78 protein-coding genes and 10 pseudogenes are annotated in these 94,530 nt (G+C 60.2%); 46 read left to right on the top strand and 42 right to left on the bottom strand.

Features of this window, described 5'->3' with window-relative positions:
* Window positions 1-147 precede the first annotated feature (147 nt).
* Window positions 148-369, top strand: a pseudogene (locus FQ185_RS26730) (RtcB family protein); the annotation flags it as partial.
* Window positions 370-387: 18 nt separating this feature from the next.
* Here FQ185_RS26730 and FQ185_RS30765 read toward each other — a convergent pair.
* From FQ185_RS30765 to FQ185_RS26710, 4 genes and pseudogenes are all read right to left on the bottom strand, one after another.
* Window positions 388-812, bottom strand: a pseudogene (locus FQ185_RS30765) (hypothetical protein); the annotation flags it as partial.
* A 124-nt stretch (window positions 813-936) separates the two neighbouring features.
* Complete coding sequence (locus FQ185_RS26720) at window positions 937-1,350, bottom strand: VOC family protein (RefSeq protein ID WP_149420078.1); 414 nt, start codon at window positions 1,348-1,350, stop codon at window positions 937-939.
* An 89-nt stretch (window positions 1,351-1,439) separates the two neighbouring features.
* Window positions 1,440-2,099, bottom strand: a complete 660-nt coding sequence (locus tag FQ185_RS26715; RefSeq protein ID WP_149420077.1) for a TetR/AcrR family transcriptional regulator — start codon at window positions 2,097-2,099, stop codon at window positions 1,440-1,442.
* Window positions 2,086-2,937 carry a 3-hydroxybutyryl-CoA dehydrogenase gene (locus FQ185_RS26710; protein ID WP_149420076.1) on the bottom strand — a complete coding sequence of 284 codons (852 nt, stop codon included), beginning with the start codon at window positions 2,935-2,937 and terminating at the stop codon, window positions 2,086-2,088. Before FQ185_RS26710 ends, FQ185_RS26715 begins: the two co-directional genes overlap by 14 nt.
* A 181-nt stretch (window positions 2,938-3,118) precedes the next feature.
* On the opposite strand from FQ185_RS26710, the gene FQ185_RS26705 reads away from it, so the two are divergent.
* On the top strand, window positions 3,119-4,138 hold the full coding sequence (locus FQ185_RS26705) for an AraC family transcriptional regulator (protein ID WP_149420075.1): 1,020 nt from the start codon (window positions 3,119-3,121) through the stop codon (window positions 4,136-4,138).
* Complete coding sequence (locus tag FQ185_RS26700; protein ID WP_149420074.1) at window positions 4,135-5,949, top strand: ABC transporter ATP-binding protein; 1,815 nt, start codon at window positions 4,135-4,137, stop codon at window positions 5,947-5,949. Before FQ185_RS26705 ends, FQ185_RS26700 begins: the two co-directional genes overlap by 4 nt.
* Here the strand turns inward: FQ185_RS26700 and FQ185_RS26695 are convergent.
* Window positions 5,921-6,464, bottom strand: a pseudogene (locus tag FQ185_RS26695) (alpha/beta hydrolase); the annotation flags it as partial. The gene FQ185_RS26700 and the pseudogene FQ185_RS26695 sit on opposite strands and share 29 nt — an antisense overlap.
* 303 nt (window positions 6,465-6,767) lie before the next feature.
* Here FQ185_RS26695 and FQ185_RS26690 point away from each other — a divergent pair.
* The 3 genes from FQ185_RS26690 to FQ185_RS26680 all read left to right on the top strand — a co-directional run bounded on the left by FQ185_RS26690 (window position 6,768) and on the right by FQ185_RS26680 (window position 10,941).
* Window positions 6,768-8,210 carry a catalase gene (locus FQ185_RS26690; protein WP_149420073.1) on the top strand — a complete coding sequence of 481 codons (1,443 nt, stop codon included), beginning with the start codon at window positions 6,768-6,770 and terminating at the stop codon, window positions 8,208-8,210.
* A 227-nt stretch (window positions 8,211-8,437) separates the two neighbouring features.
* On the top strand, window positions 8,438-10,201 hold the full coding sequence (locus FQ185_RS26685; protein ID WP_149420072.1) for a hypothetical protein: 1,764 nt from the start codon (window positions 8,438-8,440) through the stop codon (window positions 10,199-10,201).
* A gap of 368 nt (window positions 10,202-10,569) precedes the next feature.
* Window positions 10,570-10,941 (top strand): DUF6124 family protein, encoded by a 372-nt coding sequence (locus FQ185_RS26680; protein ID WP_149420071.1) that lies wholly within the window; start codon window positions 10,570-10,572, stop codon window positions 10,939-10,941.
* A 205-nt stretch (window positions 10,942-11,146) separates the two neighbouring features.
* Here the strand turns inward: FQ185_RS26680 and FQ185_RS26675 are convergent, their stop codons facing one another.
* The 3 genes from FQ185_RS26675 to gspG form a co-directional block, all read right to left on the bottom strand.
* Window positions 11,147-11,650 (bottom strand): hypothetical protein, encoded by a 504-nt coding sequence (locus FQ185_RS26675; RefSeq protein WP_149420070.1) that lies wholly within the window; start codon window positions 11,648-11,650, stop codon window positions 11,147-11,149.
* 150 nt (window positions 11,651-11,800) lie between these two features.
* Window positions 11,801-12,988: a type II secretion system F family protein gene (locus FQ185_RS26670; RefSeq protein WP_149420069.1), complete on the bottom strand. Its 1,188-nt coding sequence runs from the start codon at window positions 12,986-12,988 to the stop codon at window positions 11,801-11,803.
* A 14-nt stretch (window positions 12,989-13,002) separates the two neighbouring features.
* Window positions 13,003-13,437, bottom strand: a complete 435-nt coding sequence (gene gspG, locus FQ185_RS26665) for a type II secretion system major pseudopilin GspG (protein ID WP_149420068.1) — start codon at window positions 13,435-13,437, stop codon at window positions 13,003-13,005.
* A gap of 196 nt (window positions 13,438-13,633) precedes the next feature.
* On the opposite strand from gspG, the gene FQ185_RS26660 reads away from it, so the two are divergent.
* The 20 genes from FQ185_RS26660 to FQ185_RS26565 all read left to right on the top strand — a co-directional run bounded on the left by FQ185_RS26660 (window position 13,634) and on the right by FQ185_RS26565 (window position 36,053).
* Window positions 13,634-14,242, top strand: a complete 609-nt coding sequence (locus FQ185_RS26660) for a lytic transglycosylase domain-containing protein (protein WP_149420067.1) — start codon at window positions 13,634-13,636, stop codon at window positions 14,240-14,242.
* A gap of 205 nt (window positions 14,243-14,447) precedes the next feature.
* A complete protein-coding gene (mnxG, locus tag FQ185_RS26655; RefSeq protein ID WP_149420066.1) occupies window positions 14,448-20,285 on the top strand; it encodes a manganese-oxidizing multicopper oxidase MnxG in 5,838 nt (1,945 codons plus the stop codon).
* Window positions 20,286-20,450: 165 nt separating this feature from the next.
* Window positions 20,451-22,403: a YncE family protein gene (locus FQ185_RS26650; RefSeq protein ID WP_149420065.1), complete on the top strand. Its 1,953-nt coding sequence runs from the start codon at window positions 20,451-20,453 to the stop codon at window positions 22,401-22,403.
* A gap of 13 nt (window positions 22,404-22,416) precedes the next feature.
* A complete protein-coding gene (locus FQ185_RS26645; protein WP_149420064.1) occupies window positions 22,417-23,073 on the top strand; it encodes an SCO family protein in 657 nt (218 codons plus the stop codon).
* Window positions 23,070-23,690: an SCO family protein gene (locus FQ185_RS26640; protein ID WP_149420063.1), complete on the top strand. Its 621-nt coding sequence runs from the start codon at window positions 23,070-23,072 to the stop codon at window positions 23,688-23,690. Before FQ185_RS26645 ends, FQ185_RS26640 begins: the two co-directional genes overlap by 4 nt.
* A 9-nt stretch (window positions 23,691-23,699) precedes the next feature.
* Window positions 23,700-25,250 (top strand): ABC transporter substrate-binding protein, encoded by a 1,551-nt coding sequence (locus FQ185_RS26635; RefSeq protein WP_149420062.1) that lies wholly within the window; start codon window positions 23,700-23,702, stop codon window positions 25,248-25,250.
* Between the two features lie 12 nt (window positions 25,251-25,262).
* Window positions 25,263-26,216, top strand: a complete 954-nt coding sequence (locus FQ185_RS26630; RefSeq protein ID WP_149420061.1) for a peptidylprolyl isomerase — start codon at window positions 25,263-25,265, stop codon at window positions 26,214-26,216.
* Window positions 26,217-26,437: 221 nt separating this feature from the next.
* Window positions 26,438-26,971, top strand: coding sequence for a response regulator (locus FQ185_RS26625; RefSeq protein ID WP_149420060.1), 534 nt, complete (start codon window positions 26,438-26,440; stop codon window positions 26,969-26,971).
* Window positions 26,972-27,055: 84 nt separating this feature from the next.
* The gene (locus tag FQ185_RS26620) at window positions 27,056-28,762 is read left to right on the top strand and encodes a GspE/PulE family protein (protein WP_149420059.1); all 1,707 of its coding nucleotides are present in this window, start codon (window positions 27,056-27,058) and stop codon (window positions 28,760-28,762) included.
* A complete protein-coding gene (locus FQ185_RS26615; RefSeq protein ID WP_149420058.1) occupies window positions 28,743-29,546 on the top strand; it encodes a hypothetical protein in 804 nt (267 codons plus the stop codon). Before FQ185_RS26620 ends, FQ185_RS26615 begins: the two co-directional genes overlap by 20 nt.
* 1 nt (window position 29,547) lies before the next feature.
* Entirely contained in the window at window positions 29,548-30,093 is a 546-nt protein-coding gene (locus FQ185_RS26610; protein WP_149420057.1) for a PilN domain-containing protein, read from the top strand.
* Window positions 30,080-30,628 (top strand): GspMb/PilO family protein, encoded by a 549-nt coding sequence (locus FQ185_RS26605; RefSeq protein WP_149420056.1) that lies wholly within the window; start codon window positions 30,080-30,082, stop codon window positions 30,626-30,628. Before FQ185_RS26610 ends, FQ185_RS26605 begins: the two co-directional genes overlap by 14 nt.
* On the top strand, window positions 30,628-31,146 hold the full coding sequence (locus FQ185_RS26600) for a hypothetical protein (RefSeq protein WP_149420055.1): 519 nt from the start codon (window positions 30,628-30,630) through the stop codon (window positions 31,144-31,146). Before FQ185_RS26605 ends, FQ185_RS26600 begins: the two co-directional genes overlap by 1 nt.
* A complete protein-coding gene (locus tag FQ185_RS26595; protein WP_149420054.1) occupies window positions 31,143-32,978 on the top strand; it encodes a secretin N-terminal domain-containing protein in 1,836 nt (611 codons plus the stop codon). Before FQ185_RS26600 ends, FQ185_RS26595 begins: the two co-directional genes overlap by 4 nt.
* A gap of 2 nt (window positions 32,979-32,980) precedes the next feature.
* Window positions 32,981-33,454, top strand: coding sequence for a type II secretion system protein (locus FQ185_RS26590; RefSeq protein ID WP_149420053.1), 474 nt, complete (start codon window positions 32,981-32,983; stop codon window positions 33,452-33,454).
* Between the two features lie 4 nt (window positions 33,455-33,458).
* Window positions 33,459-33,833: a type II secretion system protein gene (locus tag FQ185_RS26585; protein WP_149420052.1), complete on the top strand. Its 375-nt coding sequence runs from the start codon at window positions 33,459-33,461 to the stop codon at window positions 33,831-33,833.
* Entirely contained in the window at window positions 33,808-34,350 is a 543-nt protein-coding gene (locus FQ185_RS26580; RefSeq protein WP_149420051.1) for a type II secretion system protein, read from the top strand. The genes FQ185_RS26585 and FQ185_RS26580 overlap by 26 nt, the downstream gene beginning before the upstream one ends.
* Complete coding sequence (gene csgE, locus FQ185_RS26575) at window positions 34,347-34,739, top strand: curli production assembly/transport protein CsgE (protein ID WP_149420050.1); 393 nt, start codon at window positions 34,347-34,349, stop codon at window positions 34,737-34,739. The genes FQ185_RS26580 and csgE overlap by 4 nt, the downstream gene beginning before the upstream one ends.
* The gene (locus FQ185_RS26570) at window positions 34,736-35,155 is read left to right on the top strand and encodes a curli assembly protein CsgF (protein ID WP_149420049.1); all 420 of its coding nucleotides are present in this window, start codon (window positions 34,736-34,738) and stop codon (window positions 35,153-35,155) included. Before csgE ends, FQ185_RS26570 begins: the two co-directional genes overlap by 4 nt.
* A gap of 31 nt (window positions 35,156-35,186) precedes the next feature.
* Entirely contained in the window at window positions 35,187-36,053 is an 867-nt protein-coding gene (locus FQ185_RS26565) for a CsgG/HfaB family protein (RefSeq protein ID WP_149420048.1), read from the top strand.
* Window positions 36,054-36,848: 795 nt separating this feature from the next.
* On the opposite strand, the gene FQ185_RS26560 is transcribed toward FQ185_RS26565, so the two are convergent.
* The 4 genes from FQ185_RS26560 to FQ185_RS26545 form a co-directional block, all read right to left on the bottom strand.
* On the bottom strand, window positions 36,849-38,300 hold the full coding sequence (locus tag FQ185_RS26560) for a curlin (protein ID WP_149420047.1): 1,452 nt from the start codon (window positions 38,298-38,300) through the stop codon (window positions 36,849-36,851).
* 27 nt (window positions 38,301-38,327) lie between these two features.
* The gene (locus FQ185_RS26555) at window positions 38,328-38,789 is read right to left on the bottom strand and encodes a curlin (RefSeq protein WP_149420046.1); all 462 of its coding nucleotides are present in this window, start codon (window positions 38,787-38,789) and stop codon (window positions 38,328-38,330) included.
* A gap of 61 nt (window positions 38,790-38,850) precedes the next feature.
* Entirely contained in the window at window positions 38,851-41,097 is a 2,247-nt protein-coding gene (locus FQ185_RS26550; RefSeq protein WP_149420045.1) for an Ig-like domain-containing protein, read from the bottom strand.
* A 35-nt stretch (window positions 41,098-41,132) separates the two neighbouring features.
* The gene (locus FQ185_RS26545; RefSeq protein ID WP_149420044.1) at window positions 41,133-42,479 is read right to left on the bottom strand and encodes a hypothetical protein; all 1,347 of its coding nucleotides are present in this window, start codon (window positions 42,477-42,479) and stop codon (window positions 41,133-41,135) included.
* Window positions 42,480-42,764: 285 nt separating this feature from the next.
* Here FQ185_RS26545 and FQ185_RS26540 point away from each other — a divergent pair, with 285 nt between their 5' ends.
* The 4 genes and pseudogenes from FQ185_RS26540 (at window position 42,765) to FQ185_RS26525 (ending at window position 48,025) form a co-directional block, all read left to right on the top strand.
* Window positions 42,765-44,213 (top strand): HAMP domain-containing sensor histidine kinase, encoded by a 1,449-nt coding sequence (locus FQ185_RS26540; protein WP_149420043.1) that lies wholly within the window; start codon window positions 42,765-42,767, stop codon window positions 44,211-44,213.
* 299 nt (window positions 44,214-44,512) lie between these two features.
* A pseudogene (locus FQ185_RS26535) lies at window positions 44,513-45,010 on the top strand (SCO family protein); the annotation flags it as partial.
* Window positions 45,011-45,135: 125 nt separating this feature from the next.
* Entirely contained in the window at window positions 45,136-46,632 is a 1,497-nt protein-coding gene (locus FQ185_RS26530) for a sensor histidine kinase (protein ID WP_149420042.1), read from the top strand.
* Window positions 46,598-48,025, top strand: a complete 1,428-nt coding sequence (locus tag FQ185_RS26525) for a sigma-54 dependent transcriptional regulator (RefSeq protein WP_149420041.1) — start codon at window positions 46,598-46,600, stop codon at window positions 48,023-48,025. Before FQ185_RS26530 ends, FQ185_RS26525 begins: the two co-directional genes overlap by 35 nt.
* 3 nt (window positions 48,026-48,028) lie before the next feature.
* On the opposite strand, the gene FQ185_RS26520 is transcribed toward FQ185_RS26525, so the two are convergent.
* Entirely contained in the window at window positions 48,029-48,415 is a 387-nt protein-coding gene (locus FQ185_RS26520) for a hypothetical protein (RefSeq protein ID WP_149420040.1), read from the bottom strand.
* 174 nt (window positions 48,416-48,589) lie between these two features.
* On the opposite strand from FQ185_RS26520, the gene FQ185_RS26515 reads away from it, so the two are divergent.
* Entirely contained in the window at window positions 48,590-49,438 is an 849-nt protein-coding gene (locus FQ185_RS26515) for a class I SAM-dependent methyltransferase (RefSeq protein WP_149420039.1), read from the top strand.
* Here FQ185_RS26515 and FQ185_RS26510 read toward each other — a convergent pair.
* From FQ185_RS26510 to FQ185_RS26430, 17 genes and pseudogenes are all read right to left on the bottom strand, one after another.
* The gene (locus tag FQ185_RS26510; RefSeq protein ID WP_149420038.1) at window positions 49,435-50,121 is read right to left on the bottom strand and encodes a GNAT family N-acetyltransferase; all 687 of its coding nucleotides are present in this window, start codon (window positions 50,119-50,121) and stop codon (window positions 49,435-49,437) included. The genes FQ185_RS26515 and FQ185_RS26510 overlap by 4 nt on opposite strands.
* 115 nt (window positions 50,122-50,236) lie before the next feature.
* Window positions 50,237-51,028: a ChbG/HpnK family deacetylase gene (locus FQ185_RS26505; protein ID WP_149420037.1), complete on the bottom strand. Its 792-nt coding sequence runs from the start codon at window positions 51,026-51,028 to the stop codon at window positions 50,237-50,239.
* Window positions 51,000-52,226, bottom strand: a complete 1,227-nt coding sequence (locus FQ185_RS26500) for a GNAT family N-acetyltransferase (protein WP_149420036.1) — start codon at window positions 52,224-52,226, stop codon at window positions 51,000-51,002. The genes FQ185_RS26505 and FQ185_RS26500 overlap by 29 nt, the downstream gene beginning before the upstream one ends.
* Window positions 52,227-52,230: 4 nt before the next feature.
* Window positions 52,231-52,920: an N-acetyltransferase gene (locus tag FQ185_RS26495; protein ID WP_149420035.1), complete on the bottom strand. Its 690-nt coding sequence runs from the start codon at window positions 52,918-52,920 to the stop codon at window positions 52,231-52,233.
* 365 nt (window positions 52,921-53,285) lie between these two features.
* A pseudogene (locus FQ185_RS31230) lies at window positions 53,286-53,735 on the bottom strand (hypothetical protein); the annotation flags it as partial.
* Window positions 53,732-55,036, bottom strand: coding sequence for an oligosaccharide flippase family protein (locus tag FQ185_RS26485; protein ID WP_149420033.1), 1,305 nt, complete (start codon window positions 55,034-55,036; stop codon window positions 53,732-53,734). The pseudogene FQ185_RS31230 and the gene FQ185_RS26485, both read right to left, overlap by 4 nt.
* Window positions 55,033-56,034: a polysaccharide deacetylase family protein gene (locus tag FQ185_RS26480; protein ID WP_149420032.1), complete on the bottom strand. Its 1,002-nt coding sequence runs from the start codon at window positions 56,032-56,034 to the stop codon at window positions 55,033-55,035. The genes FQ185_RS26485 and FQ185_RS26480 overlap by 4 nt, the downstream gene beginning before the upstream one ends.
* A gap of 12 nt (window positions 56,035-56,046) precedes the next feature.
* Window positions 56,047-57,183, bottom strand: coding sequence for a glycosyltransferase (locus FQ185_RS26475; RefSeq protein ID WP_149420031.1), 1,137 nt, complete (start codon window positions 57,181-57,183; stop codon window positions 56,047-56,049).
* Window positions 57,176-58,144, bottom strand: coding sequence for a glycosyltransferase family 2 protein (locus FQ185_RS26470; protein WP_149420030.1), 969 nt, complete (start codon window positions 58,142-58,144; stop codon window positions 57,176-57,178). Before FQ185_RS26470 ends, FQ185_RS26475 begins: the two co-directional genes overlap by 8 nt.
* Window positions 58,141-59,508 (bottom strand): O-antigen ligase, encoded by a 1,368-nt coding sequence (locus tag FQ185_RS26465; RefSeq protein ID WP_149420029.1) that lies wholly within the window; start codon window positions 59,506-59,508, stop codon window positions 58,141-58,143. Before FQ185_RS26465 ends, FQ185_RS26470 begins: the two co-directional genes overlap by 4 nt.
* Window positions 59,505-60,593, bottom strand: coding sequence for a glycosyltransferase family 4 protein (locus FQ185_RS26460; RefSeq protein ID WP_149420028.1), 1,089 nt, complete (start codon window positions 60,591-60,593; stop codon window positions 59,505-59,507). Before FQ185_RS26460 ends, FQ185_RS26465 begins: the two co-directional genes overlap by 4 nt.
* Entirely contained in the window at window positions 60,590-62,182 is a 1,593-nt protein-coding gene (locus FQ185_RS26455; protein WP_149420027.1) for a Wzz/FepE/Etk N-terminal domain-containing protein, read from the bottom strand. Before FQ185_RS26455 ends, FQ185_RS26460 begins: the two co-directional genes overlap by 4 nt.
* 17 nt (window positions 62,183-62,199) lie before the next feature.
* Window positions 62,200-63,225, bottom strand: coding sequence for a polysaccharide biosynthesis/export family protein (locus FQ185_RS26450; RefSeq protein ID WP_149420026.1), 1,026 nt, complete (start codon window positions 63,223-63,225; stop codon window positions 62,200-62,202).
* Between the two features lie 22 nt (window positions 63,226-63,247).
* Window positions 63,248-63,895 carry a CpsD/CapB family tyrosine-protein kinase gene (locus tag FQ185_RS26445; RefSeq protein ID WP_149420025.1) on the bottom strand — a complete coding sequence of 216 codons (648 nt, stop codon included), beginning with the start codon at window positions 63,893-63,895 and terminating at the stop codon, window positions 63,248-63,250.
* The gene (locus FQ185_RS26440) at window positions 63,896-64,642 is read right to left on the bottom strand and encodes a sugar transferase (RefSeq protein ID WP_149420024.1); all 747 of its coding nucleotides are present in this window, start codon (window positions 64,640-64,642) and stop codon (window positions 63,896-63,898) included.
* A complete protein-coding gene (locus FQ185_RS26435) occupies window positions 64,639-65,697 on the bottom strand; it encodes an NAD-dependent epimerase (protein WP_149420023.1) in 1,059 nt (352 codons plus the stop codon). Before FQ185_RS26435 ends, FQ185_RS26440 begins: the two co-directional genes overlap by 4 nt.
* The gene (locus FQ185_RS26430) at window positions 65,694-67,046 is read right to left on the bottom strand and encodes a UDP-glucose/GDP-mannose dehydrogenase family protein (RefSeq protein WP_149420022.1); all 1,353 of its coding nucleotides are present in this window, start codon (window positions 67,044-67,046) and stop codon (window positions 65,694-65,696) included. Before FQ185_RS26430 ends, FQ185_RS26435 begins: the two co-directional genes overlap by 4 nt.
* Window positions 67,047-67,435: 389 nt before the next feature.
* On the opposite strand from FQ185_RS26430, the gene FQ185_RS26425 reads away from it, so the two are divergent.
* Window positions 67,436-69,133: a sulfatase-like hydrolase/transferase gene (locus FQ185_RS26425; protein WP_149420021.1), complete on the top strand. Its 1,698-nt coding sequence runs from the start codon at window positions 67,436-67,438 to the stop codon at window positions 69,131-69,133.
* A 522-nt stretch (window positions 69,134-69,655) separates the two neighbouring features.
* Here the strand turns inward: FQ185_RS26425 and FQ185_RS30755 are convergent.
* Both FQ185_RS30755 and FQ185_RS31225 read right to left on the bottom strand, forming a co-directional pair.
* Window positions 69,656-69,778, bottom strand: a pseudogene (locus tag FQ185_RS30755) (LysR family transcriptional regulator); the annotation flags it as partial.
* Window positions 69,768-69,954 (bottom strand): annotated as a pseudogene (locus FQ185_RS31225) (hypothetical protein); the annotation flags it as partial. The pseudogenes FQ185_RS31225 and FQ185_RS30755, both read right to left, overlap by 11 nt.
* A 239-nt stretch (window positions 69,955-70,193) precedes the next feature.
* On the opposite strand from FQ185_RS31225, the gene FQ185_RS26405 reads away from it, so the two are divergent.
* The 7 genes and pseudogenes from FQ185_RS26405 to FQ185_RS30745 all read left to right on the top strand — a co-directional run bounded on the left by FQ185_RS26405 (window position 70,194) and on the right by FQ185_RS30745 (window position 76,827).
* Window positions 70,194-70,862, top strand: coding sequence for an ABC transporter ATP-binding protein (locus FQ185_RS26405; RefSeq protein ID WP_149420020.1), 669 nt, complete (start codon window positions 70,194-70,196; stop codon window positions 70,860-70,862).
* 1 nt (window position 70,863) lies between these two features.
* A complete protein-coding gene (locus FQ185_RS26400) occupies window positions 70,864-73,335 on the top strand; it encodes an ABC transporter permease (protein ID WP_149420079.1) in 2,472 nt (823 codons plus the stop codon).
* A complete protein-coding gene (locus tag FQ185_RS26395) occupies window positions 73,325-74,401 on the top strand; it encodes a lipocalin-like domain-containing protein (protein ID WP_149420019.1) in 1,077 nt (358 codons plus the stop codon). The genes FQ185_RS26400 and FQ185_RS26395 overlap by 11 nt, the downstream gene beginning before the upstream one ends.
* Before the next feature lie 62 nt (window positions 74,402-74,463).
* A complete protein-coding gene (locus FQ185_RS26390; RefSeq protein ID WP_149420018.1) occupies window positions 74,464-74,706 on the top strand; it encodes a hypothetical protein in 243 nt (80 codons plus the stop codon).
* A gap of 11 nt (window positions 74,707-74,717) precedes the next feature.
* Window positions 74,718-74,891 carry a hypothetical protein gene (locus FQ185_RS30275; protein WP_178113607.1) on the top strand — a complete coding sequence of 58 codons (174 nt, stop codon included), beginning with the start codon at window positions 74,718-74,720 and terminating at the stop codon, window positions 74,889-74,891.
* A gap of 126 nt (window positions 74,892-75,017) precedes the next feature.
* Window positions 75,018-75,464 (top strand): annotated as a pseudogene (locus tag FQ185_RS26385) (hypothetical protein); the annotation flags it as partial.
* A gap of 964 nt (window positions 75,465-76,428) precedes the next feature.
* A complete protein-coding gene (locus FQ185_RS30745) occupies window positions 76,429-76,827 on the top strand; it encodes a formylglycine-generating enzyme family protein (RefSeq protein ID WP_371926687.1) in 399 nt (132 codons plus the stop codon).
* Here FQ185_RS30745 and FQ185_RS26375 read toward each other — a convergent pair.
* Together FQ185_RS26375 and FQ185_RS26370 are read right to left on the bottom strand one after the other, a co-directional pair.
* Window positions 76,814-77,486 (bottom strand): annotated as a pseudogene (locus FQ185_RS26375) (contractile injection system protein, VgrG/Pvc8 family); the annotation flags it as partial. The gene FQ185_RS30745 and the pseudogene FQ185_RS26375 overlap by 14 nt on opposite strands.
* Before the next feature lie 82 nt (window positions 77,487-77,568).
* Entirely contained in the window at window positions 77,569-78,087 is a 519-nt protein-coding gene (locus tag FQ185_RS26370; protein ID WP_149420017.1) for an Hcp family type VI secretion system effector, read from the bottom strand.
* A gap of 421 nt (window positions 78,088-78,508) precedes the next feature.
* On the opposite strand from FQ185_RS26370, the gene FQ185_RS26365 reads away from it, so the two are divergent.
* Complete coding sequence (locus FQ185_RS26365) at window positions 78,509-79,186, top strand: type 1 glutamine amidotransferase domain-containing protein (protein WP_149420016.1); 678 nt, start codon at window positions 78,509-78,511, stop codon at window positions 79,184-79,186.
* Between the two features lie 52 nt (window positions 79,187-79,238).
* Here FQ185_RS26365 and FQ185_RS26360 read toward each other — a convergent pair whose 3' ends face one another.
* From FQ185_RS26360 to FQ185_RS26350, 3 genes are all read right to left on the bottom strand, one after another.
* Window positions 79,239-80,618, bottom strand: coding sequence for a VOC family protein (locus FQ185_RS26360; RefSeq protein ID WP_149420015.1), 1,380 nt, complete (start codon window positions 80,616-80,618; stop codon window positions 79,239-79,241).
* 111 nt (window positions 80,619-80,729) lie between these two features.
* A complete protein-coding gene (locus tag FQ185_RS26355; protein ID WP_149420014.1) occupies window positions 80,730-81,686 on the bottom strand; it encodes an alpha/beta fold hydrolase in 957 nt (318 codons plus the stop codon).
* A gap of 22 nt (window positions 81,687-81,708) precedes the next feature.
* Window positions 81,709-83,163, bottom strand: coding sequence for an NAD(P)/FAD-dependent oxidoreductase (locus FQ185_RS26350; protein WP_149420013.1), 1,455 nt, complete (start codon window positions 83,161-83,163; stop codon window positions 81,709-81,711).
* A gap of 202 nt (window positions 83,164-83,365) precedes the next feature.
* Between FQ185_RS26350 and FQ185_RS26345 the strand changes: the two are divergent.
* Window positions 83,366-84,436: pseudogene (locus tag FQ185_RS26345) on the top strand (diguanylate cyclase); the annotation flags it as partial.
* Window positions 84,437-84,685: 249 nt separating this feature from the next.
* Window positions 84,686-85,927 carry a M20/M25/M40 family metallo-hydrolase gene (locus FQ185_RS26340; protein ID WP_149420011.1) on the top strand — a complete coding sequence of 414 codons (1,242 nt, stop codon included), beginning with the start codon at window positions 84,686-84,688 and terminating at the stop codon, window positions 85,925-85,927.
* Between the two features lie 102 nt (window positions 85,928-86,029).
* Here FQ185_RS26340 and FQ185_RS26335 read toward each other — a convergent pair whose 3' ends face one another.
* The 3 genes from FQ185_RS26335 to FQ185_RS26325 all read right to left on the bottom strand — a co-directional run bounded on the left by FQ185_RS26335 (window position 86,030) and on the right by FQ185_RS26325 (window position 89,224).
* Entirely contained in the window at window positions 86,030-86,899 is an 870-nt protein-coding gene (locus FQ185_RS26335; protein ID WP_149420010.1) for an oxaloacetate decarboxylase, read from the bottom strand.
* 212 nt (window positions 86,900-87,111) lie between these two features.
* Window positions 87,112-88,146, bottom strand: coding sequence for an arginine N-succinyltransferase (gene astA / locus FQ185_RS26330; RefSeq protein WP_149420009.1), 1,035 nt, complete (start codon window positions 88,144-88,146; stop codon window positions 87,112-87,114).
* 61 nt (window positions 88,147-88,207) lie between these two features.
* Complete coding sequence (locus FQ185_RS26325) at window positions 88,208-89,224, bottom strand: arginine N-succinyltransferase (RefSeq protein ID WP_149420008.1); 1,017 nt, start codon at window positions 89,222-89,224, stop codon at window positions 88,208-88,210.
* Window positions 89,225-89,799: 575 nt separating this feature from the next.
* Between FQ185_RS26325 and FQ185_RS26320 the strand changes: the two genes are divergently transcribed.
* Entirely contained in the window at window positions 89,800-90,372 is a 573-nt protein-coding gene (locus FQ185_RS26320) for a histidine phosphatase family protein (protein ID WP_149420007.1), read from the top strand.
* Window positions 90,372-91,127, top strand: coding sequence for a precorrin-6A synthase (deacetylating) (cobF, locus tag FQ185_RS26315; RefSeq protein ID WP_149420006.1), 756 nt, complete (start codon window positions 90,372-90,374; stop codon window positions 91,125-91,127). The genes FQ185_RS26320 and cobF overlap by 1 nt, the downstream gene beginning before the upstream one ends.
* 103 nt (window positions 91,128-91,230) lie before the next feature.
* Here the strand turns inward: cobF and ftrA are convergent, their stop codons facing one another.
* Window positions 91,231-92,205 (bottom strand): transcriptional regulator FtrA, encoded by a 975-nt coding sequence (ftrA, locus tag FQ185_RS26310; RefSeq protein WP_149420005.1) that lies wholly within the window; start codon window positions 92,203-92,205, stop codon window positions 91,231-91,233.
* Between the two features lie 101 nt (window positions 92,206-92,306).
* Here ftrA and FQ185_RS26305 point away from each other — a divergent pair, with 101 nt between their 5' ends.
* Window positions 92,307-92,741 (top strand): rhodanese-like domain-containing protein, encoded by a 435-nt coding sequence (locus FQ185_RS26305; RefSeq protein ID WP_149420004.1) that lies wholly within the window; start codon window positions 92,307-92,309, stop codon window positions 92,739-92,741.
* On the opposite strand, the gene FQ185_RS26300 is transcribed toward FQ185_RS26305, so the two are convergent.
* A complete protein-coding gene (locus FQ185_RS26300; protein ID WP_149420003.1) occupies window positions 92,742-93,383 on the bottom strand; it encodes a type 1 glutamine amidotransferase in 642 nt (213 codons plus the stop codon).
* Window positions 93,384-93,541: 158 nt separating this feature from the next.
* On the opposite strand from FQ185_RS26300, the gene FQ185_RS26295 reads away from it, so the two are divergent.
* A complete protein-coding gene (locus FQ185_RS26295; RefSeq protein ID WP_149420002.1) occupies window positions 93,542-94,321 on the top strand; it encodes an ABC transporter substrate-binding protein in 780 nt (259 codons plus the stop codon).
* Window positions 94,322-94,530: the final 209 nt, after the last annotated feature.

Below are 94,530 nucleotides of genomic sequence, written 5' to 3'. Positions count from 1 at the left end.
GTGAAACGATGCATCGCCGATGGTAGTGTGGGGTTTCCCCATGTGAGAGTAGGTCATCGTCAAGATTAAATTCCGAAACCCCTATCTGCGTATGCAGGTAGGGGTTTTGTTTTGTCCGCAGGAAAGTGGCGTGACGAAAAGGGACGGAGTCACGGTGCCCGGCGCACCATGAGCCGTATGAAGGCGAAGAGCATCTACACCGTCGAAGATCAGATTCGAGCCACCGCCCACGTCGAGTGCCGCAAGGACGCCGCGGTGATCGATGAAATCCCGATGGCCTACAAGGACATCGACAAAGTCATGCACGCCCAACGCGAACTAGTGGAAGTGCTGCACACCTTGCGTCAGGTGGTATGTGTAAAAGGATAGAGAAAATGTCCTGCACTGTCGGTACTTGATCACGATACCTTTAAGTTTTCGCCCCCCGATGGTTTCTACGTCGCGACTCCACACCCCGCCTCTGACATAAGCTCCCACCGCCTGGATATGGTCACAGACCACTACCACGGCATCGCCGCCGAGTTTAGCGGACTCTTCGCGCAGCTTTTCTTCTACTTGGGCGATAGGCGGGGCAGTCTCGACTCTGGCATCGATGAGCACTTCACCCAAGCGGATATGAGGGCGAAGGGGCTCGGTGCGCAGTACGACGACTTCACTGGCCAGCGTCGGCGCAGGATGCACGACGCCCACATAGGCGGTTGTCTGGGCATCAACGGTGGCACAACCACTGAGTGCGAGCAGGACGGCGGCAGCCCTCCAGTCAGCAGTGACCATTCGAAGCGGGTGGACCAAAGTACGTCATTGGCAGGCATAGCCGGTTTCCTCCGAACAGTCCGCTGCTATACGGGTAGCTTCTTGACGGTAGCAGACGGTCCCGGTGTTGCCAGAAAGCCCAACCTGTTCAGGTTGGGCTTTTTAATGCCCTGGAAAAGTGTGTCACTGATCCTTTTCGCAATTCACCATCCACGAGACACCAAACCGATCGACCAGCATCCCGAATCGCGCAGCCCAGAACGTTGCTTCCAGGGGCATTTGAACACTGCCATCTTCTGACAATGCGGCGAAGACCTGCTCAGCCTCGGCAATGCTGTCGACATTCAGCGAGACCGAACAACCGCTCATTTCATCGGTGGGGCGATCCGGCGTGGTGTCCGAGCCCATGATCGCCTGATCACCCACCGACAGGCGGGTGTGGATAATCAGGTTGTGAAAATCTGCCGGAAAATGCCCGCGCGCAGGGCTTTCACCGAATGTCATCATCATTTCGATCTGACCTTCCAGCGCTTGGGCATAGAAAGTGAAGGCAGCTTTGCAGTCGCCATTGAAGATGAGGTAGGGATTGATTTTCATGTTTCAGCTCCCGGTCATTGAGGGTACACATCGGTTGACGTCTGGTTCGCCAGTGAATTCCGATGCACGTTGACTCGGGTAGCAAAGCCCTAAAATGCGGCGGGCGGTTGGGTTTTTTTAGATGTTTTTTCTATGGGCGGGGCGAAGCTTATCGCCTCATGTGTGCGGCGCGGCGCCAACACACGCTCGATGGCCCCACTCACCAGACTCTCCAACAGTTCATCGCGTGTTTGTTCATCCAGCGAATGCTGCGCCAGCCAACCGGGCGCGCTGTTCAGCAAGTTGGCAATCGCATGTCCGGCGGCCAATCGGCCCTGCTCGCTGAACCGTGATCGGGCCCCGAGCATCACCAACAATTTTCGTTCGTATTGCTCGCGCAACTGTCGAACCCGCTGCTGTTGCTCTTGATTCAGACAGCCGCTGTCACGCTCCGCCAGACGAAAATGCCAGGGCATCTCCTGATGCAGAGTCAGATGGGCACGGATAAGGGTGTGCAGTCTGTCGCGTTTTGCCGGGGCCTTTTGTTCGATGCGCCCCAACGTCGCCAGCAGCTCTTCGTAGAACTCCTCGATCAGGTCGAGCAGCAAGTGCTGTTTGCTGGGGTAATGGTGATACAACGAGCCCGGGGCCAGCCCCAGGCACGTCGCGAGCTCACGCATGCCGACCTGCCCGAACCCTTTGCTGGCGAACAACTCCAGCACCTTGTCCCGGTACTCGGCGAAACGTGAGCAACGCTCAGGCATAGGCATGAAAGCCGCGCCCCGTTTTGCGTCCCAGGTAACCGGCGGCCACCATTTCCTTGAGCAGCGGGGCAGGGCGGTATTTGCTGTCGTTGAAGCCGTCGTAGAAGGCTTCGAGGATTGCCAGCACAGTGTCCAGGCCGATCAGGTCCGCCAGTGCCAACGGGCCGATCGGCTGGTTGCAGCCCAGGCGCATGCCGGCGTCGATGTCTTCGGCACTGGCCAGGCCTTCCTGAAACACCAGGATCGCTTCGTTGATCATCGGCACCAGAATCCGGTTGACCACGAACCCCGGGCGGTTGCCGGCGGTGATCGCGGTTTTGCCGAGGGTGGTCGCCATGTCCAGCGCCAGGGCGTGAGTGGTGTCGCTGGTTTGCAAGCCGCGAATCACTTCGATCAGGCCCATCACCGGCACGGGGTTGAAAAAGTGCAGGCCGATGAAGCGTTCAGGCTGGCTCACGCTCGCGGCGAGCTGGGTGATCGACAGTGACGAAGTGTTGGAGGCAATCACACATTCGGCGCTGACCTGCGCGGCGATCTGTTGCAGAACCCGCAGTTTCAGGTCGAGGTTTTCGGTGGCGGCTTCGATCACCAGTTGCACGTTTTGCAGACTGCTGTAATCGGTGCTGGTGCGGATCTTGTCGAGCGCGGCGAGCTTTTGCTCTGGCGTCAGCGTGTCCTTGGCGATCTGCCGATCGAGGTTTTTGCCGACGGTCGCGAGGGCTTTTTGCAGGGCGCTCTCGCTGATATCGAGCAAGGTCACGTTGAAGCCGGCCAGGGCACAGACTTGCGCGATGCCATTGCCCATGGTGCCGGCGCCGATCACGCCGATGTTTTGCAGATTCATGTTCGAAGCCCTTCTGATCAACCCCGTGCGAACAGCACGGCAATACCTTGGCCGCCGCAACGGCCGAAGGCGTACTATTGGCCGCGAGTCTAGAGCCGGCAGGGCGGTTGTCCTATGCCGAAACTGTTCAACGGCACTGGTGTTTTTTGCCATTTCAGGCGATGGGGAGAGAAGCGTTCACATGCGGGAAAAGGACTCAGTGGCCGCCTACTTCGTGCAGGCAATGATCCATAGGCTGGAGGGGGATCCGCAGCGTCTGAGGGCTGCGCTTGAGCAGGCAAGCATCGCCCCGGCATTAGTAGACCAACCCACCGCACGCGTGCCGGCAAGTGCGTTTGCCGCCCTGTGGCTGATTCAAATCCGCGAGCTGAACGACGAGTTCTTCGGGCTCGATTCCCATGGCATGCCGCCGGGAAGCTTCGCGCTGATCTGTCGGGCATTGATTCAGGAACCGGACTTGCACAAAGCCATGCGCCAGTGCCTGAGCAACTTCTCACTGTTTTTGCGCGATTATCGCGGCACGTTGACCGTACGCGGTAAACGGGCGGTCATCAGCCTGGACACCTGCACGCAGAACAGCGTCGTCAGTCGTTACGGCGAAGAGACGTTTCTGGTGTTGATGATCAGTCTGCTGTGCTGGCTCGGTGGGCGGCGCATACCCATCGATCGCGCGGATTTTCGTCATGAACGCATCTCCCTCAGCGATGATCGCTTACTCTGGGGGCCGAACCTGACCTTTGGCGCCGAGCGCACCGAAATCGAATTCGCCAGTCACTACCTGCGCCTTCCGGTGGTTCAGGACCTGGTATCGCTGAAAGTATTCTTGCGCACCGCGCCGCAATGGCTGGTGATCCGCTTCCGCAACCAGCACGGCCTGGCGTCGCAGGTCCATCAGCGCCTGCGCAACAGTCATTACAGTGAATGGCCGACCTTGCAGGCCTTCGCCCTGGAACAGCACCTGAGCCCCAGCACCTTTCGCCGAAAACTGGAGCGTGAAGGGTGTTCCTATCAGGAGATCAAGGACGAAGTGCGCCGCGGCGTCGCGTTTGAGCAGTTGCGTCAGAGTCGGGCGAGCATCGGCGATATTGCCGAACAGCTGGGTTTTCAAGAACCGAGCGCGTTCCATCGGGCGTTCAAGAAGTGGACGGGGGAGAGTCCGGGACGGTATCGGGCCAGGTATCAGGGGGAGCTCACGGAGTGAACCCTGTTCTTGATCGTTTCACTTCGTTGCTCGACCAGGCGAGACGTGCCCTGTTGCTGGTCTGGGGAACGTCCCGAGGATTGTTTCTGGGGTTAGTGCTGGCGACGCTGATCGCCGGGGTGCTTCCGGCGCTGGCGGCCTGGTTGGGGCAGCGAATCGTTGATGCGGTGGTGTTCGCCATGCAATTGCACGCGCAGCAAGGCAATGCGCCATTGTGGCCGGTTGTGCGTTATGTGCTGTTTGAAGCGGGCGTGCTCGCGTTGCTGTCCGGGACCCAGCGTGCGTTGTCGGTCCAGCAATCGCTGTTGCGGGTGCAGTTGGGGCAAAAGGTCAACACGATGATTCTGGAGAAGGCCCAGACGTTATCGCTGGTGCAGTTCGAGAATTCCGAGTTTTACGACAAGTTGGTTCGAGTGCGGCGCGAAGCCTCGACCCGACCGCTGGCGCTGGTGATGAAGTCGTTGGGGCTGATCCAGAACCTGATCGTGTTGATCAGCTTCGGCGTGTTACTGGTGCATTTTTCTCCCTGGGCGCTGGTGTTGCTGGTGGTCGGGGCGTTGCCGGTTTTTTTTGCCGAAGCGCATTTTTCCGGGGATGCCTTTCGACTCTTCACCCGCCGCGCACCGGAGAGCCGGCAGCAGAACTACATCGAGACGCTGCTCTCTCACGAGGGCTACATCAAAGAGGTGAAGCTGTTCGGCTTCGCGCCGCTGTTGTTGACGCGATATCGCGAGACATTCGCCCGTCTCTACGCCGAAGACCGACGCCTGACCTTGCGCCGTGATGGCTGGGGATTTGTTCTCGGTCTACTGGGCACCGGAGCGTTTTACCTGGCCTATGCCTGGGTTGTGGTCGATACCGTTCACGGCAACATCACCCTCGGTCAGATGACCATGTACCTGGTGCTGTTCAAGCAGGGCCAGACGGCGGTGAGCAGCAGCCTGAGCGCTATCAGCGGTCTGTACGAAGATGGCCTCTACCTGTCCAGCCTCTATGAATACCTGGCCGAACCTGTTGTCGCCGATAGCGGAAATCTGACCGTGGGCGCAACGCCGGGTGATGGCCTGCGTTTCGAAAACGTCGGCTTCACCTATCCGGGCGCGAGTCGGGCGGCGCTGGAGCAGATCGATCTGCACCTGGTGCCGGGGCACAGTGTGGCGTTGGTGGGGGAGAACGGTTCGGGCAAGACCACGCTGATCAAACTGCTGACCCGTTTGTACTGTCCGGATGAGGGCCGTATTCTGCTCGATGGCAGCGATTTGCAGGCGTGGGAAGAAGATGCGCTGCGTCGGCGTATCGGTGTGATTTTTCAGGACTACATTCGTTATCAGTTCTCTGTCGGCGAGAACATCGGTGTCGGTGACACCCTGGCGTTCAACGATGAACAGCGCTGGCAGCAAGCCGCTGCCGAAGGCATGGCCGCGCCTTTCATCGAACGTCTGGATCGAGGTTACGCCACGCAACTGGGGCGCTGGTTCGCCGGTGGCCAGGAGCTGTCCGGCGGGCAGTGGCAGAAGATCGCCTTGTCCCGCGCGTACATGCGCCGTAACGCCGATATCCTGATTCTCGATGAGCCGACTTCGGCATTGGACCCGGCAGCGGAAGCGGCGGTGTTCGAGCATTTCAGCGAGCACACCGAAGGCCGAATGACGTTGTTGATTTCTCATCGGTTTTCCAGCGTGCGCAATGCCGATCACATCATTGTGCTGGATCAGGGAGCGATCCTTGAGCGCGGCGATCACGACAGTCTGGTGGCTGCCGGCGGGCGTTATGCGCAGTTGTTCAACCTGCAAGCCCGCGGCTACCGCTAGGCCCGGCCACCTGCGGCAGTTTTGCCTTCATCAGGCTTTCGAGTGCCTGGCGATACTGGGGGCCTCCCAGGCTCATGCTGTTGTTGTGCGTACCGCCGGGCACCAATAACAGACGTTTGGGCTCGCTGGCGGCATTGAACAACTGTTGGCTGAACCGTGATGGCATGAACGGATCGGACAGGCCATGGACCACCAGCAACGGCATGTCGATGTCGACGATTTTGTCGATGGAATCGAATTTCTGCGATAGCAACCAGCGCACCGGCAACCATTTCACGGGCAAATTGCTGTCGGCCACTTGTGCCACGGCATCGCCCAGCGAGGTGAAGGTGGACTCGATCACCAGCCCGCGCGTCCGGTTGCATCTTGGTGAAGCGCTCCCAGGCCGCTCGGGCGTCTTCGTAAACACTGACCTCCGATGGCAAATCCCCCTTGCTCTGGCCAAACCCTCGGTAGTCGATAGCCAACACCGAGTAGCCCATGGCGCGTAATTGCTCGATGCGAAACGCCTGGCCTGCACCGGTTCCTGGCGCGGCTTTAGAACTTCGGGGCCGCCGGGTTCGGTGATTTCAATCAGGGTCATCGTTTGGGGCAGCGTCATGTTCGTTGCGCGCAGCAACCCTCACGACGGTTCGGCCAGCGCATGGCCTGTTCCAGCAACAAGGCAACCACAATGGCACTGGTCGCACGTCGAACAATAACGCTTGCGTCAGCAAAATCGGTGAAAGGTTCTACGCTGAATGTCTCCCCCGGTGCGGGCGTAGATCCTCGCCGGTTTTTGCTCCTGATGAGCGCAGCAAACCATCGAGAACCTGTTCATGAAAAAGCTCACCAATGCCACCGGAGCCCCGGTAGTCAATAACCTCAATATCCAGACCGCCGGCCCTCGTGGGCCGGCGCTTTTGCAAGATATCTGGCTGCTGGAAAAGCTCGCCCACTTTGACCGCGAACTGATCCCCGAGCGCCGCATGCACGCCAAGGGCGCGGGTGCCTATGGCACGTTCACCGTCACCCATGACATCAGCCGCTACACCAAGGCCAGTATTTTCAGCGCCGTGGGCAAGCAAACGCCCCTGTTCGTGCGCTTTTCCTCAGTGGCCGGCGAGCGCGGCGCGGCAGATGCCGAGCGTGATATCCGCGGCTTCGCGGTGAAGTTCTACACCGACGAAGGCAACTGGGACATTGTCGGTAATAACACGCCGGTGTTTTTCTTTCGCGACCCGTTGCGTTTCTCCGACCTCAACCATGTGGTCAAACGCGACCCACGCACCGGCCTGCGCAACGCCACCAGCAACTGGGATTTCTGGACGCTGCTGCCCGAGGCGCTGCATCAAGTGACCATCGTGATGAGCGATCGCGGGATTCCCACCAGTTTCCGCCACATGCACGGCTTCGGCAGCCACACCTTCAGCCTGATCGACCGCGACAATAAACGGGTGTGGGTGAAGTTTCATTTTGTCTGCCAGCAAGGCATCGAAAACCTCTCGGATGCCGAGGCCGCGGAAGTGGTCGGCAAGGACCGCGAAAGCAATCTGCGGGATCTGTACGAAGTCATCGAACAGGGCAATTTCCCGCGCTGGAAACTGTGCATCCAGGTCATGGAGGAAGAGCAGGCCAATACGTACCGGCATAACCCGTTCGACTTGACCAAGGTCTGGCCGCACGGCGATTTTCCGCTGATTGAAGTGGGCATCATGGAGCTCAACCGCAACGCCGAAAACCACTTCGCCGAAATCGAACAAGCGGCGTTTTCGCCGGCCAACGTGGTGCCGGGCGTCAGCTTCTCGCCGGACCGCATGCTTCAGGCGCGGTTGTTTTCCTACGGTGATGCCCAGCGCTATCGCCTCGGCGTGAACTTCAATCACATCCCGGTCAACGCACCGCGCTGCCCGGCTCACAGCTATCACCGCGACGGCGCCATGCGCACCGACGGCAACCTGGGTGGCACCGCCAGTTATTTCCCCAACAGCGTGGGCGAATGGCAGGATTCGCCTGAATTGGCCGATCCACCGCTGCCGCTGGAAGGCTTTGCCCAGCACTATGACCATCGGTTGGAAAATGATCATTACGAGCAGCCGGGGAATCTGTTCCGGTTGCTGGATCCGGTGCGCAAACAGTTGCTGTTCGACAACACGGCGCGGGCCATGAATGGTGTGCCGCAGGCGATTCGCCAGCGCCATATCGAGAACTGCACCAAGGCTGATCCGGCGTATGGGTTCGGAGTGGCGCAGGCGCTGGAGCGGTTGGTGCCGTTGGGTTAACGCAATCTTTAGCTGGCGTTCGGCTCTACGGAGCCGAACGCAGCCTCGCAGGCTCGACAGCCGCTACGGAGCGGCGTCGGGCACTTTCACTCGATAAGAAAAAATCGTAAATACCGACCACTCGTCCGTAACAGCCACTGACCTGTAAATTCTGACAGTAGCGGGTGTTCACGATCCGGTGTGTGATGCCACAAGGGATCAGATCAATCACGCACAGGGAACGAACGATGAATGGTCAGTCTGCTGAACTGGTCACCGAGGACCTGCCGCCTCCGTACATTCGGGAAAGCCCGGCTTCAGACCTCTTGAATCCAATGGCGGTCAGGTATAGCTGCAGGATCGTCATGGAATACCCGATTGAACCCACCGACAGGGTTAGCGTGACTTGGGCAGGCACCCCGGGGGCTGGTTCATATACCTCGGTTTTCTTCCCGGTCGGTGAGCTGCGCCCATTGGAGGTCGGGATAGGCGGCACGCCGCTGGTGATCTTTAATCAGGGAACAACGGTGACGCTGACCTACACCGTTATTCGAGGCACCTCGGCGCCTGTGACTTCGCAACCGCTGATTTTGTACGTGCTGCCTGTCACGCAGAGCGATCTGCCCAGACCGTTTATCACCCAGGCGCCCGACTTTGGTGAAGGTTTAGTCCTTGATGTCAATGCCCTGACTGAATTCACCCTGCGGACAAACGCATGGCCGCTGCTAACCCGGGGCCAGTACTTCTGGTTGCGGCTCAGAGGCATCAACGCCAACGATAGCGTTTTCAACGAGTCGTACTGGAGTGCGCCGAATAACGTTGTCGACGAGGAATTTAGCAAAGGCTTTTATGCGCGCAACTACTCCGCCGACCCGCTGAAGGGGCTCAAGGATCGCAGCACGCTGACCCTGGAGTTCATGGCGGGCCTGGAAGGGAGCCAGGATGAGGCCCTTGCCCAGAGGTTTGCGCATCGCAACTACCTTGTCAGAACAAACGGACCGATCACGCCGGTGAGACCGGTGATCCTGTCGGTGAAAGATCCACTTGGTCAGGACATTGCCGACGGGCGGGATACCGTGCACACCAGCGTGACGGTAGAAGGTAGCGCCATGGCGGGTAAAGACGTGGAAGTCTTTGATGGAGAAACCTCCAAAGGCACAGTCCCGGCAAGTTCCGGTCGTTGGGAATTGCCGTTGGAAGGACTGGTTGGCGGGACCCACGTGTTTACGGCCCAATCCTCGGATGGCAGTGGCGAGGTATCCAACACATGGACGATCAACGTTTTGTTGCACGATCTGCCCCTGTCTATCAAAGAAGCGCCCGATAACGGCAATCTGGATCCGCTTGCGGCCACGGGGAGCCTGACCGCCGTCGTGAATTACGACATGCAGCCGGAGGACATGATCAGTGTGAGCTGGATCGGCCCCGAAGGTACTCCGGCGGCTGGCTCGCATACAACCAATGCTGTCGTGGCCGGTACCACAAGACCCAGAGAAATACCGCTGCCCGTTTCGGTGGTAGCGGTCAACCTGGGTAAAACGGTGGCGGTCACCTTCACCTACAAACGCGGGTTATTGCCTCCGGTGACTTCACCACCGTTCCCTCTGAACGTGCGGACTATTCCAGCAGCCGAGTTTGTCGCCCCGGTGATCACCCAGGCGAACGGTACGACGGTGCTGGATCTTAAAACAGTGTTGGATGGCGGGACTTTGCGGTTTGGCGGCTGGCCGCATATTGCTGCGGGACAGCGCATATGGCTGGACCTGCAAGGCGCCAATGCAAAGGGTGACCCTCACAACCTTGCGATCTGGTCGGGAGTCCGCAACGCGGTGACTCGCCAGTGGGCCTCGACCGGCACCTTCAACCAAAATGTTCTTTTCAATTACCTGAAGGACCTCGGGGATGGCAGCACACTGTTCATCCACTTCAAGGTGAACCTGGATGGGGTGGCGAATCTGGAGACCGCGGTAGTCTTTGCGCCGCGTGAATATACGATCCTGGCGGGTTTCTGATTCTGGCGTAAAAGCGATCCGTATTTAACGATGTTTATCGTTACTTCATGAAAGCTACGTCGCCTTGCGCCGTTGCCTACAACTACGCCAGAATCCGCCGGCTTGTGCGCTTTGCCCCGGGCCTCTATCGTTTTCGCATCGCTGCCAAATCAGCGATCGGGTTTAGCGACTCGACTATGTAGGCGCACAAACGCTCCAGTCTGTATTGCATGCTTTTTATGTCTGCAATTTGCGTTATGGCGGCTGTGCGCGGGAGACCTTCGGGTCTGCCGGGTGCCTACAACCGGTTCGCTAACCTGCGTTCAGCCGCCACCCTTGCTTGTTTAGCGACAGGTCATGGTGGCTCCACTTTATGTAGGAGATTCACGATGTTCAAAGCCACACCCAATCCCCCGGAAACCGACAACGTTTCGCCCTACGATTCCCTCGATTCAAAAAAACTCCACGAAGCCGCCGAACGCGCCCTCGATTTCCACGTCAACACGGCCGCCGACATCAAAGCCACCCCACGTACACCCGGCACCCTGTTCATCGTCAACCCGCAGCTCGATACCGAAACCCTGCTGGCCCACGCGTGCGAGTCGCTGGCCTCGGCCAATGTCATGACCATGGATCTGGCGGATCGTATGGAGGGACCGAGCCGTAATTCGCTGTTGGGCATTGCGCAAATCATCATGCTGGGGGAGCTGGCGGTAAATCGGGCGCTGGATAATCTTGAACCGCAGGAAGTAGCGGTTTAACGGCTTCGTCAGAAAAAAACGGCCTCAACAGAGGCCTTTTTTATGCCAGGCAAAAATCTATGGTCAACGAAGATCAGTGTGGGAGCGGCGGTCCGACTTGCTCGCGAATGCGATGTGCCATTCAGCCTGTATGTTGGCTGACACGCCGCCATCGCGAGCAAGCTCGCTCCCACAGGGATCTGTGTTGTTTGGGCATCAGTGGTTGTCAGGTCCTTTTGTCATCACCGGGTTCGCCACCGACATGCACACCGCGGTCATCACCGACTTCACCGGAACGATGCACGCCGTGGTCATCGCCGACTTCGCCGGAGCGATGAACGCCATGATCGTCACCCGGTTCGGCGTGAGTGCCACTGCGCCCGGAGGAGGATGAGGCTGAGTTGCCGGAATGGCCCGAGCCATGGTCACTGCCACTGTGCCCGCTGCCGCTATTGCCGCTATTGCCGCCACTGCCGTTTCCGCTGTGACCACCGCCATTGCCACCGCTGCCACCGCTGCCGCCAGAGCCGCCACCACCATGACCGCCGCCGCCACCAGATCCGCCACCGCCATGACCACCGCCCCCACCGCCAGAACCGCCACCTCCGCCACTACCTCCATCCCTGGCCTGAGCGCTCGATATCCCGGACAGGCTGTCCGGAATCAATACGGTGGACGCTGACAGAACTGCGCCAATAGCCACCGCGAGCAAAAGCTTTTTCATGTGCATGTCGTTCTCCGTCTTCTTATTCAGATTGGAACGTTGATGAACAATGCAACGTGCTGCCTGATTCAGTGGGTAAACACCTCACCGTACGGATTTATTCGGTTGTACCGTCAATGAATATCGCGACGTACAGTTCGACCCTGTTCCACAGGGTCAGTGAATACTTGAAGCCAGCTCGAAAATCGGTATGTACATCAGGATCACGATCACCCCGATCAACAGGCCGATGAAGGTCATTAGCAAGGGTTCAAACAGCCGCACAAACCATTCGATCCAGCGGCTGATTTCTTCGTCGTAGAAGTCGGCGCTACGCTCCATCATTTGCCCCAGGTTGCCGGACTGCTCGCCGGCGCGCAGCAAGCGCAGGGACACCGGGGTGACCAGATGATTGAGTTCCAGCGCGGCGGACAACGATTGCCCCTCGCGCACCCGCTCGCAGGCCTGGTCCAGGCGCACGCGAGAGGCGACGGTGAGCAAGCCGCGAACCATGCCCATGGCGGTGACGAGGGGGATGCCGCCTTGCAGCAGAATCCCCAGCGAGCGGTAGAAGCGCGCCAGTTCGTACATGAAGATGCGTTGATGGACCGCCGGGAGTTTTTCAATCACCCGATCCACGCCTCGGCGAAAGGCTGGCTGGCGCTGCAGGAATCCGAGGGCGACGACGATCGCCGCCAATGCGCCGAAGAATTCGCCCTGGTGGGCGTGAAGGAACATCCCGCTGCTCATCAGGATCTGCGACAACCACGGCAAGTTATTCCCCAGGCCTTCGAACACCAGGCTGAAGCGGGGCACCACATAGCCCATCAAAAACAACACCACGCCACCGCCGACCACCAGCAACAGCATGGGGTAGATCGATGCGCTGACGATCTTCTGTCGAACCTCGTCCATGCGCTGGCGATAGCTGACATATCGGCCCAGGGCATCGCCCACGGCGCCGGTCTTCTCGCTGGACTGCACCAGCGCCACGTAGAGAGGCGGGAACACCGCCGACAACTGGCCCAATGCCTGGGAGAACGATTTGCCTTCATAGAGCAGGCGCACCAGTTCGCTCAAGGTCTTGCGGGCCTGTGGCGCGTTCTCCTTTTCCGCCAGGCTTTCCAGCGCATCGATCAACGGCAGGCCGGCATTGAGCAGGGTGGTCAGTTCCTGGCTGAACAGCACCAGGTTGAAGGTCTCTCGCTGCCTGAGGCGCAACGCGCGCCAGTGCCGCTCGACGTGCAAGCTGACCACCCGCAAGCCCTGGTCTTCGACGATGCGCCGGGCTTCGCTGTGGCCAGGGGCCTCGACGGTCATCGAGACCACGCCAGCCTTGCCCACTGCCTTGAGATGAAAGCGCATGGTCGTTACTCCCGTCATTGCCAGCTGGTGACTTCGGCGTTTTCGCCTTCGCCGCCGGGTTGACCGTCCTTGCCCATGGACAGCAAGTCGTATTCGCCGTTTTCGCCGGGGTAGCGGTAGGTGTAGTTACGGCCCCAAGGATCCTGCGGCAGCTTTTTCGCAAGGTAGGGCCCGGTCCAGCGGGTTTCATCGCTCGGCGCGGTGATCAGCGCCTGCAAACCCTGTTCGGACGACGGGTAATGGCCGACCTCCAGACGGTACAAATCCAGTGCCTTGCCCAGGCCTTCTATTTGCGCCTTGGCCACCTTCACTTCGGAGCGGCCCAATTGGGCGAAATACTTCGGCGCGACGATGCCGGCCAACAGCCCCAGCACCACCAACACCACCAACAGTTCGAGCAGGGTGAACCCGCTTTGAGTACGCGGGGCGGAACGCAAACGCTGATTCATGATGACCTCACACAATTGGCAGAAGGGGTCGCCATGAAGGCCTATGCAATTGCCATGCTCATGCCCGGACATCCTTCTGTACCCCCCGTATTACGGGCCTTTGCGTATCCGGCACAGTGCTTGCGTATGGCTTGTTTACTACCGGCCATTGGGGCATTAGCCCCATTTTTCGGGGCCGGGCAGGGGAGGCAAAATAATGAAAACACTCACCACAGGACTGCTCGGTCTGCTAGTGCTGACCGGCGTCGTACAGGCCGATGTGTTCGTTTCCGTGGACGCCAAGGGCAGCTACGTTCTGTCCAATGTCCACCGTCCCGGCCGCACCTATGAACGGGTGATTCAAGAACCCGAATCCGCGCGGGTCAGCATGGATCAGCAACCGCAGATGATCGCCCGGCAGCCCTATGCCGAGCTGGTCTCGGCCGCGGCCAAGGCCAATCAGTTACCGGCGGCGCTGCTGCACGCAGTGATCCAGGCCGAGTCCAGCTACAACTCCAGCGCGACATCCCCCAAGGGTGCCGGTGGGTTGATGCAATTGATGCCTGACACCGCTCGGGAAATGGGGGTGACCGATGTCTACGACCCCAAGGCCAACATCCAGGGCGGCGCCCGTTATCTGAAGCGCCTGATGACCTTGTTCGACAACGACATCAGCCTCGCCGTGGCGGCCTACAACGCCGGGCCGCAAGCGGTACTCAGCCGTGGCGGGGTGATCCCGCCATTCGCCGAAACCCAGCGTTATGTGCCCAGTGTCTTGCGCCAATACCGACGCTTGCAGGGCCTGACCGCGGATGCGCCGTTGTGATCGGCGGCCGTGGGGCATGTTCCCCAATAGTGGGGCATGGTTGCCCCGGCCGGAAAGTGGGGAATAACTGGGGAATATCCCCCGGGTTATGAAGTCGTTTATGTAAGCAATTGAAAAATAACCAAATTATTTATGGCATGCGGATTGCTCTAGTGGATTTGTCGAGAACTATTCCTGTGAGCACCCCACAGCGAGGCCCGTGATCATGACCGGCACACCGTACGCGTCGTCCCTTTTCAAAATGCTGCTTCTGGTCGCGTCGATGTTTGGCATCGAGCTGGCCGAGGCGGCCTTGCGCTGCGAGCGCAATCTGGTGGCCAACGTCGTGGCTCTTGACCAGCCGCTGATGTTCAATCGCCTCGGCGCGCAGAACGTCAACGGCATGATGTTCGCCCTGCGTCGGGATGTGGTCGATGACCACAACATGTCCCTGGCCCAGGGCGGGGCGGCGGTGCCGGGCAAAGTTTCGCTACGGCCCGACAAGCGTCCGCGGCCGCTGGTGCTGCGCGTCGCTGCCGGTGATTGCCTGACCATCAACCTGCAGAACCTGCTCGCCTACCAGGCCAACCCCGGCAGCCACGAAAGCGGCGAGGAGGAAGAAGGTGAGATTGAGGGCGAGGTCGCCGTCGGCAACGTAGACCAATTCAAGGTCGATGAGCAGGTCGCCGACCGCCACGTCGGTTTCCAGGTCAACGGCATGCAAGCGGTCAATAGCATCGACGACATTGCGTCCTATACCGGGCGCAACGCCAACACCTTGATCGCCCCCGGTGCCTCTCGTTCCTACACCTTGTTCGCCGAGCGTGAAGGGGCGTTTGCCGCCAGCAGCCGTGGCGCGACCTTCGGTGGTGAAGGGGATGCGGGCAACGTGGCCAACGGACTGTTCGGTCAAGTGGTGGTGGTACCCAAGGGTGGCCGCACCTATCGCAACACCGTGACCGAAGAAGAAATGCGCCTGGCCAGTGTCGGCCGCACCCCGGCCGGTCAGCCGATCGTCGACTACCAGGCACGCTATCCACAACGCGAACCGTGGATTCGTGAAGGCAAGGCCGGCACGCCGATCATCAACATGGTCGACGGCAATGAAATCATTTCCAGCGAGAGTGACGCGGTCGTGATGGGCAGCAACGCCGACGGCAGCTTCCCGCCGTCGACTTATCCGCTGGAAGCCATCGGTAAACGCAACCCGGCGATTCCGAATCGCCTGGAGCCATTCCGCGATTTCGCCTCGCAGTTCCAGGATGAAACCGCGGCGACCCAAGCGTTCCCCGCCTACTTTGCAGACCCGGTCATGGCCCACGTGCTGGAGCCGACCCGCGACTCGTTCATGATCAACTATGGCTCCGGCGGCATGGGTGCCGAGGTGGTTGCCAACCGTTTGGGCGTCGGGCCGATGCACGACTGTCTGTCCTGTGCCTATGAAGAATTCTTCCTCAGCTCGCACACCGTCGGCGACGTGGCGATGCTGGTGGACGTACCGGCCAACTCTGGCCTGGAAGGCATTCTTCCGGGCCAGGTACCAAGGGCCGATCAGATCGGCGTCAAGGCGACCATGGCGCTGTATCCGTCCGAACCGTCCAACGTCAACCACAGCTACATCGGTGACTTCATCAAATTCCGCAACACGCACAACGGCCACGAGCAGCACATCTTCCACCTGCACGGGCACCAGTGGTTGTTCAACCCCAACGACGACAACTCCGACTATGTGGACGCCCAGGGCATCGGTCCGGGCGCCGGTTACACCTACGAAATCGCCAACGGTGGTTCGGGCAACCGCAACCGCGTAGCCGGCGATGCGATCTATCACTGCCACTTCTATCCGCACTTTGCCCAAGGCATGTGGAGCATGTGGCGGGTGCACGACGTCTTTGAAGAAGGCACCAAACTCGAAGTTTCCCAGCAGGGCGCCGACGGTTATCACAGCGAGCCTTATGCACTGCGTAACGGTAAACCCGCTGCTGGCGCCCGGGCCTTGCCTGATGGCGAGATCGTTGCCGGTACACCGATTCCAGCCGTCGTGCCGCTGCCAGGCAAAGCCATGGCGCCGATGCCGGGCAAAGTCGCGGTTGTGCCGAAAATCGGCGAAACCCTGGTGGCCGGTGGTGGTGACGACGATGACGAAGAGGATGATGACGACGGCGAACATCATGGCGGCAACGGCGGCGCTCAAGCCATCGGTTCGCTGGCCCTGGTGGATCGCAGTGAAGCCAACCGCAATGCCGATGGCAGCCTGAAAAACCCTGGCTATCCATTCTGGATCGGCGGCATGGAAAGTTCGGTCGGCCAACGTCCACCGACTCCACCGCTGGACATGCTCGACGCTGCCAAGGCCCAAACGCTGAAGACCAGCGGCAACGCCTTGTGGGCAAACCTCGACCCGGCTCAGTCCGGTGGTTGGGACGGCGGCCTGGGCCGCCATTCTCTGGACGGCTTCTCTGCCGGTGGCCAGGCGAACACCATCACCACGTCGCTGGACTTCTCCAAGGAAGTGACCCGCGCCAAACCGATTTATATGCCGGAAGAGGGCACCGAAGTCGAACAGGCGGCCATGGCGTTCCACGCCAAGAAAGACCACCCAAGCTTTGCCGTGCTACCCGGTAATCAAATCGTGGCGCGCAACTTCCGCACCAACGGCGCCTTGCCGATAGCGGGCGCACCGTATTACGAACCGTGCATGGATGATCGGCAAAAACGCCTGACCAGCAGCGCCGGCACCGGTGAGTTTGCCAGTGGCGAACGGATCGACGGCATGTCCTACACCGGTTCCTCGACCTTCACCGCCGACCGTCCTCGGGTCTATAAAGCCGCGAACATTCAGTTCGACGCGGTGTACAACAAGGTCGGTTACCACTTCCCACAAGCGCGCATTCTCGCGCTGTGGGAAGACGCGTGGCCAGTGATCACCAAACAGCGTCCGCCAGAGCCTTTGGTGATGCGCATGAACACCTTCGACTGCGTGCAGTACCAGCAAACCAACCTGGTGCCGGCCACCTATGAGATGGACGACTATCAGGTGCGCACGCCGACCGACGTGATCGGCCAGCACATTCACCTGCCGAAATGGGACCTGGTGTCTGCCGACGGTTCGGCCAACGGCTGGAACTACGAAGACGGCGTACTTTCCCCGGGTGCAGTGCAAGAACGCATCCAGGCCATTCGCGAGTTCAACCAATGCACAGGCACCGACCCGCGTGACGGCACACCGGCCTGCCCGAAAGCCAAGAATCACCCGTTCTTCGGCCAATATGGCCGGGCCGACTGGGTCGGGGCGCGCACGGCAATGCAGCGCTGGTTTGTCGATCCGGTGCTGAACGCCAAAGGTGTCGACCGTGGCCTGGGGACCATTTTCACCCACGATCACTTAGGCCCATCGACTCACCAACAGATTGGTCTGTACGCCACCGTGTTGGCAGAACCGGCTGGTTCTACGTGGTTCCACGCCGAAACCGGCGAGCCGTTGTACAGTGGCGCGCGGCAGGACGGCGGGCCAACCTCGTGGCAAGCGGTGGTGTCCACCGGTGACATTGATGGTGACGGTAAGAACGACAGCTTCCGTGAGTTCTTCCTCGAATACAGCGACTTCCAGCACGCCTATGAAGCCGGTGTGTACGTCGGCGCCGGCCCTAACGGTGTGCCTGACCCGCAAGCCTTCCCGGCCACCGCTGACAGCTTCCGCTACGCGATCAACCCGCCGGTGCGCAATAACGCCAGCAACTTGCTGGAGGGAATCGTCGAAGTGCAAGGCGGGCAAGTTCCTGGTTGCCCAAGCCGGCCATGCCCACAAGCGATCTCGGTCGATGACCCCGGCATGTTCGTGGTCAATTACCGCAACGAACCGCTGGCCTTGCGGGTGTATGACCCGAACAAGGTCGGCCCGGACGGCAAGCGCGGCATGCAGGCCGACGGCCTCGGCGGCGACCTGGCGTACGCCATGCAAAGCCGTACCGACCGCGCCATCCCGGCGATGAACCTGGCACCGAACCTGGTGACCGCGGCCACCGGCCCAACCGGCGGCACCACGCTGTTCCCGCCACACATCAACCGTGGCGGCGCCGAACCGGGTGACCCGTTCACGCCAATGTTGCGCACCTACACCGGTGACAACGTGCGGCTGCGGGTGCATGCCGGTGGTCACGAAGAAGAGCACAACGTGACCCTGCACGGCGTGAAATGGCTGCAAAGCGGTTCCGGTTTCGGCAACAGCTCCAACTCCGGCTGGCGCTCGTCGCAGATGATCGGGATCTCCGAGCAGATGGGCTTCAATGCGCCGGTCTCGATGATCTCCAGTTCGGCTGCAACCACCGGGGATTACCTGTACTCGATGGACGCGTCGATTGAAGGTTACTGGAGCGGGATCTGGGGCGTGATGCGCAACTACACGGCCCAACGCAGCGACCTGTTCGCGCTGCCAAACAACGCGAAACCGGCCGGTATGCGCAACACCGTGGCGTTCGATGGCATCTGCCCACGGTACGGCGCCAACCCGAACGGCATCGGCACCCGGCCAACCGTGCAACGCAACTATGACGTGGTTGCGGCGCTGGCCAACGACATCCTTGGCAATCCGTTGAACCTGTTCATCGGTGATCCGGCGGGGATTGGTCAACATGTCGGCGGGCCGCTGAATCCGGCGGGCGGCACCCTGGTGTTCAACTCGCGGACCGTGAGCATTCCGCAGGTCACCGTAACCGATCCTGAAGACGGTGAGACCTTCACCATCGGCGGGCAAAGCGGGCCGCTGCATGATCCGACGGCGATCCTGTATGTGCGCAAAGGTGATCTCGACCCGATCACCGGCAAGCTCAAACCCGGTGTGCCAGTCGAACCGCTGGTGCTGCGTGCAGCGGCGGGTGATTGCATCAACATCACCCTGGAGAACCGACTGCCCCTGATCATGCCGGACTTGACCCAGACCGCCGTGATGCAAGGCATGGTCAAGCGTGATCGCAACAGCGGCCTGGGCGCGACTACCTTCAGCAACAACCTGATGCGGCCGTCCAGCCATGTTGGCCTGCACGCGCAACTGCTGGCGTACGACATCACCAAATCCGACGGCACCAACGTCGGCGCCAACCCGACCCAGACCGTGCCACCGCGTGTCGGCACCGTCGGCGCGTACCCGACGCGTACCTATCAGTACTACGCCGGTCACCTGGAGCGTGAAGGCAAGCCGATCACGCAACTGGGCCGCAGTGTCGACAACATCAACGCCACGGCGGTGGAGTTTGGCGGGTTGAACTTCACCCCGGCGGACGTCATCAAGCAGGGACAAAAAGGCCTTGGCGGTGCGATGAGCATCCTGCCGATCGGCGCCACCTGGGTCGACGATACCCGCAAAGTGACAGCGACCGTCACCGCACCTGGGCAGACCACCTACCGCGATTTTGCGATGGTCTGGCAAAAAGCGTTGAACATTCGCTGGGCCAACGGGCGACCGGTGGAAGGCATTGCGGCGGAAGGCCTGGGTGTGCCGACCGATCCACAGGACAACTCCAGCATGGCCATCAACTACAAGGCCGAGCCACTGTGGTACCGCTTCGGGCTGGCACCGGATGCGCCGTTCGGTCACGCCGACGGCCATGGTTATGGCGACGTGCCAAATGCGCACATGGCTTACAGCAATGCGCTGGTGGGAGGCGATCCGCAGACTCCGGTGCTCTATGTGAAACCGGGCCAACCGTTCCGCACGCACATCATGCTGCCCACCGGTGGCAGTCGCGGCACGACCTTCCAACTCGATGGTCACGTCTGGTCGGTCAACCCGTTCCAGTCGGAGAAGAGCGATACCGGTGGTTATCCAATGAGTACGCCAGGAGTGGGCTCGGTGCGGTTCGGCTACAACCCGATGTCGATGTACATCGGCGCACACGAAAGCATCCTGCCGGCGGCGCACTTCAGCTTCATGCACCCGAGCGCCGGGGGCAGCAACGCAATACCGGGCGACTACCTGTTCCGCGACTACGGCGCCTATGGCAACACCGCCGGGCTTTGGGGATTACTGCGGGTGACCAACGAACCCGAACCGGCACCGGCCCCGTAGGGCAGGGAAACGCAATACCTGCGGGAGCGAGCTTGTTCCGGGCAGCGTTGCGAAGATGGCGGAGTGTCAGACACATGAAGGTTGAATGTGCCGGCCTCTTCGCGGGCAACCCCGCTCCCACAGAGGGGCGGTGAAGCGGGCATGGATCTGAAGGGGAGAAGTGTTATGAACAGGACCATCAAAATGACCGGTTGTGCGCTGGTTGTCGGGTTGGCGCTGATCTGGCTGGGGGTATGGCGTACGACGCCGCCGGACATGCTCAGCAAGGTTGCGCTGCCAGACACCTGGAGCGGTCAGAAGCTTGAGCGTGACGGGTTATCGGTGGCGTTCGAGGTCAAGCCGTTGGCCGAGGACGGCGTGCTGCGCGAAGGTGGTTTCGCCGACGTGCGCTTTCGCGTCACTGACAGCGCTTCAGGCCAGCCACTGTCGGGCGTCGCCCCCGGTGCCTGGCTCGATCCGGAAGCCGTCGCCGCCGACCAGGCCCAGGGCCGCGAACACAGCTGCAAATCCCGGGTCGGGGTGTTTCTGAAATCAAGCATCGGCGCACGGCCGCTGCTCGATATGAACAGCTACTACCTGCTGGTGATGAACCGCGATGCCAGCGTCACGGTGGTCGATCCGTCGGTGTCGGTGGGTGGCGTCACCAGCACCATGGCGCGGATCGACATCAAGCAACCACCGATGGACTGGGTAACGCCCCGGGACAACAAACGGGTGTTCGTTTCGATGCCCGCCGCCGGGGAAGTGGCGGTGATCGACAGCGAGCAATTCAAGGTGATCGACTCGGTCGCCGCCGGCAGCAACCCGGTGCGGGTGGTGTTGCAACCGGATGAGCGTCTGCTGTGGGTCGGCAACAATGCCAAAACGGCCGAGCAGTCTGGGGTGACGGTGATCGACACCCAAACCCTCAAGCCCCTCAAACACCTGGCCACCGGTGCCGGGCACCACGAAATCACCTTCAGCAAGGACAGCCGTTTTGCCTTCGTCAGCAACCGCGACGACGGCACCGTGAGCATCATCGACATCGCCAGCCTGACCATCAGCAAACAGCTCAAGACCGGCTCACACCCGTTGTCGGTGGCGTACTCGCCGCTGTCCCAGGCGGTGTATGTGGCCGATGGCAAGGACGGCACGGTGACTGTGATCGATACCGCCAGCCTGTCAGTGCGCCGGGTGATCAAGGTGAAGCAAGGACTCGGCCCGATGGGTTTCAGCGCGGACGGTCGTTTCGGCATCGTGCTCAACACCCTGGAGAACCAGGCCTCGGTGATCGACGCGGCCACCGATTCGTTGATCCATGAACTGAACGTGTCCGCCGAACCCTATCAAGTGGTGTTCACCAAGGCCTACGCCTACATTCGCGGGCTGGCGTCGGCCAAGGTGACGATGATCAACCTGTCGTCTCTCGGTGAGGGGCGCACGCCGATCAGCCAGGGCTTCGAAGCCGGACCGCAAGCGCCACGCCTGGCCGGTGACCTGCCGCTGGCCTCGAGCCTGGCAGTGTCGCGAGACGACAACGCGGTGTTTGTGGTCAACCCGGTGGACAACACCACTTACTTCTACGCCGAAGGCATGAACGCGCCGATGTCCGGTTACCCCAATCGCGGGCAAGTCGCTCGCGCGGCGATGGTCATCGACCGCAGCCTGCGCGAAGTCGAGCCAGGGCTGTACAGCGCCCGGATCAAACTGCCAGCCGCCGGGCGTTTCGACGTGGCGTTCCTGCTCAACCAACCCAACATCATCCACTGCTTCACGGCGCTGGTTGAACCCGACAAAACACTCGCCCAACACCGCGGCGTGCCGAAGGTGGAGTTTATGCTCGACAAATCCACGGCCGCCCTCGGCAGTCCGTATGTCGTGCGCTTCCGCATCGTCCAGGGCAAACAGAAGTCGCAGCGCAGTGGGGTCAAGGATGTTCAGGTGCGCTACTTCCGCGCCCCGACTTCCCGTGCCCAGCAAGTCGCTGCCCAAGAGGTGGGCAACGGGGTTTATGAAGCCCCGGTGACCCTCGACCAGAACGGCGCCTGGTACCTGCACGTACGTGCGGCGTCGTTGGGCGCGAGTTTCGACGACAAGACTTTTGCCAGCGTTCGGGTCTTGCCCGGCGACGCCCACTGAAGAGGAATACGACATGAACCGATTCGTAAACCGTGGACTGCTGACGTTCTGCCTGTTGACTGTCGGTATCGGACAGGCTCTGGCCCACTCGGCGGATGAACACGCCGGACACAACATGCCACCCAAAAGCGCCACATCGGAAAGCGCCCAGGTCAAATTCGCCGACGTGGCGCTGGTGGACCAGCACGGCAACGCCGTACGCCTGGAAAAGGACCTGGTGACCGACAAGATCGTGGTCATGAGTTTCATCTACACCAGCTGCACCACGGTCTGCCCGGTGGTGTCTTCGATCATGGGCAAGGTGCAGAAACAACTGGGCGCGCGGGTCGGCACCGAGGTGCAGTTGGTGTCGATCAGCATCGACCCGCAGCGCGATGACGCCAAACGCCTGAACGACTATGCCCGCAACTTCCAGAACGGCCCGGGCTGGAGCTGGTTGACCGGCTCCTCGCAGTCGGTCAACGCAACCCTCAAGGGCCTTGGCACCTTCAGCGGCGACTTCAAAAGTCATCAGCCATTGATACTGGTGGGGGACGGCAACAGCCGTCACTGGACGCGCTACTACGGCTTCACCGACCCGACCGTGCTGACCCGTGAAGTAGAGAAACTCAGCGGCCAGCGCAACGCTCACGCCAAACACACTGCCATTGCCATGGAGCATCAGCGATGAAAGCCCTCGCTTTGATTTTCCTTACGATATGTTTTTGCATTATCAGCTTTGTGGCGTTTTCCCACGAAGGGCACGTCGAACCCGAACCCGCAGTGGCCACCGCGCCGCCGGCAACCGGCACTCGCGATGCAAAAACCTGGTTCACCGACACCCCGTTGCAGGACCAGAACGGCGAGACCTTGCGCTTCTACAGCGACGCACTGCAAAACCGGATCGTACTGCTGAACGTGATTTTCACCAGTTGCAACGATGCCTGCCCGCTGATCACCCGCAAGCTCAAGGAAGTTCGTGAGGTGCTGGGCGACAAGGCCGACGGCATCACCTTTATCTCCCTTACCAGTGATCCGCTGCGGGACACCCCGGCGGTACTCAAGGCTTATACCTTGAAGCAGGGCGTCGATGGCCCCCACTGGCTTTTTCTGACTGGCGACAAGGCGCAAATGGACCTTGTACTGAGCCGCATCGGCCAGATCGTGCCAACCCCCGAGCAGCATTCCACCCAGTTGATCGTCGGTGACGTGGCGAACAAACGCTGGAGCAAAATCCGTCCCGATGCCCCGGCTGCCGCCATTGCCCAGCGCTTGCAGTTGCTGACAATGCCCGTGGCCGGTCGTTGAGTCCGGACCATGAAAAACTCACTCGTCCTCGGTCTGCTGCTTTTCGGCGGTATCAGCCTTGCTGCCCATGCGTTGTCGCTGAACCCAAGCGAAAGCGCCGGCAAACGGCTGTACCGCGAGGGGCTGTCCGGGAGCGGTGAGCCGATCATGGCCCGGGTCGGCGCGGCGGATATGCTGCTGCCGGCGACCAGCGTGCCGTGCGCCAATTGCCACGGCGCCGATGGTCTGGGCCGGCCCGAAGGCGGGGTGCGACCACCGGATCTCAGTTGGTCGCGTCTCACCAGCACCTATGGCCAGCAGCAAATCAATGGCCGCAATTACCCGGCCTATACCGACGGCACATTGGCACGGGCCATCCAGGAAGGGCGTGACCCGGGCAATAATCGGCTCGATCCGGCGATGCCGCGATTCGTCTTGTCGATGAATGATCAACGCAACCTCACGGCCTACCTCAAACGCGTGGCCGATGAACGCGATCCCGGCCTGACCCCCGACAGTCTGCACTTGGGCACCTTGTTGCCGCGCCAGGGACTGTTGAGCGAGGAGGGCGCCACGGTGGCGGCGGTGCTACGGGGCAGCGTCGCGCGGATCAACGAAGCGGGCGGGATTCATGGCCGACAGTTGCGCCTGACGATCCTTGACCCAGGCCCCGACCGCGCCAGTGCCGAGCAGGCTCTGGATCGGTTGATCGATCAGGAACAGGTGTTCGCCCTGATTGCACCGCTGGCTCCGGCACTGGACTCGGACCTCGCCGCGCGCCTTGAACGGGCCGGCATTCCGCTGATCGGGCCGCTGTCGCTGCAGGGCACGGCCCAGACCAGTCGGCAGATTTTCGAACCGCTGTCGGGTTTGCGCGAGCAATTGATCGCCCTGGCCGACTACGCCACCAAGAGTTTGCGGGTGCTTGAGGGGCCGACGCTGATCGCCTACCCGGACGAGCCCCGCCAACGGCTGGCGGCGCAGAACCTCAGCCAGTACCTGCAAGATCACGCGTGGCAGCAAGTGCGTTTACAAGCGTATGACTCCGCACAGGACGAGCTGCCACTGGGCTCGCGGTCGGTGTTTTACCTGGGCAGCGGCGGCGGTTTCAGTCGCCTCGCCGAGCGCTTGCAAACGGCGGGGCAGGTGCCCTATCTGTTCGCCGCGTCGAATCAGGTGGCGGGTGATCTGTTGCAGGTGCCCAGTGGTTTTTCTCGCCGGGTGTTTCTGGCCTATCCATTCGTGCCCAGTGACTGGACGCTGGCCGGGCGCCTGGCCCTGACCCAATTGCGCAAACATCAGCGCCTCGGCGGCCAGCATGCGGTGCTGCAAGTCGGCGCGTTCAGTTCGATGCTGCTGCTCAGCGAAGGCATGAAGCAGGCCGGGCGCGATGCCAGCCGCGAAAAACTGATCAGCGCCCTGGAAGGCCTGCATGACTTCGATACCGGGCTGACTCCGCTGATCAGTTTCGGTCCGGGCCGCCGCCTGGGCCTGAGCGGCGCACATATCGTCACCGTGGAATTGCCCGACCAGCGCTTTTATCTGGTCGCCCCTTACAAACCTATTGCCGCGACGCCCTGACGGAGGCCGATCATGAAGCTCAACACGCTGCTGATTTTGCTGACAATGTGGGTTCCCGTGGCGTTCTGCAGCAATGGCCCGGCGGCTGCACGGGTCAATGGCGAGGAGATTTCCCAGCTTCGTCTGGAGCGTTATTTCGCTGAATTTCTGGAGGACCAGGGCCGGGCAGTGGCCAGCATTCGCAGCCCCAAGGCCTACAAACAGTTGCGTCAGGCAGCGCTGAGCGCATTGATCGACAGGGAGTTGCTGTGGCAAGAAGCCGTCAAGCGCGGGGTAGTGATCAGCGACGCCACGGTACAAAGTCAAGTCGATCAGACCCGGCAAACCATCGGCGGTGCCGAGAAGTTCGCCCGGCGCCTGGAAGACGCCGGATTCGATGAGGCCGGTTTTATCGAGTACACCCGTCGGGAGCTCGCGGCCCAACAGGTGTTTGCCGACCTCACCAAGGTCGCCGATCCGGACGAAGCACAGGTTCGCGCCTTCTTTGAAGAGCATCGTGCCGAAATGAGCCGGCCCGAGGAAGTCCAGGCGCGGCACATCCTGATCAAAGTGCCGCAGGGTGCCGACGCTTTCACAGTTGAAGCCGCGCGGCTACGCTTAGAGGAGATGCGTGTGAAAATCACTCAGGGCGAAGACTTCGCCAGCGTGGCCCGGGCCGGGTCCGAAGATGCATCCGCTAGCGAAGGCGGCGATCTGGGCTATTTTCCTCGGGGACGCATGATGCCCGAGTTCGAAGCGGCGGCGTTTGCTTTGGCACCGGGGGCGGTCAGTGCGCCGGTGCGCACGGCGATTGGCTGGCATCTGATCTATTTACAGAACCACTTGGAGGCAGCCGATGTCCCAGAGCAGCAGGGGCTTGAAATGGTCCGGGCTTACCTTGCCCGACAACAACAGGCCCAGGCTCGTCTACAGGTTCTGGCGCAGCTGCGATCAAGCAATCGAATCGAACGGATTGACGATGACTGAGGGTTCCCCCCCAATAATGGGGAAAAGCTTCAGTGCACATCCGAGTGCTTCCCCGCCTTTGGGGGAGGGAGCTTGCGGACTAAATGGTTTTTTCATGGAAATCAAAGACGTGCATCGGTAAAAAAACCGGTGCTCAGCCTGGCATGAAGTGTGCGTTAGCCTAATTAAGGCGCGTACTCCCAGGGTTGAAACATCGGACCTGCGGTTTCAAGGAGTCGACCTTGTTAAACAAAGTACTGGTTGTCGAAGACGAACAGCTCCTTGCCGAAAACCTCAAGGATTACCTTCAGGCGCAAGCGCTGGACGTCCGGATTGCACATGATGGTGCGACGGGTATCGGTGAAGCCGAACAGTTTGCACCCGATGTGATGGTGTTCGATTACCGCTTGCCCGACATGGAAGGCTTTGAGGTGCTCGCTGCTGTCCGCCAGAACAGGAATTGTCATTTTGTACTGATCACAGGGCACCCAACCGCTGAAGTGTGTGAGCGGGCCCGGCAACTGGGAGTCAGTCATATCCTGTTCAAACCGTTTCCATTGGCGGAATTGGCCCGAGCAGTCTGCGACCTTCTGGGGATGGAGCGCGAACCCAAAGCAGGCATGAGCATCTCCGAAGGTTTTGTCGAACGACGCCAGAGCAGGACCGAGAGTTTCCCGCTGCAGTTGTACGACGGCAGTTGGGTGCTGGCAGATCGTCGACGAAGTTCATCGACGTCCAGGGCACCAGACGACGAACAATTGCTCACCGGGGAGTAGTGGCGCGACAAGACGTTCCGGCAATCGCCGCAATGGCCTGCCGCGTCGAAAGGGCTCAAAGCCCCCGGCGTTGGAGAGCATGCCATGGACCGTCTATCCCTTGCCGTCGAACCGGCGCTGTTGGACTGTGTACCGTCTCGATTTTCCAGTGAGCAACTGGCCCAGGCACGCTCCCGGGCCGCCAGTTCCGGCGAACGGGTACTGGAAGCCCTCGGGGTGTTGTGTGAGCTGGCCCCCATGCCTTTCATCCAGTGCCTTGGCGCAACCCTGCATTATCCGGTGCTCGACACCGACACCCTGTTTCAAGCCACCCCGGTGTTCGATCGGGTCACCCTGGCCCAATGCCTCAAGCGCGAATTCATCCTGTTGCGTCACGACGATGCGGTCATCGGCGTATTTGCCGACCCGTTCGACACGGTTCGACTGGCCTGGATCGATGACTGCCTGCACGGCGCGCCGCTGTACCTGGTGCATGCCGACGACCTGAAAGCTTATCTGGCGCGCCACGAAGAGAGCTTCCACGCGGTGGAGTCGCTCAACGCCCAGGCCGACATCAATATCGAACTCGATACCCTGCAAAGCCTGTCCCTGACCAGCATCAGCGAAGACGCCAGCGTGGTCGTCAAACTGGTCAACTCGACCCTCTACGACGCGCTGAAAATGCACGCCAGCGATATCCATTTGGGCACCACCGGCAGCGGCCTGGTGATCAAGTACCGGATCGATGGCGTGCTGAACAACATCAGCAAAATCCAGGGCAGCGAGTTCGCCGAACAGGTGATTTCCCGGGTCAAGGTCATGGCCGAACTGGACATCGGCGAAAAACGCGTGCCTCAGGACGGTCGCTTCAAGATCGGTATCAGCGGCCGGCAGATCGACTTTCGGGTGTCGATCATGCCGAGTATTTTCGGCGAAGACGCGGTGCTGCGGGTGCTCGACAAACAAGACCTGGCAGACAAGGTCAGCGGCGTGCAATTGCAGGCGCTGGGCTTTGAAGACGACACCCTGCGCCAGCTGCGCAGGCTCGCGGCCGAACCCTACGGCATGGTGCTGGTCACCGGCCCCACCGGTAGCGGCAAAACCACCACGCTGTACGCGATGATCACCGAGATCAACCACGGCGTGGACAAGATCATCACCATCGAAGATCCGGTGGAATATCAACTGCCGGGCGTGCTGCAAATCCCGGTCAACGAAAAGAAAGGCCTGACTTTCGCTCGCGGCCTGCGCTCGATCCTGCGCCATGACCCGGACAAGATCATGGTCGGTGAAATCCGCGACCCCGACACCGCCCAGATCGCCGTGCAATCGGCGCTCACCGGGCACCTGGTGTTCACCACCATTCACGCCAACAACGTGTTCGACGTGATCGGCCGGTTCACCCAGATGGAAATCGACCCTTACAGCCTCGTCTCGGCACTCAACGCGGTGCTGGCCCAGCGTTTGATCCGGCTGGTGTGCGCCAGTTGCAGCGCGCCGGCCAACCCGACCGATGAAGAATTGCGCCTCTCCGGCCTCGACCCGCAGCAGGTTGATCATTACCACTTTGTTCACGGCAAAGGCTGCGGCCACTGCCGGGGCACCGGTTACCGCGGGCGTACCGCGATTGCCGAGTTGCTGCACCTGGACGACGAGTTGCGGCAGATGATCGTCGAGCGCCAACCCGTTTCGAAAATCAAGGCACATGCCTGCAAACGTGGCTTGCGCCTGTTGCGCGAGTCGGCTCTGGAACTGGTTGCAGAGGGGCGTACTACGCTCGAGGAGATCAATCGTGTCACTTTTGTCTCGTGATCGTTTCGTCGCCGTACTCGGCGCCAGTGGTGTCGGTCTGGGCCAGCGCCGTGGCAGTGAAACCCTGTGGCTGGGCAGCGTCGGTTTCATCGACGAAGGCTTCCATGCCTGGGCAGTGGCCCTGGAAACCCTCGACCGGTTGTTGGGTGAACACACCCGTCCCGGTGCCGAATTGAGCGTGGTGATCTCCGGGCACTTCAGCCGGTTTTGCCTGGTGCCCTGGAGCGAGCAGATCAGCAGCCCCGACGAATTGCTCGGGTTTGCCCAGCTCTGCTTCGAAGACCTTTACGGCGTGCCGACTCAACCCTGGAGCATGGTCTTGTCGGCGGAACCTGCGGGCTACGACCGGATCGCCACCGCGCTGCCCAAAGACTTGCTGGAACATCTGCGCGCACAGGCCACTGGTCGTGGTTTGCGCTTGCGGTCAGTGCAGCCGTACGTGATGACGGCGTTCAACCACTTCGATAAAAGCTTTGAGGCCGGCGACTTCCTGTTCGTGGTCGCCGAGCCGGTGCGCAGTGTGTTGCTGCTGGCCCGGGAAGGGCGCTGGACGGCGGTGCGCTCGGTGGGCAGCAGCGACAGCGATGCCGCACTGACTGCATTGATCGGCCGTGAAAGCCAATTGCAGGCGTCCACCAGCGACCGGCCGCTGAACGTTTATCTGCATGCGCCAGCGCGCATGGACTCGCATCCTGACGTACCTGGTGTGCATTTGCGCACCCTCGAAGAGGACCGGACATCCGTACGCGATAGTTTGTACGTCATGTCCCGGGCGGTGGCCTGACATGCGCGCCTTGATGCTCGACTTTCAGCCGCGCCGCCGCTCGGGCCCATTGGGCTGGAGCCTGCTGGCCGCGGGCCTGGCGCTGACGCTGAGCTGCGTGCTGGTTCAGCGACACCTCAGTGAACAGGCCACGCAACAGCAAGGCCATTTGCAAACCGCCCAGCGCGAACTCACTGGCGACACCGGCACCAAGGTCAGCCTGACCCCGGCCGAAACCCGCGAGCAGGCGCAGAACCTGGCCGAGATGCGCAAGGTGTCCCAGCAATTGCGTCGGCCCTGGGAACGCTTGTTCGCCATGCTCGAAGCCATGCCACGCGACGACATTGCCTTGCTGACCCTGACCCCGGATGCCCGCAAAGGCCAGGTGCGAATCAGTGCCGAAGCGCGGGACCTGGAAGCCATGCTTGTTTTCCACCGCCACCTCGAAGCCAGCGACGAGCTGTCCGATGTGTCGCTGCTGAGCCACGAAATCGTCGCCAACGTGCCGGAACACCCGGTGCAATTCAACCTGTCGGCTAGCTGGGAGATCGGCGATGCAAATCCCTAGATTGATCGTCCACGAATACCTGAAAGGCCTGGGCATCCCCGGTCTGGCAGGGCTGGCGATGTTGCTGGTGGCGCTGGTTTGGGCCTTGGGTGGCCTGATGCCTGACTGGAGTTCCTTGCAATCACTCAGCCAGCAGACCCGTGAGGCCGGCGAATACTTGGCCAGGGTTGAAGACGGCAGCATCACCGCCCCGGTGGTGCCGCAACGTCAGCTCGACGACTTCCGCAGCAAATTACCGTCGCAGCCTCAGGCCACCGTTGCGATCGACAAGATTTACGCGCTGGCGGCGCAGGAGCGCATCACTCTGGCTCGCGGTGAATATTCCCTGGGCATTGACCCCAAGACGCACCTGGCCCGGTATCAGATTCTGCTGCCGGTGCGCGGTACCTATCCGCAACTGCGGCGCTTCCTGCATGCCTTGCTCGGCCAATTGCCGGCGGTAGTGGTGGAAGACGTGGAGTTCCAGCGTAAAAAAATCGCCGACACCGACCTGACCGGGCGGATCCGCATGACCCTTTACCTGTCGAGGTCATGATGAATACCAAGCGCGTAATGGGTTGGGTGGCGTTCTTCGGCGTGGCCGCGGCGCTGAACTGGGGGCCTGATTACTTCATGCCATCGAACGATGACGACGCTTCGGTCGCCGCCGTGGCAACCCCGGCCAAAGGCAAAACCCGCGGCGCTTTACCTGCCGCCGCGGCCACCGGCAAACCGGCGGTGGTCAAGGATCTGAGCCCGGCGGGCGACCTGTTCGGCGCCCGCAGTTGGAAGGCTGCGCCACAGCTCGCCATCGTCACCGAACAACCCGTTAACGTCACCCCGGTGGTGCAAGTCCCCACTGCACCGCCGATGCCTTTCCAGTTCATCGGCAAGATTGATGACCGTTCCGACCTGCAAGTGTTTTTGCAGAACGGCGAAAAAATATACGTCGTACGCAAAGGGGATGTGATCGACGAAACCTGGCGGATCGAGGGTATTTCCGATGTGGAACTGAGCCTGGTCTACCTGCCTCTGCATTTGTCCCAGACCTTGTCTGTGGGGAGCACGCAATGAACAGATCCCGTTTGCTGATGAGCCTTTGCCTCTGTGCAGGACTGGCCGCATGCAGTTCGGCGCAGGTCGCCAGGGAAGAAGGGACCGACCTGATGGAGTCGGGACAATACGAAGCCGGCTTGGCGCGCATCGAGGAAGGCCTGCGTGAAAACCCTCGCGATACCGAACTGCACCTGGCCCTGACCAGCGGCCGTGCCCGTGCGGTGACGGCGCTGCTGACCCAGGCCGACATGGATCGCGCCCAGCGTGATTTCGCTTCAGCACGCATGGCTTACAGTCGGGTGTTGACCATTGAACCGAACAACCGCCGCGCCCAGGACGCTATTCGCCAGCTCGAACACATGCGCAGCCTGGATGAAAAACTTGAGCTGGCCCGTGGCGACCTGCGCCGCGGCGACATTTTCGGCGCCGACCGCCAGGTGAAACAGATCCTCGAACTGGACCCGAAAAATGAAGGGGCCCTGGAGCTGCAAAGCAACATCCGTCTGGTGCAAAGCCGCAACGTGATTCCTTACCCGCAACTGCGCACCCGTCTGGACCGGCCGGTAACCCTGGAATTTCGCGACGCCAACCTGAAGGTGATTTTCGAAGTGCTGTCCCAGGTCGCGGGTTTGAACTTCATCTTCGACAAGGACCTGCGCCCGGACATGAAAGCCACCATCTTCGTACGTGACGTGCGCATCGAAGACGCCGTGGAATTGCTGCTGCAACAGAACCAGCTGCACCAGAAAGTGGTGAACGAAAACACCTTGCTGATCTACCCGGACTCGCCGCAAAAGGTCAAGGACTACCAAGAGCTGGTGATGCGTACGTTCTACCTGACCAGCATCGATGCCAACACCGCGCTGAACATGGTCAAAACCATGCTCAAGACCCGCGATGTGTTCGTCGATGAACGCCTCAACACCTTGACCATGCGCGACACCGAAGACGCCGTGCGCATGGCCGAAAAACTGCTGCAGTCCCAGGACCAGTCCAACCCTGAGGTGGTGCTGGAAGTGGAGGTGATGGAAGTCGCGACCCAGCGGATTCTCGACCTTGGCCTGCAATGGCCGAACACCTTCGGCGTGGTCAACAGCGACGGCTCGGCAGTGACCCTGCTCGATCAACTCAAGGGCATCAACTCTAGCCGGATCTCCATCTCGCCGTCGCCGCAGGCCAAGATCAACGCCCAGGACAACGACATCAACACCTTGGCCAGCCCGGTGATTCGGGTCAGCAACCGCGAGCAGGCGCGCATCCACATCGGTCAGCGCGTGCCGATTATCAGCGCCACGTCGGTGCCCTCGACTCAGGGGCCGGTGATCACCGAAAGCGTCACTTACCTGGACGTCGGTCTGAAGCTCGAAGTGCAACCGACCGTGCACCTGAACAACGAGGTGGCGATCAAAATCGCCCTGGAAGTGAGTAACGCCACGCCGCTGGAACCGACTCGCCAGGGCACCATTCCGGTTCAGGTCGACACCCGCAACGCCCAGACCACTCTGCGTCTGCATGACGGCGAAACCCAGATCCTCGCCGGCCTGATGCGCAACGACCATGGCGCCACCGGTAACAAGATCCCGGGCCTGGGCGACATCCCCGGCCTGGGTCGCCTGTTCGGCAGCAACAAGGACACCGTCGGCAAATCGGAACTGGTGCTGTCGATCACCCCGCGGATCGTGCGCAACCTGCCGTACCAGAGCCCGTCGGACATGGAATTCACCACCGGCACCGAAACCAGCATGCACATTCAGGCGCCGGACCGGCGGATGGAATCAGCGACTCAGCCTCAGCACATCGAAAGGCCGGTCGCTTCCAGCATCACCACTGTTGTCGTCGAGAAGCCTTGATCATGAACGCCTCGGAACGCGGTTTTACCCTGATTGAAGTCGTTGTGACGCTGGCCCTGATCGGCCTGCTGGCCGGGATGGCCGCGCCGCTGACCGAAACCGTGGTGCGACGGGGAAAGGAGCAAGACCTGCGCGCGGCGCTGTACCAGATTCGCGATGCCATCGACGCCTACAAGCGCGCTTTTGACGCTGGTTACATCGAGAAGTCGCTGAACAGCAGCGGCTATCCGCCAAACCTGCAAGTGCTGGTGGAGGGTGTTCGCGATGTGCGCAGCGCCAAGGGTGCCAAGTTCTATTTTCTGCGGCGGGTGCCCCATGACCCGCTGACACCGGTCAAGCGTGACGACGAAGGCGGCTGGGGCTTGCGCGCCTATGACAGCACGGCTCAAAACCCGCGGGAGGGCGAGGACGTCTTTGACGTTTACTCCCAGGCCCGCGGCAAAGGGCTCAATGGAATCAACTACCGCGAGTGGTGAGCCTATGCGTCGGGAAAAGGGTTTTACCCTGCTGGAATTGATGGTGGTCATGGCAATCATCGCGACCCTGATGACCATCGCCTTGCCACGCTATTTCAACAGCCTTGAGGCCTCGAAAGAGACCACGTTGCGCCAGAGCCTGTCGGCAATGCGCGAAGCACTGGATCACTATTACGGCGATACCGGGCGTTATCCCGATTCCATCGAGCAACTGGTCGAGCAGCGTTACCTGCGGGTGCCGCCGACAGATCCGATCTCTGAACGCAAGGACCTCTGGGTGCTGGTGGCGCCGCCTGACGGCGTACCGGGCGGGGTCGCCGATATCAAAAGCGGTGCCACAGGGAGGGCGCGTGATGGCAGCCTTTATTCTGAGTGGTAAGCCGCAGGCCGAGTCCGGTTTCACCTACCTGGGCGTGCTGTTTCTGATCATGCTGACGGGCATGGGCCTGGCCAGTGCCGGGGAGTTGTGGTCCACCGCCTCGCGCCGTGATCGCGAACGTCAGTTGCTCTGGGTCGGTACCCAATATGCTCAGGCGTTGCGCAGTTATTACCGCAGTTCGCCAGGCCTGGCCCAGTACCCGAAAGAGCTGGCCGACCTGTTGCAGGACGAACGTTTTCCATCGGCCAGACATCACTTGCGCCAGTTGTACCCGGACCCGATCGGTGGCGGCGAATGGACGCTGATGCGCGGTTTCGATGGACGCATCACCGGGCTCTACAGCCCTTCCAAGGACAAGCCGCTCAAGCAGGTGGACTTCCCCGCTCAGTGGTCGGACTTCACCGGCATGGCGAGTTATTCGGATTGGCAGTTCGTGGCCGAGAAGGCCTTCCTCGATGGCGCGTCCGGGCCGAAAAGCCCGGCGGCAAAACCAGGCGCTGGAGCGCTGACGCCATGAACAGACACTGGCTACCGGCCCTGGTCCTGATGCTGATGACGTCCTTCGCGACAGCCGCCGAAGAGGACGAAATGCTCGGCTTCATTGTCGACGACACGATCTCGCACATCGGCCACGAATTTTACTACTCGTTCAGTGAACGCCTGCGCGCCACCAGCCCGATGGATTTCAACCTGGTGGTACGCGAACGACCTTCGGCACGCTGGGGCAGCCTGGTGACCGTGGAATATCAGCAGCGTTTGGTTTATCGGCGGTTCCTGCCGCCGAACACCGTGGAGCTCAAGGACGAGGCCTATGACGCCGCCGACTGGGTTCGCGGGCAGATCGTCCAGCGCAAGCTGGAAGCCTTGTTACAGGACACCACGGACCTTGAGAGGGACGAATTATGAAAACGAAAACGTTCTTGCACAGCACCGGCGTGTGGTTGCTCGGGCTTGGAAGTTGCGGCCTGGTCCACGCCACGGAGCTGGTCTACACGCCCATCAACCCCTCGTTCGGCGGCAACCCGTTGAACGGCACCTGGTTGCTCAACAACGCCCAGGCGCAAAACGACTACGACGATCCTGACTTGAAAGATCGCGCCACGGTGGCCGGCACTTCAGCCCTTGAGCGCTTCACCAGTCAGTTGCAATCGCGGTTGCTCGGGCAGTTGCTGGACAACATCTCGACCGGCAACACGGGGAGCCTGTCCACCGACGCTTTTATCGTCAACGTCGTCGACGACTCCGGCGCGCTGACCATTGAAGTGACGGACCGGGCGAGCGGTGAAGTTTCGGAAATCCAGGTGAATGGCCTGGCCCCTTGACGGGGTTTTGGGTCAACGGGGAGTTAAGGACATGAAAAAAATAATTGTGCTAGGGCTCATGTTGGCGGCATTACAAGGTTGCAGTCTGCGCGATCCGATGTCGGCCGAGCAGGACACTGCAACCCCGACCCTGACGCCAAGGGCCTCGACGTATTACGACTTGCTCAACATGCCACGACCCAAGGGCCGGTTGATGGCCGTGGTGTACGGCTTCCGTGATCAGACCGGTCAGTACAAACCGACGCCGGCCAGCTCGTTTTCCACCAGTGTCACCCAGGGTGCGGCGAGCATGTTGATGGATGCCTTGCAGGCCAGCGGCTGGTTCGTGGTGCTGGAGCGTGAAGGGCTGCAGAACCTGCTGACCGAGCGCAAGATCATCCGCGCCTCGCAGAAGAAGCCAAACACTCCGGTGAACATCCAGGCTGAACTTCCACCGCTGCAAGCGGCGAACATGATGCTTGAGGGCGGGATCATTGCCTACGACACCAACGTGCGCAGCGGTGGGGAAGGGGCACGCTACCTGGGCATCGACATATCCCGTGAGTACCGCGTCGATCAGGTCACGGTGAACCTGCGTGCGGTGGATGTGCGCAGCGGTCAGGTGCTGGCCAACGTGATGACCAGCAAGACCATCTACTCCGTGGCCCGCAGTGCCGGGGTGTTCAAGTTCATCGAGTTCAAGAAGTTGCTCGAAGCTGAAGTCGGCTACACCACCAACGAACCGGCGCAGTTGTGTGTGCTGTCGGCGATCGAAGCGGCGGTGGGGCATATGCTGGCGCAGGGGATTGAGCGGCATTTGTGGCAGGTTGCCGGGGATAATTCTGTGCCTGCGCAGAATGAGACGCTGGACCGGTACCTGACGCAGAACAAGGTTGTGCCTGAGGGTGAGGAAGAGTGAACCGAGGCGGCCTTCGGGCCGACCTGGTTTGACTTTGATGCGGATCCTGGCGGCCTTCGAGCCGACCGGGATTTTGCAGATGTCCCCAATCCCGTGGGAGCGGGCTTGCCCGCGAAGGCGGCCTTCGAGCTGACCTGTTTTTTCGGATGTACCCCATCCAACTGTGGGAGCGAGCCTGCTCGCGAAGGCGGCCTGACAGCCGACCTGTTATTTGTTGACCGAGTACATATCCATTCCTGCGGTAACGGCCACTTATGGTTTCGCTCTTACAGCGACTCATTTTTGCAGACGCCCAAAAGTAAGCAAAACGCTTTGCCCCAGCGTCCGGTCCCTCGCCTGGGCTCGGTGTTCCCTCGCTCCGGTCCTGCTCCGTGGGCCCGCCGCCATCGACCATCCATGGCCGGGGGCGGCTAGCCCGGCATCCATGCCGGGCTGCCCACTGCGCAGAACCTCCACTCGGCCTCCCGATGAAGGGGCGGATGGGTCAAGATCAAGAGCTGCAGGCGAGCTAACGCTCGGCCTGTTGAGTGGTGAAGGGCAGGGTGTACGTTGATCGTTTGATCGTTTCCACGCGCAGCAAAGGAATGCCGCCAGGGACGCTCCGCGTTGCGCTTTTGAATGTGACGCAGAGCGTCACGGGGTGCATTCCTTGATCCACAGGGGGAGCGGCAATAACAGCCAGTCAGTTACACCGCGTTATCGTTCTTCGCGGGCAACCAAACTCAGTGGATGTATACCGCCCCATAAAAAAACCGCGACCCCACCAAAGGGCCGCGGTTTTTCTATGCTGCGCGATTATTGCTGTAGCACGGTTGCCTGGTTGGCAGAACCAAACTGCTGCACGGTCGCCATCTGTGTCACCCCACTTTGATCAATACTGGCAATGTTGCCGGTGCCGCCCTGGGTCACGTAAGCCACGTTCATGGTGTCAGCCTGTTTGACCGTGATCATGTTGTCACTGCCATACAGCTGCGTGGTGAACGCCTGGTTGCCGGTGCCTTCCTGGTTGAATTCGGTGCTGTTACCAGTACCGGTGCTGCTGCCCTGGGCCAGGTTGGTGGTGCCGCGCTGGTCAGCAATGAGGATGTTGTCGCTGCCGTTCTGGTCGAAGTACAGCTCGTTGTAGGAGTCGGCCTGGCTGACGGTGGTTTTGTTGCCCGTGCCAGTCTGGTGAGTGGTCATGATCTGGCCGACGCCGTCCTGGGTGAAGCTGGCGACGTTGGCGTTGCCGGCCTGAGTGACGGTCGCGCGTTGATTGGTGCCGAACTGGCCACCTGATTGCGGTCCTTTCCAGTTGCTGGCGTAGACCTTATTGTCGTTACCCACCGAGGTGGCGGTGAGCACTTGGCTGTCGCCGCTCTGGTAAGTGAAGTGCACGTTACCGCTACCTTGCTGATACAGCGCCAGGACCGAGCCAACAGAATCGAACTGGTCGGCGTAGATCGCGTTGACATCGCCGACTTGCAGCACTTGGACGGCGTTGTTTTCGCCGAAGCTCTGGTCGACGATGGTTTCGTTGCTCACGCCCAGCTGGTTGACGGTGGCCTGGCTGGCGAGCTGGGTGTCTTGCCAGACTTCGGTGCCGTTCATGTCGCCGAGCTGGTTGATGGTCACGGTTCCGCCGTCACCGTAGCTTTGGTCGCCATACGCGTAGTTGCCTTCGCCCGCCTGGTTGATGTTGATCTGGCCGGCCAGGTGACCGATATGTTCGGCGGTGCCGTAGTTGGCGGTGCCGAATTGAATGACGGTTGCGTTGTTGCCGGCGCCGATCAGGAACTGTTCGATGTAGGCTTCGTTGCTGTCACCCACCTGGAAGGAGGTGGCGGTATTGCCGTCCTGGCTTTCCTGGTAGATGAAGGAGAAGTTGCCGGTACCTTGCTGTTGTTGCAACGACTGGTTGCCGCCCAAGGTACCCACCGACTGACTGGCATGGCTGGTATTGAAGGCGCCAACCTGTTGCTGGGTGATGGTGCTGCCATTGTCATAAAGCTGTTCGGCGTAACCGGCGTTGTAATCACCGATCTGGTCCTGGGTAATGATGCTGGTGGCATTGTCCTGCACGGCGGCGGCGTCGTTGCCCTGGCCGAGTTGATTTTGGGTTGCGGTGCTGAACGGGGCCGCTATCTGCTTGACATCACCGATGTTGGCAGTGCCGAGTTGGTTTTGGGTCGAAAGGCTGTCGTCGGCCATCGCCTGGGCACTGACAATGACCAGAATGGCGGCGGTGAGGGGCGTCAGTTTGAACATGATGAAACCTCCAGGTGGTGCGGTGCTTTAGCGATATTGTTTGACCGAAACGCTCATGCCGTTCCCTGACTGGGTCACGGCGCTTGAAAGCCCCGTGCCGGCCTGGTCGATGCTGGCGTCGTTGTTATTGCCGTTCTGGGAAATCTGCGCGCGGTTGTGGCTGCCGTTTTGCGTGATCGAGGCGTTGTTGCCAGAACCTTGCTGGGTGATCAGTGCCATCAGGTCGCTGCCTTGTTGCAGGATGTAGGCTTCCTGATTACTGCCCGACTGAACGATGCGGCCGAGCAACGACTGGCCGTTCTGTTGCAGCAACGCAACGTTGGCCTGGCCGTTCTGGTCGATCAGTGCTTGCTGGCCAATCGGTGGTGGTAACTCGCCGAGGTCGGCGCCGGGGGCCAGGTCGTCGTTCTCCATCAAATCGTCAGCGCGCACGCCCGCACTGCTGTAGAGCAGAAGCAGGCAGAGCAGGGCGGCGGTTGGCGTTTTCATGGCGTTGTCCTGTGCCGGGAGACCGGCCCCATCAACCAATTCCGGTTGATGGGGCGAGGGCTCAGTTCGAGATCACCGACACCGTGCGCACGGTGCCCTGGGACGAGCGGATGGTCGCGGTCGGGTTAGCCGACGGGATCACCGTGGTGCTGTTGCTCACCGTCAGTCTCCAGCGACCAGTCAACGGCACCGTGGTAGTGCCCAGCGTCACCAGCCCGGTCGGGGTGGTCACCTGAATGGTGATGGTGTTGCCGGTGGTCACCGATGAGGTGCCCGTGAAGTCCCAGTTGAAGCGGTTGTTGGAGCGTGCCGTTACCGTGGCGGCTGTCACTGCGAAGGTTTCCGCAGCAGGCCGTGGCGAGACTTGCACCGTGACCGTCGCCGGGGTCGACAGAGCGCCGAAGCTGTCCCTGGCGATATAGGTGAAGGTCGTGGTGAAGGCCGTCGTGACCGTGGCCGGTGGGGTATAGGTGATCACCGTCCCGTCAGTGCTGACGGTGCCGCGATCGGCTGCTGGCTGTGTCAGGCTGGCGACCGCTAACGGCACGTTGCCTTCCGGATCGGTGTCGTTGGCCAGCACGTTGATCGGTACCGCCACGCCCAGGGTCGCGATGCTGTCGGCGACGGCCTCCGGAGACTGGTTAGGCGCCACGGTGATGGTCACGGTCGCCGGAGCGGTCGAGGCCAGGCCTTTGACGTCTTGAGCCTTGTAGGTGAAGGTCGTTGTCAACGGTGCAGTGACCACGGCTGGAGGGGTGTAGACCACCGCTGCCGTGCCGCTCAACGCCACGGTGCCCTGGTCGGCGGCCGGTTGGGTCAGCGCGGTGATGCTCAGTGGCGTGTCGCCGTCCGGGTCGCTGTCGTTGGTCAGCAGGTTGAGTGTGATCGGCACCCCGAAGCTGGTGCTCCCGGTGTCGGCCACCGCCAGTGGCGCCTCGTTCTCGCCGGTTTCCGGTGCCGCGCCGACCACCACAACAGGCTCGGTGTCACTGCCGCCCGCGGCGGATTTGACCGTCACGGTAGCCGGTGGCTGAAGCAGGTCGGCGATGGTGATTGTTTGCAGCGTGCCGGACTTCGACAGACGCCCGTAACCCTGGGCGACCATGTCCGGCACCGCCACTTCGTCAGTCGACGTGGCTTCGATCAGCAGGCTGTGATTGCTCCAGTTGTAGCGAGCCGTCTGGATTTTCACCACGTCGGTGACCTTGCTCGACACTGCCGTTGGACGGGTGGTGGCACTCGGGTCGGTAGCGGTGACCACCACCACCGCAGGCACGGTGGCACCCGTCAGGCGATGGCCGAAGAACTGGCCATTGTTGTCGCCGAGCATGTTGGTCAGGCAGGGAGACTGCGGTGGTCCGACCACCAGGGCCACGGTTTCGCGGAAGCACAGGCTCGAGCCGTTGGTCGATTTGCCAAACACTTCTACCCGGGTACTGCTGGTGTCCGGGCCTGAAGAAGTGCGGCGGTAAGTGGCGCGGCCGATTTCCACCGGGGTTTGCGCACGGTCGTCGAGGACTTTGCCGGACACGGTAAAGAGGTCGGTCTGGATGGTCCCGGCCGGCCCCTGCACACGCAGGAAGTTGTTGTTGAACGGGCTGCCGGTGACCGCTTCGGTGAGGTTCGGATCGCCGACGAAAGTCTCGATGGTGCCGGTATCCGGGTTCACCTCGGTGTACGGCCCGTTGACACTGCGCAGGAATGGCCCGACCTCCCCGTTGAGGGCACCCGAGAAATTGCCCGGTGCGCCGATGCCGATGTCGCGGGTAATGTTGATCGCCCGACGGCCCGGCGTGGTGACGTTGACCGTTTCCACGCCGTACGGGTGGGTGATGGTGTAGGTCCCGGCGACAGGCACGTTCACCCGCAGACGAATCCGCGCGAAGCTTGCCTGATCGCCGTCGACAGGGTTTTCCGCAGCGAATGCCGCTTCGATCCCGGCCACGTAGGCATCCACGCCATAGCCTCCGACATCATTGATGGTGGTCTCGGCGAGGTACCAGAACGTTTCCGGTGGCCAGTTATCCGGAAACACCATCGGCTGGGTGTCGTCGAAAACCCCAGGTTCCGGATTCAGGATGCACATGTAGGAGGGCGCGCCTGGTGCGCCAGGCGACCGCGAGCTGGTCGCCCGCGACTGGCACAGTTCCAGCGACAGCAGAGTGTTGTCCTGATACCACATCGGGAATTTCCCGGTGGCAAAGGTGTATGGGCCGGGGTCGACGGCAGCGAGTTGCGCGAAAGCACTGCCGGACAGCGATAGAGTCAGTCCCAGGGCGTTGAGCGCCAGGCGTGGCCAATTGTTCATGATGCCTCCTGATGAGGATCTGGGCATGTGAGCGTTCATTGCACGATGACCACTTCTTCGGTGTCGCTGCCGCCATTGGATGACGTCACTCGAACCTTGGCCGGTGGAATCGGCGAAATGCCGGTCACCAGGGATTTCGATGCACCATCGCCACTCAGGGCGCCGATGGCGACACCGGTGCCGGAGGTGGCGGTGAGTACCGGCGGCGAGGTTTCATCGCTGGTCGAGGCCACTACCGTGATTTGCGCGGTGCTCAAGCTGTACTGGGCGGTCTGGATCACCACCAGGTCCGTCAGTGGCATCGACAGGGTGGTCGGCGTGCTGCTGGGAATGGCCAGGTGGTTGTCGGCGGTCACCACCAGGTTGCTTGGCAATGTCGGGTTGGTTGCGGACTGGGCGTACCAGCGGCCGGAGGTATCAGCTTCGGTCAGGTTCAGCACCGGGCTGTTGCTGTCCAGGGTCACGGTGGCCGGTGGCGGTGGGGCCATGACGAACACATCCTGCTGCGCCACCGGTGCGCTTTCACCGGCCGTGCGCGAGTAAGTGCTGCGCTCGGTGATCATCGGAGTTGGCCGGACCACGGTCGACAACTTGCCGGAAATGGCCATGACCGTCGTGCGCAAGTCCAGACCGTTAGGCCCTTCGATGCGGATGTAGTTGGTATTGAAAGGGCTGCCGGTGAAGGCTTCTTCCAGGTTCGGATCGCCCACGAATTGCTCGGCCGACCCGGTGACCGGGTTGGTCTCGGTGTAGGGACCGTTGACGCTGCGCAGGAACGGGCCGATGTCACTCTTGAGTGCGCCGTCGTAGGTTTTCGGCGTGCCGATGCCGATGTCGCGGGTCATGTTGATTGCGCGACCTCCACCGGCGGGAACGTCAAATATGTCGACGCCATAGGGGTGGGTGATGGTGTAGACGCCGGCGGTGGGCACGTCCACCCGAATGCGGATGCGGCCAAAACTGACCTGGTCGCCTTCTACCGGTTCTTCAGCGGCGAAGGCTGCTTCCACGGCGCTGACAAAGGTCAGGTCGATGCCTCGTGCAGCGTCGACGATTGAGCCGTCGCCGGTGAACCAGAACGCCTCATCGGGAAAGTTGCTCGGGAAAACGACGGGCTGCGTGTCGTCGAAAACGCCGGGTGTCGGATTCAACAAGCACATGTAGGCCGGCGCACCGGGTGCACTGGCAACTCTGGAACTGACAGCCTTGGACAGGCAAAGATCGAGGGTTCGACCATGAGTGTCCTGATACCAGGCGGCGAACGAGCCGTTGGCTGGCATATAGGGGCCGGGGTCGACGGCAAACAGCGCCGCTTGGGCGACGCCTTGGGCCAGTGCGCTAACGACCAGGGCGGCCGCGGTTTTGGACAGTAAAGGGTGCATGAGTTAATCCCTCTATCGGAATGCCTGCCCCATGGAGATGGGTCAGTTAAGAGGGTTTTGGCAACTTCCATACCAACCGGCGAAAACGTCCGTGAAAGGCCCGGAACCAAGGCGTGTGACGCGCCAGCGCCGTCAGAGCACCAGCCATGAGGACAGGGCCACTGTCCCCAGCATTGGGGGCAGATGGGGATAACGGGGAGGGTGGCGGGGAACGAAACCCCAATGGCGGGCAAACGGCCATTAGTGGGCTATAACCCTATAGGGGAAATGTCGGGAACAACGTCCATGGATATGCCCGTAAAAATGCACCAGCCCGAAGAGGGCGATGTCCACCTGAGCTCGCGCAAACAGCCGTTCAATCTGCTGCGCTGGTTTTCGCTCATCAGCATGGCGGTGATCGGCACGGTGGCGGTGGCGTTGGGGTCGGTGTCCACGCGGTTCGTGATTACCGAAAGCATTCAGCGTGATGCGCTGCTGACGTCGCAGTTCATTCAGGCGATTGCCTCGGCGGAGGTGCGCCACGTCGCTATTCCCAACGTGCGGACCATGGGCGAGTTGCTCGACCCGCGCAAGGACAAGGATTTTCCCGAGGTCGACCCGATGGCCCGCGCCAATGCCCGTGGCGAATTCCTCGACCATATCGAGCACTTGCCGGACGTGATCCTGGCCAACATCTATGCCCTCGACCGCATGGTGATCTGGTCGACCAACCCGGCATTGATGGGCACCACGATCCACTCCGATGAAGACCTCGATCAGGCGTTTTCCTCCAAAACCCCTGTGTCGGCCAGCTATCACGATGTAGACAAGAGCCGCATGGAACAGAAGTTTGTGACGCCCCCGGAATACATTTTTATCGAAAACTATATTCCGCTGTTTGATGCCGACGGCAAGAACGTCACGGCGATGGTCGAGATCTACAAGGAACCCAAAGACCTGATCAGTCGCATGGAGCGCGGCCTGGTGCTGATCTGGCTGGCCACCGCCCTGGGCGGTGGTCTGATTTATCTGGGGCTGTACTGGATCGTGCGCCGCGCGGCGATTTTGCTCGCCGCGCAACAGAAACAACTGATCACCAACGAAACCTTTGTCGCCTTGGGCGAGATGTCGTCGGCGGTGGCCCACAGTTTGCGCAATCCGTTGGCGACCATCCGCTCCAGCGCCGAGCTGGCCCTGGAGTTCGACAATGGGGCGGCGCACAAGAACATCAACGACATCATCGGCCAGGTGGATCGCATGTCGAAGTGGGTAAGGGAGCTGCTGCAGTCCTTGCGTCCGATCAACGACGAGGCCGAGCCGGTGAATCTGGTGGCGGCACTGCATGACAGCCTGATGGCGTTCGAGCAGCAGATTGCCAAAGCCTCGATCCACGTCGTATTCGAGCCGAAAGAAACACCGATGGTCCTGAGCCAGCAAGTGCAGTTGACGCAGATTCTCAACAGTTTGCTCGCCAACGCACTGGAAGCGATGGCGCGGGGCGGCACGTTGACCATCACGCTGGAGCCAACCGATTCCCGAGGCGTGTGCGTGGTGGTGAGCGACACCGGCAAAGGCATGACCGAGGAACAACGCAGCATGGCCTTCCGGCCGTTCTTTACCACCAAGCAAGGCGGGCTCGGGGTCGGGCTGGTGCTGGTCAAGCGCATCATGGAGCGTTTCGGCGGTGCAGTGGCTCTGGGCAGCCGTGAAGGCGAGGGCACAAGCGTCCGTCTGTCATTCAAGTTGATGCCCTGAACATGGGTGTGAGCTTTCCCCATTAGCGGGTGTCATCCCCCAGTCGCTTTTCTCGCGAATGGCACATTTAAGTTGTTAAGCCATTGTTTTATCGACCATTAACGCTTTTGTATAAAGTTGTTACAGGTCTGGCGAGATCCTTGCAAAACCCCCATCACTCCCCTTTACGACCTTCGAGGCGGCTGGTGATGGACAATAAATCGCAGCCTCCCTCCAAACGGTTCGGCCTCCTGCCGCTACTGCGCGTACGTTTGAGAAGAACGTTGAGTCCAGCAACCTGGCTCGCTCTTCGGGCATTAATGCTCGTCACCTGTCTGCCGGTCAGTCAGGTGCTGGTGGCTCACGAGGTTGCTGCGCCAGGCTCGGCGTCGCCGGAGTCGACGACACCCTGGGGTGGCGACTATTTCCCCAACACCCTGCTGACCGATCAGGACGGTCGGCAGCTGCATTTCTTCGATGACTTGATCAGGGACAAAGTGGTGGTGATCAATTTCATATTCACTACGTGCAGTGACTCTTGCCCACTGGAAACCGCGCGTTTGCGTCAGGTGCAGAAATTGCTGGGGGATCGGGTCGGCCAGGACATCTTTTTCTACTCCATCAGCATCGATCCCCTGAGCGATACGCCTGAAGTGCTCAAGGCCTATGCACAACGCTTCAAGGTCGGACCGGGCTGGAAGTTTCTCACCGGGGAACTCGCCGAGGTCACCGATCTGCGAAAAAAACTCGGGCTGTTTATCGAAGGCGTCGACAACGGACGCAGCAAGGACCACAACCTGAGCCTGATCGTCAGCAATCATTGGCGGTTCAATCCCGATAGCGGCTAATTACTATCATTGGGCCGTCGGCCACGATCAATGCCACCTACACTGATCTGAAACACGGCTAAAAAGGGCTTGATGCAAGCATCCAGGAAGGTCCCATGCAGATACTGGAACAACAAAAAGTACCTGCGCCGGATACGCCGGCAGCAGAAGGCAAGGGCTGGCGCGGACAGTTCAATTTGTTGCGCTGGTTTTCCTTGGGCAGCTTTTTCATCATCGCCGCCGTGGCGCTGGGGCTGGGCTATATTTCCACGCGTTTCGTGGTCGATGAGAGCATTGAGCGTGATTCCATGCTGACGGCGCAGTTCGTTCAGGCCATTGGTGATGCCGAAATTCGCCATGCCGCGATTGCCCCGAACAGAACCATGGGCGAAATGCTCGATCCGCGTCAGGACAACGCCTACCCGGATGTGCCTCCGGCGTCTCGTGCCGCCTCACGCATTGAGTTTCTGGATCATATTGAGCATCTGCCGGACGTTCTATTGGCCACGGTATACGCCCTGGATCGCACCGTGGTCTGGTCCACTAACCCGCAGCTGATCGGCGTGCGCATCGAGGGCGACGAGGAGCTGGACGAATCTTTTGAAATGAAGGAGCCGGTGTCCACCAGCTACCACCAGGTCGACGAAGAGCGCCCCGAACAGATGCTGTTGCGCGAACCCAAGTATTTGTTCATCGAGAACTACATCCCGATGTTCAATGCCGACAAGAGCAAAGTGATCGCCATGGTGGAGATCTACAAGGAACCGGCGGACCTGGTGGAGCGCATCCAGCGTGGCTTCAAGTCGATCTGGCTGGCGACCTTGCTCGGCGGGGCGGCCATCTACCTGGGGCTGTTCTGGATTGTGCGGCGTGCGGCAATACTGCTGCAGAGCCAGCAGAAACAATTGATCAACAACGAGACCTTTGCCGCGCTGGGGGAAATGTCCTCGGCGGTCGCTCACAGCCTGCGCAATCCGTTGGCGAACATACGTTCCAGCGCCGAACTGGCCCAGGAAATCGCCAGCCAGAACGCGCAGAAGAACATCGGCGACATCATCAACCAGGTCGATCGCATGTCGCGCTGGGTCCGCGAATTGCTGGTGTCGTTGCGACCGATGAATGACGACTGTGAAACTGTGGCCCTGATGCTGGCCATCGACGACACCCTGAGTGCCTTCGAGGCATTGATCAAGCGCTCTAACGTCGAGGTGCGCTTCACGCCACGAAGCTGTCCACCGATCGTCAGCCAGCAGGTGTTGCTCACGCAAATTCTCAATAGCCTGTTTGCCAATGCGCTGGAAGCCATGCCCAAGGGCGGCGTTCTGAGTATTGATATTGATTCGCCAACGCCCGGGTACTTGCGCATGGTCCTGAGCGATACCGGCAAAGGCATGACCAAACAGCAGCAACTGATGGTCTTCAAGCCGTTTTTTACTACCAAACAAGGAGGGTTGGGCGTTGGCCTGGCCCTGGTCAAAAGAATAATGGAGCGTTTCGAAGGCTCGGTCCAATTGACCAGCCAGGAGCAGGAAGGAACCCGCGTTAGTCTCAACTTCAAAGTGGCAACGGGAGGGGAATATGGAGCACAGCATTCTGCTGGTCGAGGACGATGAACTCCTGGCCGAGAATATTCAGACCTACCTGGAGCGCAAAGACTTCGAGGTGACGGTCTGCCACTCGGCTGAGGACGCACTGGAGCAATTGAGCACGTTCGTTCCTGACGTGGTGCTGACCGATAATTCGCTGCCGGGCATGAGCGGTCACGACCTGATCCAGAAGCTGCGCATCAGCGCGCCGGATCTGAAAGTGATCATGATGACCGGTTACGGCAACGTCGAAGACGCCGTGGTGGCGATGAAAGAGGGCGCTTTCCATTACGTCACTAAACCGGTGGCCTTGCCGGAACTCAAGTTGCTGCTGGACAAGGCCCTGGCCACTGATCGAATGGAGCGCACGCTGTCGTTCTATCAGGAGCGCGAAGCGCAAAAGTCAGGGGTGCAGGCATTGATCGGCGAATCGGCGCCCATGCTTTATCTGAAAAACACCATCGGCCAATTGCTCGACGCCGAACGCCGCATGGCCAACACCGACCTGCCGCCCGTACTGGTGGAAGGCGAGACCGGTACCGGCAAGGAGTTGGTCGCCCGGGCGCTGCACTTCGACGGCCCTCGCGCCAAAGGCCCGTTTATTGAATTCAACTGCGCTTCGATTCCTTCCAACCTGGTGGAGTCGGAGCTGTTCGGCCACGAGAAGGGCGCCTTCACCGATGCCAAGGACCGTCGTGTCGGGTTGGTGGAAGCGGCCGATGGCGGGACGCTGTTTCTCGATGAAGTCGGTGAAATGGACCTGTTGCTGCAAGCCAAACTGCTGAAGCTGCTGGAAGACCGGACCATTCGCCGGGTCGGCTCGGTGAAGGAGCGCAAAGTGGATTTGCGGGTGATCAGCGCGACCAATTGCAACCTCGAACAAATGGTCCAGCAGGGCAAGTTCCGTCGCGACCTGTTTTTTCGTTTGCGCATCATCTCGATCAAGGTGCCGCGCCTGTACGCCCGGGGCGAAGACATCCTGCTGCTGGCTCGACACTTTCTGGCGATCCACGGCAAACGTTATGGCAAGCCGCACCTGCATTTCAGCAACCAGGCCGAAGAATTGCTGCTCAGCTACAGTTGGCCGGGCAATGTGCGCGAATTGCGCAACATGCTTGAGCAAACCGTATTGCTGGCCCAGAGCGACAGCATCGCCGCCCATCAGTTGAACGTCTGCCTGAGCCTGGTGGATGATCCGCCGGCGTTTGTGCAGGAGCAGCATCACGAGCCGCGTCCGGTCTACAACGGCACCGAGTCGATGAACCTGCCGGAAGTGGAGCGCGACATGGTGCGCAAGATGCTCGACAAGACCGACTGGAACGTCACCAAGTCCGCGCGGTTGCTGGGCCTGAGCCGCGACATGTTGCGTTACCGGATCGAAAAACTCGGCCTTGCGCGCCCGGACAAACGCCAGTGGTAAGGTTTAATGCATCAATGGCCCCTGGCGGCTGAGGCACTCGAGCAGGCACGTGGGGTCAAGCACTTCTTCGTTCACGTAGACTCCGCGCTCGGAATCGTAGGCGCGGATGAACACTCGAACGGTGGCGTCCGCTACCGTCGGCAATCTTGAGTCGTAGAACTCATGCTGACTCGCAATCGGGATGAAATCCTGGGGCGCTGTCGGGATGTATGAGCGCGGTGGCACCGTGCTCATGGACGGCGGAACGGGATGGGCAAAAGGCTGGTTGTCCCCGTAATAGTTGAACTCACTGCTGTAATCGGTAGTGGGTGTCAGCTCGTCAGCCGCCTGTAAACCGCTTGCGGCGGTCAGGCAGAGGGTGAACAACAGCGTCAGGTCGGTTTGTTTCATGGCAGCACCTGCGAAATCGGTTTTCCCGCATTTCCCCAAGGCCATTAACTATAGCTGCCGTACGAGCACGTGTTCGTGGTGCCCGATTTACAAAGTCCCAACAAATGCCCAATGGTTATGCAAAACGCTGATCTAGACTCGTGCAGTCACAAGACCCGAGATCTGGAGCGCGCAATGGAAATGCCGACAAAAGAAAATGCCATCGCCAGCAACCGCGATGCCTGGAACGATTCCGCCCGACACCACAAAGACACCCCTGAATGGCAAGCCCGTTTGACCGACGTGGGCCATGGGGATTTTTCCTGCCTGGATGAGACCCTGACCGAGTTACTTGAGCAGGTCGGTGTCGATGGCAAAGACGTGGTGCAACTGGGCTGCAACAACGGCCGTGAAAGTCTTTCGCTGTTTGCGCTGGGGGCGTGCAGCGTGGTGGGCGTCGACCAGTCCGGGGCCTTTCTCGATCAGGCGCGGGAGCTGGCGTCTCGCTCGCCCCATGCGCCCGAATTCATCGAGGCTGATATTCATCATCTGCCGCATGAACTTCAGGGCCGCTTCGACGTGGCCTTGATCACCATCGGCGTACTGAACTGGATGCCGGACATCGGCGAATTCTTCCGTCACGTCGCGCAAACGCTAAAACCCGGCGGCGCGCTGGTGGTGTACGAAACCCATCCGTTCCTGGAAATGTTCGACCCCGAGGCCGCCGATCCCTATCGCCCGGAGAGCTCGTACTTTCGCAGCGAGCCCTTCGTGCAAAACCAGCCGATCGTCTACGAAGGCAAAGTCGAACAACAGTCTGCGGCGTCCTATTGGTTCGTCCACACCCTGGGCGCCATCTTTACCGGTGCAATCGGGGCGGGGCTGCAGATCAGCCACTTCAAGGAATACCCGCATTCCAACCGCGAGGAACTCTACGACCGCTATCAGCAGCAGACGGCGCAGTTGCCGTTGTGTTTTTCGTTGATGGGGGTGAAGCGAATGGCGCGCCACGGTCCACCCGATAAACCCGTGAATCAGCCTTAAGCCGACGCCGTCACCGCCGGCCGTTCTGGTTTGCGCAGTGGGTCCAGGCGCGATCCTTCGTAGGAAGTTTCGCGGTAGAAGCGCCAGCGACCGAACAGGCCATAGACGTGGGTCACGCGGCCCTGTTCGTGATAGCCCATGCGGATGTGCAGCTTGAGTGCCGGGATGTTGTGCGTTTCGCAGACGTCCACCACCTTGTTGCAGCCCTGGGCTGCCATCGCCGCCCAGAGGTTGATCTGGGCGTCCACCGACAGGCTGGTGCCGAAGTAGCTGCGGGTCATCTCGCCACCGAATTCGAAGAACTCACCGGGTTTGACCGCAAACCAGCAGCCGTAATAGTGACGGTCGTGATAGTCGTGCATGCTGCCCCAGATGAAGCCGATGGCATGGTCGTCTTCGTCCAGGTACATTTGCCCGGTGTGACCTTCGGCGGCGAGCTCGGCCATGGTGTCGACGCGGTCGCCGAAGTGCTTGGTGAAGGCCGTGGCGTTTTCAGCCGTGATGGTGACCAGGCGCACGCCGGAGTACGGACGCAGCTTGTGCGGCGGTACCGCACTGACCAGGTCGCGCTCCATCCACAATAGCTCCCAATGGAAGAACACATAACGCTTCCACAGCGTGTTGAACGTGCCGCTCAGACCCTTTTGTTTGATGCGTTCGCGAAGCTTGTCGATGACGTTCATAACGCTCTCCGTAGCCAAGGCCAGGGTGTGGTGAATGACGCTTTTGAGGGGTATAGATCAAGGTTGCAAGTTCATGTCAAAGCGCCAGCTTTGAATTTGTTGCAACTTATGTAACTTATTCAAGTGCCGCTGTACCGGCCTGCACAAACCCGCTGACATCGCCGTAGCAAATACGTGGCACTCCTGGAAGCCGATGCTCTAGCACGTAGGTTAGCGACGCATCTGGAGGCAAATAGGTATCGCCGAAATCGGCCCCGAGCTGGGTCGGATGGGCGACGATTTCCAGCACACCATCGGTCGGCATATCGGTATCGCGCAGGTCCACTGGCGTGCACACATAATCGGCGGTGATGCCGGCCAGGCTGCGCAAGCGACGATTGAGCAATTCCTTGAACACGCGTTTGGGCAGGCTCAGGTTTTGCCCCAGATTGCGCGCCAGCCGCACCGGAACGTCTTGGCGTGCGGCGAAGCGCGCGACGATCTCGCCGATGGGCCAAATGTTGTGGACGTGCTGATGAGAATCCAGATGGCTGGGACGTACGCCATTGTCCAGACAGCGTTGCCATTGCGCTTCGAGCTCTTCGAGCACCGCATTGCGATCGCGTCGGTTGAGCCAGAGGCGGTGGCGAGGCAGATTGAGGTCGAAAACCCCGGCGCTGTCGCAGAAGGTCGTTCGACTCAGAATCGACCGACTCAGTGGTCGCCCGTAGGTGAGGTTGAAGTGCAACCCGATACGCCCCTCCAGCAACGGATGCCGGGCCAGGACGCACGCTGCTTCGAAGGCCGGCATATTGGCCATGGCGGTCGCGGAGCTGATGATCCCGGCCTGGAAAGCCCCCAGGATCACCGCGTTTTCACAGGCACTGAGGCCGAAATCGTCAGCGTTGACTATGACTTGGCGAGGCATGTTCTCCCTCCATGATTTTTTCGGTGGGCGTAACCGGTTCGATAGTGGGAACGGTCACGGGAGCGACGACGGGCGTCAGCTTGACGGTTGCCGCCGCGCGCCTGGCTCGCCATTTTTGCAGCGAAGGTTTGAGCCGCTGCCAAACCCGCAGGGCCAACCCCAGGGCAAGGCCGCTGGGGCGCCAGGAATAGAAACTCCAGCGCCAGTGTTCCTGTTGTCCGGTCATGCGCTCATGCAGTTGATGGCTGGAGTTTTCCAGGCTGACGCGCGAGGCGTCGATCCAGCGCCAGTCGTCTTCCAGCCCCCAACGAATCCATTCTTCAAGCAGCACCCGACCGCTGCCCAGATCGGCGTATTGCGGCAGGAATGCCAGGTTGTAATCGTACAGTCGGCCCTGTTCCAGCAGCCCGAGTCGATAGCTGATGCAGCGTCCGTCCAGTTCCAGCACCACGACCCGCACCAACCCTCGGGCGGCGAGGGCGGTGAAGGCCCGGTCCATCCATTGGCGGTGGCGCTCATCGGCAAAAATCCCGACGCCTTCATCGCCTTTCCAACTCACCGCTTCGACTTCGCTGATGGCCTGTAACAACGGCCCCATGGTCGATGCGTCGGGCGTGATCCGCCGGATTTGAGCACCACACGCGGCAATCCGTTTTCGCGCTCGGCGCAGTTTGTAGCGCGGATCTCCGGAAATCTCCTGGTGGTCGGCGTCGCTGATCAGGTGCACCGGCGCTCGACAGCTCAAGCGTCGCTCGCGGGTGGAGCTATGAGCCATCCATTCTGTCAGGGCGCTTTCTTCTCCCGGGTGTTCGGTCAGCTCATTGAGTTGTAACAGTGCATGCGGCAATCGACGGCGAATCTCGATCAACGCCTTGCGCATGTTCTCGGCGTCCAGGCTGGCGAGCAAGGCGAGGCGGTCGGTGAGGGGATAACCCAGGTGATGCAGCACCCGAAACGGCAGCTTTGCGATGCGCTCAACGGACATCACCAGCGGCAGGCACAACGCCAACTCGTTACCTTGCCAGCCGAGCAAAACGTGCAAGTTTTCTCCGGCCGTCAATGCCTGTTCTGATGCACACATCCAGGCCAGTGTGTTGAACGGCGTGTGGTCTGTCACACGCAGGCGCAGCGCTTCATAAGCCGCTGTCGGGAAGTCTGCGGAGCACAGCGAAGTGCGCCATTCGAATCGTGCTGCCATAGGGTCAGGTCGCCGGTGCTGTAGCGGGTTCACGCGCCGGTTTGCGCAAGGCATCCAGACGTGAGTCGCTGTAACGGGTTTCGCGGTAGAAGCGCCAGCGACCAAACAGCTCGTAGACGTTCATGATCCGCCCTTGTTCCTTGTAGTCCATGCGAATGTGCAGCTTGAGGGCCGGAATATTGTGGGTCTCGCACACATCCACCACTTTGTTGCAGCCTTGAGCCGCCATGGCTTTCCAGAGGTTCAGTTGAAAGTCCAGCGACAGCAACGTCCCCCAGTAGGCGCGGATCTGCTCACCGCCGAATTCAAAGAACTCGCCTTCTTTCACCGGGAACCAGCAGCCGTAGTAATGACGGTCGTGGTAGTCGCGCGCACTGCCCCAGATGAAGGCCACCGCATCGCCTTTATCATCCAGGTACATGTGTCCGGTATGACCCTCGCGGGCCAGTTCAGCCATGGTTTCTACGCGGTCGCCGAAGTGGCGAGTGAACGCCGCTGTGTTCTGCGGGGTGATGGTTTCCAGCCGCAGTGGCGCGTAGGGCCTGAGTTTGTGCGGCGGCACCGGAGTCACCAGATCGCGCTCCATCCACAACAGTTCCTCATGGGAAAACACGTAATGCTTCCATATCTTTTTGAGGGTGGCGCGCAGGCCTTTTTGTTTGATGTGACCACTGAGTTTCTTTAGCACACTCATGTTATTGACTCCTGACGGCAACGGCCGTAAGTGGAGTGATGCGAGGCGCGGAAAATGACCGACGCCGCAAGGCAATAGATGGCGATTCATGAAGCGCTCCAGCTAAGGTTGAACAGGGTCCGTCCTGGCAGCTCGAAGCTGACGCGACCGTCCTGGCAACTGAAAGGGGCGTCGCGGGTCCGGTTGTCGGCGCCGAAATAACGCAGTGAGCCTTTGGCTAACGGACACCTGGCTCCGGTCAGATCCACGCGCTGCAAGCGCGTGCCTTTGTTGACTCCCAGCAAGCTGCGCTTGACGTCCTCGGTCATGGCCAGCACGTCGACCTCGAAGCGATCGTCCCGAGTACTCGCAACATGCCTTTGGGGGACGGTGTCGAACTGCCAATAGGCCTGATACGGTTTCAGGGCCAGCGAAAGCTTTCTGCCGTCACCCACCCGTTGCGCTTGCAGGGCGCCGACGCCACCGTGGAACTTGCCGGCAAGCACCGCGTGTTCAACCGTGTAACGCCGAAAGCTGTAGCCCGGAATTTCCAGTTGATAACGGGCGGCGCTCGGCGCCAATGGCCAGCTCTGGCTACCGCGCGATTCGCTGGCGGCAATCAACCGCTCGTCCTCAAGTTTGCCTCGGCCGTCGAGCAGGTACAGACGCTCTTCGTTGGCATCCGCCTGCCACGCCGGCACCCAACGGACGGTCAGCGTGTCGGGACGATCCGGTTGCAGATACAGACGGCCGTCGCGAATGTCGGCCCAGCGCATCGGCGCAGCGTGAACGCTGAGCGAAAGGCCCAGACTCAACAGCAGCGCAAGGCGTTTCATGCCGACTTCCTTTGCAGCATCAACAGCATCGGTGCGATGTCGCTGGGCAGGATGATCAGGGTTTGCCAGACCGGTACGTGGCTCAACCGGCAATACATCACCAGCAGCGCAATGGTCACCGCCAGATACGCAATGGACGAGGCCGCTGCGGCACCGACGATGCCGTAAGCGGGGATCAACACCAGGTTCAGCGCCAGGTTCAGCAAGGCACTCAAGCCCATCAACAGCGAAATAGTACCGGGGCGATTCTTGCCCAGCAGGTCCAGGCGCAGGATGCTTGCGTAACACAGACCGAGCAGGCCTGGCAGCAACGCCAACAAGGCTGGATAGGCCGGCTGATAGACGGCGCCGAACAGGGTAATGATCAGCCACTCACCTATCAGTGCCATCGTCAGGCAGGCACCGAGCATCACGGTGGCGGTCAGGCGCAAGGCCAGTGGCGTGACTTTTTCGATGCCTTCTTCCTGTTGCAGCAGGCGTTTCATCAGGGGCGTGGTCACCGCTTCCGGGACGATCAGCAGTAACTCGGCGGCGGCACTGGCCATGGCGTAATGACCGAGTGCGGTGCTGCCGAGCAGGGCGCCGATGAACAGGTAATCGGAACGCAGAATCACTTGCTGGAACAGCAAATCCGGATGGCTGCGTGCGCTGTAGCGCAGCAGTTCTTTCTGGCTGGTGCGATCCCATTGCAGCTTCAGCGGCTGGGCACGCTTGAGCCAGAACCAGCCGGCCAGCACCACCAGGCTGATACCGGCCAGCCAACTGATCAGCGCGGCTTCCAGGGCGGCGTCTTTCCACATCCAGAACAAGGCGAGGAACAGCAGCAGCGGCGCCAGGGATTCCACCAGTCGCAAGGCATTGAACGCCACCACGCCGCCCGAGGCATTGTGCAGCGTCAGCAGCCCGCTTTTAAGCACGGTCAGCGGCACCGCCAGCAGCAACAGCCAGGCGAGCAAGCCCAGCTGCGTGGTGATGTCCAGTTCACTGCCGAACTCGCGAGTCAGTGCCACCACCAGCAAGGTCAGCAACCCGGCGAGCAAACAACCGAACACCAGCACCTGACTCAGCAGCAACCCCATGGGCCGTTGCTTGGCGGCCTGAAAGCCCACCGCCGAATTCAGTCCGCCGCTGGTGGCGGCGCTGATCAGGTCGGGCAGGGTGCTGAGCAGTGCAAACAAGCCGCGTTCGCTGGGCCCGAGAATCCGCGCCAGCAACACGTTGCGCAGCAAGCGCAAGACGATCATTGCCAGTTTGGTGCCCATGCTCAGGGCCAGATGCTTGAGGTAGTTGCTACGGCTCATGGACGGGCCCCACGGTAGATACGCCAGGACAGCAACTGCGGATTACGCGCGGTGCGTTGGCTGACACCGAAGCGTGGCAGGGCCAGCGGATCTTCGATGCCTCGATAGATCCCCGTGTCGGTGCCAAGGGCAAAGGGGAAGTTGTGGTCGGCCACCTGCTGGCGAACCCGCGCATCGTTGTCGCCATTGGGGTAGCAGTAGACCGGCAGCGGTCGGTTGCAGCCGTTCAACAGCGCATCGCGGCTGCGGCTCAGTTCTTCATCAAGGCGCTGATCGTCGAGGCCGGTGAGGATTGCGTGACTGGCGCCATGAGGGCCGAAGCGGATCAGTCCCGAGGCTTCCAGCGAGCGAACCTGATGCCAGTCCAGCGCTTGTGGCAACGACTCCTGCGGGCACTCATCGGTCAGTCGGTTCAGATCGTCCGGAGACAGGGTTTTCAGGCTTTGCAGAAAATGCAAAAGCGCCAGGCTGCGACGCTGCACATCCAGATCATCGAGCAGTACCGGCAGCGGTCGGCCGACCTGTTGCAGGCCTGCAATCAAGTGCATCCGGGCCTTTTCACCATGGCTTTTCCACAGGGTCTCGCCGATGCTTTCCCACCAGAAGCGCTGGCGGCTGCCGATGAAATCGGTGGACAGAAAAATGCTCGCCGGCACCTGGTGTTTTTGCAGCAGAGGAAAGGCGTTCACGGCGTTGTCGCGCCAGCCATCGTCGAAGGTCAGCGCTACTTTCGGCCGCTCCGAGCGCCGCGCGCCGAGCTGCAAGACCTCCATCAACGGCACACAGTCGAAGTGTTTTTTCAGCCAGACCAGCAGATGCTCGAAGGCCTTCGGCCCGACGCACAGTTCATTGCGATGGGGCAGGTCGGCGGCGCGGTCGTTGGCCAGCACCCGGTGCAGCATCAGGATCACGCCGGCGCCATGCAGTTGATTGCGTCCCACCGGCGAGTTGAGATAGAGCCAGCCACTGGTGCGTTTTAATAGTTGTTTGATCGCCATGGCTCGGTTCTCTCAACGATTATGCTCGGGGTTCCACTGGGCGTACCGCTGGCCACGCAAGAACTGCCACAAACCGATACTCATCCCGGCAAGGGTCACCAGAAGGAACGCGGCGAGGCGAAAGGGTTTGGGCAAACGGTGTTGCCAATCCAGCAGACCGGCGATGGCCGCCGCGTAACCGAGCAGTTGTGCGATCAGGCTCAGGCGATAGAAACCGTGTTCTTCCCACAGCCAGAAATTACTCAACAGCAACGGCAGCAGCAGGATTGGCGCGAGGCGGCGGATCAACTTGTGGCTGATCAGTGCAATCGCATACAGGCCATGCTTCAGTGGATTGAGCAGCTCACGGCGCTGGGCCAGGCTTTGCAGGCCGCCGACGGTGACGCGCTGACGGCGACGGAATTGCTTGTCGGCTTCATCGACGCCTTGATCGATCACCTGCGCCTCGGGCACGTAGACAATGCGTTTGAACGCAACCGGCGCACAGGTGCTGATAAAGAAGTCATCGTTGACCTCCGCCGGCACGTTCTGGAACAACTCGCGACGCAGGGCGAGCAGGGCGCCGTCGGCGGAAACCATGCAGCCGGTGCGGTTCTCCACTTTACGCAGCCAGCCTTCGTAATGCCGATAGAGGCTGTCGCCAATGCTCAGGCCTTTGCCGGTGACCGGAATCACCATATGCCCGGCGCAGGCGCCGACTTGCGGATCAGCCAGGGGCGCGAGCAAATGACCGAGGGTGTGCGTTGACCATTGGTTGTCGGCGTCGGTGAACACCAGAATGTCGCCGGTGCTCAGGGCAACGCCTGCGTTCAACGTCGCGGCTTTGCCCTGGCGAGGCAGATCGAGCACGGTGATGCGCGGGTCGATGATCTTGAGTGCGCAGGCGACGGTGTCGTCCGTCGAGCCGTCGCTGGCGAGGATGATCTGCAACGTGCGCGCCTGATAATCCTGGGCGAGTACGGTGCGCAGCTTCTCTTCGATATGCCGGGCCTCGTTATGGGCGGCGATGACGATGCTCACATCCATCGGCTGCGCCGGCCCATGACGGCGACGAGCAAAGAATGGCGCCAGCAGCGTCAACAGCAGCGGATAGCAGAGGTAGGCATACACCGGCAACAACAGGCACAACCAGAAAATGAATTCAGCCACGGGCAGGCCTCCTGGCATTCCAATGACAAAGACTGAGAATGAACGCGGCGCCGGCCAGTTGCAGACGCACCCAATGCAGGCCCCAGAGTTGCAGTGTCAGACGCAGGTCACGGTGTTTCATGCTCTGGCGCATGCTCAGGGCGAGCGCGGGCAGACTGGTTATCAGCAACAGGAACAGCGTCAGATGGACCTGGCCGTTGAGCAGGGCAAAAATCGCCGCAATATCCAGCACCCAGGCGGCAATCGACAGCATCGGGAACCGTAGCAAACGCATGCTCATCCCGTTGCTGCGCAGTAACTGCAGGTGACTGCCCTGACGCCAGAATTCCTTGCCCATCCATTCGCCCCAGCTACCCTCATAACCCCAATGCAGGGCCACACTCTGGTTGACCGACAGCAAGCGAGCGCCTGCGTGGCAAAGGCGCATGGTGAAGTCCTTGTCTTCGCCGGTGCGCAGGGTTTCATCGAAGCCGCCGACCTTGTCGAACCAGGGACGACGCATCAGCAGGTTGGCGCTGGGCAGCCATCGCACGGTTTGCACCGTTTCGGCACTGGGGCGCAGCATGCGGCGTTGCCAGGCACTGGCATACCACGGGGCTTCGGCCGGGGTGTGCAGATCCAGTCCCAGGACGTCGACTTGAACCGCGGGCTCTATTTTCAACAACAGCGTCAGCCAATCCTCAGGCATCTCGATGTCGGCATCGATGAAGGCCAGCCATTCCCCGGTGGCGACGGCGGCCCCGCGATTGCGCAGGGCACCAATCAACAGGCCAGGCATGACCAACACCTGGGCACCGAACTGGCGGGCAATCTGCGGACCCTGATCCTCGGAACCGTTATCGACCACGATCAACTCGCATTCCACCCCGGCCGCGTCGGCAGCGTGTTGCGCGGCGAGCAAGGTCCGGATGATATGCCGGGCTTCGTTGTACATCGGAATGACAATGCTGATGCGGCTCATGCCTTGGCCTCCATGAGTGGGCGTTCTTCGGCTTTCAAACGCAGCACGCTGGTGAGGGCAAGCATGATCCACACGTACTTCTGGTTCGGTGCGCTGAGGAACATCAAGAACAGTGTGAGCGACAGGAAACTCATGCTCAGGTGGGTCAGAAAATCAGCCTGCTCCCGGTTTTTTCGCTGCAACCAGACGCGGCGCGCGCGGGCCAGGTTGTACAAGCCGAGGGTGAGCATGCCGACGAACAACAGGCCGGCGGGAATCCCCAGCTCACTGAAGATTTCCAGGTAAGTGTTGTGAGCCCGGCGGTACAGGTCGCCGGCTTTGCGGTTGGCTGAAAACGCCTTCGCATAGCCAGTGGTGGCGTAGTGCAGCGGGAAGGTTCCGGGACCGGTGCCCAGCAGTGGGTTCTCGCGGATCATCTGGCTGCCGACCACGATGTACGAGGCGCGACGACCGAGGGATTCATCCTGGCTCTTGGCACCGGCTTTCAAGATGCTCAAGGACTGGATGCGCTCAATGTAACCGGGCGGCATTGCATAAATGGCCAGCGGAATCACGATCGCCATGCCGAGCATGGCAAAGCCCAGATGCCGCGGACGTATGCGTTTGAGTTCTACGCGGTAGTGCCAGGCGCCGATCATCAGGCTGAGAAACAGCACCACCAGCCCCGAACGGGATTCGGTCTTGGTCATGCCGCCCAGCAGCAAAATAAAGCAACCCAACCAGAACAAACGGTGCAGAAAGTTCGGACTGCGGATCACCAGCAGGAGGCCCAATGGCACGGCGAAGGCGATCAGCATGGCAAAGGCGTTCGGGTCTTCCAGCAGGCCGGCGGCGCGCCCCTGGTCCTGATATTTGCTGGAGAACATCGCCAGCGCGCAGGTCAGCGAGACACTCAGGGTCACCAGTTTGGCGAACAGGTCCATGTTCAATTCGCGGCCGATCAGCAGTGTGATCACGAACAGAATCAGGCCCACGCTCAGTTCCCGCAGATGACCCATCGACATGCCCATTTCATCGGTGGTCAGCAGGCTCAGCATGTACAGCACCATGAACCAGATCAGGTAACGCCAGATGTTGCTGCGCAGGCGTTCGGACGGAATCTGGTGAATGGCCAATTGCAGCATCAGGATCAGCGCCAGCGACGCGCCGATGAACTTGGTGCCTGAAAGCGCACTGTCCTTGAAAAAACCTTCAAACGGCAGCAATGCCGCAATGCCCAGCAAACCCCACGTGGGTTTGCGGTAGAGCACTGCGACACCCACCAGGCCCAGCACCACTCCCGGTGCCAGAAAAGGATAAGGGCTGGCCAGCAAACCGAGGCAGACCAGGGCGAACAGACTGACGATCGAGAGCGGAAAAATCACGCGCGTGCCTCCCGTGCAGTACGGATATAAAGCTGCGACCAGCGTTCGGCCAGGGCCTTGAGGTCATAGCGATCCAGTTGTGTACGTTTTGCGTTGTTGATCAGGTCGCGAGCCAGTGCCGGTTCGGTGAACAACGTGCCGATCTGGCGGGCGAGGGCAGCGCTGTCGGCGGGTGTTGCCAGCAGGCCGTTGTGCCGATCCTCCAGCACATCGGGAATCCCGCCGACACCAAACGCCACCACCGGCACTCCGGCCTGCATCGCTTCCAGCAGAATCATTGGCGTACCTTCGGTGCGCGAGCTGATCACCAGCGCATCGAGTTGTCGCCACCACACATTCATGTCGATCTGATAGCCCGGCAGGGTGATGCGATCCTGCAAACCTGCAGCGTTGATTCGCGCCAGCAGCGCTTCCCGCTCCGGGCCATCGCCGAGCATCACGGCGTCCAGTTGCGGGTGTTGCTGACAGAGCGAAATCAGCGCATCGAGAAACAGGTCCGGACCTTTTTCACTGCTCAGTCGCCCGACATAACCGGCCAGCCAACGCTGGCGTCCGGTGGTGTGGGGCAGTAGAGCGGCCGCCGCCGGCAAACCATTGGGGATCACTTGCAGTTTCTCCGCCCGCACACTGGCCTGGCGGCACAGTGTGGCGATGCTTTCGGCGACGCAGACAACGCGATCCACCGATGCCGTACGGCACAGTTGCAGGCTCAACCAGGTGTAGAACTTCTGCTTGCGACTGCGCGGCGTGAAACCGTGCTGAGTAATCACCAACGGCAAGCGCAACAAGGTTGCGCCGACCCAGCCAAACAACAGACCTTTGAAATTGTGCGTATTGATCAGCGGCCTTGCAGTGCGCCGCTGACGCAAATGCCCCAATAATTGCCCCAGCCCCGCGCAACCACGACAGTCGACCCCCGCCTGGCGAAACCGCGCGACCAGTTCTGGCGGCGCGTCGAGAAACAGCACCTGGTGCTGCCCCGGCGTCGCCAGGCAATGGTCCAGCAGCATCCGCTCAGCCCCGTAGAAGCCACCGCTGCTGAGCAAATGAATGATCGGCAGGGAAGGGGTGAGCGGCGCGTTCAATTGCGCACCCAATGCACGAAGCTAGGCACGGTCCAGTTCTTGTGCGGGTTGGTCGGCAACACTTTCTGGTCGTTGATCACCAACAGCACCGGCAAGCCCAGTTCATGGGTGATTTGCGCAGGGTGTTTGAAGCGATGATCGAAGAACTCACGCACGTAGACCAGGGCGATCGCTAACAGCAAACCGGTGAGCAACCCGAACGGAATGATCAGACCCGGCTTTGGAAACGCGGCCTCGGTCGGTTCGTACGGCGGGCTGAGCACCCGAGCGTTGGACAGGTCGTTGTCCAGCGAGCGAGCGGTGCTGCTTTCGGCAAAGCGCTGAGCGTAGGTGGAGAACGCCGCGTGCAACGCGTTGATCTCGGTGTCCATCTGCCGCAGCTTGCTTTGGGTTTGCTGCAACTGGTGGATGCGGTTCTTGAACTCGGCAATGCGCGCGGTCTTCTGGTCGATTACCGCGCTGACAATCGCCAGATCACTGGTGCGCTCCTGAATCCGGTTGCTGACGACCTTCAGAAACTGCTGGCGGGTGCGGGCGATTTGCTCGCGAGTCAGCAGCATCGGCTCACTGCCCGGCTGGAAGATCGCCAGATCGTTCATGTAGCGGCTGACCTGAGTGGTCAGTGCTTCACCCATCTGCTTGATCTCACGATCTTCGAAGGCAACGTTGTCCACGGTGGTGGTGAAGGTGTAGGGGAAGGTGTAGTCGTTGAGTTTGGAATTGCTGGCAGCGGCGAGACTGGTTTTCAGGTAGTCGAGCCAGCGTTGGCTTTGCAGCAGGCGGTCGCGATACAGGTTGAGGGCTTGCTCCTCAGTGTTGATGGCATTGAGGCGGAAGGTGATTTCTTCCTTTGGATCGGATGAGCCGACCTCTTCAAGCAATCCCAACCGAGTGCCTTCCAGGCCATCAAGGCGCACCTGATATTGCGTCTTCTTGGTTTCGTAGAACGACTGCGGCAGATCGATCGACTGCAGCGCCTGACGACTGACCAGGAAGTTCTGCAGCAGCGCCGCGACAAACTTGGTGCCCTGGGTCGGGTCGCCGAAACTGTAGATGATCGAGATCACGTTGGAGCCCGGCAGGGTTTCGATCTTCAAGCTATCGATGGCCTGTTGGGTCAGCGCATCCAGCGTAGTGTCCCGCACCGGATCGGTCTCAAGCCCGAGCGCATCGCGCACCGGGTTGATCACGTACTCGCGCAACGGCGAAGTGACATAGCGCTTGAGCGGTTGGGTCACCATCGTGTTGAACATGCCGGGCGTCGGGGTGTATTCACCCTTGTCCCGCAGCTCGCTGATGGTCTGACGGATCAGGGCCGGCGAGCGCAGGATATTGCTCTCGGTTTCCATGTCCGCCAGGGACGGTGGAATGAACGAGGCGTTCTCCTGGTTGAGCGAGGTCGTGGCGTCCCCTTGGGACAGTTTTTTGGACTGCACGATCACCTGGGCGGTGATATCGAAGCTCTGTTTGAGCATCAGCGGCAAGACCAGGGCGATCACTGCAAAGACCAGGAAGACTCGCTTTACCAACTGCTTGTTGGCAAAGAAGATCCTGAAGAACTCGTGCAGGTAGTTTTCCTTTGGATTCATGTCAGGTCACCTGAGAGTTAGTTGCTGTCACTGTCTTTATTGTCGACGCGGTAGCCGAAGCTGAAGCCCACGCCCTGAAACAACACCACGTCCGCCAGTTGCCGTGCGAGCTCACCGGCGCTGGCCAGTTTGGTCTTGGGCACATAGAGCATGTCGTCCGGTTGCAGGTAGGCAATCTGCGACGCATCGCCGGACAAGGCTTTTTCCACGTCATAGCGCTGGGCCTGAACCTGGTTGCCGTTGCGGCGCATGATCACTACTGAATCGAGCCGCGCCTTGACGTTGGTGCCACGGGCCAGGGTCAGTGCTTCGAGCACCGAGACCGGCCGGCGGATCGGGTAAGAGCCCGGTTGGCCGACTTCGCCCAGTACGTAGATTTCGTTACCTGCGGTGGACTTGAGCAGCACGTCGACGGTCATCCGCCCCGGCAGTTGCGCGTAGCGTTTGTTGAGGAAGGTTTCCAGCTGATTGACGGTCATGCCTTGCAGCGGCACGGCGCCGATTTCCGGGAAGCTGGCGTAGCCGTCGGTGCCCACAGTGATCTCCCGGCTCATGCCGGTGCCCGGGTGGTTCAGGGCACTCTTGAGGTTTGTCTCGTTGCTCAGCGGGCTGATGACCTGCACGGACAACTGGTTGCGGTTGGGCTGGAACAGCTGTTTGCGTTGATAGGCACGCTGGATTTCCTGGCGCGCTTCTTCAGACGTCAGCCCGGCGATTTTCACCGAGGTGTTGGCGCCCGGCAGCTCGACGGTGCCGTCGGGCAGCACCAGTTGACTGCCGTTGAGTTGACTGGCTGCGGTGAAGTTCAGGCCGATCTGGTCACCGGACTGAATGCGGTAGGCATCCGAGCCGCTGGTGCTGATGCGGAAGATCACATCCAGCACATCCTGAGGCCGCAAGGTCTGTTCGACCTTGGGCATGTCGGTGGCCTGGGCGTTGGCCGGTGAGGCCGTGAGGATCTGCACCGGCATGCTCTGGGTTTCGGAAGTGCTGGAGCAACCCGCAAGCGGCAGCAACAGCAGGACAAGCATTTTGGCGTTCATGTCGTCATCCTTTTCTGGTTGCTTACAGGTTTTTGTAGAGCCATTTGGGCATGTAGTACTTGCGTCGGTTGAACACGCTGCCGACCAGTTTCGCGCCGGCCTGGGTCAGGCGCTGAACCGAGGCCTGGGCGACTTCCCAGCGAGTGTCTTCAGAACGCACGACCAGGATCACGCCGTCCACCTGGGTGCTGATGACCAGGGTGTCGGCGGCTGAATACACCGCGTCGCCGTCGATCACCACGAAGCGATACTGACTGCCGAGCTGGTCGAGCAATGGACCCAGGCGTTCGGGGGTCAGGTGTTCGATGCTGCGCACATACCGGCCGTTGGGCAGGACGTGGAAGGGCAAGCTGGAGACGTTCACCACGCAGTCCTGCAACAGCGGCGGGCTCTGTGTGTTGAACAGCAGGTCGCGAAAACCGCGCTCCTTGGTTAACCCAAGCTGTTGCGTGAGGTTGGTCTCTGACTGGCTGGCATCTACCAGCAGCACTTGGCCGCTGCTCATTTTCGCCAGTTGACCGGCCAGCGCCAGGGCGCTGGTGGTCGTGCCTGCGCCGGGGTTGGCGGCGGTCAGGAGGAGGATCCGCAGATCGTGATCGAGCACAGTCGACGTCAGGTTGGACTCGCTCGGGTTGGCAATACTTAGGCTTTTGGCTGATGAACCGTCCATTTAACTTGCTCCGTGGCCGCTGAATACTTTGAAGGGGGTTTTCAACAGGATCTTCAGATCAAGCAAGAGGCTCTGCTCGGCGATATAGTTGAGGTCCAACTCAACGCGCTGGTCGAAGTCGATATTGCTGCGCCCGGAGATCTGCCACAGGCCGGTCATGCCGGGGTAGATGCTCAGGCGTGCAAGGTGGGTATCCTTGTAGCGATAGGCGTTGAACGAGGTTGGCCGAGGGCCCACCAGGCGCATATCGCCGGTCATTACATTGATCAGGTTCGGTAGCTCATCCAGGCTGCTGCGCCGCAGGAAACCGCCGATGCCAGTGATGCGCGGGTCCTTGTCGATCTTGAAATCGATGGCGTCGGCACCGTGCTTGTTCAGGTGACGCAGAGACTCTTTGAGCTCCTCGGCGTTGGCCACCATGGTGCGGAACTTGTACATGCCGAACAGGCGACCGCGGTAGCCGGTGCGCTTCTGTACGAACATCACCGGTCCCGGGCTGCTGAATTTGATCGCCAGCGCCAGACCCAGCAGCACCGGTGAGATCAGCACCAGAATCACCAGCGCACCGAAGCAGGCGACCACCCGGTTGGTGCGCGACAGCGTCCATGGCCGGCCGCCGTCGCGGCCCGTCAACCAGCCGCGACCTTGCATGTGAATCGCAGCGTCAAGGCGCATTCGGTGTTCAGGATCCAGACGCTTGTCTCGGCGCATCTGTTTGATCGGCACACCTTGTTCATGTCCAGTCATAAAATCCTCCGCTGAAGTTCAGCCGCTAGCGGCGCGTGGGCGATAGGCAGTGGGTAGTAATCGCGGAACCAGGCGATAAAGCGCCCGAGTCCCTCATCCAGCTCGATACAAGGCTGAAAGCCGGTAGCCCGAGCCAGGTCGCTGGCGTCGGCACAAGTGTTGAGCACGTCGCCCGGTTGCAGAGGCAGCAACTCGACGAGGGCTTTTTGTCCAAGGTGTTTTTCCAGCAGCGCCAGGTAATCTTTCAGTTCCACCGGGTGCTGGCCGCCGATGTTGTAGATGCACCACGGCGCCATGCTGCTGGCCGGGTCCGGTTGCTTGCGATCCCATTCAGGATTGGCTTGCGGTGGACGCTCGATCAGCCGGGCGATGCTTTCGATGATGTCGTCGATGTAGGTGAAATCCCGCTGGTGCTCGCCGTAGTTGAACAACTTCAGTGGCTTGCCTTCGGCAATCGCCCGGGCGAACTGGATCGGCGACATGTCCGGCCGGCCCCAAGGGCCGTACACGGTGAAAAAGCGCAGGCCGGTGCAGGGAACGCCAAACAGGTGGCTGTAACTGTGGGCCATCAGTTCATTGGCTTTCTTGGTCGCGGCGTACAGCGACAGCGGGTGATTGACGCCGTCCTTCACCGAGTAAGGTGTGTGCTGGTTGGCGCCGTACACTGAACTGGATGAGGCGTAGATCAAATGCTTGACCGGGTGATTGCGACAGCTTTCGAGAATGTTCAGGAACCCGTTCAAATTGCTGTCGAGGTAGGCCCGGGGATTTTCCAGTGAGTAACGCACCCCGGCCTGAGCGGCGAGGTGAATCACGACTTCCGGTTTTTCTTCAGCAAACAGTGCGTCGATGGCCGGGGCATCGGCCAGGTCAATCGTGTCGAGCTGGAAACTGCCGACCTGCTCCTGCACCCAACTCACGCGATCGTGTTTGAGTTGCGGGTCGTAGTAGTCGTTGAAGTTGTCCAGCCCACACACCTGATGCCCGTCGCGCAACAGCCGCAACACACAATGGGCACCAATGAATCCGGCCGCTCCGGTCACGAGTATTTTCATGGGCGCAGCGCCTCGGGAACGATATGCCGCAAGCCGATGCCGCTGTAGTGCAAACCAGCCGCAGCTACTTGTTCCGGGTTGTAGAGGTTGCGCCCGTCGACAATTACCCGCGAACGCAGTTTGTTTGCCAGCAGGTCGAAATCGACGACGCGGAAGTTCTTCCACTCGGTGCAAATCACCAGCGCGTCGGCGTCTTCCAGCGTGTCGTCGCGGGTGGCGCACAGGTGCAGGTCGTTGCGGTAGCCATAAATGCGTCGGCATTCGGACATGGCTTCCGGGTCGTAGGCCTGCACGCTCGCGCCTTCGGCCCACAGCGCATCCATCAGATAACGGCTGGGTGCTTCGCGCATGTCATCGGTGTTGGGTTTGAACGCCAGACCCCAGATCGCAATGGATTTGCCGGCCAGCCCGCCAGGGAAACGCGCTTTCAGTTTGCTGAAGAGAATGTGACGCTGGCTGTCGTTGACGTCGGTGACACTGCGCAGCAGACGCAACGGCATGCCGTTGTGTTCGGCGGTGCGCAGCAGCGCGCGCAGGTCCTTGGGGAAGCACGAGCCGCCGAAGCCGCAACCAGGGTAAATAAAGTGGTAACCGATGCGCGGGTCTGAGCCGATGCCTTTGCGCACCGCTTCGATGTCGGCCCCCAGCAACTCTGTAAGGTTGGCCAGTTCGTTCATGAAACTGATGCGGGTGGCGAGCATCGCGTTGGCTGCGTACTTGGTCAGCTCGGCACTGCGGTTATCCATGAACATGAGCTTTTCACGGTTACGGCAGAACGGTGCATAGAGCTCGCTCATCTGGTTGCGTGCTTCATCGTCGTTGGTGCCGACGATGATTCGGTCCGGGCGCATGCAATCTGCCAGGGCACTGCCTTCCTTGAGAAACTCCGGGTTGGACACGACCCGTACATTGAGTGCGCTTTTGCCCCGACGGTGCAGTTCTTCGTTGGCGGTGGCGGCTACCTGGTCCGCCGTGCCGACCGGCACTGTGGACTTGATGATGAGGGTGCGGTCGGCTTCCATGAAACTGGCGATCTGGCGAGCCACATTCAGTACGTGACTGAGGTCTGCAGACCCGTCTTCATCGGCGGGCGTACCGACCGCGATGAAAATCAGCTCGGCGTGTTCGACCGCGTCGCTGGCCTGGGTGGTGAAGAGCAATCGGCCGGCTTTGATGTTGTCTTCCAGCGTGCCGGAAAGACCCGGTTCACTGATCGGCGGTACGGCTTGTTGCAGTTGCTTGATCTTGTTTGGATCAATGTCGACACATAAGACGCGATGTCCGACATCGGCCAGTGCCGCTGCTTGTATCAGGCCAACGTAGCCCGTACCAAATACGCTCACGTCCATAATGGCGTGCCTCGTAAGTCGGTGGAAAAAACTGAATTGAGACGGTCAAAAGGGGTATAGCCCAGCCGTGGGAAACCGTGTCAGCAAAATGACATGTTGCTCTGATATGACAGCCCCAGTTTTGGGGGCTATTTGCCATCAAGTGCTTGCCGCTGCTGGATTTACCGCGGTTTTGACGGGTTTTTCACATCTAAAAGAAAACGATAAACGGTCGTAGAGCTTGAAACACGAGGGTTACAGCCTCTTGAGTGTGTCAGATTTGAGTCAACAATTTTTTGACGCTTTTTAGAAAGGTCCGACATTTCTTGCGCTTTGATGGCCCGGTGCTAGTGTCAAAAAATGGCCGACAATCTATTGGCCAAATGCCCTCGGCGAACGGCGGAAAGACAATGATTCGATATCTCAAAGAGCTGCTGTTAGTTCTCTATTTAATCGGTAATTACGACTATTACCTTGAACGCCTGAGTGCCATGGGAATTGGCTTTCCAGTGATGCTGTTTAGCGCAATGTTCGTTGTTCTGACAGTCGCGCTGTTCATGGCCGCGTATATCCGCCAGACCCTCATCCGGCATCTATTCGCATTGGCGATGTTCGCCTCGGCAGTGTTCTTCGATGTTTACACGCGGGTCACGGCCGATTACCTGTCCTACAGCAGCTTCGTGTCGCTGGTGTATTCCGGCGGGTTCATCCAGGAAGCGGCGTACCAGTACCGCGATGCGATCATCAGTGGGGTGGTCGGTGGTTTGCTGCTGTTGTTCGGCATCGGGCTCAAGCCGCGTCGACGTTTTCCTTTGCCGGGTGCACTGCTCGTTGCGGCACCGGTGCTTGGGGTGTTTTTGCTCAGTGCGGTGTTGTTCATGCGGGCCGGCGAGGGCGCCCGGGGACTGCCGATCATGTACACGCCGTTGGCGTATCTGAATCTGTTTACCTATGAAACCCTGCACAACACCGTCGGCCCCCGCGAACCAGTGCGCCTGGCGCGCAACGATCAGCCGGTTGGCCACGACATTGTGCTGATCATCGACGAGAGCATTTCCGGTAACTACCTGGACATCAACACGCCGTTCGGGGTGCACAGCAATCTCAAGGAGGCGCGTGCGGGCGTCGATATCTTCAACTTCGGCTATGCCGCATCGATTGCCAATTGCAGCGCCGACACCAACATCACCTTGCGCTATGGCGGCACCCGCGCCGATTACATGCGGATCAACAGCACGCAGCCATCGATCTGGCAATACGCGAAAAAAGCCGGCCTGCGCACCGTTTACATTGATGCCCAGCGCACCGCTGGCAACTTGCAGAACCTGATGAACGATGCCGAGAAAAAAGACATCGACGAGTTCGTGCAATTTGACCAGACCAGCGTACGTGATCGCGACATGGCGGCGGCGGCGAAGCTGGTCGAGCTGCTCAATGACGGTAAACCGGAGTTGGTGCTGATTAACAAGGTGGGCGCGCATTTCCCGGTGCACGACAAGTACCCGGACGCGTTCATGGCCTATCGTCCGACCTTGCCTCGGGGGCAGTTTGTCGAGGTGGCGGACACCGGTAAACGTGATGGTTTCAATGGCCAGCCGGATGATTGGGTGTTGTACCGCAATGCCTACAAGAACACGTTGCTATGGAATGTCGGGGAGTTTTTCTCGCGGGTGTTTGCTCAGGCGAATATGAATAACGCGTTGCTGATTTACACCTCGGACCACGGGCAGGATCTGCATGAACGGGGCAACCCCGGGTTGAACACGCACTGTGGCGGTGACCCAGTGGTGGAAGAAGGATTGGTGCCGCTGGTGGTGATTTCGGGCAGCGAATTGAAAACCCTGGACTGGCAAGCGCAATTGGCCGGCAACAAGGATCGCTCCAGCCACTACAACATCTTCCCGACGTTGTTGCAGTTGATGGGGTATGACTTGGCGGGGGTTGAGGCGGCGTATGGCAAGCCGCTGAGCGTGCCGACCGCCGATGAGTTCACGTTTAACTATCGGTTCAATGCGCGGCTCGGGGCCCAGCCTGAGTGGAAACACATCGATCTGAACAGCATTGTTACGCCGTCGCAGGTGCCTGCCAGTGTTGCGGTGGGGCAGTAAGATCTCGATTGTTTGAGACGACGCCATCGCGGGCTTGCCCGCGGTGAGGCCGGCCCGTTCAACCCGGATCCGAAGGCTGTCCCCACCGCGTCCGATACACCCCCGGCGCACACCGCAACCAGCGCAGACACGCGCGGTTCAAACTCTGCACATCGCTCTACCCCGGCCGATCGGAAATCTCCACCCACTCAAGTCCCCCGGCATGCAACAGATCTTCGGCCCGACACCGGCGGTATTCATCAAGCAATTGCGAAAAACTCCAGCCCAAGGCTTTCAGTCACCGAGCGGCCGTGCGTTCAAGCAAGTGATGGGCGGGGCAAAACTGCTGCCAGTTTGCAGCCGCAAGGTCCGCAATCGGATGGTCGCTGACTTGCTCCAGCAACGTCGGCTCGCTGTTGCGCCGTGTTTGTTCCAGCTCATGGTTGCCGGGTGTCAACGCTGCCACAAACAGCTGCGGATCCAGATGAATCGAATGATTCGGCTGCCCCCACTGCACCGCCGCGCGAAATGCCTGTTCATGAGCCGCGTCAGCTCGTTGTTCAACGCCTGGCTGCCGGCGAGCAAGCGCCGGGCGTGTTGCAGCACCAGTTGACCCTGACCGGTCAGGCGGAACTCGCGACTGCTGCGTTCCACCAGCGCGCAATTGCGGCAGGTAAAGGTTCCGCTCCGACGGCGCTTCGGTGGCTCTTGCCCATGCCCGAATCCACCTGGCCTTTCTCGCCACGCGGCAGCAGGGAGCCAAACGGGTATTGCGCGCGGCGGCTCATGGCGTTGCCGGCGTATACGTTTTCGCTCATCACGTGCTCCATGAACCCGGATGGCCTGGCGTTGGCCGGTGCATCGGCAGCAATCACCGATTGCGTCAGGCAAGCCGTGATCAGGCAGGCCAGCAGGCCACGAGGGCTCAACGTGAAACGAGGCATGGCGTATCCGCTTTTTATCGTTATGGTTAGACCAGCCTGGAGGGTAGGGTGGCGGCCACTCCGGGCGACAATCGTCAACGGACAAAAACCATGCAGGGCCGCTATCCTTGCCCCACGTTTATCAATCGGGTTCTCCCATGCTTGAAGTCCGCGGCGTCTTCAAAAGCTACGCCACTGCGCAAGGTCCGCTGCCGGTGCTGCAAGGCGTCGACCTGACATTGAAACCCGGCAGCAGCCTGGCGTTGATGGGTGAGTCGGGCAGTGGCAAAAGCACCTTGCTGCACCTGATCGCCGGGCTGGACAAGGTCGATCGCGGCAACATCCGCAGCGGCGAGCATCGGCTGGAGCAGATGAACGAAGGGCAATTGGCGAATTGGCGGCGGACTGAAATCGGCCTGGTGTTCCAGCAATTCAACCTGATCGGCAGTCTGCGGGTAGAGGACAATCTGGCGTTCCAGGCGCGTTTGGCCGGGCGGCATGATTCGCGCTGGCAGGCGCATCTGGTGCAGCGTCTTGGGCTGGCTGACTTGCTGCGGCGTTATCCGGAACAGCTGTCTGGCGGGCAACAGCAACGGGTTGCGCTGGGTCGTGCCCTGGCGTCGCAGCCGAAGCTGCTGTTGGCCGATGAGCCCACCGGCAGCCTCGATGAAGCCACCAGCGATGAGGTGTTGAAGTTGTTGCTGGAGCTGCTCGACGACAGCCCCACCACGTTATTGATGGTCACTCACAGCCCAAGGGTTGCCGCGAGGCTGGCGGAAAAAGTGGTGCTCCACGGTGGTCGTCTGGCTGGCGCGGACGAGCGCTGAAGTGCGGGTCTTTGGCGAAACACTGCGAGCGCTGCTCAGTCATTGGCGGCGGCACCCGGTGCAGTTTTTCAGTGTGCTGACCGGGCTCTGGCTCGCCACCAGTCTGCTGTCCGGTGTGCAAGCGCTGAACAGTCAGGCGCGGGAAAGCTATGCCCGGGCCAGCCAGTTGATCGGCGGTGAACCTCAGGCCAGCCTCAGTGCGCCCAGTGGTGCAACCTTCTCCCAGCAATTGTTCGTTGATCTGCGCCGTGCCGGGTGGCCGGTGTCGCCGGTGCTGCAAGGTCGGGTGACGCTCAAGGGGCATGAAGACCAGCGCTTGCAGTTGATGGGCATCGAGCCGGTGTCGCTGCCGGGCGGTTCTGCGGTGGCCGGGCAAGCATTGGCGATCGAGCAGATCGTCGAGTTTTTCAGTCCGCCGGGCAGTACCTGGATTTCGCCGCAGACCTTGCAGGCGTTGGGCCTGAGCGAGGGCGCGCGGCCGCTGAGTACGAGCGGCCAGGCATTGCCGCCGTTACATGTCCAGACCGACATGGCGCCGGGTGTGTTGCTGGTGGACATCGGGTTTGCCCAGCAGATTCTCGGTCTGCCGGATCAGCTCTCGCGCCTGTTACTGCCCAAGGATTTCACCGCGAACCTGCCCGATCAATTCAAGGGTCAACTGCAACTCAAGACCAGCGGTGAAGAAAACAATCTGTCGCGCCTGACCGAGAGCTTTCACCTGAACCTTGATGCCTTGGGGTTTCTATCATTCGTGGTGGGCCTGTTCATCGTCCACGCCGCCATCGGCCTGGCGCTGGAACAACGCCGAGGCTTGATCAGAACCCTGCGGGCCTGCGGGGTCAGTGCGCGCATGCTGATTGCCTGCCTGACCGTCGAACTGGGTGGGCTGGCAGTGATCGGCGGACTCGCCGGGGTTATCAGCGGCTACCTGTTGGCCAGCGTGTTGTTGCCGGATGTCGCCGCCAGTTTGCGCGGGTTGTACGACGCTGAAGTGGCGGGGCAGTTGAGCCTCAGTCCGCTGTGGTGGCTTAGCGGTATCGGCCTGAGTGTGTTCGGTGCGTTGCTGGCCGGTGCCAACAGTCTGCTGCGGGCGGCGCGCTTGCCATTGCTGGCCCTGGCCGACCCGCAAGCCTGGCATCAGGCTCACGTGCGCTGGTTGCGCCGTCAGGGTTGGGTCGCGGCGATTGCCGCCGTCATCGCACTGCTGGCATTGATCTGGGGCGACAGCCTGGCCAGCGGTTTCGTCTTGATGGCGGCACTGTTGCTCGGCGCCGCATTGGCGTTGCCGGTGGTGCTCAGTGCGGTGTTGAACCTGGTGCTGAGCCGCAGTCGTTCGGTACTTGGCCAATGGTTTTTCGCCGACTGCCGACAGCAACTGCCGGCCTTGAGCCTGGCGCTGATGGCGTTGCTGTTGGCGTTGGCGGCGAACATCGGTGCCGGGAGCATGACCGCCGGTTTTCGCCAGACGTTCAGCGACTGGCTCGAACAACGTCTGACCGCCGAGCTCTACCTCAACCCACAAAATCCGGCGCAGGCCAGAGAGCTGCACACCTGGCTCAAACAGCAGCCGCAACTCAGCGCAGTGCTACCGAACTGGCAAGTCTCGATCCAGTTGCAGGGTTGGCCGGCGGACGTGTTCGGCGTGATCGATCATCCGTCCTATCGCCAGCACTGGCCGCTGCTGGAAACCTTGGGCGACAACCCTTGGGACCGGCTGGCCAAGGACGACGCGCTGATGCTCAGCGAACAACTGGCCCGTCGGTTGAAGGTGCGCCTGGGCGATCACCTTACGATCCCGACGCCTGACGGCCCTTGGTCGCCACGGATCGTCGGGATCTACGCCGACTATGGCAACCCCAAGGGCCACCTGCTGGTCAACGTCAACCACCTGTTGCGCAGTTGGCCGCAGCTGACACCGAACCGTTTCAACCTGCGCATCGATCCGCCTTCCATCCCGGCGTTCGTGACAGTGCTGCAAGCTCGCTTCGCCCTCGACGACAGTCGCATTGTCGATCAGGCCCGACTCAAGGGCTGGTCTACCCAAGTGTTCGAACGCACCTTTGCCGCGACTGCTGCGCTCAACAGCCTGACTCTCTGCGTGGCGGGCGTGGCGTTGTTTATCAGCCTGCTGACGCAAAGCCAAAGCCGTCTCGGGCAACTGGCGCCATTGTGGGCGCTGGGCGTGACGCGCCGACAATTGATGCTGCTCAACCTCGGGCAAACCTGGTTGTTGGCGGTACTGACCCTGGTGCTCGCGTTGCCGTTGGGCATCGCGTTGGCCTGGTGCCTGGACACGGTGATCAACGTTCAGGCCTTCGGCTGGCGCCTGCCGTTGCGGGTGTTTCCTCTGCAATTATTGCAGTTGATGGGGCTGGCGTTACTCGCGACATTGCTGGCGTCGGCATGGCCGCTGTACACGCTGTATCGCACCCAACCGGCGGATCTGCTGAGGACGTTTGCTCATGAAGATTAACGTCGGTGTGTTGCTGTTGCTGTTGGTTTTGTTGAGCGGGTGCGATATCCCGGCGTCTGATGAAAAAGGCTTCGCCGGCCTCGGTCATCAGGCTGCCGCGTTCACCGAAGTGGTGCCCGGTCGGGTGTTCAGTTTTCCGGCGGATCACGGGCCTCACGACGGTTTTCGCATCGAATGGTGGTACGTCACCGCCAACCTCAAGGACGATCAGGGTCGCGAGTTTGGCGTGCAGTGGACGTTGTTTCGCAGCGCCCTGAAAGCTACACCCGAGGTGGCAGGCTGGAATAATCAGACGATTTGGCTCGGTCATGCGGCTGTGACGTCTGCAACGGTGCATCACGCTGCCGAACGCTATGCCCGTGGCGGCGTCGGGCAGGCCGGGGTGAGCCTGACGCCGTTCAACGCGTGGATCGACGATTGGCGTTTCAGCAGTCAGACGTCAGATGCCGACCCGTTGGCGCAGATGCAACTGAGCGCCCGTGACAAACATTTCAGCTACCAATTGCGGCTGACGTCTACACATCCTCTGGTGCTGCAAGGGGACAAGGGTTTCAGCCAGAAATCAGAGCAAGGCCAGGCGTCGTACTACTACAGCCAGCCGTTTTTCCAGGCCAGCGGCTCGTTGGAAATCGAGGGTAAAACCTGGCAAGTCAGCGGCCCGGCCTGGCTCGACCGCGAATGGAGCAGCCAACCACTGACCGCCAATCAGACCGGCTGGGACTGGTTTTCCCTGCATCTGGACAGTGGCGAACACGTGATGCTTTATCGCATGCGCCAAAAGGACGGCGAGCCTTACCTTACCGGGACCTGGATCGACGCCCGGGGGCAGACGCAGTTGCTGCACGCCAGTGACATCAGCCTCACACCGCAAGACACTGCCAAGGTCGCCGGCCGTTCGATGCCAGTGCGCTGGTCGATCAAAATCCCCGGCAAACACCTCGACATCACTCTCGATGCCCTCAACCCTGAAGCCTGGATGGATTTGCGCATTCCCTATTGGGAAGGGCCGGTGCGGTTGAGCGGCAGTCAGGGCGGGCAGGGCTATCTGGAAATGACCGGGTATTGAGTCGGAACTCTCGCCTGAGCGACAGCCTCCTAAGTTAAGAAGCCCGCCCACAGGAGCCCGCCATGAGCGAAGACCTCAAACCCCCTGACCTAGCCTCGTGGCAGCGCCTGTTCGAAGACAAGGCCTACTGGCAACAGTCTCCCGACGCCCATTACGCCGAACTGCTGCGAGTCGCCGATGACTTGCTGGGGCAGGGCGCCATCGACCTCGAACAGTGGCAAGCCTTGAAGCTCAAAGCTGACCAATCCCATAAAGACTCGCCCGCCGTGAACGTCGCCCAGGAAGTCGACGATCCCGAAGCCTGAGGAGATCCCCGATGAAACCCAAACCGCCTGACACCTCTGAACACCCCGACGAGCCCCGACCACCCGGCGAAGTCGAGCGCGACAACGACGCCCTGCGCCCCACCGACCCGACCCGACGCAAGGAAGGCAGCAAGGGCACCGACAGCGGTGAATCCACCGCACAGGAAACTGCGAAGACTCCCTGATCAGCGTCTATGCTGATTTGCACGGAGGGCACTGGACTGTGGTTGAGCGCCTTTTGCTGCCATCAACTCACAGGGAAAGTACCGTTTATGACACTTCACGCATTGACCAAAGCCCATCACCCTCGCGACGCCGCCAACCATCGGGTCGTCCTTGAAAGGCCGGAAGGTGGATAGGTTCATGTACAACTGACCGACAAGGCCAAAGATTTGGGCAACCTGCAAGTCGGCGATCAAGTCAAAGTCGATGTCACCCACTCGGTCGCGGCATTCCTCGATACCGACGTAGACAAAGGTCCGCCAGGCTCCACCGAACGTGCCGGCGACATCCGCGCCACCAAAGACAACCCGAACCCCGGTGGAGAAGCTTTCCGTCAGGTGCAGGTCCAACTGAAAATCACCCACATCGACCTGAAGAAAAACCAGGTGACCTTCGAAAACCCGGCGGGCCAGTCCAAAACCGTCAATGTCGAAAGACCTGAAGTTCAGGCGAAACTGAAAGATTTGAAAGTAGGGCAGAGCGTTGTGGTGACGTACGCCGATATATTGAGAGTGACAGGTCAGCACGAAAGTTGAGTATTAGCGTTATATGTTGAATGTTCTTGTACAGCTTTTGTACAAGAATATTCAGTTTTAATGATCGAACCGGTGAGTTTAAAAAAATTGTCAAAAATTGTATTTGAACCGACATTTAATCAATGCTGTTTCGATAAATTTCATGTTCATATTCGCGGACATATTCGCAGACTTCAATTAAAATGCTTTCCGTTCGCCCAGTGTCAGGGCTCTTTACCGGTGCATGGATTGCCAGGCCATTACACTGGGCGAACACCTTCTCTGGAGGGCAGTTTAAAAGCTTCAGACATAAAAAATGGGCGACCGTGGTAGTCGCCCATTTTTATTGCGTGGAATAAACCGGTGTCTGCAATCGCTGCTTGCGCGCGACCAGCACATTGAGACCGTCGCGGAGTTGAGGTCTGTGGCCTGCCCGTTTAGAGATGCCCTGTGTTTTGCAGGCGTGGTTTAACAGCAGTGTCGAAGGCGCGGAGGAGGGTGAAGATGAGACTGGCGGGGTTGGATGTTACGGATAGCACTGGCGACGTGTTGGGTTGCTTTGCTGAACAGGAGCCAGAATCTTGCACCCGATAAAGTCGCGGCGATCGCGGCCCCAATCAAGAATAAATACCCGGACCTTTGCCGTGAACTGTGTGGCAAGGTGCTGACCACCGCGGTGCAGTCCATCGACACTATGGTGTTTGTCGAAGGCGGTCAGTTAGGAGCTTTGTAATATCAGATCCGGTGGGGATGATGATTTTGTGCATCCGGTTAAGTTGAGTAGCTATTACCTGTCGAAATTTCAGGTGGCGTTGGGGGATTTCGATTTGTTTTTTGTTGCGCCAGGTAAACCGTTATTTGACTCAAAGTATCGCGATAGAGAAGACTTGAAAAGTATGTATGCTTCGAACCTGCCTGCTCCTGCAGAAAGTTGGCAGGAGGCCAAAAATTGCTGCAATGGATTGGTCGCCTAAGTGGCTTTTTCGTGGGTTTGCCTACTGAGGCACAGTGGGAATACGCCGCCCGTAGTCGCGGCCAGCATGTATTATTTCCAACTGACAATGGTGGCCAGAACTTTGGCAGGAACTTTCCAGGGGAAGGTGAGGGAGAGACGTTTGTAGTCGATCGTTTCACGCCTAATTCGTTAGGTATCTTCAACATGGCAGGTAATGCCACTGACTGGGTAAATGATTGGTACGGTAAAGATTGTTACCAACACTCCCCTGTGGATAATCCACAAGGACCGGCGACTGGAACGGAAAGAGTCAAGCGTGGCTCATATTACCCAGAAGGCCCCTTATCTGCTGCACCAGTTGTACGGCGCTGGACAGATAAGCCAATTCAAGATGCTTACTATCCGATCTCTTCACCTTTGGCCCGGTGACCACAGCGCTTTGGCTGCCGAGGATGCGCGGTTTGTTCTGGGTCAGGGACGGGGGGGTCGTTCCATTTGGCTTTCGGGTGTTGGGTCAGGGCCAGGAAGTGGCCGCTGACCAGCAACGGCTGATCGCTTTTGCCTTCGGCCAGCTGGAAGTCGCTGCGTTGACGTTCGAGGGCGCGTTTGGCCAAGTGCTTGCCGCGTTCGCGGTCGATGAAGCGACCGGGGTAGTCGTAGTCTTCGAGGTCGGGGAGGGCGTCGCCACGGTTTGCGCTTTCCAGCGTCAGCCGCGGTTTTTCGAAGTCGTAGTCGCTACGAGTCGTGCGGCTGGTGCGGGTTTCCAGGCGCTGGATGAATTGCAGGTCCGATTCATCGTACTGAACGCAGTAAATGCGCTCGGGATAAATCGCTCCGACTTTGAATTCGTAGGCATTGCTTTGGATGCCATGCTCTTCGAGGACCATGCCGACGATTTTCGCCACGGTGAGGTTCTGGAAGATGCGCTGGTTGATGCGATGCGCCAGGTAAGACAACTGCGGACGCAGTGTCACCGCGTAACGGGTCAGGCGTTTGCCGGAATCACCCTGGACGGCGCGATAGATCTGGCCATGGATGCCGCTGCCGTCAGGCGAGAGCTGCAAGAAGGCCGGTTTGTGCAGCAGGGTGCTTGCGAACGTGAAAATTCTGGAAGGGCGTAAACAACAACGACCAGCAGAGCCGGCCGATGCTTGAAACGGTCGGCCAGACTTAGCCTGCGACCGGGGAACGCCAGTCATCGGAACCCGAAGTACCGGATACTTCGTGGGTCCAGGTGATTTTGCGGTAGGTGAAGTGCACGTCTTCCAGGTGGGTGAAGTGCGAGTTCGCCGGGTCCTGGCAGTTGTGCATGTAGTCTTTGATGTCGACGATGATCGCGTCTTCAAGCTTGGTGGTGTAGTAGTGCTCTTGGGTGCCTTGAGCCGAGGTGCGGTACCACTTGATTTCGATAGTGGTCATACGCTCGCCCGAGGTCAGGGCAGCCAGCAGCAGTGGGGAAGCCTTGTCGAACACCTTGGTGATCACGACTGGTTTGTGAACGCGCTGACCGGTCGGTTGGCCGGACTGCGGGTCACGCGGGATGATCACTTCGTGGCTGAAGCCCTGAACCATGACCTGATCTTCGTGACCTTCCTGGTAGGTGTTGCCAACCGAGTCGGCGGTGAATGCGCCGGCAGTGATCAGACCCTGTTTCTCGCCAGTGATGGACATATACGCTGGTGTAGCCATGGATGCTCTCCTTGCTCAATAAATGAAGATGCCCGGGAGGCGGTATCGCCCGGTGGGTGTCTGACTGTTATCAAGGTCCGTGCCATAAACGGGTAAGGCTATATAAATCATGAGGTTGAGACGTTTATTTGATCGCTGTGAGAATGCTCGACAAAGATCCCCACGTAATGTGCGCAAGAACTTGCGCAGCACTGCGCAACTTCTTGCGCACTTGGCTGGAGCGCCCGACAGGCCGGGCGTTCAGCGAATCGGAAAGGGTATTTGGAGAAACAGGTGCGCAACTTCTTGCGCATCAAGGCTTTGCGCCACCACTCAAGGGTCTTGGCACCCAGTGCAACGAATCGACCTGCCGGGCGGTCCATAAAACACAAGCCACGCACCGTTAAGCGTCCGGACAATCCTGAAATGGAGTGAGAGCGACATGAAAATCCTGATGGTTCTAACGTCCCACGATCAATTAGGGGACACCGGTAAGAAAACCGGCTTTTGGCTGGAAGAATTCGCCGCTCCGTATTACGCCTTCAAGGACGCCGGCGCTCAGTTGACCCTGGCCTCGCCCAAGGGTGGCCAACCGCCGCTGGACCCTAAAAGCGACGAGCCGGACGCGCAAACTGCGGCCACCGATCGCTTTCGCAAGGACTTCGCTGCCCAGTCCGCGTTGGCGTCAACGGCCTTGCTAGGCAGTGTGAGAGCGGAAGATTACGACGCGGTTTTCTACCCGGGCGGCCATGGCCCGCTGTGGGACCTGGCCGAAGACAAGAATTCGATCGCACTGATCGAGTCACTCTACAAGGCCGGCAAACCGGTCGCGGCGGTTTGTCATGCGCCGGGCGTGTTGCGTCACGTCAAGGATGCGGATGGCCAGCCGTTGGTCAAAGGCAAACGCGTGACCGGTTTCACCAACACTGAGGAAGAAGCGGTGCAACTGAGGGATGTCGTGCCGTTTCTGGTGGAAGACATGCTCAAGGAGAAGGGTGGGGTTTACTCCAAGGCCGACGACTGGAAGAGCTACGTGGTCACCGATGGTCTGTTGCTGACCGGTCAGAACCCGGCGTCTTCGGAGGCGGTGGCCCAAGCGCTGCTGGCGCAGCTGAAGTAACCACAGACCTTGCAGGAGCCCGATAAACCGGGCTCCTGCAATTGGGTGTCGATCAGCGGGTCAATGTTGCAAAACACTCCTCAATCGAACGCCGCTGCGTGTCGGCATACAACCCCAGTTCATCAATGGTCGGGCGCCCCAGCGCCTTCTCGAATGCCTGCTGGTTCGAATGCACGCCATAGTGGGTTTGCGCGGCATCCCCCAGGTTCGACTGAAAAATTCCCGCCGCACTGACCGGCAGGAAATCTTCGTACACCAGCGGTTCAACCCGCAGGTATCCACCACTGAGCAGATCCTCCAGTGTCGAGGATCTCAGCTCGTCAGCCGCCAGACCTTTTTCCGTGACGAAGTAGCGAAAGTACGCCAGGTCTTGTTGGCGCATGCCTTCATAGGTATCGGGAAATTCGCTGAAGTGCTGCGCCATCAGCGTGTTGTAGCGCGCAGCGTTGGCTTCGTTGGGGAAATCCTTGAGTTCATCCCGGGCGGCATTGAGCAAGCGGTCGTAAAGTGCCCGGCCTTTGGGGGTGAGCGCCGCGCCGCGCTGCTCGATTTCACCGAAACGGGCGCTGTGACTGCCACGCTTGTCGGCGCTGTCGGTGAAAGCAATCGGTTCATCCAGCGCTTTGAAACTGGTCTGGCGCAGCAAAATCGGGCACTGACGACGAGGCGGGCCTTCGATCACCGCTTTGGGGGTGATGCCGTGGGCGGGCATTTGCGCCTGGACGATGTCGATGTCCAGGGTACGTGGCGTCAGGTGGTTGATGTGCGGCCCCTTGAACGCCACCACGTCGGCAATCAGGCGATGCTGGGCGCTGAGTTTTTGGTATTGCTCGGCGGTGACGGTGGCGCTGTGGTGCCAGCGGAAGGTTTCCAGCGCCTGCTCGACGAAGTGTTCGGCCTCCTGTTCAGTGAGCCCACCCTGGGTATCGGCGCGTTCGATGAGGATGAGCGCGGCGGGGGTGAAGATCGAACGCTTATCCAGCACCGATTGGGCGAACGCTCGCAGTTCCAGGTCTTCGATCAGTTCCAGGCGCAGCAGCGAGGTGAACACCCGGAACGGGCTGACCTGTAACGCCGCTTCATGCACTGCGCGAAAAGCCGTGGAATGCACCGGCACACCGGCCGGCGTCAGGTCGTAATAACCCACCGGTTGCATGCCCATGACGGCGAACAGCCGGGCGAGGGTTGCCAGCTCATCAGCGGTGCCGACGCGGATCGCGCCGTGGCGTTCCAGGTCCAGGCGCAGGATTTCGCCGGTGCTGTCCAACTGCCGGGCGATCTGCGGATCGCTGTCCAGCACGTGGCGGTTAGTCTGTTCCACCAGTTCCATCAGCGCGCCGTACAGCGGCACTTCTTCGCGGTACATGTCGGACATCGCTTTGGAAAAGCGTTGGCGGATCAGGTCAGGGCTGACGAAGTTCGGGTGGCTCATGAAAAAAATTCCTGGCGCGGTGACGTAAAGGATGGGGGAAAAGATCGCAGCCTTCAGCGGCGCCGACAAACGAAGTTTCTGACGGACTTCATTCTGCAAAGGACTGCTTATTCAGTGCAGCCGCTCATCCTGTGGACTTTCCGAGCGCAACGATGCCAAAAACTCACGATACAAGTGCGCGGTGTTCGCCGGCTGTTCGACCATCGGCATATGGCCGATGTGGTCCCACACCTCCACTCGCAGGTCGGCGATGCCTTTGCTCCAGATGGCCACGCTGCTGACGTCGATCAAGCGGTCCTTGTGCCCCCACAGCAACAGCGCCGGGGCTTTGATATCGGGGAGTTTCGGCTCCATCGGCGGGCTGGCGCGCAAGTCCTTGAAAATCTCTTCCAGCTCATCGCGGCTCTGTTCATATCGCTGGGCCATGGCGTCCAGCACCACGTTGGGCACCCACGGTGGTTCAGCCATGGTCATGGCGTAGAAACGCCGGAATTCTTCCCGTGAATGAATAAGGAACGGGTTGTGGCCTTTGGCCAAATGCCGCTCCAGGTCGCTGACCTCAGGCGCGGTGACACCTGCCGGGTCGATCAGGGCGACCGAAACAATGCGATCCGGATAAGTGGCCGCGAGCCACGCCGCCATGTAGCCGCCCATCGAGTTGCCGATCACATGGACCTTCTCGACGCCGCAGACGTCGAGCAACTGGATCATCCGCTTGGCCTGCAACGGAATGTCGTAGCCGCCACCCGCCTTGAAGCCGGTTTCACCATGGCCGGCGATGTCGGGGATGATTACCCGATAGTTACCGACAAAGTGCCGGGCAAAGCGCAGCCATATGTTCTTGTCGGCGCTGAACCCGTGGAGCATCAGCACACTGCTGGAGGCCTCGTATGGCCCGCCTTGCCAGGTCGAGACAGTCATTTCGGCGATCGGCACGACGATTTTGTGCAGGCGATAAAGCTTGGCCTCTAGCGACATGTTCAAGTGATAGAGCCAATGACCGATGGCCGGGTAACTCAACCAGCTCCAGGCCGCGAAAACCGCGATTGCGACAACCAATACAAGCATCAGGTGTCTTCCTTTTACGTGATCAGGACAGGATGTGATCAGCGGGTTTCAACGCCCGGGTCAACCGGTGAAAGCTGAAACTGAACCCCGGAAACATCGCAATCACATGGCCGCTCTTGCTTTGATACCAACTGTGGCAGCCCCCGGACTTCCACACGGTGCGTTCCATTTCTTTATGAATCATCTCAGTGTAGGTTCGTTCCGCTTCGGGGCGTACTTCGATGCTGTGCAAACCCTGTTCTTTTAACGTGCGGATGCAATCGAGGATGTAATTCATCTGCGATTCGATGATGAACAGCGCCGACGTATGGCCGATACCGGTGTTGGGGCCGGTGACGATGAACAGGTTGGGAAAGTCCGGCAGGCTGGTGCCGAGGTAGGCGCGCGGATACTGCGCCCAGACATCCCTGAGCCGGGTGCCGTTTTTGCCGCTGACCGGGTAGGAAATCACTCCGTCGGTGGCGTCGTAACCGGTGGACCAGACGATCAGGTCCAGGTCGATGTGCTGGCCGTCCTGGGTGACGATGCCGGTTTCGTCGATGGACGCGATGCCTTGCTCGCGGCTGTGCAGCGTCACGTTGCTGCGACCGAGCGCGGGATAAAGCGTGCTCGACAGAATCACCCGCTTGCAGCCAATGGTGTACTGCGGCGTCAATTTGCGCCGCAATTCGGCGTCCGGCACCTGGCGTTTGATCAAGCGCAGGGCTTGGTGCTGGACCATGCGGATCGCCGGTTTCGAGTATTTGAAGGCAATCACCCGGGTTTCGAATTTCCAGTAAATCATCCAGCGCAACAGTTTGTAGGCCGGTTTGAGCCCCAGCAACCAGCGCTGGAAGCGGCCGAAAGTGCGATCGGCTCGGGGCAGTACCCAGTGGGGCGTGCGCTGGAACACATGGAGGTGCTCGACGTCCGGGGCAATCGCCGGAATAACCTGGGCCGCACTGGCGCCGCTGCCGACAATGGCCACACGTTTTTGCCGGTAATCGTAGGTGTGATCCCAATTGTTGGTGTGAAAGGTCTTGCCTTGAAATCGTTCCTGGCCCTCGAAGTGTGGGACCACGGGTTGGCTCAGCGGCCCGGTGGCGTTGATCAGGAATTGCGCATGGAACGTACCTTTGCCGGCGGTGTGCACCGCCCACCGTTTGCCATCGTCGTCCCATTCGATGCGCTCGACATTGGCCTCCAGTTCCACCCTGTCGCGCAGGCCAAAGTGTTCCACCACGTACTGGGTGTAGTGGTGCAGTTCAGCCTGTTCGGCGAACATCTGCGTCCAGCGGTAGGGCGCGAAGGACAGCGAATAGAGCGGCGAGGGCACATCGACGGCCGCGCCGGGGTAGGTGTTCTGGCACCAAGTGCCGCCGAAAAAGTCTCGCCGTTCCAGCAGGCGGAAATCATCGATGCCTGCCTTGAGCAAATTGATCGCCGCGCACTGACCGCCAAATCCGCTGCCGATGATCAACACTTGAAAGGTCTGCATGAGCCTCCTTCTTTATCGGTTTTCATCGAACCCTCCTTTCATGTATAGCCGTTTATGCAGGAACGATGTTTTCGCTTTGTAGGCGCGAGGGCGTGAATTCAGACTGCTAGCCGACGATGGCTATTTAACGTTGCCCTGATAGACTTCCAGCAACACGCAACCCCGGTGTTATCAGGTTCCGTTCAGTGGCGCAGAGGCCCAAATGGGAAAAGCGGGAGGGAAAGGACTTTCACTGGCCAGGAGGCTCTACGCATCGCGAACCCTCGGTCTAGCCCTGGGGCTGCTATGCGTGGGCGCGGCGATGTATCCGCTCGACCCGGCACCGTGGGTTTGGGTGTTGATGTTGCTCAATGGCATCCTCTGGCCGCATGTGGCGTACCAATGGGCACGCCGGGCGAAGGTTCCCTACCACGCAGAGTACCGAAACATCCTGGTGGATGCCTTTCTTGGCGGTTTCTGGGTGGCGGCCATGCAATTCAACCCGCTCCCCAGCGCGGCCACGCTGTCCATGATGGCGATGAACAATGTCGCGATCGGCGGCTTGCGTTTTCTGCTGGTGGGAACCGTCGCGCAAATTCTCGGGGTCGGAGTGGGGATGCTGGTCTTTACACCGGCCTTCGTTCCGCACACCAGCCCGTTGCAGTTGTATGCCTGCCTGCCGCTGTTAAGCATTTATCCGCTAGCCCTGGGCTGGCTCTGCTTCCGTCAGACCACGACCCTCGGCCGGCATAAACGCGAACTGCTGGCCTTGAGCCGCACCGACAGCCTCACTGGCCTGCTCAACCACGGTGCCTGGAAGGATCAACTGGAGATCGAATTCCAGCGCTGCCAACGCCAGAATCAAGACGGGGTGATTGCGCTGATCGACATCGACCATTTCAAAACCATCAACGACACCTACGGCCATATCGCCGGGGACATCGTTTTGCGGCAGCTGAGCAAGATGCTCAAGCAGAACCTGCGGGCAGCTGATGTTGCCGGGCGTTACGGTGGCGACGAGTTCTGCGTGATCCTCCCGGATCTGCCCCTGAACAGCGCCGCTTCTGCCATGGATGCCCTGCGGGACCGCTTCGCTACACTTGGCTACGAGCAGAACCCGGCACTGAAAGTCAGCCTGAGCATCGGCCTGGCCGCCTTCAACCCGGCCCACACTGACGCGACCTTGTGGCTCAACGACGCCGACCAGGCGCTGTACGAAGCCAAAACCACCGGGCGCAACCGGGTCATCTGCTGCCGCGACGACAGGCCTCATCACGAATTGCTTGATCCGGTGGGACCCGCCTCACCAGTGACGTCGCCTGACACTCCGCCATCGCGAGCAAGCCCGCTCCCACAGTGATCGGGGTGATCGCAAAAATATGTGCAGCACCCAGATCCCCGTGGCGGGCTTGGTCCGGGCGGCGTTCCGACGATGGCTTCAACTCGGTCCAAAGCCGAACGCTCAGTGTCGCATCCGGTATAGAGCCTTGCGCCGCAGTCAGGTAGGGTTCAAGTCCCCCCGACACGAAACAAGGATCGATTCATGACGTTCAAACTTCCGCGTTCCCAGCTGGCCACCAGCCTCGGCCTGACCCTCGTCCTCGGCGCTTTCGCCCCGGTCGCCTTCGCCGAACCTCACAAACAAGTTCTCGCCGATTCCGAGCAATACAAGGGTGAAGCCCTGAAACTGCTGGAACGGCTGGTGAACATCGACTCCGGTTCCGGCTACGAACCCGGTCTGACCCAGGTCAGCGACATCGCCATCGACGAACTGAAAAAACTTGGTGCGACCATCGAACGGGTGCCGAACACCCCGGACAAAAGCAGCCATGTGATCGCGACCCTGAAAGGCACCGGCAAGGCGAAAATCCTGCTGATGGCGCACATGGACACGGTATTCAAGGAAGGCTCTGCCGCCGAGCGCCCGTTCCACATCAAGGACGGTCGCGCCTACGGGCCAGGCGTGATGGACGACAAGGGCGGCATCGTCGCCGGGATCTACGCGCTCAAAGTCCTGAAAAACCTCGACTTCAAGGACTACGCGCAAATCACCTTCCTGCTCGATGCCAGTGAAGAAACCGGTTCGGACATCGCTACCGACCTGATCAAGAAAACCGCCAAGGCCCACGACGTGACCCTCAACCTCGAACCCGGTCGCCCGGCGGATGGTTTGGTGGTGTGGCGCAAAGGCAGTGCCACCGCAGTGGTCGAGGTCAAGGGCAAGGCGGCTCACGCGGGAGTCGCGCCAGAGTTGGGGCGCAACGCAGCGATGGAAGCGGCGCACCAGATTCTGCAGCTTGGCAAACTCGGTGATGAAGCGAAGAAAACCACCATTAACTTCACCGTGCTCAAGGCGGGCGACCGGACCAACGTGATTCCGGATCAAGCCACGGCCAAGGCGGACGTGCGGGCGGCGGTGCCGGAAGAGTTTGACCGGATCGAGAAGGATCTGGCGCGGGTTTCCAAGGACAAGCTGATCCCTGATACCGAAGTCACCACCACCCTTCAACGCGGCTTGCCGCCGATGCCGCAAACGGCAGAGTCGGATCGCTTGATGGCGATGGCTCAGGGCATCTACGGTGAAATCGGTCGCAAGCTGACGGAAGAGGGCAGCGGCGGAGCGGCGGACGCCAGTCTCTCGGCCGGTGTGGGTACACCGACGCTGGACGGGTTCGGGATTGTCGGCGGGAATATTCATACGCCGGAGGAATACGCGGAGGTGGAGAGCGTGGCGCCGCGAATTTATCTGCTGTCGCGGATGATTATGGAGTTGGCCAAGAAGTAAGCCGCTCCGCTACTGATAGTGAGTTCACCGGCAATCTAATGTGGGAGCGGGCTTGCTCGCGAAGGCGATAGTTCGGTTTACATCGCTATACGAGATGAACGATCACTCCTTGACGCTCATGAACTCCTCGGCCCAACGGATATATTCCTCAGGCTGAGTGTAGGTATGGGTCAGTTCGGTCGCGCTCAAATCCGAGGCCTGGGTGAAAATCTGCCGTTGTTCGCGCAGGCTGTCGTAAGTCGCCTTGATCGCGGCGAAGTACGCGCCATGGCCGTCGATGGTGACCCGCACGCCCAGTTCGGCCAGACGTTTGTCGTCGCGCAGTAGCGGGTTGCCGTAGGTGACCAGCATCAGCGGCACGCTCAGGTGCTCGGCGATCTGCTCCAGCTGCTCGAAATCCTGCACGCCCACCATGCAAATGCCGTCCGCACCGGCCTGCTGGTAGTGCTGGGTGCGGCTGATGATTTCCTGGATCGGCAAGATCCCCGCGTTGGTGCGGGCGATGATCGCCATTTCAGAGTCGACCCGGGCTTCCAGTGCCGCGCGGATCTTGCCGACGCCTTCGGCGACCGAAATCAGGTCGGTGGACTTGCGACCGAATTGCGCCGGCAGCAGGGTGTCTTCGATGGTCAGGGCGGCCACGCCGGCGCGTTCGAGTTCGACGATGGTGCGCATAACGTTCAGCGCATTGCCATAGCCGTGGTCGGCATCGGCGATGACCGGCAGTTGGGCCACACGGCCAATGCGGGTGGCCTGCTCAGCGAATTCGCTGAGGGTGATCAAGGCAAAGTCGGGGGCGCCCAGTACCTGCAACGACGCGACCGAACCACCGAGGATCCCCACTTCAAAACCCAGGTCCGCGGCAATGCGGGCCGACATCGGGTCGAAGACCGATGCCGTGTGATAGCAGGCGTTGGAAGCGAACAATTCGCGGAAATTACGGCGCAAATCTTGATGAGAAAGCCTGGACATATGAGTTCCACCATACAAAGGAATGGAAAGGCTTGAGCAAAAGTGTCAACGCCGAAGGAACAAAAGGCTATCACGCGGAGAGGTAGAGAATGATGACGAATTTACAGAGGGACTAATCCAGGGCGATCCTTGTGGCGAGGGATGATGCTTTCAAACTGGATTCCACGACTGCTATGCAGCCAAACTCAGGCTTCGCCAGCACTTACCACTGATCACGCCGCGACCGCCTGCTGCTGTTGATTGCGCAGCGGCACGGCGCGTATCGAGTTGCCGGGTTGCAGTTGCAGGCGTTTGGCGGTGAGGCGGTCGACGATCAGGCTGTTGCCCACCAGCCGTGCCGGGGCGGTGGTGATGCGGCAGTTTTCCAGGCGCCGATTGTGGATCAGCCACACCGGGGCCTGATCGTCTGGCGTACCGATGGCCAATACCAACGATTGGCTGTCGCGCACGGTACGGATTTTCGAGATCGGTGCTTCGATGACCGGGCCTGCGTCGAAGATGTCGATGTAACCTTTATGGGAAAAACCTTCGGCGGTGAGGATTTTCAGTGCCGGTTCGGTGTTCGGGTGAGCTTTGCCGATCACCGCTTGGGCCTGTTCGGTAAGCAGACAGGTGTAGAGCGGTTGGCGTGGCATCAGTTCGGCGATGAACGCCTTGTTGCCCAGCCCCGACAAGTGATCGGCGTGGCTGAAATCCATCTTGAAAAAGTGCCTTCCCACACTGTCCCAGAACGGTGAACAGCCTTGCTCGTCGGCACTGCCTCGCAGTTCGGTGATGATTTTTTCACCGAACAGGTGCGGGAATTCGGCCACAAACAGCAAACGTCCTAACGACAGCAATCGACCATTACTGCCCTGACGTTGATCCGGTCGCAGGAACAGCGAGCAGATTTCCGATTGCCCGGTCATTTCATTGTTCAGAAACAACGTCGGAATCTGCCGCTGGATACCCAGGTCCGGGGACGCACTGACGGTGAGCCCGACCCGGTAGTTGTACCAGGGCTCGCGCAGGCCGACGGCTCCGGCCAGGGCGCTGACACCCACCACCTGCTGATCGTCATCTTCGAGCACGAACAGATAATCGGCATCGGCGCGCTCGACCTGTTCAGCGAAGGTTCGTTGTGCCCAGCGCAATCGGTGGGCCAGGCGTTCTTCATGGGCCGGCAGGGTGCTCAACCCGCGACCCGCCTGCCGCACCAGCGCCAGCAAGGCGGGCAGGTCGGTGACGTGAACCGGACGGACAATCATGATGCAGTTCCTTCTTCGCGCCTGCTCGGGCGTAGTCGTTGGGCACGAGGCCGGATGATGCTCACAGGGCAATCAGCCGGATCGGGCTGCCTTCAGTCACGTTCAGGGCCGAGCACATTTCGTCGCTCAAGGCCACAGCTTGCCCGGCGTTGTAGTCCAGTTCGGCGACGATGGCGCGATACTCTTTCAGCGACTCGTTGCTCACCAGATAGCTGCCACGGGCATCAATGGACGAACAGGGTTTAGCCGTGCCGGTCTGGCTCTGGGCGATGGAGCGGATGCCTGGGATGCGCGCATACAGCGTCGGGCCGCCGTCGAACAGGTCGATGTAGCTGTTGGTCTCGAACCCTTCGCGCTCGAGGATATCAAAGGCCTCCTGACCATCAGGGTGTATCCGGCCAATGCAGTCCTGCGCCGCCTGGGGCAGCATCGGCACGTAAATCGGATATTGCGGCATCAGTTCGGCGAGGAACGTGCGGCTCTCCAGACCGCAGAGTCGCTCGGCCTCGGCGTAGGGCAGATCGAAGAAATGCTTGCCTACGGCATCCCAGAACGGTGACTGTCCTTCATCGCTGCTGAAGCCGACAATCTCGGTGATCACCGCTTCGGCGAAGCGCGGCGAATGAGCGGCAATGAACAACAGGCGTGCCCGTGACAGCAGCTCGGAAAACCGCGTTCGCACCAGTGCCGCGTCAATATGAAAACCGCGCAGCAAGGTGTGGCTACTGAGGTCGTGACACAACGACAGTGCGGGCACGCCATGCTCGATGTTCAGCTCCCGCGAGGCGCTGGTGAAATGCCGGTTGCGCAGGCTGTAGAACGGCTCACTGAACCCGGCGGTGGCGAGGATTTCCGAGCAGCCGACCAGACGCTGGGTCGCCAGATCTTCCAGCACGAAGAAATAATTCTCCGGGCCATGACCCTGAACATCCTTTTCGAATGAGGCGCAGGAGTCGAAAATTTTCTCGCGCAAGCGTTCAGTGTCGTCCGGCAAAGACGTGACGCCCACCAGGCTTTCGCGAGCAAGTCGCTGCAACTGGGGCAGATCGGTCAACTCGACTGGACGTAAGGCCAGCATGGATGCACTCCTGTATCAAAGGGTTCGGCGGTTAGTACCGAACCTGACTATCACTGTCGGTTTCCACGCGTTAAACAAGCGGTCGCTAGAAATTTTTCAAACGCCGCCCTTTTTTTGTCCGCCATTACATTGGGCGGGGTTGCACCCTGCTCGCGCCCGGATTGTTGAGGTACCGGTGGGCGCAGCAACGAGTGCGGAGGAATGGAGGCTGTGGTTCATGTCGCTGAAAGAGGTATCCGGGCTCCTGCTGGATGGGTGTGGTTTCCAATTCATAATCCGTTAAACCAGTATTTATTTAACGCCCGCTCCATGTCTAGTTAATTTTTGTGCGGTTTCCCCACGCTCTGAAACGGGGCGAAATGCCCGTGTGACGGGGGCTACACGGATGTCCAGTGATCTTGTAGGGCATCGCCTATAGGCGTGTCAGAGATAGCCGTTTATTAAGGAAGAAGTGAGTTTGCGAATCTGTGCTTCTGCCTGAAACGAAACGCCCCGAATAGCGCTTCTTACGGCACAATTGCGCGATTGCCAGCGGCGTGACGCCGTTTTCCCTACCCATCGACGAGTGATCCTTCGTGCAGGCGACCCGTTTGACCCTGATGTGCCACGCTCGAACCGTCGCACAGAAATTGGCGCGTTTTCCTACAGATGAACCGTTGGAGATGGATTGGCAATCGGCAAAGGGTTCCCGTTGCAATCAGTTCAAGCGTGCACCACGCCTTCTTTGCGGTCCGGAGTTGCGGACACGGCAAACCGCCGAGTTGTTCGGCAGCGATGTGGAGGTTGTCGCGGCGCTGAGCGATTGTGACTTCGGCCGCTGGAAAGGCGCGCGGATCGACGATCTGCAGAAATCCGAAGGCGAAACGCTGCAGGTCTGGCTCGATGATCCGGGTTCGGCGCCCCACGGTGGCGAGTCGGTGGCGCAGCTTGTTGAACGCGTGGCCGCCTGGCTGGCAACGCTGACGGCGACACCGGGGCACATCGTTGCCATCACCCATCCATTTGTCATTCGCGCAGCACTGACCCAGGTATTGCAAGGCGCAGCGTTCAACCTGATCGACGTCGAACCGCTGTCGGCTATCGAGTTACGGTTCAATGGTCGCTGGCGTTTACGCTTGCCGGGCACTGACCCTGAGGGAGCACTTTAATGAAAAAACTTCTGGTCATCGGCATCGGTGCCGGCAATCCCGACTACATCACGATGCAGGCAGTGAAGGCGCTGAACCTTGTCGACGTGTTTTTCCTCATGGACAAGGGCCAGAGCAAAGACAAACTGATCGACCTGCGCCGCGAGATCTGCGAGCGCTACATCACCGATCACGACTACCGCTTTGTCGAAGCCCACAGTCCGGAGCGCGAACGCGGTGACGTGGACTACAAGAGCAGCGTGGAAGATCTGAACCTTGCCAAGCAGTCGACCTTCGAACGGCTGATCAATGACGAAATGACTGACGAGCAGTGTGCCGGTTTTCTGGTGTGGGGTGATCCGGCGTTGTACGACAGCACCATCCGGATTTTGCAGGCGATCCTGGCGTCCGGCCGATGCGTCTTCGATTTTGAAGTAATCCCCGGTATCACTAGCGTTCAGGCGCTGGCGGCGCAGCACAAGGTGCCGTTGAATCGCATTGGCCGCTCGATTGAAATCACTACCGGTCGGCGACTGGCGGCGGGGCAGGTGAGCGACGCCGACAGCCTGGTGGTGATGCTTGATGCGGAGGATTCCTACCATCGGGTGGCGGACCAGGAGACTGAGATTTACTGGGGGGCTTACCTGGGGACACCGGATGAAATTCTGATCAGCGGCAAGCTCAAGGATGTGGCGGATGAGATCGAACGGGTGCGTAAGGCGGCCCGGCTGGCGAATGGATGGATTATGGATACCTATCTGCTGCGCAAGCCTTGAGATAACAGGTGTCTGGACTGGCCCCTTCGTGATCGGGCGTCCGCTCAGGCAACCCGATCAACTGTGGGGCGAGCTTGCTCGCGAAGGGGCCCTCAACGACACCTCAAGAAATCGCTTTGACCTCTCGCCCAAACCGTTCGCGATACACCGACGGCGGCACCCCCACCACAGTACGAAACGCCACCCGAAAACTTTCCACCGAGCGATAACCACAGCGCTCTGCAACCTGCTCGGTGTTTAAGCGCGTACTCTCCAGCAACTCACGGGCCCGCCCGAGGCGCTCATGCTGCAACCAGGCTTTGGGCGGCATGCCCGTGGCTTCAGTGAAGCGGCGCAGGAACGTCCGTTCACTCATGGCCGCCTTGCAGGCCAGATCGCGAACCTCCAGCGGTTCGTGCAAACGCTCGCGTGCCCACTGCATGACGCGCGACAAATCGCTGCGTGGCGCAGAACTGACCGGTGTCGGAATAAACTGCGCCTGGCCGCCGGTGCGTTGCGGGGACATCACCAGTCGCCGCGCCACCGCGTTGGCCACTTGAGTGCCGAAGTCCCGCGTCACCAGGTGCAGGCAGGCATCGATGCCGGCAGCGCTGCCGGCCGAGGTGATCAGCTGACCCGAATCGACGTAGAGCACCTCCGGATCCACCAAAATGTTCGGAAAACGCTCGGCCAGTTCAGCGGTATAGCGCCAATGCGTGGTAGCACCGTGACCATCGAGCAGGCCGGTGGCCGCCAGCACAAATACCCCCGAACAAATCGACAACAATCGCGCGCCCCGAGCATGGGCCTGGCGCAGCGCCGTGAGCAATGCTTCGGGCACCGGCGCATTTCGATCGCGCCAGCCGGGAATGATGATGGTCCGCGCCTCTTCGAGCAGTTCCATACCTCCGTCAGCCAGCACTTGAATGCCGCCCATGGCGCGCATCGGGCCCTGATCCACGGCGGCGATGCGATGCTCGTACCAAGGGAAGTCAAACTCCGGCCGCGCCAGGCCAAAGATCTCCACGGCGATGCCGAACTCGAAGGTACAGAGGCCGTCGTAGGCCAGAATCGCGACCAATCCAGGGGTGGGCTGCATTTGGCGGAAAATTCCCGGTGAGTGTCTTGTGCGCCACTGTAGCGTCAAGCGGCGAGTGGATAAAGTCTTCTCACACCCACCGAGACTTTGGAGTACAGCCCATGACCAGCCTGGTCCGTGAGATTCCCGCCGCCCCATCGGCCATCGCCCTGATGCATTTCAGCAACCGTCTGACCTTTGAAACCGACTGTTCCGACGTACATGGCAGCCAACAGGCCGGCGAGGTGGATTTTGTGCTGGTGGACGTGCGCGGACCATTGGCATTTGAACGTGGTCATGTGCCGGGAGCGATCAACATTCCAGGTCGACTGCTGACGGCGCAAGCGCTGGCGACCTACCCGAAAACCAGTGTGTTTGTGATCTATTGCGCCGGGCCGCACTGCAATGGCGCCAACAAGGCCGCCGTGAAACTGGCGGCGCTGGGTTACCCGGTCAAGGAAATGATCGGCGGGGTGACCGGGTGGCTGGATGAAGGGTTTGAGTTGAGCACTGTGGTGCAGCGCCAGGCTAGCAACGCGATCAGCTGCGAGTGCTGATCAGGCTGTAGCCTGCGCCGTCCACCATTCATCCAGCGTCGCCTGCAACCAGTCAAAAACGGCGGCGTAGGCGGCGCTGTCCGGCTGGCCTCGAGGCAACGGCGACTCCTCGGCAAAATGCTCATTGAGCATCGCTACCGATTCAGCATTCCACTCCGGATGAAACTGTAACCCCACCCGAGTCGGCCCGACGCAATACATCTGTTGCTTGCATTGATCACTGCTGCCCAGTAACTGCGCGTTTGGCGGCAGGTCGATGGCGTCTTCGTGCCACTCCAGCACCGACAATGTCTGGCCATCGACGAAGGTCACGGGTGTCCATCCGGTTTCCATACGGCTCATCCGCCGCACATTCCCGCCCAGACTCAGCGCCAGCAACTGCGCGCCGAGGCACATTGCAAACATCGCCGCGCCCTGAGCCAGGCTGCCCGCCAGCCATTGACGTTCGGCTTCCAGCCACGCCGGCCCGGCGTTGGATTCATAAGGCCCGCCTAACAGAATCGCCGGTGCTGCACCCACTGGCGGCAACTGGCCGAGGTCGGCGCGAAAGACGTTCAGCGTCACGCCTCGGGACGCAGCCCACTTGGCAATGGCTCCGGGTCCTTCGGCAGGGTGGTGCTGGATCAGGTTTAACGTGGGCATTGTGCTTTTCAAGTCGGCCACCTTTTTATAAGTATTTGTCGCATATACACAATTTGCCCTCCTGCGGCCGCTCTAGACTGCCGGCCACTTCGGTCTTCACAACCGAAAGTTACCAATCGAAAGCTGCCAATAAAAGCCTCCGCACACAGGAGTTATAAATGAAGAAGCTAGTGATGTTCGGTGCCCTGGCACTGTCGATGATGTCCCTGACCGCTGTGGCTGAAGACGCCAAGCCGATCCGCCTCGGTATCGAAGCCGGATACCCGCCATTCTCGATGAAAACAGCTGACGGCAAACTCACCGGTTTCGACGTGGACATCGGCGATGCGCTGTGCGAGCAAATGAAAGTGAAGTGCACCTGGGTCGAGCAAGAATTCGACGGCCTGATCCCGGCGCTGAAGGTTAAGAAAATCGACGCCATCCTGTCGTCCATGACCATCACGGACGATCGTAAAAAGAACGTTGATTTCACCATCAAGTATTACCACACACCGGCGCGCTTCGTGATGAAGGAAGGGACCGACGTCAAAGACCCGCTGACCGAGCTCAAGGGCAAGAAAGTCGGTGTGTTGCGCGCCAGTACTCATGACCGTTTCGCCACTGAAGTGCTGCAGCCGGCCGGGATTGTCCTGGTGCGTTACGGCTCCCAGCAGGAAGCCAACCTGGACATGGTCGCCGGCCGCCTCGACGCGATGCTGGCCGACTCGGTCAATCTGAACGACGGTTTCCTGAAAACCGACGCCGGTAAAGGTTTCGCTTTTGTCGGCCCGACCTACGAAGACGCCAAGTACTTCGGCGGCGGCGCCGGTATCGCTGTGCGCAAGGGTGATACCGCCCTGGCAGAAAAATTCAACACCGCCATCACCGAAATCCGCGCCAACGGCAAGTACAAGCAAGTGCAGGACAAGTACTTTGATTTTGACGTTTACGGCCATTAATCCAGCCGTTTGAATAAAGTGGCCACCGTTGATGCGGTGGCCATTTTTTTTATGCTTTCTTTCTATTGAAGCGAGAAACCTGTGGGAGCGAGCCTGAACTGGTCAAGTAAATCCGGACACCGGTTACGGTGCTTATGCCGCTTTTTGCTCCATAGCTATTGGCGACAGGTAGTTGTTGTAGCTGTGGAGTCTGGTGCGGTTGTAGTACA

It is taken from the genome of Pseudomonas sp. ANT_H12B, from assembly GCF_008369325.1.
Taxonomy (GTDB): Bacteria; Pseudomonadota; Gammaproteobacteria; order Pseudomonadales; family Pseudomonadaceae; genus Aquipseudomonas.
The sequence above is the reverse complement of the archived record's forward strand: the minus strand, read 5'-3'. Positions and strand labels throughout refer to the sequence as shown.

What these genes read in the sequence shown, in the direction of transcription:
- FQ185_RS26720 (WP_149420078.1), bottom strand. Translation starts at nt 1,350, where the DNA reads ATGAAAATCAATCCCTACCTCATCTTCAATGGCGACTGCAAAGCTGCC.
- FQ185_RS26715 (WP_149420077.1), bottom strand. Translation starts at nt 2,099, where the DNA reads ATGCCTATGCCTGAGCGTTGCTCACGTTTCGCCGAGTACCGGGACAAG.
- FQ185_RS26710 (WP_149420076.1), bottom strand. Translation starts at nt 2,937, where the DNA reads ATGAATCTGCAAAACATCGGCGTGATCGGCGCCGGCACCATGGGCAAT.
- FQ185_RS26705 (WP_149420075.1), top strand. Translation starts at nt 3,119, where the DNA reads ATGCGGGAAAAGGACTCAGTGGCCGCCTACTTCGTGCAGGCAATGATC.
- FQ185_RS26690 (WP_149420073.1), top strand. Translation starts at nt 6,768, where the DNA reads ATGAAAAAGCTCACCAATGCCACCGGAGCCCCGGTAGTCAATAACCTC.
- FQ185_RS26685 (WP_149420072.1), top strand. Translation starts at nt 8,438, where the DNA reads ATGAATGGTCAGTCTGCTGAACTGGTCACCGAGGACCTGCCGCCTCCG.
- FQ185_RS26680 (WP_149420071.1), top strand. Translation starts at nt 10,570, where the DNA reads ATGTTCAAAGCCACACCCAATCCCCCGGAAACCGACAACGTTTCGCCC.
- FQ185_RS26675 (WP_149420070.1), bottom strand. Translation starts at nt 11,650, where the DNA reads ATGCACATGAAAAAGCTTTTGCTCGCGGTGGCTATTGGCGCAGTTCTG.
- FQ185_RS26670 (WP_149420069.1), bottom strand. Translation starts at nt 12,988, where the DNA reads ATGCGCTTTCATCTCAAGGCAGTGGGCAAGGCTGGCGTGGTCTCGATG.
- gspG (WP_149420068.1), bottom strand. Translation starts at nt 13,437, where the DNA reads ATGAATCAGCGTTTGCGTTCCGCCCCGCGTACTCAAAGCGGGTTCACC.
- FQ185_RS26660 (WP_149420067.1), top strand. Translation starts at nt 13,634, where the DNA reads ATGAAAACACTCACCACAGGACTGCTCGGTCTGCTAGTGCTGACCGGC.
- mnxG (WP_149420066.1), top strand. Translation starts at nt 14,448, where the DNA reads ATGACCGGCACACCGTACGCGTCGTCCCTTTTCAAAATGCTGCTTCTG.
- FQ185_RS26650 (WP_149420065.1), top strand. Translation starts at nt 20,451, where the DNA reads ATGAACAGGACCATCAAAATGACCGGTTGTGCGCTGGTTGTCGGGTTG.
- FQ185_RS26645 (WP_149420064.1), top strand. Translation starts at nt 22,417, where the DNA reads ATGAACCGATTCGTAAACCGTGGACTGCTGACGTTCTGCCTGTTGACT.
- FQ185_RS26640 (WP_149420063.1), top strand. Translation starts at nt 23,070, where the DNA reads ATGAAAGCCCTCGCTTTGATTTTCCTTACGATATGTTTTTGCATTATC.
- FQ185_RS26635 (WP_149420062.1), top strand. Translation starts at nt 23,700, where the DNA reads ATGAAAAACTCACTCGTCCTCGGTCTGCTGCTTTTCGGCGGTATCAGC.
- FQ185_RS26630 (WP_149420061.1), top strand. Translation starts at nt 25,263, where the DNA reads ATGAAGCTCAACACGCTGCTGATTTTGCTGACAATGTGGGTTCCCGTG.
- FQ185_RS26620 (WP_149420059.1), top strand. Translation starts at nt 27,056, where the DNA reads ATGGACCGTCTATCCCTTGCCGTCGAACCGGCGCTGTTGGACTGTGTA.
- FQ185_RS26610 (WP_149420057.1), top strand. Translation starts at nt 29,548, where the DNA reads ATGCGCGCCTTGATGCTCGACTTTCAGCCGCGCCGCCGCTCGGGCCCA.
- FQ185_RS26605 (WP_149420056.1), top strand. Translation starts at nt 30,080, where the DNA reads ATGCAAATCCCTAGATTGATCGTCCACGAATACCTGAAAGGCCTGGGC.
- FQ185_RS26600 (WP_149420055.1), top strand. Translation starts at nt 30,628, where the DNA reads ATGAATACCAAGCGCGTAATGGGTTGGGTGGCGTTCTTCGGCGTGGCC.
- FQ185_RS26595 (WP_149420054.1), top strand. Translation starts at nt 31,143, where the DNA reads ATGAACAGATCCCGTTTGCTGATGAGCCTTTGCCTCTGTGCAGGACTG.
- FQ185_RS26590 (WP_149420053.1), top strand. Translation starts at nt 32,981, where the DNA reads ATGAACGCCTCGGAACGCGGTTTTACCCTGATTGAAGTCGTTGTGACG.
- FQ185_RS26585 (WP_149420052.1), top strand. Translation starts at nt 33,459, where the DNA reads ATGCGTCGGGAAAAGGGTTTTACCCTGCTGGAATTGATGGTGGTCATG.
- FQ185_RS26580 (WP_149420051.1), top strand. Translation starts at nt 33,808, where the DNA reads ATGGCAGCCTTTATTCTGAGTGGTAAGCCGCAGGCCGAGTCCGGTTTC.
- csgE (WP_149420050.1), top strand. Translation starts at nt 34,347, where the DNA reads ATGAACAGACACTGGCTACCGGCCCTGGTCCTGATGCTGATGACGTCC.
- FQ185_RS26570 (WP_149420049.1), top strand. Translation starts at nt 34,736, where the DNA reads ATGAAAACGAAAACGTTCTTGCACAGCACCGGCGTGTGGTTGCTCGGG.
- FQ185_RS26565 (WP_149420048.1), top strand. Translation starts at nt 35,187, where the DNA reads ATGAAAAAAATAATTGTGCTAGGGCTCATGTTGGCGGCATTACAAGGT.
- FQ185_RS26560 (WP_149420047.1), bottom strand. Translation starts at nt 38,300, where the DNA reads ATGTTCAAACTGACGCCCCTCACCGCCGCCATTCTGGTCATTGTCAGT.
- FQ185_RS26555 (WP_149420046.1), bottom strand. Translation starts at nt 38,789, where the DNA reads ATGAAAACGCCAACCGCCGCCCTGCTCTGCCTGCTTCTGCTCTACAGC.
- FQ185_RS26550 (WP_149420045.1), bottom strand. Translation starts at nt 41,097, where the DNA reads ATGAACAATTGGCCACGCCTGGCGCTCAACGCCCTGGGACTGACTCTA.
- FQ185_RS26545 (WP_149420044.1), bottom strand. Translation starts at nt 42,479, where the DNA reads ATGCACCCTTTACTGTCCAAAACCGCGGCCGCCCTGGTCGTTAGCGCA.
- FQ185_RS26540 (WP_149420043.1), top strand. Translation starts at nt 42,765, where the DNA reads ATGGATATGCCCGTAAAAATGCACCAGCCCGAAGAGGGCGATGTCCAC.
- FQ185_RS26530 (WP_149420042.1), top strand. Translation starts at nt 45,136, where the DNA reads ATGCAGATACTGGAACAACAAAAAGTACCTGCGCCGGATACGCCGGCA.
- FQ185_RS26525 (WP_149420041.1), top strand. Translation starts at nt 46,598, where the DNA reads ATGGAGCACAGCATTCTGCTGGTCGAGGACGATGAACTCCTGGCCGAG.
- FQ185_RS26520 (WP_149420040.1), bottom strand. Translation starts at nt 48,415, where the DNA reads ATGAAACAAACCGACCTGACGCTGTTGTTCACCCTCTGCCTGACCGCC.
- FQ185_RS26515 (WP_149420039.1), top strand. Translation starts at nt 48,590, where the DNA reads ATGGAAATGCCGACAAAAGAAAATGCCATCGCCAGCAACCGCGATGCC.
- FQ185_RS26510 (WP_149420038.1), bottom strand. Translation starts at nt 50,121, where the DNA reads ATGAACGTCATCGACAAGCTTCGCGAACGCATCAAACAAAAGGGTCTG.
- FQ185_RS26505 (WP_149420037.1), bottom strand. Translation starts at nt 51,028, where the DNA reads ATGCCTCGCCAAGTCATAGTCAACGCTGACGATTTCGGCCTCAGTGCC.
- FQ185_RS26500 (WP_149420036.1), bottom strand. Translation starts at nt 52,226, where the DNA reads ATGGCAGCACGATTCGAATGGCGCACTTCGCTGTGCTCCGCAGACTTC.
- FQ185_RS26495 (WP_149420035.1), bottom strand. Translation starts at nt 52,920, where the DNA reads ATGAGTGTGCTAAAGAAACTCAGTGGTCACATCAAACAAAAAGGCCTG.
- FQ185_RS26485 (WP_149420033.1), bottom strand. Translation starts at nt 55,036, where the DNA reads ATGAGCCGTAGCAACTACCTCAAGCATCTGGCCCTGAGCATGGGCACC.
- FQ185_RS26480 (WP_149420032.1), bottom strand. Translation starts at nt 56,034, where the DNA reads ATGGCGATCAAACAACTATTAAAACGCACCAGTGGCTGGCTCTATCTC.
- FQ185_RS26470 (WP_149420030.1), bottom strand. Translation starts at nt 58,144, where the DNA reads ATGAGCCGCATCAGCATTGTCATTCCGATGTACAACGAAGCCCGGCAT.
- FQ185_RS26455 (WP_149420027.1), bottom strand. Translation starts at nt 62,182, where the DNA reads ATGAATCCAAAGGAAAACTACCTGCACGAGTTCTTCAGGATCTTCTTT.
- FQ185_RS26450 (WP_149420026.1), bottom strand. Translation starts at nt 63,225, where the DNA reads ATGAACGCCAAAATGCTTGTCCTGCTGTTGCTGCCGCTTGCGGGTTGC.
- FQ185_RS26445 (WP_149420025.1), bottom strand. Translation starts at nt 63,895, where the DNA reads ATGGACGGTTCATCAGCCAAAAGCCTAAGTATTGCCAACCCGAGCGAG.
- FQ185_RS26440 (WP_149420024.1), bottom strand. Translation starts at nt 64,642, where the DNA reads ATGACTGGACATGAACAAGGTGTGCCGATCAAACAGATGCGCCGAGAC.
- FQ185_RS26435 (WP_149420023.1), bottom strand. Translation starts at nt 65,697, where the DNA reads ATGAAAATACTCGTGACCGGAGCGGCCGGATTCATTGGTGCCCATTGT.
- FQ185_RS26430 (WP_149420022.1), bottom strand. Translation starts at nt 67,046, where the DNA reads ATGGACGTGAGCGTATTTGGTACGGGCTACGTTGGCCTGATACAAGCA.
- FQ185_RS26425 (WP_149420021.1), top strand. Translation starts at nt 67,436, where the DNA reads ATGATTCGATATCTCAAAGAGCTGCTGTTAGTTCTCTATTTAATCGGT.
- FQ185_RS26405 (WP_149420020.1), top strand. Translation starts at nt 70,194, where the DNA reads ATGCTTGAAGTCCGCGGCGTCTTCAAAAGCTACGCCACTGCGCAAGGT.
- FQ185_RS26395 (WP_149420019.1), top strand. Translation starts at nt 73,325, where the DNA reads ATGAAGATTAACGTCGGTGTGTTGCTGTTGCTGTTGGTTTTGTTGAGC.
- FQ185_RS26390 (WP_149420018.1), top strand. Translation starts at nt 74,464, where the DNA reads ATGAGCGAAGACCTCAAACCCCCTGACCTAGCCTCGTGGCAGCGCCTG.
- FQ185_RS30275 (WP_178113607.1), top strand. Translation starts at nt 74,718, where the DNA reads ATGAAACCCAAACCGCCTGACACCTCTGAACACCCCGACGAGCCCCGA.
- FQ185_RS26370 (WP_149420017.1), bottom strand. Translation starts at nt 78,087, where the DNA reads ATGGCTACACCAGCGTATATGTCCATCACTGGCGAGAAACAGGGTCTG.
- FQ185_RS26365 (WP_149420016.1), top strand. Translation starts at nt 78,509, where the DNA reads ATGAAAATCCTGATGGTTCTAACGTCCCACGATCAATTAGGGGACACC.
- FQ185_RS26360 (WP_149420015.1), bottom strand. Translation starts at nt 80,618, where the DNA reads ATGAGCCACCCGAACTTCGTCAGCCCTGACCTGATCCGCCAACGCTTT.
- FQ185_RS26355 (WP_149420014.1), bottom strand. Translation starts at nt 81,686, where the DNA reads ATGCTTGTATTGGTTGTCGCAATCGCGGTTTTCGCGGCCTGGAGCTGG.
- FQ185_RS26350 (WP_149420013.1), bottom strand. Translation starts at nt 83,163, where the DNA reads ATGCAGACCTTTCAAGTGTTGATCATCGGCAGCGGATTTGGCGGTCAG.
- FQ185_RS26340 (WP_149420011.1), top strand. Translation starts at nt 84,686, where the DNA reads ATGACGTTCAAACTTCCGCGTTCCCAGCTGGCCACCAGCCTCGGCCTG.
- FQ185_RS26335 (WP_149420010.1), bottom strand. Translation starts at nt 86,899, where the DNA reads ATGTCCAGGCTTTCTCATCAAGATTTGCGCCGTAATTTCCGCGAATTG.
- astA (WP_149420009.1), bottom strand. Translation starts at nt 88,146, where the DNA reads ATGATTGTCCGTCCGGTTCACGTCACCGACCTGCCCGCCTTGCTGGCG.
- FQ185_RS26325 (WP_149420008.1), bottom strand. Translation starts at nt 89,224, where the DNA reads ATGCTGGCCTTACGTCCAGTCGAGTTGACCGATCTGCCCCAGTTGCAG.
- cobF (WP_149420006.1), top strand. Translation starts at nt 90,372, where the DNA reads ATGAAAAAACTTCTGGTCATCGGCATCGGTGCCGGCAATCCCGACTAC.
- ftrA (WP_149420005.1), bottom strand. Translation starts at nt 92,205, where the DNA reads ATGCAGCCCACCCCTGGATTGGTCGCGATTCTGGCCTACGACGGCCTC.
- FQ185_RS26305 (WP_149420004.1), top strand. Translation starts at nt 92,307, where the DNA reads ATGACCAGCCTGGTCCGTGAGATTCCCGCCGCCCCATCGGCCATCGCC.
- FQ185_RS26300 (WP_149420003.1), bottom strand. Translation starts at nt 93,383, where the DNA reads ATGCCCACGTTAAACCTGATCCAGCACCACCCTGCCGAAGGACCCGGA.
- FQ185_RS26295 (WP_149420002.1), top strand. Translation starts at nt 93,542, where the DNA reads ATGAAGAAGCTAGTGATGTTCGGTGCCCTGGCACTGTCGATGATGTCC.